General features: G+C 68.7%; 81 protein-coding genes, 1 tRNA gene and 1 pseudogene. 29 read left to right on the top strand and 54 right to left on the bottom strand.

Annotated features, from left to right (window positions below; genetic code table 11):
- The 5 genes and pseudogenes from OL599_RS15870 to OL599_RS15890 all read right to left on the bottom strand — a co-directional run.
- Positions 1–389 (bottom strand): annotated as a pseudogene (locus tag OL599_RS15870) (hypothetical protein); the annotation flags it as partial.
- Positions 386–1,165, bottom strand: a complete 780-nt coding sequence (locus tag OL599_RS15875; RefSeq protein ID WP_264714800.1) for a hypothetical protein — start codon at positions 1,163–1,165, stop codon at positions 386–388. The gene OL599_RS15875 and the pseudogene OL599_RS15870, both read right to left, overlap by 4 nt.
- Before the next feature lie 5 nt (positions 1,166–1,170).
- Positions 1,171–1,671, bottom strand: a complete 501-nt coding sequence (locus tag OL599_RS15880) for a phage tail protein (protein ID WP_264714801.1) — start codon at positions 1,669–1,671, stop codon at positions 1,171–1,173.
- Between the two features lie 21 nt (positions 1,672–1,692).
- Entirely contained in the window at positions 1,693–4,146 is a 2,454-nt protein-coding gene (locus OL599_RS15885) for a phage tail sheath family protein (protein ID WP_264714802.1), read from the bottom strand.
- A 337-nt stretch (positions 4,147–4,483) separates the two neighbouring features.
- The gene (locus OL599_RS15890; RefSeq protein ID WP_264714803.1) at positions 4,484–5,245 is read right to left on the bottom strand and encodes a GntR family transcriptional regulator; all 762 of its coding nucleotides are present in this window, start codon (positions 5,243–5,245) and stop codon (positions 4,484–4,486) included.
- A 112-nt stretch (positions 5,246–5,357) separates the two neighbouring features.
- Here OL599_RS15890 and OL599_RS15895 point away from each other — a divergent pair, with 112 nt between their 5' ends.
- The 7 genes from OL599_RS15895 to OL599_RS15925 are packed head-to-tail and all read left to right on the top strand — an operon-like array spanning position 5,358 to position 13,933.
- Positions 5,358–6,632: a M20 family metallopeptidase gene (locus tag OL599_RS15895; protein ID WP_264714804.1), complete on the top strand. Its 1,275-nt coding sequence runs from the start codon at positions 5,358–5,360 to the stop codon at positions 6,630–6,632.
- 10 nt (positions 6,633–6,642) lie between these two features.
- Positions 6,643–8,208 (top strand): ABC transporter substrate-binding protein, encoded by a 1,566-nt coding sequence (locus OL599_RS15900; RefSeq protein ID WP_264714806.1) that lies wholly within the window; start codon positions 6,643–6,645, stop codon positions 8,206–8,208.
- Between the two features lie 3 nt (positions 8,209–8,211).
- Positions 8,212–9,159 (top strand): ABC transporter permease, encoded by a 948-nt coding sequence (locus OL599_RS15905; RefSeq protein ID WP_264714807.1) that lies wholly within the window; start codon positions 8,212–8,214, stop codon positions 9,157–9,159.
- Positions 9,152–9,982, top strand: coding sequence for an ABC transporter permease (locus tag OL599_RS15910; protein WP_264714808.1), 831 nt, complete (start codon positions 9,152–9,154; stop codon positions 9,980–9,982). The genes OL599_RS15905 and OL599_RS15910 overlap by 8 nt, the downstream gene beginning before the upstream one ends.
- Entirely contained in the window at positions 9,979–11,553 is a 1,575-nt protein-coding gene (locus OL599_RS15915) for an ATP-binding cassette domain-containing protein (RefSeq protein WP_264714809.1), read from the top strand. Before OL599_RS15910 ends, OL599_RS15915 begins: the two co-directional genes overlap by 4 nt.
- Positions 11,554–11,570: 17 nt before the next feature.
- On the top strand, positions 11,571–12,782 hold the full coding sequence (locus OL599_RS15920) for a M20 family metallopeptidase (protein ID WP_264714810.1): 1,212 nt from the start codon (positions 11,571–11,573) through the stop codon (positions 12,780–12,782).
- A gap of 2 nt (positions 12,783–12,784) precedes the next feature.
- Positions 12,785–13,933, top strand: a complete 1,149-nt coding sequence (locus OL599_RS15925; protein ID WP_264714811.1) for a M24 family metallopeptidase — start codon at positions 12,785–12,787, stop codon at positions 13,931–13,933.
- Positions 13,934–13,975: 42 nt separating this feature from the next.
- Here OL599_RS15925 and hydA read toward each other — a convergent pair whose 3' ends face one another.
- Both hydA and OL599_RS15935 read right to left on the bottom strand, forming a co-directional pair.
- Positions 13,976–15,430 (bottom strand): dihydropyrimidinase, encoded by a 1,455-nt coding sequence (hydA, locus tag OL599_RS15930; RefSeq protein ID WP_264714812.1) that lies wholly within the window; start codon positions 15,428–15,430, stop codon positions 13,976–13,978.
- Between the two features lie 14 nt (positions 15,431–15,444).
- Positions 15,445–16,119 carry a TetR family transcriptional regulator C-terminal domain-containing protein gene (locus OL599_RS15935; protein ID WP_264714813.1) on the bottom strand — a complete coding sequence of 225 codons (675 nt, stop codon included), beginning with the start codon at positions 16,117–16,119 and terminating at the stop codon, positions 15,445–15,447.
- Positions 16,120–16,289: 170 nt separating this feature from the next.
- Between OL599_RS15935 and OL599_RS15940 the strand changes: the two genes are divergently transcribed.
- Genes OL599_RS15940 through OL599_RS15970 form a run of 7 tightly spaced genes read left to right on the top strand, consistent with a single transcriptional unit; the run spans position 16,290 to position 23,658 of the window.
- Positions 16,290–17,621 carry an NAD(P)-dependent oxidoreductase gene (locus tag OL599_RS15940; protein WP_264714814.1) on the top strand — a complete coding sequence of 444 codons (1,332 nt, stop codon included), beginning with the start codon at positions 16,290–16,292 and terminating at the stop codon, positions 17,619–17,621.
- A 24-nt stretch (positions 17,622–17,645) separates the two neighbouring features.
- A complete protein-coding gene (preA, locus tag OL599_RS15945; protein ID WP_264714815.1) occupies positions 17,646–18,917 on the top strand; it encodes an NAD-dependent dihydropyrimidine dehydrogenase subunit PreA in 1,272 nt (423 codons plus the stop codon).
- Positions 18,914–20,185, top strand: a complete 1,272-nt coding sequence (locus OL599_RS15950; protein WP_264714816.1) for a Zn-dependent hydrolase — start codon at positions 18,914–18,916, stop codon at positions 20,183–20,185. The genes preA and OL599_RS15950 overlap by 4 nt, the downstream gene beginning before the upstream one ends.
- Positions 20,175–20,957: an ABC transporter ATP-binding protein gene (locus tag OL599_RS15955; RefSeq protein WP_408886944.1), complete on the top strand. Its 783-nt coding sequence runs from the start codon at positions 20,175–20,177 to the stop codon at positions 20,955–20,957. Before OL599_RS15950 ends, OL599_RS15955 begins: the two co-directional genes overlap by 11 nt.
- Positions 20,950–21,804 (top strand): ABC transporter permease, encoded by an 855-nt coding sequence (locus OL599_RS15960; protein ID WP_264714817.1) that lies wholly within the window; start codon positions 20,950–20,952, stop codon positions 21,802–21,804. Before OL599_RS15955 ends, OL599_RS15960 begins: the two co-directional genes overlap by 8 nt.
- Positions 21,801–22,631, top strand: coding sequence for an ABC transporter permease (locus tag OL599_RS15965; RefSeq protein ID WP_347403214.1), 831 nt, complete (start codon positions 21,801–21,803; stop codon positions 22,629–22,631). Before OL599_RS15960 ends, OL599_RS15965 begins: the two co-directional genes overlap by 4 nt.
- A 31-nt stretch (positions 22,632–22,662) precedes the next feature.
- Positions 22,663–23,658, top strand: coding sequence for an ABC transporter substrate-binding protein (locus tag OL599_RS15970; protein ID WP_264714818.1), 996 nt, complete (start codon positions 22,663–22,665; stop codon positions 23,656–23,658).
- A gap of 42 nt (positions 23,659–23,700) precedes the next feature.
- Here OL599_RS15970 and OL599_RS15975 read toward each other — a convergent pair whose 3' ends face one another.
- The 10 genes from OL599_RS15975 to OL599_RS16020 all read right to left on the bottom strand — a co-directional run bounded on the left by OL599_RS15975 (position 23,701) and on the right by OL599_RS16020 (position 33,429).
- A complete protein-coding gene (locus tag OL599_RS15975) occupies positions 23,701–25,167 on the bottom strand; it encodes an amidohydrolase family protein (protein WP_264714820.1) in 1,467 nt (488 codons plus the stop codon).
- Positions 25,164–26,129: a LysR family transcriptional regulator gene (locus OL599_RS15980; RefSeq protein ID WP_264714822.1), complete on the bottom strand. Its 966-nt coding sequence runs from the start codon at positions 26,127–26,129 to the stop codon at positions 25,164–25,166. Before OL599_RS15980 ends, OL599_RS15975 begins: the two co-directional genes overlap by 4 nt.
- Before the next feature lie 2 nt (positions 26,130–26,131).
- Positions 26,132–26,458: a ferredoxin gene (gene fdxA, locus OL599_RS15985; RefSeq protein WP_264714824.1), complete on the bottom strand. Its 327-nt coding sequence runs from the start codon at positions 26,456–26,458 to the stop codon at positions 26,132–26,134.
- Positions 26,458–27,231, bottom strand: a complete 774-nt coding sequence (locus OL599_RS15990) for an enoyl-CoA hydratase-related protein (protein WP_264714825.1) — start codon at positions 27,229–27,231, stop codon at positions 26,458–26,460. The genes fdxA and OL599_RS15990 overlap by 1 nt, the downstream gene beginning before the upstream one ends.
- Positions 27,228–28,403 (bottom strand): CaiB/BaiF CoA transferase family protein, encoded by a 1,176-nt coding sequence (locus OL599_RS15995; RefSeq protein WP_264714826.1) that lies wholly within the window; start codon positions 28,401–28,403, stop codon positions 27,228–27,230. Before OL599_RS15995 ends, OL599_RS15990 begins: the two co-directional genes overlap by 4 nt.
- Positions 28,400–29,755, bottom strand: a complete 1,356-nt coding sequence (locus OL599_RS16000) for an FAD-dependent oxidoreductase (protein WP_264714827.1) — start codon at positions 29,753–29,755, stop codon at positions 28,400–28,402. Before OL599_RS16000 ends, OL599_RS15995 begins: the two co-directional genes overlap by 4 nt.
- Positions 29,756–29,789: 34 nt before the next feature.
- Positions 29,790–30,632: an ABC transporter permease gene (locus OL599_RS16005; RefSeq protein WP_264714828.1), complete on the bottom strand. Its 843-nt coding sequence runs from the start codon at positions 30,630–30,632 to the stop codon at positions 29,790–29,792.
- Positions 30,632–31,453 (bottom strand): ABC transporter ATP-binding protein, encoded by an 822-nt coding sequence (locus OL599_RS16010; RefSeq protein WP_264714829.1) that lies wholly within the window; start codon positions 31,451–31,453, stop codon positions 30,632–30,634. Before OL599_RS16010 ends, OL599_RS16005 begins: the two co-directional genes overlap by 1 nt.
- Positions 31,454–32,491 (bottom strand): ABC transporter substrate-binding protein, encoded by a 1,038-nt coding sequence (locus OL599_RS16015; RefSeq protein WP_264714830.1) that lies wholly within the window; start codon positions 32,489–32,491, stop codon positions 31,454–31,456. It lies immediately after the preceding gene.
- 152 nt (positions 32,492–32,643) lie between these two features.
- The gene (locus OL599_RS16020; RefSeq protein WP_264714831.1) at positions 32,644–33,429 is read right to left on the bottom strand and encodes a fumarylacetoacetate hydrolase family protein; all 786 of its coding nucleotides are present in this window, start codon (positions 33,427–33,429) and stop codon (positions 32,644–32,646) included.
- Positions 33,430–33,587: 158 nt separating this feature from the next.
- On the opposite strand from OL599_RS16020, the gene OL599_RS16025 reads away from it, so the two are divergent.
- Positions 33,588–33,857 (top strand): hypothetical protein, encoded by a 270-nt coding sequence (locus OL599_RS16025; protein ID WP_264714832.1) that lies wholly within the window; start codon positions 33,588–33,590, stop codon positions 33,855–33,857.
- A gap of 85 nt (positions 33,858–33,942) precedes the next feature.
- On the opposite strand, the gene OL599_RS16030 is transcribed toward OL599_RS16025, so the two are convergent.
- The 5 genes from OL599_RS16030 to OL599_RS16050 all read right to left on the bottom strand — a co-directional run bounded on the left by OL599_RS16030 (position 33,943) and on the right by OL599_RS16050 (position 40,641).
- The gene (locus tag OL599_RS16030) at positions 33,943–34,935 is read right to left on the bottom strand and encodes a hypothetical protein (RefSeq protein WP_264714833.1); all 993 of its coding nucleotides are present in this window, start codon (positions 34,933–34,935) and stop codon (positions 33,943–33,945) included.
- Position 34,936: 1 nt separating this feature from the next.
- Positions 34,937–38,059: a multidrug efflux RND transporter permease subunit gene (locus tag OL599_RS16035; protein ID WP_264714834.1), complete on the bottom strand. Its 3,123-nt coding sequence runs from the start codon at positions 38,057–38,059 to the stop codon at positions 34,937–34,939.
- A 28-nt stretch (positions 38,060–38,087) separates the two neighbouring features.
- On the bottom strand, positions 38,088–39,272 hold the full coding sequence (locus OL599_RS16040) for an efflux RND transporter periplasmic adaptor subunit (RefSeq protein WP_264714835.1): 1,185 nt from the start codon (positions 39,270–39,272) through the stop codon (positions 38,088–38,090).
- A gap of 248 nt (positions 39,273–39,520) precedes the next feature.
- The gene (locus OL599_RS16045; protein ID WP_264714836.1) at positions 39,521–40,111 is read right to left on the bottom strand and encodes a thiamine pyrophosphate-dependent enzyme; all 591 of its coding nucleotides are present in this window, start codon (positions 40,109–40,111) and stop codon (positions 39,521–39,523) included.
- 11 nt (positions 40,112–40,122) lie between these two features.
- Positions 40,123–40,641, bottom strand: a complete 519-nt coding sequence (locus OL599_RS16050) for a thiamine pyrophosphate-binding protein (RefSeq protein WP_264714837.1) — start codon at positions 40,639–40,641, stop codon at positions 40,123–40,125.
- 123 nt (positions 40,642–40,764) lie between these two features.
- Here OL599_RS16050 and OL599_RS16055 point away from each other — a divergent pair, with 123 nt between their 5' ends.
- Together OL599_RS16055 and OL599_RS16060 are read left to right on the top strand one after the other, a co-directional pair.
- Entirely contained in the window at positions 40,765–41,934 is a 1,170-nt protein-coding gene (locus OL599_RS16055) for an acyl-CoA dehydrogenase family protein (RefSeq protein ID WP_264714838.1), read from the top strand.
- Complete coding sequence (locus tag OL599_RS16060) at positions 41,934–43,058, top strand: CaiB/BaiF CoA transferase family protein (protein ID WP_264714839.1); 1,125 nt, start codon at positions 41,934–41,936, stop codon at positions 43,056–43,058. The genes OL599_RS16055 and OL599_RS16060 overlap by 1 nt, the downstream gene beginning before the upstream one ends.
- A gap of 14 nt (positions 43,059–43,072) precedes the next feature.
- On the opposite strand, the gene OL599_RS16065 is transcribed toward OL599_RS16060, so the two are convergent.
- Together OL599_RS16065 and OL599_RS16070 are read right to left on the bottom strand one after the other, a co-directional pair.
- On the bottom strand, positions 43,073–44,011 hold the full coding sequence (locus OL599_RS16065) for a transglycosylase SLT domain-containing protein (protein WP_264714840.1): 939 nt from the start codon (positions 44,009–44,011) through the stop codon (positions 43,073–43,075).
- 261 nt (positions 44,012–44,272) lie between these two features.
- Positions 44,273–45,133: an N-formylglutamate amidohydrolase gene (locus OL599_RS16070; RefSeq protein ID WP_264714841.1), complete on the bottom strand. Its 861-nt coding sequence runs from the start codon at positions 45,131–45,133 to the stop codon at positions 44,273–44,275.
- Between the two features lie 109 nt (positions 45,134–45,242).
- Here OL599_RS16070 and OL599_RS16075 point away from each other — a divergent pair.
- Positions 45,243–45,317, top strand: a tRNA-Val gene (locus OL599_RS16075).
- A 74-nt stretch (positions 45,318–45,391) separates the two neighbouring features.
- Here the strand turns inward: OL599_RS16075 and OL599_RS16080 are convergent.
- The 11 genes from OL599_RS16080 to pstS all read right to left on the bottom strand — a co-directional run bounded on the left by OL599_RS16080 (position 45,392) and on the right by pstS (position 54,923).
- A complete protein-coding gene (locus tag OL599_RS16080; RefSeq protein ID WP_264714842.1) occupies positions 45,392–46,030 on the bottom strand; it encodes an ABC transporter substrate-binding protein in 639 nt (212 codons plus the stop codon).
- A 20-nt stretch (positions 46,031–46,050) separates the two neighbouring features.
- Positions 46,051–46,566, bottom strand: a complete 516-nt coding sequence (locus OL599_RS16085; protein ID WP_456306707.1) for a hypothetical protein — start codon at positions 46,564–46,566, stop codon at positions 46,051–46,053.
- A gap of 105 nt (positions 46,567–46,671) precedes the next feature.
- Positions 46,672–47,037 carry a hypothetical protein gene (locus OL599_RS16090; protein WP_264714844.1) on the bottom strand — a complete coding sequence of 122 codons (366 nt, stop codon included), beginning with the start codon at positions 47,035–47,037 and terminating at the stop codon, positions 46,672–46,674.
- A 93-nt stretch (positions 47,038–47,130) separates the two neighbouring features.
- Entirely contained in the window at positions 47,131–48,732 is a 1,602-nt protein-coding gene (locus OL599_RS16095) for a GMC family oxidoreductase (protein ID WP_264714845.1), read from the bottom strand.
- Positions 48,733–48,787: 55 nt separating this feature from the next.
- Entirely contained in the window at positions 48,788–49,459 is a 672-nt protein-coding gene (locus OL599_RS16100) for an MBL fold metallo-hydrolase (protein WP_264714846.1), read from the bottom strand.
- Between the two features lie 86 nt (positions 49,460–49,545).
- Positions 49,546–50,274, bottom strand: coding sequence for a phosphate regulon transcriptional regulator PhoB (phoB, locus tag OL599_RS16105; protein ID WP_264714847.1), 729 nt, complete (start codon positions 50,272–50,274; stop codon positions 49,546–49,548).
- A 47-nt stretch (positions 50,275–50,321) separates the two neighbouring features.
- Positions 50,322–51,035 (bottom strand): phosphate signaling complex protein PhoU, encoded by a 714-nt coding sequence (gene phoU / locus OL599_RS16110; RefSeq protein ID WP_264714848.1) that lies wholly within the window; start codon positions 51,033–51,035, stop codon positions 50,322–50,324.
- 22 nt (positions 51,036–51,057) lie between these two features.
- A complete protein-coding gene (pstB, locus tag OL599_RS16115; RefSeq protein ID WP_264714849.1) occupies positions 51,058–51,888 on the bottom strand; it encodes a phosphate ABC transporter ATP-binding protein PstB in 831 nt (276 codons plus the stop codon).
- A 38-nt stretch (positions 51,889–51,926) separates the two neighbouring features.
- Entirely contained in the window at positions 51,927–52,829 is a 903-nt protein-coding gene (gene pstA, locus OL599_RS16120) for a phosphate ABC transporter permease PstA (RefSeq protein ID WP_264714851.1), read from the bottom strand.
- The gene (gene pstC, locus OL599_RS16125; RefSeq protein WP_408886945.1) at positions 52,826–53,809 is read right to left on the bottom strand and encodes a phosphate ABC transporter permease subunit PstC; all 984 of its coding nucleotides are present in this window, start codon (positions 53,807–53,809) and stop codon (positions 52,826–52,828) included. Before pstC ends, pstA begins: the two co-directional genes overlap by 4 nt.
- A 91-nt stretch (positions 53,810–53,900) precedes the next feature.
- Positions 53,901–54,923 (bottom strand): phosphate ABC transporter substrate-binding protein PstS, encoded by a 1,023-nt coding sequence (gene pstS / locus OL599_RS16130; protein WP_264714852.1) that lies wholly within the window; start codon positions 54,921–54,923, stop codon positions 53,901–53,903.
- Between the two features lie 491 nt (positions 54,924–55,414).
- Here pstS and OL599_RS16135 point away from each other — a divergent pair, with 491 nt between their 5' ends.
- Positions 55,415–55,624 (top strand): hypothetical protein, encoded by a 210-nt coding sequence (locus OL599_RS16135; protein WP_264714853.1) that lies wholly within the window; start codon positions 55,415–55,417, stop codon positions 55,622–55,624.
- Positions 55,625–55,704: 80 nt separating this feature from the next.
- On the opposite strand, the gene OL599_RS16140 is transcribed toward OL599_RS16135, so the two are convergent.
- Positions 55,705–56,346, bottom strand: coding sequence for a peroxiredoxin (locus OL599_RS16140; protein WP_264714854.1), 642 nt, complete (start codon positions 56,344–56,346; stop codon positions 55,705–55,707).
- A gap of 110 nt (positions 56,347–56,456) precedes the next feature.
- Positions 56,457–56,906 (bottom strand): Rrf2 family transcriptional regulator, encoded by a 450-nt coding sequence (locus OL599_RS16145; protein ID WP_264714856.1) that lies wholly within the window; start codon positions 56,904–56,906, stop codon positions 56,457–56,459.
- 72 nt (positions 56,907–56,978) lie between these two features.
- Between OL599_RS16145 and cysK the strand changes: the two genes are divergently transcribed.
- Positions 56,979–57,980, top strand: a complete 1,002-nt coding sequence (cysK, locus tag OL599_RS16150) for a cysteine synthase A (RefSeq protein WP_264714857.1) — start codon at positions 56,979–56,981, stop codon at positions 57,978–57,980.
- Between the two features lie 52 nt (positions 57,981–58,032).
- Here the strand turns inward: cysK and OL599_RS16155 are convergent, their stop codons facing one another.
- Entirely contained in the window at positions 58,033–58,491 is a 459-nt protein-coding gene (locus OL599_RS16155; RefSeq protein WP_264714858.1) for a YaiI/YqxD family protein, read from the bottom strand.
- A 97-nt stretch (positions 58,492–58,588) separates the two neighbouring features.
- On the opposite strand from OL599_RS16155, the gene OL599_RS16160 reads away from it, so the two are divergent.
- Positions 58,589–60,100 carry an ABC transporter substrate-binding protein gene (locus OL599_RS16160; protein WP_264714859.1) on the top strand — a complete coding sequence of 504 codons (1,512 nt, stop codon included), beginning with the start codon at positions 58,589–58,591 and terminating at the stop codon, positions 60,098–60,100.
- Between the two features lie 252 nt (positions 60,101–60,352).
- The gene (locus OL599_RS16165) at positions 60,353–61,564 is read left to right on the top strand and encodes a Zn-dependent hydrolase (protein WP_264714860.1); all 1,212 of its coding nucleotides are present in this window, start codon (positions 60,353–60,355) and stop codon (positions 61,562–61,564) included.
- A gap of 29 nt (positions 61,565–61,593) precedes the next feature.
- On the opposite strand, the gene OL599_RS16170 is transcribed toward OL599_RS16165, so the two are convergent.
- From OL599_RS16170 to OL599_RS16220, 11 genes are all read right to left on the bottom strand, one after another.
- Positions 61,594–62,328: a glycerophosphodiester phosphodiesterase family protein gene (locus tag OL599_RS16170; protein ID WP_264714861.1), complete on the bottom strand. Its 735-nt coding sequence runs from the start codon at positions 62,326–62,328 to the stop codon at positions 61,594–61,596.
- A 19-nt stretch (positions 62,329–62,347) separates the two neighbouring features.
- The gene (locus OL599_RS16175; RefSeq protein ID WP_264714862.1) at positions 62,348–63,217 is read right to left on the bottom strand and encodes an ABC transporter permease; all 870 of its coding nucleotides are present in this window, start codon (positions 63,215–63,217) and stop codon (positions 62,348–62,350) included.
- Position 63,218: 1 nt separating this feature from the next.
- On the bottom strand, positions 63,219–64,154 hold the full coding sequence (locus OL599_RS16180) for an ABC transporter permease (protein ID WP_264714864.1): 936 nt from the start codon (positions 64,152–64,154) through the stop codon (positions 63,219–63,221).
- The gene (locus OL599_RS16185) at positions 64,154–65,713 is read right to left on the bottom strand and encodes an ABC transporter substrate-binding protein (RefSeq protein WP_264714865.1); all 1,560 of its coding nucleotides are present in this window, start codon (positions 65,711–65,713) and stop codon (positions 64,154–64,156) included. Before OL599_RS16185 ends, OL599_RS16180 begins: the two co-directional genes overlap by 1 nt.
- Positions 65,713–66,693 (bottom strand): ABC transporter ATP-binding protein, encoded by a 981-nt coding sequence (locus tag OL599_RS16190; protein ID WP_264714866.1) that lies wholly within the window; start codon positions 66,691–66,693, stop codon positions 65,713–65,715. Before OL599_RS16190 ends, OL599_RS16185 begins: the two co-directional genes overlap by 1 nt.
- Positions 66,690–67,661 (bottom strand): ABC transporter ATP-binding protein, encoded by a 972-nt coding sequence (locus OL599_RS16195; RefSeq protein ID WP_264714867.1) that lies wholly within the window; start codon positions 67,659–67,661, stop codon positions 66,690–66,692. Before OL599_RS16195 ends, OL599_RS16190 begins: the two co-directional genes overlap by 4 nt.
- Positions 67,662–67,681: 20 nt before the next feature.
- A complete protein-coding gene (locus tag OL599_RS16200) occupies positions 67,682–69,307 on the bottom strand; it encodes an ABC transporter substrate-binding protein (RefSeq protein ID WP_264714868.1) in 1,626 nt (541 codons plus the stop codon).
- A gap of 32 nt (positions 69,308–69,339) precedes the next feature.
- Positions 69,340–70,980 carry an ABC transporter substrate-binding protein gene (locus OL599_RS16205; RefSeq protein ID WP_264714869.1) on the bottom strand — a complete coding sequence of 547 codons (1,641 nt, stop codon included), beginning with the start codon at positions 70,978–70,980 and terminating at the stop codon, positions 69,340–69,342.
- A 146-nt stretch (positions 70,981–71,126) separates the two neighbouring features.
- Complete coding sequence (locus OL599_RS16210) at positions 71,127–72,182, bottom strand: amino acid ABC transporter permease (protein ID WP_264714870.1); 1,056 nt, start codon at positions 72,180–72,182, stop codon at positions 71,127–71,129.
- 2 nt (positions 72,183–72,184) lie between these two features.
- Complete coding sequence (locus tag OL599_RS16215; RefSeq protein WP_264714872.1) at positions 72,185–73,288, bottom strand: amino acid ABC transporter permease; 1,104 nt, start codon at positions 73,286–73,288, stop codon at positions 72,185–72,187.
- 30 nt (positions 73,289–73,318) lie between these two features.
- On the bottom strand, positions 73,319–74,377 hold the full coding sequence (locus tag OL599_RS16220) for an amino acid ABC transporter substrate-binding protein (protein WP_264714873.1): 1,059 nt from the start codon (positions 74,375–74,377) through the stop codon (positions 73,319–73,321).
- 183 nt (positions 74,378–74,560) lie between these two features.
- Between OL599_RS16220 and OL599_RS16225 the strand changes: the two genes are divergently transcribed.
- Positions 74,561–75,994 carry an NAD-dependent succinate-semialdehyde dehydrogenase gene (locus OL599_RS16225; RefSeq protein WP_264714874.1) on the top strand — a complete coding sequence of 478 codons (1,434 nt, stop codon included), beginning with the start codon at positions 74,561–74,563 and terminating at the stop codon, positions 75,992–75,994.
- 61 nt (positions 75,995–76,055) lie between these two features.
- Here the strand turns inward: OL599_RS16225 and nagA are convergent, their stop codons facing one another.
- On the bottom strand, positions 76,056–77,189 hold the full coding sequence (nagA, locus tag OL599_RS16230; RefSeq protein ID WP_264714875.1) for an N-acetylglucosamine-6-phosphate deacetylase: 1,134 nt from the start codon (positions 77,187–77,189) through the stop codon (positions 76,056–76,058).
- A complete protein-coding gene (locus tag OL599_RS16235; RefSeq protein ID WP_264714876.1) occupies positions 77,186–78,100 on the bottom strand; it encodes an N-acetylmuramic acid 6-phosphate etherase in 915 nt (304 codons plus the stop codon). The genes nagA and OL599_RS16235 overlap by 4 nt, the downstream gene beginning before the upstream one ends.
- A 243-nt stretch (positions 78,101–78,343) precedes the next feature.
- Between OL599_RS16235 and OL599_RS16240 the strand changes: the two genes are divergently transcribed.
- The gene (locus OL599_RS16240) at positions 78,344–78,613 is read left to right on the top strand and encodes an HU family DNA-binding protein (RefSeq protein WP_264714878.1); all 270 of its coding nucleotides are present in this window, start codon (positions 78,344–78,346) and stop codon (positions 78,611–78,613) included.
- 282 nt (positions 78,614–78,895) lie between these two features.
- Positions 78,896–79,630, top strand: coding sequence for a PEP-CTERM sorting domain-containing protein (locus OL599_RS16245; protein ID WP_264714879.1), 735 nt, complete (start codon positions 78,896–78,898; stop codon positions 79,628–79,630).
- Positions 79,631–79,841: 211 nt separating this feature from the next.
- On the opposite strand, the gene parE is transcribed toward OL599_RS16245, so the two are convergent.
- The 3 genes from parE to OL599_RS16260 all read right to left on the bottom strand — a co-directional run bounded on the left by parE (position 79,842) and on the right by OL599_RS16260 (position 84,879).
- Positions 79,842–81,851, bottom strand: a complete 2,010-nt coding sequence (gene parE, locus OL599_RS16250; RefSeq protein WP_264714880.1) for a DNA topoisomerase IV subunit B — start codon at positions 81,849–81,851, stop codon at positions 79,842–79,844.
- Between the two features lie 50 nt (positions 81,852–81,901).
- On the bottom strand, positions 81,902–83,536 hold the full coding sequence (locus OL599_RS16255) for an MFS transporter (protein WP_264714881.1): 1,635 nt from the start codon (positions 83,534–83,536) through the stop codon (positions 81,902–81,904).
- A 185-nt stretch (positions 83,537–83,721) separates the two neighbouring features.
- Entirely contained in the window at positions 83,722–84,879 is a 1,158-nt protein-coding gene (locus tag OL599_RS16260; RefSeq protein ID WP_264714882.1) for a patatin-like phospholipase family protein, read from the bottom strand.
- A 65-nt stretch (positions 84,880–84,944) separates the two neighbouring features.
- On the opposite strand from OL599_RS16260, the gene OL599_RS16265 reads away from it, so the two are divergent.
- From OL599_RS16265 to OL599_RS16280, 4 genes are all read left to right on the top strand, one after another.
- The gene (locus OL599_RS16265; protein ID WP_264714883.1) at positions 84,945–85,787 is read left to right on the top strand and encodes an acetoacetate decarboxylase; all 843 of its coding nucleotides are present in this window, start codon (positions 84,945–84,947) and stop codon (positions 85,785–85,787) included.
- A 448-nt stretch (positions 85,788–86,235) separates the two neighbouring features.
- On the top strand, positions 86,236–86,796 hold the full coding sequence (locus OL599_RS16270; protein WP_264714884.1) for an OmpA family protein: 561 nt from the start codon (positions 86,236–86,238) through the stop codon (positions 86,794–86,796).
- Positions 86,797–87,067: 271 nt separating this feature from the next.
- Entirely contained in the window at positions 87,068–87,853 is a 786-nt protein-coding gene (locus OL599_RS16275; protein ID WP_264714885.1) for a 3-hydroxybutyrate dehydrogenase, read from the top strand.
- Between the two features lie 551 nt (positions 87,854–88,404).
- Positions 88,405–89,385 (top strand): NAD-dependent epimerase/dehydratase family protein, encoded by a 981-nt coding sequence (locus OL599_RS16280; RefSeq protein WP_264714886.1) that lies wholly within the window; start codon positions 88,405–88,407, stop codon positions 89,383–89,385.
- The last annotated feature ends 301 nt before the right edge of the window (positions 89,386–89,686 follow it).

Genomic DNA, 89,686 nt, shown 5'->3' on the forward strand with positions numbered 1-89,686 from the left:
GGTTCGGGTGGGGCGGTCACGACGGGTGCGGGCGGGGGCGCTGTCTGCGGCGGGGTGGCCGGAGGCGGGGCGATGGGAGCGCGGGCGGTGACGGGGCGGGTTGACGCAGGAGCGGGCGCTTCCGCTTCGGGCCGGGCGACGGTGCGGCGGGGGCGTGCCGTTGGCGCGGCACGCGGCGCTTCGGGGGCGCCGAAGTCTTCCGGCGTGGCTTCGTCGAACGCAGTGGCGGGCGTGGGGACGGCGAGCAGGGCGGCGGCGAGGTCCGGGTCGTTCAGGCGCTGGTCGGCTTCGGCGATCGGCGAGCGGCTGGGCAAGGCGGGACGCAGCGCCGGGGCGGCGGCCGGGGCGAGCCCGGCGCGGTCGAGCAGGCGTTGCAGATAGGAACTCATGCCGCCCGCCGGGAGGCGGCACGCTCGGCTTCGCAGAGCCGGGCGAGGGCGCGGCGGTCGTCGCGGCTGAGGGCGAGGATTTCGGCGTGCGACCAGCCATAGGCGCGGGCCAGAAGATGCGTCTCGCGCAGCAGGAACGGGCGTTCACGCGCCAGGGCCGCGACCAGGAAGGCGGCGAGGTCGAAGCGGACCGGCTGCGTCGTCGCGCAATGTGGGCAGGTGGCGGACACGTCGCGGGCGAGCGCGGGGGCGGCGGCCTCCAGGGCGGCATCGAGCGCTTCGGGATCGGCCTCGGGATCGCCGGCGATGACGCAGGCGGCGCGCAGCGACGCGGCCCCGCCGCCGCGCGCGGCGTTCGCGAGGTCGGCGACGCTGGGCGGGCGGATGCGGCGGCCGTCCGGGAGGGTGAAGGTGCCGTCCGCGTGCGGCCCGGCGATGTCCGCCGTCACATCCGGCAGCGCCGCGGCGAACGCGGTGAGCGAAAGGGTGATTTCCAGCCGCTCGCCGCAGGCGGCGCAGATGGTGCGCGCCTCCACCTGGTCGCCGTAGAGCGCGTCGAACACGGCGGCGAGCAGGCGGTCGTGGTCGGCGAGGGTGAGGTGGTCCACGCCGCTTGCGTCGAGCCAGCCGTTGCCGCCGACCACAAGCCGCCGCAGCAGGCTTGTTGCCGCCTCGGGCTGGCCGGGATCGACCGCGGCCTCGTCGGCGCCGGTGAGCGGGCGCAGGCGCGCGCGCAAGGCGGGCGATGCGGCGGCGGTGAGGGTGACGGCGTGCATGTGGCTCAGGTCTCGGCGACCTCGACGACGGCGATATCGCGCTCGAAGCCCTCGTTCTGGATGATGATGGATTCGAAGGCGATGGCGTTGCCGTTGGCGTCGAGCTCCGGCACGGCGGTGAATTCGGAAACCCAGCAGCGATAGACCTTCCAGGCCTTCACCTTCACGCCCTGCAGGTTGTACAGCTCGATGGCGATGTCCTTGCGGAAGTTCTTGAGCGACACGCCGGCGTCGCCCTCCACGCTGTAGACGAGCGTGGCCCAGGATTCGAAGGTGAGGTCGTAGGTGATGCCGCGTTCGAGCGTGACCGGCTCGAAGCTGGTGACGCCCGGCGAGTGGCGCTTGGTGGACAGGTCGCCGCCGTCGCGGTGGGTGACCACTTCGGTGGTGCGCTTGAGGCCGCTGACCTTGCTGACGCCCGCAACCGGCTGGCCGTCCACCACGACTCGGAACTTGAAGTTCTTGTATGGATCGATGCGGGTCGTGTTGACGCTGAACTGAACCATGATGCTCTCCTTGCGGCGTCGTTAGACCTGCACCTGGCCGGCGATCTGCCGGATGACGACGATGACGAACTCGGCCGGCTTCAGCGGCGCGAAGCCGACGACGACATTGACGATGCCGAGGTCGATGTCGTTCTGCGTGGTGGTTTCCGCGTCGCATTTCACGAAATAGGCGTCGGACGACTTGGCCCCCTTGAACGCGCCCTGGCGGAACAGGTTGTTCATGAACCCGCCGGCGGCGAGGCGGATCCGCGCCCAGAGCGGCTCGTCGTTCGGCTCGAACACCGCGAAGCGCAGGCCGCGATAGAGGCTTTCCTCGATCAGCAAGGTGAGGCGGCGGACGGGCACGTATTTGAAGTCGTCGTTGCCGGAATTGTCGAACCCGGCCATGGTGCGCGCGCCCCAGGACACGATGCCGTTGGGGAAGATGCGCAGCGCGTTCACCGCCTGCGGGTTGATGATGCCGTTGTCCGCATCGGTCATGCGATGCTCGACGCCAAGCACGCCCAGCAGGTTCGCCTCCAGCCCCGCCGGCGCCTTCCACACGCCGCGGCTGGAATCGATGCGGGCATACAGGCCGGCCTGGGTGCCCGACGGGTCGATCGCGCGCTGCACCCCGTCCACCACGGCGAGCAGGCGCGGCCAATAGATGGCGGCATGGTCGAGCGTGATGCCGATGCGCAGCGGGGCGATGCCGGTGCCGGGATCGGTGGCCTGGTTCACGTCGGCCCAGGCGTTGTTGTCCGATGGCGGATCGACGATGAGGAAGGCGCGGCGCTGCTGGCAGAAGGCGCTGGCCGGGCCCCAGAGCTGGGTGCGGATGGCGTCGCTCTGCCCGAGCGCGCGCGGCAGCACCATGATGTTGAAGATGTCCACCTCGCGGTCGATGGCCGCGAAGGCCGCTTCATAGTCGGCGAGTTGCGGGAAGCCGCCGTTGTTGCCGGCGACCGAAGCGGACTGGAACGGGCCGGCGCCACCTGCCCCGCCGGTCTGGCCGACCGTGTAGGCGCGCACGTTGTAGGCGGTGGGATCGGTCGGCAGGGCCGGCGGCTCGAACAGCTCGCCGGCGGCGCCGATGTCGAAGCCGCCGGCGCTGGTCAGGCGGGAATCGAAGCCGGCATCGGAGCCCTCGAAGCGCGGCGTGAGGGCGAGACGCAGCGCCTGGGTGCGCGCCGACCAGCGGTTGGCGCTGTTGGCGGCGATGGAGGTGGCGAGCAGGCCGAGATTCTGCCGCACGTTCAGCAGCGAGCCCACCACCGTGTCGGCCGCCGCCGGAACGAAGGTGGTGCCCGCATACATGGGCTGTGCGGGAAAGGTGAAGGCGACGGCCTGGGTATGGTTGGCGCCGAAGGCGGGATCGGTGAGCGTCCACGACGCGAGCTGGCCCTGGGTGGCGGAGGCGAGGCTGCGCAGGCGCTGCAGGTCGTCGGCGGCGCCATGCACATGCGCGACGAGGCCGGTGGGCGCCGGGCGGGCGCGCGACCAGCGGCTGATCTCCAGGCCACCATTGGCGACGCCGAGCTGCAGCAGGGACGCGGCGTCGTTCGGCGGCGCGGCACTGACGACGACACCGCCCCCGGCGCTGCGGATTTCCAGCAGCCGTCCACCCGTAACGGAGTTCGGCTGGGTGCGCAGCGTGACCGTCACGGTGCCAATCAGGCCGGAGGTTGTCAGGCGCGTGTTGATGGCATTGGTTAGCCCAGTGAGGAAGGTCGGCAGGTCGACTTCCTGGGCGAAGGTGACGGGAATGGCCGGCTGCCCGTCCAACGAGATGGTAATGCTGCGGGTGGCCGCCGGGTTGTTGCCGAAGCGCAGCGCGATGGCGGTGTGGGCGTCGGCGTCGAGCACCGGGAAGATCAGGCCGGAGAAGGACACGCCCTCCACGCCGGCGACGATGCCGGCCACGGCCGGGCCGTTCACGGCGACGCTGACCAGCGCCGAGTTGGCGTTCACCACCGTCTCGATGAACCGGCCGGAGGCGGGGTTGATGCTGAGGTCGGTGAAGGTCTCGAGCCCGGTGCGGGTGACCGTGCCGGTGGGACCGACGACCCGGCGGTAGAGCGTGAGGTTGAAGCTGCTCTCTGGGTTCGGCGTGTCGTAGTCGATTTCGGCGCGGATCAGATTGCCGTCGGTGCCGGCGTCGAGCGCGGTGAGCGTGAGCACCGGCTGGCCGGCTTCATTGGCGAGCGTGACCGCGGCCGCGGCGGCGGTGGCGTCGGCGATGCGGGTGATCCAGGCGGTGCTGCCACCATTGAGGAAGAACTGGCCGACCTGAGGGACCAGTTCGCCCATGCTGGCGTCGGTGCCGTAGAGCTTCTGGAAGGCAGTGAGGTTGGTGACCCGCGTGGGGGTGTCGAGCCGGCCGAGCCGGGCCATGCCAATGAACGCGGCGGTCGATGTGGAGACCGGCGTGATCGTGTTCGAGCCGGATAGCTGCTCGTCGATGTAGACGCCGGGATAGCTGACTTGAACAGGCATCGTCTCGATCCTCCCCGGCCGCGCATGGGCCATTTGTGCGTCGTCCGGGGCTGCAGGGCGACTGCGGACGGACACGTCGCGGCGAAGCGAGCGGGAGCAAGAAACGTGCAACCGGATTGCCGCCGGCAACGCGATGATTCAACGGACAAATCAGCCAGTGTGGGCGCGGTCCTGGGTTCCGTCCGGCCCATCAGTACCACGCAGGGCGCGCGGATCGGTGGGGCGGTTCGGTCCCACCTGGGTCGGCGATGACCCGGTTCGGCGATGGCGCCATCGCCTGGTGCCGGCGACGAAGCGTTTCACACGCGAAATTGAAAATCCGCCGCTGCCGGCGGGCCTACCGGATCTCGTTGACGTAGCTGTAGCCGTGCGTCTGCGCGCGGTGCTGGCTGACGATGACGACGGCGCCGGTCTGGTCGTAGGCCTCCTCGTCGATCACCAGCAGGGCGGCGGGGCGTTCGAGGCCGAGCAGGGTGCAGTCGGCGTCGGTCGCCAGCTCCGCCGTGACGCGCTCACGCACCGCGGACACGCGGATGCCGTAACGCTCCAGCAGATGCAGGTAGATCAGCGGCGGCACCTCCGCCGCGTCTTGCGGGAAGTCCGGCAGGCGGCGGGCCACAAGCATCATGCGGGCATGCATGACCGGCCGGCCGCCGACCCGGCGCAGGCGGTGCAGGTGGATCAGGTCCTCTCCGGCGTCGATGCCGAACGGGGCGGCTTCCTGCGGGGTGGCAGGGCTGCGCGACAGCGACAGCACCTCGGGTTCCGAGCGCAGCCGTGATCCGTCGGCGCCGTGCAGGCGGAAATAGTGGAAGAAGAAGCGCAGGCTGTGTTGCGGCGTGCGCCCGGTCACTATCGTGCCGGTCTTGCGGCGACGCATCAGCATGCCGTCCGCGGTGAGGTCGGCGAGCGCGCGGCGGATCGTTCCGACGGCAACGCCATACTCCGCCGCCAGCGCCACCTCGCCGGGCATCACCGTGCCGGGGGGCAGGGTGCCGGCCAGGATCGCCTCGGCGATGCGGCGCTTGACGTGCTCGTAGAGCGGCAGCGGCAGTTCGGGAAAGGCGCCGCTCGCGGTTTCGCGATTGACAACCGACATTTCATGCCTGTCTAATTCTATATAGAATATAGTATATCGTTGCATCGCACGGAAGAGCATGACGGACACCAGCCCCTCGGTTGCCCCACCCGATTCGCCCTTGGCCAGGGCAATGGCAGAGATCGCGCGCGACGCCGCCAGCGCGGTTGCCGAGCTGGGCCGGATGGTGGCGGTGGACACCTCGTTTCCGCCTGGCGCGGGCTATGACGCCTTCGCGGGGCTGATGGAGGAACTGGTCGAGCCGCTCGGGTTCCGGCATCGGCGCGTGGTGGTGCCGGAGGCGCTGTGGCACGTGCCCGGTGGGCCGGCGCATGGCCCGCGCACCAACGTGGTGGCCGAGCGCCGCACCGGCAAGCCGGTCTGCGGGCTGTATTTCCATGTCGATACCGTTCCGGCCGCGCCGGGCTGGACGCGCGATCCGCTGCATCTGGTGCAGGAGGACGGACGGCTGTACGGGCTGGGTGCGGCCGACATGAAGGGCACCATCGCCGCGGTGCTGCTGGCGCTGCGCGCGGCGGCACGCTGCGGCGTGGAGCTTGCCTACGACCCGACGCTGCTGCTGTGCACGGACGAGGAAGGCGGGCTGTATCCCGGCGTGCGCTACCTGGCCGAGCAGGGGATGCTGGAAGGCCATGTGCTGAACTTCAACGGCACCGCCGCACCGCGCATCTGGGCGGGGTGTTTCGGCGTGTTCAACCTGCTGGTGCGGCTGCGCGGGCAGGCGGTTCATGCCGGAGAAGGCAACCGCGCCGGCGCCGGCGTCAACGCCATCGAGGCGGCGTTGCCGTTGCTGAATGCGCTGGCGGCCCTGAAGCCCAGGGTCGCGGCGCGGCACTCCGCTCTGCCGCCGCCGCCGCATGCCAAGGGGCCGTTGGCGGCGCAGCTCAGCATCGCCGCCGCGCATGGCGGCATCTGCGGCGGCCAGGTGCCGGCGTTGTTCGAGATCCTGGTGAGCCGGCGCTATCCGCCGGAGGAAAGCTTCGAGGCTGCGCTTGCGGAAATCCAGGAGGCGATCGCCGCCGGCGTGGCCGACGTGCCGGGGCTGACGGTCGAGACGGATCTCGTCGGCCATCTCATTCCGACCGGCGATCCGACCGGTCCGCACTGGCCGCGCTGGCAGCAGGCGCTGAGCGCCGGCTTCGGCTATGCGCCGGAGGCGTTCCGTGCCTGGGGCGCGGCGAGCTGTTCGGATTTCGGCTATGTTCAGCGGACGGGGATGCAGGAAGTGCTGCTGGGCGGCCTGGGCCGGCCCGAGCGCAACGTCCATGGCCCCGACGAGCACACCACGGTCGATGACGTCGTGGCGCTGGCTCGCAGCGTGCTTGCCTATCTCGCGGCGGATTTCGCCGCCGGCCTGATTCCCGAAACCGCCACGCCCGCACTGTAAAGGAGCGCCCATGACCCGCTTGACCCGACGGATCTTCCTGGCCGGCAGCGCCGGCCTGGCCGGAGTGCCTTCGCTTGCTGTCGTTCGGTCGGCCGGGGCGCAATCGCCGGCGCCGCGCCGGGGCGGCACGCTGCGGATCTCGGTGGATCAGGCGGCCAGCGTGATCCATCCGCTGCGCACGCGGGTGAACCCGGAATACCTGGTGACCGAGTTGCTGTACAGCAACCTCACGCGCCTGAAGCTGGACATGACCGTGGAGCCGGACCTCGCGGAATCGTGGTCCGCCAATGCGGAGCTGACGGAGTGGACGTTCCGGCTGCGCGAGGGGCTGACGTTCCACGACGGCACGCCGTGCACCGCGAAGGACGTGGCGGCCACTTTCGTTGCGATCCTCGACCCCAAGACCGCCTCGCCCGGGCGGACCAATGTCGGGCCGATTGCCGAGGCCACGGCCGTCGATGCGCGCACGGTGGTGTTCAAGCTGTCGGCACCTTATGCGGACCTGCCGGTGGCGGTGGCGTACACCAACGCGCGCATCATTCCGGCGGCGATCGCGCAGGGCGATCTCGATCGGCTGGCGCGCAGTGCGGTCGGCACGGGGCCGTTCAGGCTGGTTTCCTATGAGCCGGACCGCCGCATCGTGGTGGAACGGAACCCCGCGTACTACGATCCGCAGCGCCCGTGGGTCGATCGTGTCGAGGTTCTGGTTTATCCCGACCCCACGGCGGAGGCGTCGGCGCTGTTGTCCGGCGACACCGACGTGATGATGAACACGGCTGCTGGCGAGTTCCCGCGCCTGTCCGCGGCCGCCGGGGTGAAGGCGCTGCGCGTGCCGTCCGGCCAGTTCCTGAACGTCAACATGGGCTGCGATCAGAAGCCGTTCAGCGATGTGCGGGTGCGCCAGGCGCTGGCACTGACGGTGGACCGGGAGGCGATGGTGGGCTTCGTCGCGGGCGGGTTCGGCACGCCCGGCAACGACTCGGCGATGAATGCCGCCTATCATTTCTACAAGGACCAGCCGCTGAAGAAGCCCGACATCGCCAAGGCCAAGCGCCTGCTGGCCGAAGCCGGATATCCGAACGGGCTCGATCTGACGATGGTCGCGTCCGACACGCCGGGCACGCGCGCGCAGCTGGCCGTGGCGATGCGCGAGATGGGCAAGGCCGCCGGCTTTCGCATCAACGTGCAGACGATGCCGCATGCGACCTATCTCGACCAGGTGTGGAAGAAGGGGGCGTTCTATGTCGGCTTCTACAACATGCAGGCGACGGCGGACGCGATCTTCTCGCTGCTCTACACCTCCAACGCGGCATGGAACGAGACCCGCTGGAACAACGCCGACTTCGACAAACTGGTGGCGGAAGCGCGGGTGACGCTGGATGAAGCCAGGCGCCAGAATCTGTACGGGCAGGCGCAGATGTTGATGCATGAGCAGGTGCCGTCGGTGATTCCGGCGTTCTTCGACCTGCTGGCCGCGCAGCGTGCGTATGTGCAGGGCCGTCAGTTGCATCCGCGTGGGGCGGTGTTCCGGCTGGACCATGTCTGGCTGGGCGATGGCGCGCCGAAGCGGGGCTGATCCTTGTCCGCTTCCTGGCTGCTCCGGCGGGTCCTGCTGATCGCCTACACGATCCTGGTCGTCTCCCTGCTCGTGTTCGGCATCACCCAGGTCCTGCCGGCCGATGCCGCAGTGACTTTGCTGGGCGAGAACGCGACGCCGGCCGCGCTGGAGGCGGTGCGGCTGAAGCTCGGTCTGGGCGATCCGGTGTGGCTGCAATACCTGCGCTGGCTGTCGCACGTGCTCACCGGCGATTTTGGCGTGTCCATGCGCACCGGGCAGCCGGTGGGGCCGGAGATGTTCGCCGCGTTGTCGCGCTCGCTGCTGCTGGCGGTGGGGGCGATCCTGGTGATGCTGGTGCTGGCGGTGCCGCTGGGCATGCTGGCGGCGCTGCGCCAGGGCCGGCTGGTCGACATGTTCACAAGCCTGGTCTCGTATCTCGGCGTTTCGCTGCCGGAATTCGTGACCGCGACGCTGATGCTGATGCTGTTCGCGGACCGGCTGCAATGGCTGCCGGCGACCGGCTACGTGGCGCCGCTGGAGGATTTCTGGGACAGCGTGCGCCATCTGGTGCTGCCGGTGCTGACGGCATCCGTGATCCTGATCGCGCATGTCGCGCGGATGGTGCGCTCTGAGACGCTGGATGTGCTGCACAGCGACTATATCCGGGCCGCCCGGCTGAAGGGGCTGCCGGAACCGGTGGTGCTGCTGCGCCATGCGCTGCGCAACGCGTTGCTTCCGGTGGTGACGATCGTGGCGCTGGATGTCGGCTATCTGCTCGGCGGCATCATCGTGATCGAGGAGATCTTCGCGTTGCCCGGCATCGGCCGGCAACTCGTGGTCGCCATCACCGCGCGCGACCTGCCGTCGATCCAGGCGGGCGCGTTGATCATGGCGGCGACCTATGCGGTGGCGAATTCTCTGGCCGACATGGCCTACGCATTCCTGGACAGGCGCATCCGCTATGACTGAGGCGTTCCGCCGGCTGCTGCGCACCCCGCAGGGCGCGCTCAGCATCGCGCTGCTGATTCTGCTGGCGGCTGTCTGCGTCGCCGGCCCGGCGCTGGCGCCGTACGATCCCGAGCAGATCGACTTCCTCGGCCGCTTCAGCCCGCCCGGGGCACTGCACTGGCTCGGCGCGGACCAGCTTGGGCGCGACGTGCTCAGCCGGCTGCTGGTGGGCGCGCGCAGCACGGTGCCGCTGGCACTGTTGGCGACGCTGCTGGGCACGCTTGGCGGCACCGTGATCGGCACCGTGTCGGCCTATCTCGGCGGGCGCTGGGACGAAGCGATCATGCGCACCATCGATGCGGTGATGGCGGTGCCCGGGTTGCTGCTGGCGCTGCTGCTGGTCAGTACGCTGGGCAACGGCAGCTTCAATGCCGCGATCGCCATTGCGGTGGCGTTCGCGCCGGGCATGGCGCGGGTGACCCGCAGCGTGGCGTTGACGGTGCGCAACCAGGACTACGTGAAGGCCGCGATCGCGCGCGGCGAGGGCGGCGGCTGGATCGTGTTCCGCGAGATGCTGCCGAACGTCGTGGCGCCCGTGGTGATCGAGACCACGATCCGTGTCGCCTTCGCGGTGATGCTGTTCGCGACGCTGAGCTTCCTCGGCCTCGGCGCGCAGCCGCCGGCATCGGAATGGGGGCTGATGGTGTCGGAGGCGCGGCGCTATCTGCACCAGGCGCCGTGGATCATCATCGCGCCGTCGGTGGCGATCGGGCTGACGGCCATTGCCTTCAACCTGCTCGGCGACGGGCTGCGCGATGCGCTGAACCCGCGGGACGAGCGATGAACCCGGTCCTTTCCGTCTCTGGCTACACGCTCGACTACGTCACGTCAGGTGGGACGCATCGGGCGCTGGACGACGTGTCGCTGGCCATCGCGCCCGGCGAGGTGCTGGGGCTGGTGGGCGAGTCCGGTTCCGGCAAGAGCTCGCTGGTGTGGTCGATCATGCGCCATCTGCCGCGCAATGCGCGCGAGCTGCAGGGCGCAATCCATCTGGGCGACACCGATCTGCGCCGGGCCACGCCCAAGGCGCTGCTGGGTATCCGCGGGCGGCGCATCGGCATGGTGTTCCAGGACCCGTCCACCTCGCTCAATCCGACGCTCACGCTCGGCCGCCAGCTTACGGAAGTGCTGGTCCGCCATCGCGGGTTCAGCAAGGCGGCGGCGTGGCAGGAAGGCATCGAGCTGCTGCGGCGGGTGGAGCTGCACCAGCCGGAAGTGCTGATGCGCCGCTATCCGCACGAGGTGTCGGGCGGCGAGAAGCAGCGTGTCGTCATCGCCACCGCGTTCGGCTGCCGGCCCGAGCTGATCCTGTTCGACGAGCCGACGACGGCGCTCGACGTGATCACCGGCGCGCGCATCCTCGACCTGTTCCGCCGGCTGCGGGCGGAGACCGGCGTTGCGGCGCTATACATCTCGCACGATCTCGGCCTGGTCTCGCGCATCGCCGACCGCGTGGCGGTGATGCGGCGCGGCAAGCTGGTGGAAGAGGCGGCGGCGTCCACCATCTTCCGCGCACCGGCGCACGAGGATACGCGCCGGCTGGTCGATGCGGTGCCGCGCCCGGAACGGCGGCTGGTGTTCGACGAGCCGTCGGGGCCGGTGCTGCTCGGCGCGCGGGACATCGCCGTGCAATATGGCCGCAAGACGCTGTTCCGCCCGGCGCCGCCGCCGGCGACGCGCAATGTCAGCCTAGATGTGCGGGAAGGCGAGATCCTCGGCGTGGTCGGCGAATCCGGCTCGGGCAAGTCGTCGATCGCGCGGGCGCTGACCGGGCTTGCCGAGTTCCGCGGCGGCATCCGCCTGGGCAAGCGGCCGATCGCTGGGGTGGCGCAGATGGATGCCGCCTATCGTCGCGCCGTGCAGATCGTGTTCCAGCATCCGGACACCTCGCTCAATCCGCGCCAGCGCGTGGGCGAGATCCTGGGGCGCCCGCTGCGCATGTTCGGCGGCGACGCGCGCGAGATCCCCCGGCTGCTGGAGCAGGTGCGCCTGCCGGCGTCCTATGCCGGCCGCTGGCCGCACCAGCTTTCCGGCGGCGAGAAGCAGCGTGTCGCCATCGCCCGCGCCTTCGCCGCCAAGCCGGCGCTGGTGATCTGCGACGAGATCACGGCGGCACTCGACGTGTCCGTGCAGGCCTCGATCATCGACCTGCTGCTGGCGCTGCGGGCCGAACACGGCACGGCCTATCTGTTCATCACGCATGATCTGAACCTGATCCGCCAGATTGCCCACCGCATCGCCGTGATGCGGCGGGGCGAGCTGGTCGATCTGCTGGCGGTGGATGCGCTGCAGGGGGAAAGCGTGCATCCCTACACGCGCGAACTGATCGCCGCCTCGCCCACGCCTGTCGGCTGACGCAAAGGAAATCCCGGATGGAACCGAAAGACCTGCTGGCCCGCATCGATACGCAAACGTGCCTGACCTTCCTTAGCCGGATGGTGCAGCACAAGAGCTACAGCCAGACCGAGGGCGAGCGCGTCCTGGCCGGCTTCATGGCCGAGCAGATGCGCGCGCTGGGCCTGGAGGCCGAGCTGACGCCGGTGGAAGGCGAGCGGGTCAACGCGGTCGGCCGCTGGCGCGGCACCGGCGGCGGCAAGAGCCTGCTGTTCAACGGCCATGTCGACACCAATCCGGTCAGCGAAGGCTGGACCGTCGATCCCTGGGCCGGGAAGGTAGACGACACGTTCATCTACGGCATCGGCGTGTCCAACATGAAGGCCGGCGACGCCGCGTATTTCTGCGCGGTGAAGACGCTGATCGATGCCGGCGTGAAGCTGCGCGGCGACGTGATCCTGACCTATGTGGTGGGCGAGCTGCAGGGGGGCGTGGGCACGCTCGCGCTGATCCGCCAGGGCGTGCGCGCCGACTACTTCGTCAACAGCGAGCCGACCGACGTGCAGGCGCTGACCATGCACGCCGCGGCCTTCACCTTCCTCATCGAGCTGGTCGGCGATACGCGGCATCTGTCCAAGCGCGAGGAGGCCGTTGATGCCATCTCGGCCGCGTGCGACCTCATTCCCCGCCTCAATGCGATGACGTTCTCCGGCGCACCGACGCCCGAGCACGCCGGCATCAACCGCGTGCATGTGGGCGTGGTGCATGGCGCGCTGGGCAAGGAGCTGCATGAGTGGCGGCCGCCGCAGGTTGCCGATTTCGTGCGGATCAAGGGGTCCGGCCGCTACGCCCCGGGCCAGACGGAGGCGGGCGCGCTGGCCGATCTGCGGCGCGAGCTGGATGCGCTGGAGGCACGCTTCCCCGGCCTGCGCGCCACGCTGACGCCGGAGCACCAGCTCGGCCGGCCGATGATGCCGTCCTTCGAGGTGGCGAAGACCAGCCCGATCGTGCAGGCGGTCAACCGCGCCTACCGCACGGTGCGCGGCGTGGACCAGCCCACGGGCGCGATCACGCCGCCGGGCTTCTACGGCACGGATGCCGCGCATCTGTTCCGCGCCGGGGGGATGGAAGGCGTCGTCTGCGGGCCGGGCGGCCGCTACAACACGATGCCGGACGAGCGCGTGGACATCGCCGACTTCCTCGACATGGTCCGCATCTACATGCTCACCATTCTCGAGATCTGCGCCTGACCATGCGCGCGCCCGCAACCTTCGCGCCGCGTATCGAGCGGCTTCGCGGCGTGATGCAGGCGCATCGCTGCGACGCGATGCTGGTGGACCATGCCGAGCTGCTTGCCTGGGCGACCGGCTACACGGTGTCGCAGACGATGTATCGCGCCGCCGTCATCCCGTTGTCCGGTGAGCCCTGCTTCGTGCTGCGCAGCCTCGATGCCGGGCCGTGCCGGGACGGCGTGTGGTTCTCCGACATCGTCGCATTCGCCGATGACGCCGATCCCTATGTCGTGGTGGCCGAGGCCATGCAGGCGCGAGGGTTCGCGGCGTCGCGAATCGGCGTGGACTTCACCTCGTACGGCTTCACCGCGGACGCGCAGCGCCGGCTGGCATTGCTGCTGCCCGAGGCGGCGTTCGTCGACCTGGGGCCGGTCAACGATGCCGTGCGGGCCTGCAAGTTCTCCGACGAGATCGCGCTGATCGAGGCGGCGGCAGGGATCGCCGACGCCACGATGAGCGAGCTGGAAGCGGCGGTGCGTCCCGGCCAGCGCGTGCGCGACGTCGCCGCCATCGCCGCTTCCGCCTTCCTACGCCTGGGTGCCGACGAGGGCGGTCCCGGCCCGATCCTGCGCGGCAGCGGCGATATCGATTTCCTGCACGGGCACGGGCTCGACGCGGTACTGGGCGCGGGCGACATCCTGCACGTGGAGCTGACGCCGCGTGTGCGCAACTACAGCGCGCGGCTGATGCGCCCGATCTTCCTTGGCCGGCCCCCGGCGGCGCAGGCCGAGGCGTTCGCCCGGTTGACGGCGCTGCAGGAGGTGCAGATTGCCGCGATGCAGCCGGGTGCGACGGCGCGCGAGGTCGACGCGATCCTGCGCGATGGCGTGCTGCGGGAGGGCCTGCGCGCCGACTTTGCGAACGTGACCGGCTATATGCTGGGGCTGTATGGGCGCACGCCGCGGTCGAGCGACTTCTCGCACGCGTTCCATCCCGGCGCGGCCTTCACGTTGCAGCCGGGCATGGTGTTTCACATGTATGCCTCGGCGCAGGGCGTCGCCATCAGCGAGACGGTGCTGGTGTCGGCGAGCGGCCCACGGCGCCTGACCAGGTGCCCGCGCCGGGCCATGCGGGCGCCGGCCGGGGATGGCGTCGACGCAACGGATTGACCGGCAGGAAAGGCCACGGGCTTCGCCGTTGCGACGATGCGGTCACGCAGGGACGGTGCCGCGGTTGACGGGGGCCGCGCGACCGAGGGTGTTGCGCACAGCCAGCGCCTGGATTGCCGGCGGGAAGCAGGGCCGCTCGACATAGCGCCCGGCGCCGCGGACGGCGCGCAGGTCGCCGTCGGCCCAGACGAGGCGGCCGCGGCAGATGGTGTGGCGCGCGAGGCCGGTCGCCTGCATGCCCTCGTAGACGTTGAAGTCGACGTTCTGGTGGTGCGTCGTCGCCGAGATCGTGCGGCTCGCTGACGGGTCCCACAGCACCAGGTCGGCGTCGGCACCTGGTTCCAGCGCGCCCTTGCGCGGGTAGACATTGAAGATCTGCGCCGTGTTGGTGGAGGTGATGCGCACGAACTCGTTCGGCGTGATCCGCCCGGTGGTCACGCCATGGTGCCAGAGGATGCTCATGCGGTCCTCGATGCCGCCGGTGCCATTGGGGATGCGCGTGAAGTCGTCGCGGCCGGCGGCTTTTTGTGGCGCGCAGAAGCAGCAATGGTCGGTCGCGGTCGTCTGCAACTGGCCGGAGACGAGGCCGGCCCAGAGGGCGTCCTGGTGCTTCTTCGCGCGGAACGGCGGGCTCATGACATGGGCGGCGGCGGTGGCCCAGTCGGGATGGCGGTAGACGCTTTCGTCGATCACGAGGTGCTGGGCCAGCACTTCGCCATAGACGCGCTGGCCGGTGGCGCGGGCGCGGGCGATGGCGGCGGTGGCTTCCTCGGTCGAGACATGCACGATGTAGATCGGGGCGCCGAGCAGGCGGGCGATGGCGATGACGCGGTTGGCGGCCTCGCCCTCCACCTCCGGCGGGCGGGACAAGGCGTGGCCCTCGGGCCCGGTGATGCCCATGGCGAGCAGCTTCTGCTGCAGATGGGCGACGGCGTCGCCGTTCTCGGCGTGGACGTTGCAGATGGCGCCAAGCTCCAGCGCGCGGCCGATGCTGTGCAGCAGGACGCCGTCATCGACCATCAGCGCGCCCTTGTAGGCCATGAAATGCTTGAAGCTGTTGACGCCGTGTTCGCGCGTCAGCGTCGCCATCTCCGCAGCCACCTGGTCGGACCACCAGGTGACGGCGACGTGGAAGCCGTAGTCGCCGGCAGCCTTTTCGGATTTCCCCCGCCATTCGTGCCAGGCCTCGATCAGCGAGGTCCGGGGCGGGGGGATGACGAAATCGATGATGCTGGTGGTGCCGCCGGCGATGCCGGCCGCGGTACCGGTGAAGAAGTCGTCGCTGGCGGTGGTGCCCATGAACGGCAATTCCATGTGCGTGTGCGGGTCGATGCCGCCGGGCATGACCAGCAATCCGCCGGCGTCGATGATCTCGCAGCCGGCGGGCGGTTCGATCCCGGGACCGACCGCGGCGATGATGTCGCCGTTGCACAGCACGTCGGCGCGGAAACTGCGTTCGGCAGTGACGACGGTTCCGCCTCGGACCAGCAGCGACATGATGGTGTCCTTTCCTATGGTTCCATGGCCGGCGCGCGCACGCCGCAGCCCTTCAGCACCAGCGCCACAACGGTTTCGGTGGCGGTGGCGAACTCCGCGTCGCCGATCTTCGTCTTGTCCAGCACGGCACGGATCTGCGCGTCGAAGTCGGCGTAGGTCTGCGTCATCGCCCAGATGGCGAAGAGCAGATGCACGGGGTGGACAGGGTCCATCAGGCCGGCCTTGCTCCAGCCCGCGATGACGCCGGCCATTGCGGTGACGCGCTGGCGCAGGTCGGTGCGGAGATAGGACATGATGTGCGGCGCGCCGCGCAGCAGTTCGCCGGCGAAGATGCGCGAGGCCTCGGGGCGGCGGCGCGAATGTGCCATCTTGGCGCGGACATAGCCGGCCAGCCCCTCGGCCGGGTGGCGGTCCGGCACGATCCATTCCACGGCGTCGTCGAGCCACAGTGCCAGGATGCGTTCCAGCACGGCGCAGTAGAGGCGTTCCTTGGTGCCGAAGTAGTAGTGCAGGTTGGCTTTCGGCAGGCCGGCCGTGGCGGCCAGTTGTGTCATCGTTGCGCCGTCGAAGCCGCTCTGCGCGAACACTGTTTCGGCGGCGGCGAGGATCTGCGCCTCGCTGGTGCGACGGATGGACGCGGTTGCGGGACCGCGTGGCGCGCCAGCCGCACTCTCCGCCGTCTTTCCCACGGTGCCGCGATCCTCCGCTGGCTGGCAGATGGACAGGCGGCCGGTTCCTGCCGGCCCTCGTCCGCAAGTCTTCATCATGTCTGACCAGGCGGTCAACAAATCAGTTGACGCCGTTCCTGTCGGTGCCTGAAGCTTGGGCATCGCTGTGGGGCAGCAAAGGGGCGCGGGCATTGAACGAGGTCCGGGACGTCGCCGCCGGCCGGTTGGGGGCAGCAGAGCTGGCCGCGAATTTCGCCGATATGCATCCGCCGCTGACGCCGGCGCAGGCGGTGGTGGAGGCCAATCGCTGCTATTTCTGTCACGACGCGCCGTGCATCGAGGCATGTCCGACAGGGATCGACGTCCCCGGCTTCATTCGCAGGATCGCCACCGGGAATCTGCGCGGATCGGCGCAGACGATCCTGGACGCAAACATCATGGGCGGCAGTTGCGCGCGCGTCTGCCCGACCGAGATCCTGTGCGAGCGCGCCTGCGTGCACACGGCGCAGGAGGGCCAGCCGATCCGGATCGGCGCGTTGCAGCGGCACGCCACGGACTGGCTGATGGAGCAAGAGATCGCGCCGTTCACGCGCGCCACGCCGACCGGGCGGCGGGTGGCCGTGGTGGGGGCGGGGCCGGCCGGGCTCGCCTGTGCGCATCGGCTGGCGCGCCATGGCCATGATGTGACGATCTACGAGGCGCGGCCGAAGCCGGGCGGGCTGAACGAGTACGGCATCGCCGCCTACAAGCTGGCGGACGAGTTCGCGCAGCGCGAGGTGGCGTTCATCCTGTCCGTCGGCGGCATCATCATCGAATACGACAAGGTGCTGGGCCGCGACGTCACGCTGCAGGGGCTGCGGCGGGACTTCGATGCGGTGTTCCTGGGCATCGGTCTCGCCGACACGAAGCCGTTGGGTGTGCCCGGTGGCCCGTTGGCCGGTGTGCGCGATGCCGTGGATTTCATCGCCGAACTGCGCCAGGCGCCGAAGGAACGTGTCGAGGTCGGGCGACGCGTGGTGGTGATCGGGGGCGGCAACACGGCGATCGATGCGGCGACGCAGGCGCGCAGGCTGGGGGCGGAGGACGTGACCATCGTCTATCGTCGCGGTCCCGGGCAGATGACGGCGACGCACGCCGAGCAGGAATGGGCGCAGATCAATGGCGTGCGCATTCGCCACTGGGCGGCGCCGCTGCGCGTGCTCGAGCACGACGGTGCGGTGTCCGCGGTTGCGTTCGCACGCACGTATCTGGGTGCCGACGGGCGGCTGGCCTTGTCCGAGGACCGGTTCACGCTGGCGGCAGACATGGTGCTGAAGGCCATCGGGCAGGCGCTCATCCCCGGCCCGCTCGATGGCGCGATGGCGATGTTCGATGGACGCATCGCCGTGGATGCGGACCGGCGCACCTCGCTTGCCGACGTGTTCGCCGGCGGGGACTGCGTGCCGGGACCCGACCTGACGGTGAACGCGGTGCAGGATGGCAAGCTGGCCGCCGAGGCGATCCATCGCCAGATCGGCGGCTGAACCCGCGGCACGGGAGGGCATGTGATGGCCGATCTCAGATCAAGCTTCGCGGGGATCGCTTCGCCCAATCCGTTCTGGCTGGCTTCGGCGCCGCCCACGGACAAGGCGTACAACGTGGTGCGGGCGTTCCGGGCCGGCTGGGGCGGGGTGGTGTGGAAGACGCTCGGCGAGGATCCGCCGATCGTGAACGTCAGCAGCCGCTACGGCGGCGTCAGCTACAACGGCGTGCGCATGGCCGGGTTCAACAACATCGAGCTGATCACCGACCGGCCGCTGCAGGTGAATCTCGACGAGATCAGGCAGGTCAAGCGCGACTGGCCGGATCGCGCGGTGGTGGTCAGCCTGATGGTGCCGTGCACCGAGGAAAGCTGGCAGCGCATCCTGGCGCGGGTGGAAGAGACGGGCTGCGACGGGGTGGAGCTGAATTTCGGCTGCCCGCATGGCATGTCGGAACGCAACATGGGTGCCGCCGTCGGGCAGGTTCCCGACTATGTGGAAATGGTCACGCGCTGGTGCAAGCAGCACACGCGCATGCCGGTGATCGTGAAGCTGACGCCGAATGTGACAAATATCCTGGCGTCGGCCGAAGCGGCGCGGCGGGGCGGGGCGGATGCGGTGTCGCTGATCAACACCGTGCAGTCGATCGTCTCCGTCGACCTCGACCTGATGGCGCCGAATCCTGTGGTGGACGGGCAGGGCACGCATGGCGGCTATTGCGGTCCGGCGGTGAAGCCGATCGCGCTGCGCATGGTCGCCGATATTGCCCGCGACAGTCCGGGGCTGCCGATCTCCGGCATCGGCGGCATCTCGACGTGGCGCGATGCGGCGGAGTTCATCGCGCTGGGGGCGGGCAATGTGCAGGTGTGTACGGCGGCGATGCATCATGGCTTCAGGATCGTCGACGACATGATCGACGGCCTCGTCAACTGGATGGATGCCAAGGGTTACGCGGCGACCACGCAGTTCCAGGGACGCGCGGTGCGCAACTATGTGCACTGGAGCGACCTGAACCTGAATTATCGCACCGTCGCGCGCATCGACCAGGATCTGTGCATTCGCTGCGGCCTCTGCCATGTCGGCTGCGAGGACACATCGCACCAGGCAATCGCGGCGTTGCGGATCGACGGGCAGCGGCGCTACGAGGTCATCGACGCGGACTGCGTCGGCTGCAATCTGTGCGCGCTCGCCTGCCCGGTGGATGGCTGCATCACCATGGTGCGCCAGGATGTGGGCGTTCCCGCGCTGACCTGGGACCGGCATCCGAACAACCCGATGCGCAAGGAGGCCGCCGAATGAGTGGACCTGCCGCGAACCTCGCCATCGACGGCGATCGGCTGTGGGGCACGATCATGGAGACGGCGCGGATCGGCGCCACGCCGAAGGGCGGCATCTGCCGGCTGACGCTGACCGATCTCGACCGGCAGGTGCGCGACTGGTTCCGCGCCGCCTGCACGGCCGCCGGCTGCACGGTGACGGTGGATGCGATGGGCAACATCTTCGCCCGCCGCGCCGGGCGCGACAACAGCCTGAAGCCGATCGCCATCGGCAGCCATCTGGATACCCAGCCGACCGGCGGGAAATATGACGGCATCGTCGGCGTGCTCGCCGGGCTGGAGGTGCTGCGCACGCTGAACGATCATGGCGTGGAGACCAACGCGCCGATCGAGGTGATCGACTGGACCAACGAGGAGGGTTCGCGCTTCGCGCCGGCGATGCTGTCGTCGGGCGTGTTCGCCGGGGTGTTCGACACGGCATACGCCTACGCGCGGCAGGATCGCGACGGGCAGGGGTTCGGCGAGGCGCTCGACCGCATCGGCTACAAGGGCGACCGGCCCTGTGGCGGGCATGCGCTGGGTGCGCATATCGAGCTGCATATCGAGCAGGGCCCGATCCTGGAGGCGGAAGGCAAGACGATCGGCGTGGTGACGGGCGTGCAGGGCATGCGGTGGTACGAGGTGACGCTGACCGGGGCGGAGAGCCATGCCGGCTCCACTCCGATGCCGTTGCGGCGCGACGCTCTGCTGGGGGCGGCGCACATGATCGCCGCGGTGAACCAGGTCGCGCTGGCGCATGCGCCGGATGCGGTGGCGACCGTGGGCCTGATCGAGAGCCGGCCGAACAGCCGCAATGTCGTGCCGGGATCGGTGTTCTTCACCATCGACTTGCGCCATCCCGACGATGGCGTCCTGGCGCGGATGGAGGCGGAGACGGACCGGGCGCTGCGCGCCATTGCCGGCGCGGCGGGGCTTGGAATCGCGATGGAGCGCGTGTGGGATTCGCCGGCGGTGCGCTTCGATGCCGACTGCGTGGCGGCGGTGCAGCGCGCGGCCGATGCGGCGGGGCATGCGAGCCGGCGGATCGTCTCCGGCGCCGGGCACGATTCCGCCTATATCGCCCGTGTGGCGCCGACGACGATGATCTTCGTGCCGTGCGAGAAAGGGCTGAGCCACAACGAGGCCGAGCACGCGGAGAAATCCGATGTGGTGGCCGGTGCGGACGTGCTGCTGCGCGCCGTGCTCGACATCGACCAGCGCTTCGCCGAACGCGCCGTCCGTGCCGGCTGACATCGTGGTCGAGGCCCACGGCCTCGGCGTGACGTTCGAGGCGGATGGGCAGCGCACCGTTGCGCTTACCGATGTCTCCCTGGCCATCCGCGCCGGCGAGTTCGTTTCGCTGATCGGGCCTTCCGGTTGCGGCAAGACCACGTTGCTGCGGCTGATCGCCGATCTGGAGCAGCCCGGCGCCGGCCGGCTGCTGGTCAATGGCACCACGCCCGAGCAGGCGCGCTTGCAGCTTGCCTATGGCTACGTGTTCCAGGCGCCGGCGCTGTATCCCTGGCGCAACGTGACGCGCAACGTGACGCTGCCGCTGGAAGTGATGGGCATGGACCGCGCGCAGCGGCAGGCACGGGCGGCGCGGGTGCTCGACCTGGTGGGCCTGACCGAGTTCCGGCGGCGCTTTCCCTGGCAGCTTTCGGGGGGCATGCAGCAGCGCGTGTCGATCGCGCGGGCGTTGAGCTTCGAGCCGGGACTGCTGCTGATGGACGAGCCGTTCGGCGCGCTGGACGAGATCACCCGCGACGGGCTGACGCTGCACCTGCATGCGCTGTGGCGCCGCACCGGCCTGACCGCCGTGTTCGTGACCCATTCGATTCCCGAGGCGGTCTACCTGTCCACGCGCATCGTGGTGATGTCGCCGCGGCCGGGGCGCGTGGTGGAGGTGATCGACTGCGACCTGCCGGCCGAGCGCACGCTGGATCTGCGCGACACGCCGGCGTTCATTGCCGTGGCGCACCGGGTGCGCGAGGCGCTGCGGGCCGGGCACAGCTATGACTAGGGTGCTGCCGCTGGCCTGCGTGCTCGCCTGCGTACTGTTGATCTGGATGGCGGCTGTGGTGCCGATGAACTGGGACCAGGCGCAGGCGTTGGCCGATGATGGCGCACAGTGGCAGGACGTGGCCTGGGCGACGTTGTCGCTCGACCGGCCGCTGCTGCCGGCGCCGCATCAGGTGGCCGGCGAACTGATCGGCAGCATTGCCGGCTGGCCGGTGACGTCGCCGCGCAGCCTGGTGTTCCACGCCGTGGTGACGTTCGCGGCGGCGGTCGTGGGATTCGTGCTGGCGCTGGCGCTGGGTGTGGCGCTGGCGGTCGGGATCGTGCATGTGCGCACGCTCGATCGCGCGCTGATGCCCTGGGTGATCGCATCCCAGGCGGTGCCGGTGCTGGCGATCGCGCCGATGGTGGTGGTGGTGCTTGGCAATCTCGGGCTGACCGGGCTGCTGCCGAAGGCGCTGATCGCGGGATGGCTCAGCTTCTTTCCGATCACCACCGGCATGGTGAAGGGGCTGCGCTCGCCCGACCCGATGCAGCGCGACCTGATGCGCACCTACAGCGCCACGCCGCGGCAGGAGTTCGCCAAGCTGCGCTGGCCCGCTTCTATGCCGTTCCTGTTTCCCGGCTTGAAGGTGGCCGCACCGCTGGCGCTGGTGGGCGCGATCGTGGCGGAGTTGCCGACCGGGGCGCAGGCCGGGCTGGGGGCGCGGCTGCTGGCCGGCTCGTATTACGGACAGACGCTGCAGATCTGGGCGGCGCTGTTCATGGCGGCGGTGCTGGCGGTGCTGGCGGTGGCGGCGGTTGATCTGGCGCAGGCGGTGATGCTGAGCCGGCGGGGCGGGCGGCTGTGACGGTGCTGCTGCTCGCGGCGTCGCTGGCGGTCGGCGGCTCGGTGCTGGCATGGCTGGCGCGGTTCGATGGGCCGGTGTTCCGCGCGGCGACGCCGGTTGCGTTCGGGCTGCTGGTGCTGTGGCTGTGGCAGGTGGCGTGCACCGGCTTCGGCGTGCCGCGCGTGCTGCTGCCGGCGCCGCTCGAGATCGGCCGCGCGATCGCCACCCATCTGCCGCTGCTGGCCGCGGATTTCCAGCAGACGTTTCTGCGCGCGGTGATGCCCGGCTGGATCGTCGGCAACCTCGCGGGCCTGCTTGCGGCCATCGCCCTGGACGGGTCGGCGTTCCTGCGCCGCGGCGTGCTGCCGCTGGGCAGCCTGGTCAGCGCCATGCCCATCGTGGGCATCGCGCCGATCATGGTGATGTGGTTCGGCTTCGACTGGCAGTCCAAGGCCGCCGTGGTGGTGGTGATGACGTTCTTCCCCATGCTGGTGAACGCCGGTGCGGGCCTGGCGTCGGCAGGGGCGATGGAGCGCGACCTCATGCGCTCCTACGCGGCCGGCTATTGGCAGACCCTGGCGAAGCTGCGGCTGCCCGGGGCGCTGCCGTTCCTGTTCAACGCGCTGAAGCTGAATTCGACGCTGGCGCTGATCGGCGCCATCGTCGCCGAATTCTTCGGCACGCCGATCGTGGGCATGGGGTTCCGCATCTCCACCGAGGCGGCGCGCCTGAACCTCGATGTCGTCTGGGCGGAGATCTCGATGGCGGCGGCGGCGGGGACACTCAGCTTCGCCCTGCTGGCATTGCTGGAGCGGGCCGTGACATTCTGGCACCCGTCGTTCCGGTGAACGAATGGCGTTTGGCACAGGAGGGGGTGGGATGCGCAGGATCGTGATGGCAGCGGCGCTGGCGATAGGCATGACCGGGACGGCGAAGGCGGCCGATCCGCTGGCGCTGCAGTTGAAATGGGTCGCCCAGGCGCAGTTCGCCGGCTACTACGTCGCCGCGGCCAAGGGCTACTACAAGGCGGCGGGCCTCGACCTCACGATCAAGCCGGGCGGGCCGGACGTGAACCCGTCGCAGGTGATCGCCGGCGGTGGCGCGGATGTGGTGGTGGACTGGATGCCGTCGGCCCTGGCGGCGCGGGAGAAGGGCGTGCCGCTGGTCAATATCGCCCAGGTGTACGAGCGTTCGGGCCTGGAACTGACCTGCCGCAAGGACAGCGGCGTGCGCGCGCCGGCGGACTTCAAGGGCAAGACGCTGGGTGTGTGGTTCGCCGGCAACGAGTACCCGTTCCTGTCATGGATGGCCAAGCTGGGGCTGAAGACCGATGGCTCGCCCGACGGGGTGAAAGTGCTGAAGCAGGGCTTCAACGTCGATCCGCTGCTGCAGAAGCAGGCGGCCTGCATCTCCACCATGACCTACAACGAATACTGGCAGCTGATCGAGGCGGGGATGAAGCCCGATCAGCTGGTGGTGTTCAAATACGAGGACCAGGGCGTGGCGACGCTGGAGGACGGGCTCTACAGCACCGAGGCGAAGCTGAAAGACCCCGCCATGGTCGATCGCCTCGCGCGCTTCCTGAAGGCGTCGGTCCAGGGCTGGAAATACGCGACCGAGCACCAGGACGAGGCGGTGAAGATCGTGCTCGACAACGACACGGCGGGTGCGCAAACGGCGGGGCACCAGAAGCGCATGATGGCGGAAGTGGCCAAGCTGCTCGGGACCGGGCCGAAGGGGATGGGATACCTCGATCCGGCGGCCTATGAACGCACGGTGCAGGTGCTGATGTCCGGCGCATCCGACCCGGTGATCACGCGCAAGCCCGAGGGGGCGTGGACGCATGCGGTCTGGGACAAGGCGTTTGGGCCATAAGTGAAGGCCAGGGGCAACGCGCCAGGCCTTCATTCTTAGCACCTAACGAGTCTGGCCTTCCGCATAAGCCGCCAACACTGCCCTGAGGCGTTCGGCAAGGCCCGGGAGGGCCGCATCGAGCACCGGCAGTTCGGCGGCGGCGCGGGTGCGGATGGCGTCCGCCGCGGCTTCGGCCTCGGCGAGCGCTGCCGCTTCGTCGAATGCCAGGATTCGCCGGGCGCGCATCACCCAGGCGCCGTTCACCATCACGCTGTCGACGGCGTCCGGGCTGGCGGACTGGACCAGGGCGGCTTCGTTGTGCTGCATCGGCAGGGTCGCCGGCTGGTCGTGGCGCACCAGAACGAGGTCGGCGAGTTGCCCCGGCGCGATGGTGCCGAGGCGGCCGGTGAGGCCGAGCACGGGGGCGGCCTGCCGGGTCGCCATGGCCAGGATCTCGGAGGCGCGGGGCCAAGCCGTGTGGTCGGTGGTGGCGACGCGCGGCAGCATCATCGCCAGGCGCATGGCCTCGAACAGGTCGTGGCGGCCGCCGGTGTTGGCGGAGTCGGTGCCAAGGGCGATGTTGGCGCCGGCCGCACGCCATTGCGCCAGCGGCATCACGCCGCTGCCCAGCATCAGGTTGCTGGCGGGGTTGTGCACGATCGTGGCGCCGTGGCGGGCCAGGCGGTCGCGTTCGTCGGCGGTCAGCCAGATGCCGTGCGCGGCGGCGACATCGCCTTCCAGCAGGCCCTGGCGCTCGATCTCGCGGATCAGCCCGCCGCGCCATTTGCGCTGCCCGATCAGCGCCTGTGCGCGCGTTTCCATGAGATGCATGTGCACCGGCACGCCGTGGCGGTCGCGCAGTTCGCGCCAAAGGTCCCACGCCTCGGGCGAGCAGCGTTGCGGCGCGTTCGGGCCGAGCTGGACGGCGACGCGGCCGGAGCCGGCGCGCGCGGTCTGCACCAGTTCTGAGAAGCGGTCGGCATAGGCGTCGGCGTCGAGTGGGGGCGGGCCACCGAGGCGGTGCATGAGCGCCGGCGGCAGCTTGATGTCGAGCAGGTCGTAGTCGGACACGTCCTGCAGGAAGGCGGCATAGCCGACCCGCAGGCCGGAGCGCTCATGCGCGTCGAGCGCGGTCCGGCCGAGATGCACCATCGGCGTGTGGTCGATGACGCCGGTGATGCCGGCGCGGATGCGCTCGGCGGCGCCCAGCAGGATGGCGGCGCGGATGGCGCTGTCGTCGTAGCCACGGCCGTACAGCGTCGTGTAGAGCGCCCAGAGCTCCAGCGGCAGGCTGTTCTCGGTGCCGCGCAGCAGCGTGGCGTAGCCATGCGCGTGGGCATCGATCAGCCCGGGGATCAGCCAGCAGCCCGCGCCGCGAACGTGCTGGGCGGCACGACTGCGCAGTTGCGCGGCCTCGTCGTCGGTGAATGCGACGGCAGCGATGGTGGGGCCATCGATCAGCACGGCGCCGGGGCGGAATCCCTCGGCAGCGAGCACCAGCGCGCGGTCGATCAGGATTGTCTGGGTCATGCGTCCCTCTCGAGCTGGGCGAAACGCTCGGTGAGTTCGCTTACCACCATCGAGGTCGCCGGCGCGAGGGTGCGTAGCGACGGTGTGAACAGGCCGAGCCGGAGTTGTTCGAGGCGGGGCGAGGCCAGCGGAATCCAGACGAGGTCGCCGGCCGCGATCTCGCGCAGGAAGCCGAGGCGGGTGAAGAACGCCACTCCAAGCTCGGCGCGGATGATGTGGCGCAGCAGCTCGATGGAGTTGGAGACGAAGCGGGGCTGCATGGTGGCGCGGAAGGCCGCGAAGTCGTCGTCGATGAACGGCACCACCGGCAGCGTGCCGTGCTGCATCAGCACCGGCGTGTCCTCGAAGTCGCTGAAATCGAGCCGCTTGCGCCGGGCCAGCCGGTGCTGCGGCGACATCACCGCGCCCAGCGGCATGCGCACGCTGGTGACGAGCCGCACCGCGGGACTCGCCGGGGCAACGAAGGTGAGGCCGATATCGGCCTGGGCGGAGATGATCTCGTTGAACACCGCCGCCGGCGCCATGGCCAGCACCGAGAAGGTGATGGCGGGATAGCGGCGGCTGAAATCGTCCAGCACGCGCGGCAGGAAATCGACGAGCAGGCTGTCGAGGGCGACGATGCGGACATGACCGCTGCGGATGCCGCGCAGGCCGTCGATTTCGCCGAGCAGGCGGTCGTAGTCGGAGAGCGTGTCGCCGATATGGCGCAGCATCACCTCGCCGGCGGGCGTGGGGCGCATGCCGTCGGGCAGGCGGTCGAACAGCTTGACGCCAAGATCCTGCTCGACCTTCAGCAACTGGCGGTTGACCGCGGAGGGTGCGACGTTGAGCGCCTGCGCGGCCTTGCGGACCGAGCCGCGCAGGGCGATCTGCTTGAGGTAGCGCAGTGCGGCCGCGTGCAGGTTGGGGTGGCGCGCGGCCTCGCCCGCAAAAGCCGGCGGGGCAGGGCGCCGGCCGGGCACGGTCAGCCGCGCCTGTGGGCCACGACCGCAGGGTGGTCCTGGGTGGTCGTGTACTGCGGCGAGGCGCCGCCTGGCGCGCCCCAGCCGGTGACGGAGGGGCCGAAGAACTCGGCGTTGATGGCGATGAATTGCTTCAGGTCGGGCGGCACCAGCTGGTCGTCGTGGATCGCATCGACCGGGCAGAACGAGACGCACACGCCACAATCGATGCATTCGTCGGGGTGGATGTAGAGCATCCGCCCGCCGACATAGATGCAGTCCACCGGGCAGGCATGCACGCAGGCGCCGTCCTTGACGTCGATGCAGGCGCTGGTGATGACATGGGTCATCAGCTTCCCGTCCAGACCGGCGCGCGCTTCTCGCGGAACGCCGCGACGCCTTCCTCGCCGTCGCGCGAATCGAGGCAGGCCATCACCGCCGGCAGGCGCTGCGTCTGCGCTTCCTGCGCCGTGAGGTGCGCGGTCCGGCGCACCGACTGCTTGATCGCGCGCAACGACAGCGGCGCGCAGGCCAGAACCTCGGCGAGCCAGCGGTCCACCGCCGCATCGAGCCCGGCGCGCGGGATCACTTCGTTCACCAGGCCCATCGCTTGCGCCTCGGCGGCGCGCAGGCGGCGGCCGGTCAGCAGCATGCCCATGGCCTGGCGGAACGCCACCTGACGCTGCAGCAGCACCATGCCGCCATCCAGCGGAAGGCGGCCCACGCGCGGCTCCGGCAGCCCGAAGCTGGCTTCCTCGGCGGCGACGACGATGTCGCAGCCGAGCATCATCTCGAACCCGCCGCCCAGGGCGTGGCCGTTGACGCGGGCGATGACCGGGATATCCAGCGTGCTGCGCAGCGAGATGCCGCCGAAGCCGTTGGGGTTGCCGCCGGCCCAGTATTCCAGGCCGGATTTCGAGACATTCTTCATGTCCGCGCCGACGCAGAAGGCGCGCTCGCCGGCGCCGGTCAGAACCACGGCGCGAATGTCGGCATCCGTTTCCAGCTTGCGCCAGATCGCCTCCAGCGCGGTGTCGGTCGCGGCATCGACCGCGTTCAGCACCTCGGGCCGGTCGATGGTGACGCGGGCGACGTGGCCGTCGATCTCCAGGCGCACGCTCATGCCAGCACGCCTTCGGCCTTCAGGGCGGCGATGGCGGTGCCGTCGAAGCCGTGTTCCCTGAGGATGTCCTCGCCGTCTCCGCCCAGTTGCGGCGGCACATGGCGCAGCGCGAAGCCGTCGTCGGACATGTGCACGGGCGAGCCCACCATGCCGATCGTCTCGCCGGCCTCGGCGCGCAGCACCATGCCGTTGATGGCCGTCTGCGGATCGTCCAGCGCCTCACCGAGCTTGCGCACCGGGGCGCACAGCAGGTCCAGCGCCTCCAGCGCCGCGATCCACCGCGCGGTGGTGCCGGTGGCGACGCGGGCGCGCAGGATGGCGTGCAGCGCCTCCCGGTTCGCCACGCTGTGCTCGAACGAGCTGAAGCGGGGGTCCTGCGTGAGATCCTCCAGGCCGAGGGCCGTGCAGATGTCGCGCAGCGGATTGGCCTTGAACGCGCCGACGATGACCACGGCGCCGTCGGTCGTGTCGAACACCCCGGAGTAGGGCATCGCGCCCCAGCTGAAGTCGCGGTCGCGCATCAGCCACATCGAGGCTTCCTGTGTCTGCATCGCCAGCATGCTGTCGTACAGCGACACCGACACGATCTGGCCGCGCCCGCTCTGCTGGCGCTGCATCAGTGCCAGCAGGATTCCCTGCACCAGGTGCATGCCAGCGGCGTAGTCGGCCAGGGCGGTCGGATAGATCAGCGTCGGCTCCGAGGGATCGCATTTGCGCGCCATCACGCCGGTGATCGCCTGCGCCAGGATGTCCTGCCCGCCCTTGTGCGCATACGGCCCTTCGGTGCCGTAGCCGGTGCCGACAGCGTAGATGATGCGCGGATTGATCGCCGACAGCGCCTCGTAGCCCACGCCCATCCGCTCCATCACGCCGGGGCGGAAGTTGTTCACCACCACGTCGGCCGTGGCGACGAGCTTGTGGACGATCGCGAGGCCCGCCTTCGCCTTGAGGTCGAGCGCGATGCTGCGCTTGTTGCGGTTCAGGCTGCAGAACACCGGGTTCTGCAGGCCGGCGGGGTCGGGGATGGCGGAGCGCGACAGGTCGCCGGCGCCGGCGCGTTCGATCTTGATGACGTCGGCGCCGTAGTCGCCGAGCACCTGGGTGCAGCAAGGGCCAAGCATCACCTGGGTGAAGTCGATGACCTTGATGCCGGCGAGCGGCTGGCGGCTCATGCCTGCAGCTCCGCGACGCGGGCATTGGCCGAGGGCCGGTCGCCAGGGTCGGCTCCCTGGTCGCGCAGCCGCTTCTGCAAGGCCGCGACATCGACCTGCTTCACCGACACGCCGGCCTGCAGCGCCATCGCGGCGGCCAGGCCGGCGGCCTCGCCCATGGCCATGCAGGGCGGGATCTCGCGCGACATCTTCTGCGCCGCCGAGGTGGCGGAGTAGTGGCGGCCCGCCACCAGCAGCCCGTCCACGGCCTTCGGCAGCAGCGCGCGATACGGCGTGTAGTAGTCGCGGCCGCGGGCGATGCTGTCGGGGAAATGCAGCCGGTTGATCACGTCTTCCTTGGTCACGATGTATTCGCCCTCCAGCAGGCGGGTCTGGCGGATGCCGGTCTGCGGCGCGACATCCACGACAAAGCAGTTCTCGAAGCCCGGCAGATTCGCGCGGACATGGTCCACCAGGGCATGGATGCGCCGGCGGCCCTCGAACTCGGCGGCGGTGAGGTCCTCGACCTTGAGGCCGTCGAGCCCGGTCATGTGCGGGCAGTTGCACCAGACGATGCCGGGCAGCGGCGTCTTCAGCCACCAGTAGTCCCAGGAGCCGCCGATGATGCGCTTGGCCTCGCGGTCGATCGCGTGGAAGCGCTCGGGCGCCTCGAACTGGAAGCGCTCGGCCGCGTCGGTGTCCACGCCGCCCAGGCGGAAGACGGTGGTGACCATGTAGGCGCCGTGGATGAACGGCGCGCCGGCGCTGGCGGCGACGTCGAGGTCGCCGGTGGCGTCGATCACCACGCTGCCCATGATCGCCTGCCGCCCGGCCTTGGTCTCGACGACGACGCCGGTGGCGCGGCCGTCCTCGGTGACGGTGTGGGAGAACCAGCTGTGCAGGCGCAGCTCGATGCCGGCTTCCTGCACCATGGCATCGCTGGCGCGCTTCCAGCCGTCCGGGTCGAAGGCCACGGAGTAGCAGATGGGGTGCGGCTTGGTGTGGGTGTTGAAGTCGAACAGGCCCCAGCGCGACCATTTGCGGTACATGGCCGGATCGTGCCCGCGCTCCGCCTCGGGCGGATACACGGCCAGGCCGTAGCGGCCCATGCGCTCGACCAGCTCGGCGCAGATGCCGCGCACGGTGATCTCCGCGCCGTTGCACATGTCGTCGAGCACCAGGACCATGCCGCCGGAGGCGAGGCCGCCGAGATAGGGATAGCGCTCGACCAGCGTGACCGAGGCGCCGGCGCGGGCCGCGGACACGGCGGCGCTGAAGCCGGCCGGCCCGCCACCGACCACGACGACATCGGCGCGCGAAACCACCGGCACGGAGCGGGCCGGCTCCGCCTGCAGACGGGTTGGGTCGGACATTGTCATGGCTCCTTTGCCGCCGCGGACGGCGATGTCAGGGGGCGCCCTCCGGCTGCCAGCGCACGACGAAGCGCTCGATCAGCCGGATGGTCAGGAAGAACAGGATGGAGAAGAAGGACCCGCACAGCACGGTGGCGTAGAGCAGCGCAGAGTCGAAATTGTAGGTGGCCTGGATGATCAGCGCGCCGATGCCTTCCTGCGACCCGATCCACTCGCCGACGATGGCACCGACGACCGCGGTGCTGGCGGCGATCTTGAGCGCCGAGAACAGGAAGGGCAGGGAGGTCTGCAGCCGCAGCTTCATGAACACTTCCCATTTGGTGGCGGACAGCACGTGCATCAGCTCCATCGCCTGCGGGTTCACCGCCTCCAGGCCGCGCACCATGTTCACCAGCGTGGGGAAGAATACGATGATCCCGGCGATGGCGATCTTGGGCGAGAGCCCGTTGCCCATCAGCAGCACCAGGATCGGCGCCTTGGCCACCACCGGGATCGAGTTGATCAGCACGGCGATCGGAAAGAACGCCTCGTCCACCGCCTTGCGGTGGACGAACACGGTGGCCAGCGTGATGGCGGCGAAGTTGCCGAGCAGGAAGCCGCAGACCGCCTCGATGGCGGTGGGCCACAGGTTCTGCATCAGCATGCCGAACTTCTGGTAGAAGGTGATCGCGACCACCTCGGGCGAGGGAGCGATGAACGGGCGCACCTGGAAGACGGCGACCAGGGCCCACCAGACGAACAGCAGGGCCGCGCCGCCGAACAGCGGCATGATGCGGCGGCGCCAGCGCAGGCGCTGCTGCGCGGCCAGCCAGGCGGCGTCCATGGCGTCGGCGGTTGCCGCCGCGGAGGTGGCGGGCATGGTTGCCTGCAGGCTCATCAGCAGGTCTCCAGCAGCGCGCGCAGCCGCGCGGCGAGGGCCACGAATTCGGGCGACTCGCGCACCGCGAGCCGCCGCGGCTCCGGCAGCGACACCGCCACCAGCTCGCGCACGCGCCCTGGGCGGGCGGCCAGCATCAGCACCTTCTGGCCGAGAAAGGCGGCCTCGTAGATGCTGTGGGTGACGAAGATGATGGTGGTGCCCGTCTCCGCCCAGATCCGCAGCAGCTCCTCGTTGAGCCGGTCGCGGGTGATCTCGTCCAGCGCGCCGAACGGCTCGTCCATCAGCAGGAGTCTGGGGCCGCCGAGCAGGGCGCGGGCGATGGCGACGCGCTGGCGCATGCCGCCGGAGAGCTCATGCGGGAGCGCCTTCTCCCAGCCGGACAGGCCGACGAGATCGAGCAGGTCCTGCGGGCGCATCGCGCCGGCCGGCAGCTCGCGCCGCCCGCCCACTTCCAGCGGCAGGCGCACATTGTCGATTGCGTTGCGCCAGGGCAGCAGGGAGGCGTCCTGGAAGACGAAGCCGATGTCGCGGTTCTGCCGCGCCTGCGCCGGCGTGCGGCCCAGCACGCTGACGCTGCCGGCGCTCGGCTGCACGATGTCGGCGACGACGCGCAGCAGGGTGGACTTGCCGCAGCCGGAGGGGCCGAGCAGCGTGAGGAAGCTGCCGGACTCCAGCGACAGCGAAACCCCCTCCAGCGCGGTCACCGCCCGCCGCTCGCTCATGAACCGCACAGTCACGTCGCGGCAGTCCAGCGCCAGCGGCGCAGCGGTCACGCCGCCGGGGGGCGCGTCCTGCGCCATGTCCAGGGCCGCGGCCACTCAGCCGATCCGCGGCCGCACGTCTGCCGTTGCGTTGAGGATGTCCAGCGTCATCACCTCGTCCACCTTGGGAGTGCGCTTGGCGAACTGGCCGAGTTGGCTGTAGAGCGCGATCTGGTCCTGCCAGATCGCCGGGTCCATGGCGCCGTAGCCGTTCGCCATGGTGTTGGCGTTGAAGCAATGCGCGAGCATCACATCGACCGCCTCGCGCTCGTCCTTGGCGACCAGGTTGGGGAACTGCTTGATCAGCAGTTCCACGGCCTTGTCACGGTTGGCGTAGGTGTAGGCCCAGCCCCGGCCAGCGGCGCGCAGGAAGCGCACCAGCAGGTCCTTGCGCTGGGTCAGCGTGTCCGTGGTGGCGTAATAGGGGTTGGCATAGAGCCGCACACCGGCGTCCCACAGCTTGAGGTCCACGCGGTCGGCGCCGATCACCTTGAGCGCGGTGGTGTTGGTGAGCCACCCCGTGACGACATCGACCTGGCCGGTCATCAGCGGCGTCATCTCGGAGCCGATGATGACGATCTGCACGTCCTTCTGGTCGATGTTGTTCTTGGCCAGCAGGGCGCGCAGCAGGACCGCGCCGGTGGCCTGGATGCCGACCTTCTTGCCGCGGAAATCGGCGGGGGTGCGGACCGGGTTCTTCTTCAGGGAGAAGAACGCGTAGGGGTGCTGCTGGGCCGAGACTGCGAAGCAGCGGATCGGGATGTCCTGCGAGGCCGCCAGCATCAGCGACGGGCTGGAGGAGACCTGGCCGAGCTCGTAGCGGCCGGAGGCGACGATGGCGATGCCGTCATTGTTCGGGCCGCCGGCCTGGATCTTGCAGTCCAGGCCTTCCTGCTCGAAGTAGCCGAGCTGCTGCGCCACGGCCTCGCCGATCTGGTTGCCGCCGCCCAGCCAGCCGAGCTGCATGTTGACCGTGGTGGTGGCCGCGGCGGCGGTGTCGGAGAACGAGATCGCCGCTCCGCCGGCAAGGGCGGCGCCGGCTTTCAATAGGACGCGGCGGCCGAATTGCGTGCGTTCGTGTCCGGTTGTCGGCATCGCGCGTCTCCCCAACGGTCAGTTCAGGGACTTATGCACCGACGGGGGTGACACAAAAAGAGCAATTTTGTGATCGACCTGTTGCAATTTCGGCACCGGCCTCCATTCTGATCCGGCCGGATCGCATGCGGGACCCGCCGCGCGCCCCGGGATCAGGGCGCGCGTTCGGCGACCGTGTTGCGCAGCGTGCCGATTCCGTCGATCGCGACGTCCACCGTCATTCCCGGCCGCATCGGCAGCACCCCGACCGAGGTGCCGCAGGCGATCAGGTCGCCCGGCTCCAGCGTCATCTCGCGTGAGATCAGGCTGACGATGCGTGCCGGCGGCAGGATCATGTCGGAGGCGGGATAGTTCTGCCGCTCGCGCCCGTTGAGCAGGGTGCGGATGCGCAAGGCGGACCAGTCGAGGCCGGTGGCGATGGCCGGACCGCAGGGGCCGAACGTGTCGCAGCTCTTGGCCCGCGCCCATTGCGGGAAGGCCGGATCGGCATTGAGGATGTCGAGCGCGGTGACGTCGTTGACGCCGGTGTAGCCGAAGATGGCGGTTTCGGCCTCGGCCTGCGTGACGTTCCGGCATTGGCGCCCGATCACGATGCCCAGCTCGCCTTCGTAGGCGATCCTGCCCGCGTAACCGGCGGGCGGCGTGATCGCACCGCCAGGGGCGAGGATGCTGCCGGGCGCCTTGAGGAAGTACAGCGGCTCGGCAGGGATCGCAGCGCCGAGCTTCACGGCGAGTGCGTGGAAATTGTTCCACAACCCGATGAACTTGCCGGGACGGAGCGGTGCGAGCAGGCGGACCGCATCCAGCTGCACCACCTCGCCTGTCGGCGACGGGGCGGCCCAGGGATCGCCCGCATGCACCGCGATCCGACCCGTGGGCGCATCCAGCATGCCCACGTATTCGCCGTCGGCGCGCTCAAATCGGATCCATAAGGCCATTCGGGTCGGCTCCTGTTCGATGTTGTCTGTTCGGCGGAAGGCACGGATGATGCCACAGCTCCAGCGATCTGGCCCGCGCGTGGCGCCGCGCGGGCCTGCTGGGCGTGGTCGGCCGATCCTGTTAAGCAGTGCGCCCCCCAGAGAAAAGGAACGGGACCATGACTTCCGGTGAGAAGGCGGAACCCACGACGGTGGAACTGGACACGAGCGAGGTCGCGTTGATCATCGGCGAGGAGGACGGGTCGATGTCCGTGCGCGTCGTCGCCGGCAGTGAAGTGCCCGATGACGCCTCGGAGATTCCGGCGGCGCCTGAGATCGTGCTGGCGCTGGCCATGCGCCTGCTGCGCGACCCGGGCTTTCACGACGAGGTGCTGGACTGGTACTACGAGCACCAGGACGAAATGGACGACGAGGACGACGCTGGTTGACCCTGCCGTCCGGGCGGGCCTGGGCGTGCCGCGCCGGCCCATGCCGGGGATCTGATCGCGCCGTTTTCGTGCCCGCGGCCCGGCATCAGCCGGGATGGGCGGCCATCCACGCCTGCGCCGCCTGCGCGCCGTACGCCTCGACATCGAATGCGTCGTCGGGGCAGGCGGTGATGAACCGCTCGGGCATCTCGATCAGCGCCAGGTCAGGCGCCAGCCGCTCGATGAACCCAAGGTCGAGCGCGCTGGACCAGACGAAATGCACTTCGCGGAAGAACAGGGCCGCGAGGAAGGTGAGCAGCGAGCAGTCCGCCCGGTACTCGGAGAATGAGGAGCCGAACAGCACCACCCGTTCCGGCCGCTGCGCCGCCGAGTTGCGGTAGACGACGTGGCTGCCGATATGCAGCCCCATCTCGTTCTCCAGGCCGAGCCGTTCCTTCAGCATGACGATCGGGTTGGCATGGATGCGGGCCACGCTGTCGGGGACCACACGCCGGTCGAACATGTCCTCGGGCACGCCGTCATGGCCGTCGCCCCACAGGTCGCCGTGGTAGCACAGGCGCCTTGGCTGCAATTCAAGGAATGGTGCGTAATCGAGGTGGAGGCCGAGGGCCGGCGCTATCCATTGGAACGCGCACAGCGCCCCCAGCGCGGTCCAGTGGCTGTCGGTCCGGGGGTAGACGACATAGCCCTTGTCGCGTTGCAGCCGCAGGTAGTCGGCGGGATAGACCAGGGCCGGATGGGCCACGCGGTCGAGCAGCCTTTGCCCCGGGGCGACCGCGCCGGGACCTAACAGCCGGCGCAGGACCGCGTCGCCGTAGACGCTCAGTTTTTCCGGCGCCAGCAATTGGCACCAGGGTATGCCCAGGCGCCGGAAGAACGCATCGCGCGCAGCCAACCGGCGCCGCCAGGCGGGCACGTCCACGGACGCGTCGAACCCGTCTGAGTCATACAGGCGCAGCACCTCGTTGCTGCCGCCCACCAGGAACAGATGGTCGTCGTCAGAGCGGTGAACCCGTGCGGCCATCCCGTATTCCACCGCGCCGCCGCGCAACAGGCAATCAGCGGACAGGGATTCCATTTCAGTCGGCTGTGGCACCCATCTTGTCGGCCAGGGTGGGCATCCGGGCGGTGCGGCGCGGCGACAGGTAGCGCTGCAGGCGCTCGAGATACAGGTAGATCACCGGCGTCGTGTACAGCGTCAGCACCTGGCTCAGCAGCAGTCCGCCGACCATGGCGAAGCCGAGCGGGCGGCGCAATTCCGACCCCGCGCCGTGCCCGATCATCAGCGGCAGGCCGCTGAACAGGGCCGCCATGGTGGTCATCATGATCGGCCGGAAGCGCAGCAGGCAGGCCTGGCGGATGGCGTTGAACGGGGTTTCGCCGTCGCGCCGTTCCGCATTCACGGCGAAGTCCACCATCATGATGCCGTTCTTCTTCACGATGCCGATCAGCAGGATCACGCCGATCAGCGCGATCACCGACAGGTCGTAGCCGAACGCCATCAGCATCAGCAGCGCACCCACGCCGGCGGAGGGCAGGGTGGACAGGATGGTCAGCGGCAGGATGTAGCTTTCATAGAGGATGCCCAAAATGATGTAGACGGTGATCAGCGCCGCCGCGATGAGATAGGGCTGGCTGGACAGCGACGACTGGAACGCCTGCGCGGTGCCCTGGAAGGTTCCCTGCAGCGTCACCGGCGTGCCGAGGACGCGCATCGCACGGTTCACGGCGTCCACCGCCTGGCCGAGCGCGACGCCCTGGGCCAGGTTGAACGACAGCGTCACCGCCGGGAACTGGCTCTGGTGGCTGATCGACAGCGGCGCGACCTTGGTGGTGTCGACCTTCACGAAGGTCGACAGCGGCACGGCCTGGCCGGTGCTGGATTTCACGTACAGCTTGTCGAGCACCGACAGGTCGCCCTGCATCTCCGGCAGCACTTCCAGGATCAGCTTGTAGGTGTTCACCTGGGTGAAATATTGCGTGACCTGGCGCTGGCCGAGCGCATCGTACAGCGTGTCGTCGATCACCTGCGGCTGGATGCCGAAGCGCGCCGCGGCGTCGCGGTCGATGGTGATGGAGGCGGTGGTGCCGCCGTTCTGCTGGTCGGTGGCGAGGTCGCGCAGCTCCGGCAGGGTGCGCAGCTTGTTGAGCACCTTCGGCGCCCATGCGTACAGCTCGCCCACATCCGCGTCCTGCAGCGTGTACTGGTATTGGGTCTTGGAAATGCGGCCGCCCACGCGCACGTCCTGGCCGGCCTGCAGGAACAGCTGCGCGCCTTCCACCTTGGCCAGTTCTGGCCGCAGCCGCGCGATGATCTCCTGGGCCGAGGCATGGCGCTCCGCGAACGGCTTCAGCGCGACGAAGAAGCGGCCGTTGTTGCCGGTCTGGCCGCCGACGCCGGCGCCGACAGTCGACGAATAGGCGGCGATGTCGGGGTCGCGCAGCAGCACTTCGCCCAGGGCAAGCTGCCGGCGGACCATTTCCTTGAACGAGATGTCTTCCGCGCCCTGCGAGATCCCCAGCAGGATGCCGTTGTCCTGCTCGGGGAAGAACCCCTTGGGGATGACGACGTACAGATAGACCGTGACCGACACGGTCGCCAGGAACACCATCAGCGTGACGAACTGGAAGCGCAACGCGATATCCAGCGTCCGCCGGTAGCCGGCGAGCATCCCGTCGAAGAACTTCTCGATGATGCGATACAGCAGGCCATGCGTACCGTGCTCGTGGCGCAGGAAGCGCGAGCACATCATCGGCGTCAGCGTCAGCGACACCACCGCCGACACCACCACGGCGACCGACACGGTCATGGCGAATTCGCGGAACAGCCGCCCGACGATGCCGCCCATCAGCAGCAGCGGGATGAACACGGCGATCAGCGAGGCGCTGATCGACACGATGGTGAAGCCGATTTCGCCGGCGCCTTTGATGGCGGCGTCCATTGGTCGCTCGCCGTCCTCGATGTGGCGGAAGATGTTCTCCAGCATGACGATGGCGTCGTCCACCACGAAGCCGACCGCGATGGTCAGCGCCATCAGCGACAGGTTGTCGAGGCTGAAGTTCAGCAGGTACATCACCGCGAACGTGCCGATCAGGGCGATCGGCACCGTCACGCTGGGGATGATGGTGGCCCACAGGTTGCGCAGGAACAGGAAGATCACCATCACGACCAGCGCGACCGTCAGGATCAGCGTGAACTGCACGTCCTCCACCGAGGCGCGGATGGTCTGGGTGCGGTCCATCACCTCGGTCACGTGAACCGAGGGCGGGATCGCCGCGGTCAGCCGCGGCAGCTGCGCCTTGATGGCGTCGACGGTTTCGATGATGTTGGCGTCGGGCTGCTTGAAGATGATGAGCTGCACGCCGCGCTTGCCGTTCTGGTGGCCGGCGACCAGCAGGTTGTCGGCGGCGTCCACCGCCTGGCCGATGTCGCGCACGCGAATCGGCGCGCCGTTGCGATAGGCGATGACGAGGTTGTTGTACTCGGCGGCCTTGGTCAGCTGGTCGTTCGCATAGATGGTGAAGCTGCGCCGCTCGCCGTTGATTGTGCCCTTCGGGCTGTTCACGGTGGCGGTCTGCAATGTCTGCCGCGCGTCCTCCATGGTCAGGCCCATGGCGGCCAGCCGGGCGGGGTCCACCTGCACGCGCACTGCGCGCTTCTGCTCGCCGCCGATGAACACCTGCGAGACGCCGTCGATCTGCGAGATCTGCTGGGCCAGGATGTTGTCGGCGTAGTCGTCCGCTTCGATCAGCGGCATCTCGTCGGACTGCACCGCCAGGATCAGGATCGGGCTGTCGGACGGGTTCACCTTGTAATAGGTGGGCGGGCTGGGCAGGTTGCGCGGCAACTGGCCGGTGGCGGCGGTGATCTGCGACTGGATGTCCAGCGCCGCGGCGTCGATTCCGCGGTTGAGGTCGAACTGCACGGTGATCGAGGTCTGGCCGAGCACGCTGACGGAGGTCATCTGCGCCACGCCCGCGATCTGCGCGAATTGGCGTTCCAGCGGCTGGGCCACCGCGGTGGCCATGGTCTCCGGGCTGGCGCCGGGGAACTTCGCCTGCACCTGGATCGTCGGGAACTCGACGCGCGGCAACGGCGCCACCGGCAGCAGCGGGTAGGCGGCGACACCGACCAGAACGATCGCGGCCATCAGCAGCGAGGTTCCGATCGGGCGGCGGATGAACGGGGTCGAGATGCTCATGAGCCGGATCGCCTGCTTCTTCTGTCGTTCAGCTGTTGGAGTTGGCCTGGGCCACGACGATGCGTGACCCGTTCTGCAGCCGCGACTGGCCGTTCACCACGATCTGCGCGCCTTCCTCGAGGCCCTTGGTGACCACCACGACCTGCCCGTCGTCCTGCCCGATTTCCACCGGCTGCATCGCCACGGTCGAGTCGGGCTTGACCAGATAGACGAACAATCCGCCCGGTCCCCGCTGCACCCCCACCGAGGCGACCGCCAGTGCGCCCCGCAGCGTTTCGAGCTGCAGCCGCACATTGACGAACTGGCCGGGCCACAGCTTGTTGTCGGCGTTCGGGAATACGGCCTTCAACTTGATCGTGCCGGTGGTCGCGTCGATCATGTTGTCGGTGGTCAGCAGTTCGCCCTGCCCCAGCATCGTCTTGTCGTCGGCGGTGTAGGCGTAGGCCGGCAGCTTTCCCTTCGCCATGGCCGCCTGGATCTTCGGCAGCGCGTCCTGCGGCAAGGTGAACGTGACCGCGATCGGGTGGATCTGGGCGATCGTGACGATGCCCACGCCGGACGTGTCGGCGAAGCGGATGACGTTGCCGGGATCGAGCAGGCGCAGCCCGACCCGGCCATCGATCGGCGACGTGATGTTGGTGTAGTCGAGATTGACCTTGGCCGCGGCGATGGCCGCGTCGTCCGCCTTCACCTGCGCTTCCAGCTGCGCAACCTTGGCGACACCCGTGTCCACTGTCTGCTGCGACGCGAACTGGCTGCGCGCCAGCTCGGACGACCGCTTCAGGTCGAGCCGCGCATTGAGCAGCGTCGCCTCGTCGGAGGCCTTCTTGGCCACCGCCTGGTCGTAGACGGCCTGATAGGGGCGGGGATCGATCTGCGCGATCGGGTCGCCGCGTTTCACGTCCTGGCCCTCCTGGAAGAACACCTTCTCCAGCGTGCCGTCGACGCGGGCGCGGATCAGCACCGACTGGAACGCCTGAACCGCGCCGATATTGCGCAGCAGGACCGGCACGTCACGCCGCATGACGGGTGCGACGGAGACCGGAACGCCGGTCGGCGCAGGCGGCGCCGCCGCGGGGGCGGCCGTCTGGGCGATGGCGGACCCGGCCACGAGCAGCAGCATGCCCAACGACAGGACGCTGCCGAGGGCGCTGCGGGTCCGCGTGGAGGGAAGCGAAAGGGCGGACGCAGGAGGGGGGGCGATTGACGTCATGCGATCCTTGCGGTTCTGGCCATGCTACGCTTCGGGGCGGTTTTGTTGCGACTCTCGACAGGCGACGCCGACTCTGCCCGGGCACGGCCAGGACAAATCATTCGAAGCGAGATCATTTTCATCCAACACCCGGCCGGACGCCAGTGCGCAGTTCGACCGTAGGCCAGCGCATCTATACTGGCCGGATGCCCGGCCCGGGATGAAATTCCAGCAATTCCCGGGCCATCAAGGCCGGGCCGGCAGGGCCGTCAATCCGGCGGCAGGCCGAGCGCGTCCCGGAATCTGTTGGTCAGGCGGGCGCCGTCGCGCGGCGGCAGGTGGCGTGCCACCTCCTCGGGGGCGATCCGGATGACGGCGAACAACGCCTCCCGCCGCAGCCGGGGCCGCAAGGCCTCGACTCCGGGCATGTCCGTGACCGTGCAACTGGCAGCCCAGCCGCAGGCGGATGCCACCGCGGCAAGGTCGGTGCCCAGCGCGGAATGGCTGCGCTGCTGCCCGGTCTCGGCGAACCGGCCGTTGTCCATCACCGCGATCGCCAGGTTGGCCGGCTTCAGCGCGCCGATGGTGGCCAGCGACCCCAGCCCCATGAGCATCTCGCCGTCGCCAGTCAGCACCAGCACCCGCCGCTGCGGCTGCGCCAGGGCGATGCCCAGCCCGACCATCGCGGCGCCGCCCATGGCGCCCCACAGGTAGAAATTCAGCGGGCGGTCGCCGGCGGCGCCGGCATCGAAGGTGGTCGAGCCAAGCCCGGTCACCACCAGCAGCTCGCCGCCGGGCGTGTCATGCGGGTCGCGCAGCAGGGATGCCACCACGGCGCGCCGATCATCGAGAGCGTTCACGACAGATTGGGTCATTTCACGAATACCTTGGCGCCGATCAGCCGCTGCGAGAACAGCACGGCCACCGGGACGGCGCTGTCGAAAGCCAGGGCCGCGCTGGCGGCGACCATGTCCACCACCTCGCTTGCATGATCGGCCCGGCGCACATGCACGCCGGCGGCGGTGAGGACCGGCGCCGTGGCGCTGCCCATGGGCACCTGCCACGGATTGAACTCGCCCCACTCGCCGCGCATGGTCACCAGCGTCAGGAACGGCATCCGGCAGTTCAGCGGCAGCGACAGCATGTTGATGCAGTTGCCCACGCCGGAGGACTGCATCAGCAGCACCGCGCGCTGCCCGCCCAGATGGGCGCCGGCGGCGAGCGCGATCCCTTCCTCCTCGGTGGTCAGCACCACCGCGTGCATGTCCGGGTCGGCATGCGCCCGTTCGATCAGGCGGATGTGGCCGGCGTCGGGCACGTAACCCAGCTGGCGCACGCCGGCCCGCTTCAAGGCGGCGTACACGCCGTCCTGCCAGGTCTCTGTCGTCATTGCGTCTCCTCCATTCCAACAATGTTGCGCCGATCGGCACAGGGCCGCAATGAGCCCCGGCTTGCACGCGTGCGGGGCCCGGCCTAATCCAGCCGCGTCCCTTCCGTCAGCCGCGAGAGACCCATGGACCAGCCGTTGCCCAGTGCCGACCCCCACGCCGAAATCCGTGAGGAGGTCCGCAAGCTCTGCGCGCGCTTTCCGGGGGAATACTGGCGCACGCTGGACGAGGCGCGCGGCTATCCCACCGCGTTCGTCCAGGCGCTCACCGAGGCCGGCTATCTCGGCGCGCTGATCCCCGAGGAATATGGCGGCGCCGGCCTGCCGCTGTCCGCGGCTGCGGCGATCCTGGAGACAGTGCAGTCCGAGGGCTGCAACGGCGCGGCCTGCCATGCCCAGATGTACATCATGGGCACGATCCTGCGGCACGGTTCGCCCGAGCAGAAGCAGGCCTACCTGCCCAAGATCGCCACCGGTGCCTTGCGCCTGCAGGCCTTCGGCGTGACCGAGCCGACCAGCGGCACCGACACCACGAGCCTGCGCACCTTCGCTCGCCGCGAGGGTGACAAATACATCGTCAACGGCCAGAAGGTCTGGACCAGCCGCGCCGAGCACTCCGACCTGATGCTGCTGCTGGCGCGCACCACGCCGCGCGATCAGGTGGCGCGCAAGACCGAGGGCCTGTCCACTTTCATCGTCGACATGAAGCAGGCGCTCGGCAACGGCCTGACCATCCGCCCGATCCGGACCATGATGAACCATAACAGTTGCGAAGTGTTCTTCGACAACATGGAAGTGCCGGCGGAGAACCTGGTGGGCGTGGAGGGGCGCGGCTTCCGCTACGTCCTCGACGGCATGAATGCCGAGCGGCTGCTGATCGCCGCCGAATGCATCGGCGACGCCAAATGGTTCATCGCCAAGGCGTCCGCCTATGCCAAGGAGCGCCGCGTGTTCGGCCGCCCGATCGGGCAGAACCAGGGCGTCCAGTTCCCCATCGCCCGCGCCTACGCCCAGATGCGCGCGGCCGAATTGCTGGTGCGCGAGGGCTGCGCGAAGTTCGATTCCGGCGAGCACTGCGGCGAGGAGGCCAACATGGCCAAGATGCTCGCCGCCGAGGCGTCCTGGGCGGCCGGGGAAGCCTGCATCCAGACCCATGGCGGCTTCGGCTTTGCCGAGGAATACGACATCGAGCGCAAGTTCCGCGAAACCCGGCTGTACCAGGTGGCGCCGATCAGCACGAACCTGATCCTCTCCTACATCGCCGAGCACGTGCTCGGCATGCCCCGGAGCTATTGATGCGCGGTGCTCTCGACGGGCTGCTCGTCGTTGCCCTGGAGCAGGCGGTGGCGGCGCCCTATTGCAGCTCGCGGCTGGCCGATGCCGGGGCGCGGGTGATCAAGGTGGAGCGGGCGGAGGGCGATTTTGCCCGTGGCTACGACCGGGCGGCCAAGGGCCTGTCCAGCTATTTCGTCTGGCTCAATCGCGGCAAGCAGAGCCTGGTGGCCGACATCAAGAAGCCCGAGGACGCGGCCCTGCTGCGCCGGATGATCGCGCGCGCCGACGTGTTCATCCAGAACCTGGCCCCCGGCGCGGCGGCGCGTGCCGGCTTCGGGTCCGATGCGCTGCGGGCGGCCAACCCAAGGCTGATCACGGTGGACATCAGCGGCTACGGCGATTCCGGCGACTACGCCACCATGAAGGCCTACGACCTGCTGGTGCAGGCCGAGTCCGGCATCGCCAGCATTACCGGCCACCCCGCCGGCCCCGGCCGCATCGGCGTGTCGGCCTGCGACATCGCCTGCGGCATGGCGGCCCATGCCGGCGTGCTGGAAGCACTGATCCAGCGCGGCATCACCGGCGTGGGCAAGGGGCTGAAGGTCAGCCTGTTCGACGGTATGGCCGATTGGATGAACGTGCCGCTGCTGTTCTACGAAGGCACCGGCCGCGCACCAGAGCGCGTGGGCCTCGCGCATCCGTCCATCTGTCCCTATGGCGCGTTCGCGACAAGCGATGGCGCACTGGTGCTGATCAGCATTCAGAACGAGCGCGAATGGGCTGATTTTTGTGCTCATTTCCTGCTGGAGCCGGACCTGCCGCAGCGCCAGGGGTACGAGACCAACGTGATCCGCGTAGCCAACCGGACGGAGGTGGACGCGCATGTCGCCGCGGTGTTCGCCCGGCTCACCCGCGATCAGGCCGCCGCCCGCCTGCGCGCGGCCAACACGGCCTATGGCTTCGTCAACGGCGTAGCCGAGTTCGCTCGGCACCCCGCGCTGCGACGCGCAGAGATCGCAACACCGAACGGCCCCGTGTCGATCGCCGCCCCGCCGGTGATCAGCAGCGATGGGCCGCGCACCCTCGGCGCGGTTCCGGCCATCGGGGCGGATTCGGACGCCATCCGGGCAGAGTTCGAGGCGTAGGCCGCGTACCCGTATCAGAGCGGCGTGCGCGGGACCTGGCGGGAGGCGACCGGGATCGGGACGGCGCGATAGGCATCCAGGCCGCGGCCGACGGTGCCCTGCGGCGCCGGCAGGATCCGCGCAGTCTCGGCCTTGTTGGACAGGCGGTAGGCGCCGGCCGGCTGGGCAGTCAACGGCGCGGGCGGGCGCAGCACATTGGACTGGGCCGGCCAGGCGGTGCCATGGCTGTTCCAGACGTTGGATGACCAGACATTGGTGGACCACACATTCGCAGGCGCTCCGCCCGGCATACGGAGCAGGCGCTTCATCTCCTCGGGCAAGACAGCGGCGACTTTGCGCTGGTAGATTTCGCCACGCTCCGGCGTCGCGGAATGGTAGCTGGCGGTCGCGCGGGCCCAGTCGCGGGACTGGGAATAGAGCTGGCCGAGGAAGCGTGCGGCATAGACGGCGTTGGCGACAGGATCGAACGCTTCATCGAGGCTGGCGAAGGCGTTCGGGTGGTACATCAGGTTCACCTGCATGCAGCCGACATCGATCGAGCGGGCGCCGCGCTGCTGGAACGCGCGCACCGCGGCGATGGCCTCCGTCTTGCTGGCATAGCTATAGCCGTCACCCTCGACATTGATGGTCCACGGCCAGGGATGGATGACGCCCTGGGCGTCCGGGCGGCCGCTTTCGACGCGGGCGATGGCGGCCATCAGCTGGGTGGGGATGCCGGCGGCGCGCTCGGCATTGCGGATGGCCACCCGGCATTGCATGGCTGGATCGGCGGCGGTGAGCGACGGCTGCAACGCCACCGTCAGCGGCCGGAGCTGTCGCGCCGGCGATTCCGCACGGGCCGCCGCCGTACAGACAATGAGACTGCCCACGAGCGCCGCGCACGATGCCGCGCCCGGCAGAAGGGTGATGAGGATGCGCATGCCGGACACGGTATAGGCGGAATCGTTAACCATGTGTGAGTAGCGAGTATGGGAGGCATCCGGTTTGTTGCGGCACGGTATCGCCCGCAGATCACTGCGAAAAAAGAATGCTGCAATGCAAAAAATCACTTGCGCGCAAATGCTCGGTGACCTATCTTCCGCTTCGCAGCAAGGCAGCTTCGGTTGCCTTCCTGCTTTCTTGGACGTTTCCTCCCTAAACTTGGCGGCGCTGCAAAGCGCCGCCACTTTTTTATCCGGCATGACATTTCTGGCCCCGGCGGCCGCCCCGACAGGTCAGGCGATGCCGAGTTCGGGGGCGGCGGCCAGCGTCGCGATCAACGCGGTGATGCGCTCCCGCATGGCGGCGAACCCCGGCAGGCGCTCGATCCGGGCCTCGTCCATATAGAGGCTGCGGTTGATCTCGATCTGCAGCGCGTGCACGCCTTCGCGCGGGCGGCCGTAATGGCGGGTGATGTAGCCGCCGGCATAGGGGTCGTTGCGCCGCACCGAGAAACCCAGGCCGATCAGCGTCTCCTCGATCAGGCGGACGGCCGGCGCCGCGCAGGTGGTGCCGTGCGCGTCGCCCAGGACGAAATCGGCGGCCGGGCGCGGGGCCATGCTGCCGCCGGGCATGGAATGGCAGTCGAGCAGCAGGCAGGCGCCGAATTGCGTCCGCGTCGCCTCGATCACGCCCCGAAGGGTCTCGTGATAGGGCTGCCACAGCGACCGCACCCGCGTCTCGGCATCGGCAAAGCGCAGCTTGCCGCGATAGATCGTCTCGCCGGAGGCGACCACCTTGGCGATGGTGCCGAGCCCGGCGCCGACCCGGGCGCTGCTGGTGTTCACCCAGGGCGGCAACTGCTCCTCGAACATGGCTGGATCGAGTTCCCACGGCTCGCGGTTGGGGTCGCAGAAGGCGCGCGGGAAGGTGGCGGCCAGCAGGGGGGCGCCGTACTGGGGGGCGGCGGCGAACAGTTCGTCGACGAAGCTGTCCTCACTGCGGCGCAGGCGCAGCCGGTCGAGTCGGGCGGCGGCGACGAAGGCGGGGGGATAGGTGCGGCCGGAATGCGGCGAGGCGAAGACGATCGGGACGGTCTGCCGTGCCGGGCGGGCCAGCGTGACGGCGGGAGCGACATCGGGCAGCGGCAGGTCCATGCGCGTATTCAAGCCGCACTGCCCTGCGGCGGCAATCCATTCCGTCAGATCCCGCACTGCGGCCCCTTGCGGTCATCGCAGTAGCCGCGATACAAGCCGCGCATCGGATGGGCGCGTAGCTCAGCGGGAGAGCACCACCTTGACACGGTGGGGGTCACAGGTTCAATCCCTGTCGCGCCCACCATCCGATCTTACTGACATTGTTGGATAAGTCTTGGTCGGGCCGCGGTGCCGCAGTGCCCGGGCGCTACCCGCCTGCTACCCGGACGCGAGGTCGGCCGCTTTCCGCTGCAGGCTTGCCAGCAATGCATCGCCGCCGCCGTGCATCAGGAAGGAGCGGAAATCCGACCGTTGGGTGGCGACGCGGCTGATCGCACCGTCCGCCAGCACGTCCACCGCCTTCCAGTTCGGCCCGGTCTGGCGCATCACGTAGTCGAGTTCATGCGTCTCGCCGGACGCGGGGATTATCTTCGTCTGCAGGATAATCTGGTTGGCGCCGCCGCTCCGCACGTCGGGTTCGATGACGAAGCGCTGGCCCGTGAAGGTGTTGAAGCTGCTGACATAGGAGCTGATCGAGTAGCGCCGGAACGCCGCGAACAATGCGGCGTGCTGGTCGGCAGACAAGCTGTTCCACATCGGGCCGACGGACACCTGCAGTATCGTCGCGAGGTCGAGCGCCCGGTCGACCGCCGGCGCCAGCATATCGAAGCGTTGGCTGAACGGCGTTCGTGTGCCCGCGCGCATGATTCTCAGCAGCGAGTCATAGAGTCCCTGGATCGGCGCGACGACGGCCGGGTCGACAGCGGCGCACGCCGTACCGGGGCGTATCGCGGCGGCGATGGTCGCGCCCGCCCCGACCATCAGCAGATATCGGCGATCGATCGCAACGGCCGGCATCCGGGTCCCCGCTCTTGCTGCTATTGGGCGTCACGCGCGGCTTGGGCGTTGCGGACAGCCTGCGATGTGCTGCCAATGCGCGCGCCCTGGATGACCGGGCGGGGCTTGCGGCTGGGCTGCGCCCGCATGCCTGGCGCGGCAGTCTGCCCCGCGTTGGGATGGCGCGGGGGCGTGGCGTGCTTGCGTGCGAGTGCTGCGTGCAGGAACGCCAGCGCATGTTCGCGCCGGGCCGCGGCTGCCAGTTGGTTGAGGCGGGCATTCGCCCGCTTCAGGGCCCGCGCGAACACCTGCTTCTTCGCCGCAAGGCCGCGCTCGCTCGGCGGTTCCGCCGTAACGTCCCGCGTGGCTGCCTTGCCGCTGCGCCGGCGGCGGCGCTCGCGGATGATGTCGCGGGCACGGCCGTGCCGTGCACGCAGCCAGCGCGTCAGGTCGAGCAGATCGCCGTGCGGCAGGTCATCCAGCGCCGGGTAGTGGCTTTGCTGCACGGGCGCCAACTCGTCCTGGGCCAGTAGCCGCCGCTCGGCGGCGAACTCCACGCCCATCCGGTCTTCTCCCGAGATGCCGCTATGATGATAGCGCGATAGCCCCGCGGGTGCTCGATCGCGACATCAAATCAACGCGCACGGGCTGGCGACGTCCGGTCACTCGGAGGCGCCACTTGGCCCGTTTATCCGGTCCATGGTGATCCTGAGTTCCTGCTCGGCCCGCAATCTCTCCTCGGCGAGAAGCCCGAGATAGGCCGCATATTGCTGCGTGCTGCCGCTGTAGACGCATTTGCAGACCAGAGGGTCGGCGAACAGATAGACCTGCCGGCCGTCCTGAACGCGGACGGAGAATTCGTGCGGCGGCAAAGCGTTGAGCGCCGTCAGTCCCTCCGGGCTTGTTGCCGGGATGGGCCTGAAGCCGGCCATGGCCATCAGGTTCTCCTTGTCGGCAACTTGCGCGCGGGTGCAGGCGCACACGAGAAGCGCCAATCCGCCGGCAACGAAAATCGGCGTTTTCGACATGGCGGTCGCCCTGTTCCATGGCAGCGGCGCGCGAGCGGCCAAGGCTATTGAGTTGGTCCAGGGCGAAGCAAGACACGTGTCGCGGCGCGACGATCAGTCGCCATGCAGGATCATGTCCGCACCCTTCTCGGCGATCATGATGGCGGTGGCGTTGGTGTTGCCGGATACCACGGTCGGCATCACCGAGGCGTCGATCACCCGCAGGCCAGCCACCCCCTTCACCCGCAGCGACGTGTCCACGACCGCCATGGGGCCGGGGCCCATCATGCAGCTGCTGGTGGGGTGGAAGGTCGTGCCGCCGGTGGCGCGCACATGGTCGAGCAGCGCCGTGTCGGTGTCGGCGGCGGGGCCGGGCATGTACTCCTCGGTGACGTAGCGGCGCATCGCCTGGCTGGCGAACACGCGGCGGGAGACGTGCAGGCCGGCGACCATGGTGTCGCGGTCGGCCTGGGTCGAGAGGTAATTCGGGTTCATCGCCGGCGCGGCTGTGGGGTCGGGCGAGGTGATGCGCAGCCAGCCGCGGCTTTCCGGGCGGCAGGGGATGGCGACCAGGGTGCAGCCGGGGAAGGCGTGCATGGCCTCGCCGGTCTTCTGCGAGCTGCCGGCAAGGAACTGGTACTGCACGTCCGGCGAGGCCAGCTCCGGCCGGGTCTTCACGAACAGGCCGATCGGGGCGGCGCCCATCATCAGCGCACCGCGGCGGGCCAGGACGTATTTCAGGCCCTCGCGGAGCTTCAGCACCCAGCTATGGGAGATATCGTTCAGCGTGTTGGCGTTGCGGCAGCGATAGATCATGCGCCCGCCCAGATGGTCCTGCAGGTTCTCGCCCACGCCCGGCAGGTCGTGCGCAACCGGGATGCCCAGCGACTGCAGCAGCGCGCCCGGGCCGATGCCCGAGAGCTGCAGGAGCTGCGGCGAGGCGATGGAGCCGCCGGACAGCAGCACCTCCCGCTTCGCGCGCACCTGGTGGATGGCACCGTTCTGGCGGTATTCCACGCCCACGGCGCGGCCGCCCTGCACCAGCACGCGGTGGGTCAGCGCGTGCACCTCCACGCGCAGGTTGGGCCGCCGCATGGCCGGGCGCAGGAACGCGACCGCGGTGCTGCTGCGCCGCCGCTTCCAGACCGTGACCTGCAGCGGGCCCACACCTTCCTGGTCGGCGCCGTTGAAATCGTCGTTGCGCGGGTAGCCAGCTTCCTGGGCGCCGGCGATGAAGGCGTCGTGCAGCTCGTGGCGGGCGCGCAGGTCGGAGACGCCGAGCGGGCCTCCGGCGCCATGGTAGGCGTCGGTGCCGCGCTCCTGGTTCTCGGATTTGCGGAAATACGGCAGCACGTCGTCGTACGACCAACCGGTGTTGCCGAGCTGACGCCAGAGGTCGAAATCCTGCTTCTGGCCGCGGATGTAGATCAGCCCGTTGATGGCGCTGGAGCCGCCGAGCACCTTGCCGCGCGGCCAGGAGATGCGGCGGTTGTTCAGCTCCGGCTGCGGCTCGGTCTCATAGTACCAGGCGACCTTGGGATTGTAGATGTTGCGGTAGAAGCCTGCGGGGATGTGGATCCAGGGGTCGCGGTCCGGCCCGCCCGCCTCCAGCAGCAGCACCTTGGTGCCGGGGGCGGCGCTCAGCCGGTTGGCCAGCACGCAGCCGGCCGATCCCGCGCCCACGATGACGAAGTCGAATTCGGCCGCGTTCTGCATGGCGTTTCCCCCGTTTGGCGCCGACTATGCCAAGGGGCCGGAGAAACGGAAGTGGTCAGTCCTGCAGGAACGGGTTGGTCTGGCGCTCGCTGCCGATGCTGGAGGCGGGGCCGTGGCCGCAGATGAAGGTCATGTCGTCGCCCAGCGGCAGTAGCTTCTGCTTGATGCCGGACAGCAGCGCCTCGCTATCGCCATACGGGAAATCGGTGCGCCCGACCGAGCCCTTGAAGATGGTATCGCCGGTGAAGGCGAAGCGCTGCGTCTGTTCCACGAAGACGATGTGGCCGGGCGTGTGGCCGGGCACGTGCAGCACCTCGAAGCGCAGCGCCCCCAGCTCGACAGTGTCGCCCTCGGCCAGCCAGCGGTCGGGCAGGACGTTGCGCAGGCCGGTCATGCCGAAGGCCTTCTGCGCCTCCTCGATGCCTTCGAGCAGGAAGCGGTCGCGCTCGTCCGGGCCCAGCAGCGGCACGGGGGGCAGGCCGCTATTGGCGCGGGCTTCGTCGAGCACGCCCTTCAGCGCCTTGGCGCCGCCGGCGTGGTCGAGATGGCCGTGCGTGAGCAGAACCAGCTCGACCTTCAGCCCCATGCGGTCCACCGTATCCAGGATCTTTCCGGGCTCGCCGCCGGGATCGACGATGGCGGCGCGCATGCTGCCGGTCTCCCAGAGCAGGCTGCAGTTCTGCTGGAAGACGGTGACGGGGATGACGGCAATCTGGAAGGGCGGCATCGCAGGCTCCGGCGAGGGGTGGGCAGACGATGCCCTTACTCCGCCAGCGGACGGGGGGCCACTTCGAATCGACCAGGCCCGATGGCTCAGACGGGCTCGGTATCCAGCGAGTAGCCGGCGGCGCGCACGGTGCGGACGACGTCGAGCTCGTCCTCGCCGTTGATCGACTTGCGCAGGCGGCGGATATGCACGTCGACGGTCCGAGGTTCCACGTGGATGTCCTTGCCCCATACGGCGTCGAGCAGCTCCTCGCGCGAGAACACGCGGCGCGGGTGCTGCATGAAGAATTCCAGCAGGCGGAACTCGGTAGGGCCCAGATGGATCGGCCGGCCGTTGCGCTGCACGCGGTGGGCGGCCAGGTCCATGGTGATGTCGTGGAAGGTCAGGCAGCCCTTGGTGGATACCGCGTTGGAGCGGCGCAGCAGGGCGCGCATGCGGGCGAGCAGGGCATCCATGCTGAACGGCTTGGTGATGTAGTCGTCCGCACCGGTGTTGAGGCCGCGCACGGCGTCCTGGTCCTCGGTACGGGCGGTGACCATGATCACCGGCAGGTCGCGGGTGGCGGGGCGGCGGCGGATCTGGCGGCAGACCTCGATGCCGGACATCACCGGCAGCATCCAGTCGAGCAGGACCAGGTCCGGCTGGGCCTCGGCGATGCGGGTCAGCGCCTCCTGGCCGTCGCCGGCTTCCTCGACGCGGAAGCCCTGCTTTTCCAGGTTGTAGCGCAGCATGGTGGCGATCGCCGCCTCGTCCTCGACGACGAGGACGAGAGGCTTGGCCAGGGAGGACGTGCCGTTGGACAGGGCGTCGAGCATGCGGGGATCTCTTTCGTCGCGGGCGCGTGGGGTCATGGGCGAGGGGATCAGGCGCGCGGCGGCCGCACCACGGCATAGGCCGAGCTGTCGCCTTTCGGCCGGATGTCCGCCAGCGGCTCGCCACGGACGGCGTAGTAGACCAGCTCGGCGATGTTGGTGGCGTGGTCGCCGATCCGCTCGAGGTTCTTGGCGATGAACAGCAGGTGGATGCAGGGCGTGATGTTGCGCGGGTCCTCCATCATGTAGGTGATGAGCTCGCGGAACAGGGCATTGTAGATCTCGTCGATCACCTCGTCGGAGCGCCAGACCTGCAGCGCCTTGTCGGTGTCGTTTTCGCCGATGGCGTCGATGATGGTCTTGAGGTTCTCCTGCACCAGGCGGGACATGTGGGCGAGGCCGGTGAGGGTGTAGGGCAGGGCAAACTGGTCCAGCACCAGGCTGCGCTTGGCCACGTTGGTGGCGTAGTCGCCGATGCGCTCGAGCGCGCCGGTGATCTTCAGCGCGGCGACGATGTGGCGCAGGTCCTGGGCCAGCGGCTGGCGCAGGGCGAGCAGGCGGATGACGTATTGCTCCACCTCGCGCTCCAGCGCGTCGACCGCGGGGTCGGCGTCCACCGCCTGGCTGGCGGCGGCAGCGTCCTTGTCGATGACGGCGCGGCTGGCCAGGGCCACCTGGCTTTCCACCATGCCGCCCATCTCGGTGATCAGGGCCTGCAGGCGCTTCAGTTCCTGTTCGAAGCTCTTCACGATGTGCTCGGCCATTTCAGGGCGTTGAATCCTCTGCTCAGCCAAACCGGCCGGTGATGTATTCCTGCGTGCGGCGCTCGCGCGGGGCGGTGAACATCTGCGTGGCGCTGCCGACCTCCACCATCTCACCCAGGTAGAAGAAGGCCACCTGGTCGGCGCAGCGGGCCGCCTGCTGCATGTTGTGGGTGACGATGGCGATGGTGAAGTCGCGCTTCAGTTCGTCGATCAGCTCCTCGATCTTCAGCGTGCTGATCGGGTCGAGCGCGCTGGTGGGCTCGTCGAACAGGATCACTTCCGGGCGCACCGCGATGGTGCGGGCGATGCACAGGCGCTGCTGCTGGCCGCCGGACAGGCCGGTGGCCGAGGTGTTCAGGCGGTCCTTCACCTCGTCCCACAAGGCGGCGCGGGTCAGCGACCATTCCACCCTCTCTTCCATCTCCGCCTTGCTGGGCCGTTCGTGCAGCTTCACGCCGAAGGTGATGTTCTCGTGGATCGTCATCGGGAACGGGGTGGGCTTCTGGAACACCATGCCGACGCGGCTGCGCAGGTTGTTCAGGTCCACGCCGGGCGCGATGATGTTCTCGCCGTCCATCAGCACCTCGCCGACGGCGCGCTGGCCGGGATAGAGGTCGTACATCCGGTTCAGGCAGCGCAGCAGGGTGGACTTGCCGCAGCCCGACGGGCCGATCATGCCGGTGACCTGGCGGTCCGGCAGGTCGAGGTTGATCGCTTTCAGCGCCTTGTTGGCACCGTAGTAGAAATCGAGGTTGCGGATCGAGATGCGGGGCGCGTTCAGGCCGGCGGACGCGCGTGCCTCCAGGGCGCCGATTGTTGGTCTTGTTCCGGTTTCCGGCATGGCTGTACTCATGGGTCAGGGATCCGGCAGGTTCGGTGTCAGGCGGTTGTTCAGTGGCGGGGGCGAAGGATCAGGCGTGCGAGGATGTTGAGCGCGAGCACGCCGAAGGTGATCAGCAGGGCCCCGACCCAGGCGAGCTGCACCCAGTCGTCGAAAGCCGAGCCGGCATACTGGTAGATGGTCACGGGCAGGCTGGACATCGGCTGGGTGAGGCTGACCGACCAGTTGAGGTTGCCGAGCGAGGTGAACAGCAGCGGCGCGGTTTCGCCGGCGACGCGGGCGATGGCCAGCAGCACGCCGGTGGCGATGCCGTCGATGGCGGCGCGGTAGCAGACGAAGACGGTCGTCTTCCATTTCGGCGCGCCCAGGGCCGCGGCGGCCTCGCGCAGGGCCACGGGGATCAGGCGCAGCATGTCCTCGGTGGTGCGCACCACGATGGGGATGACGATCACTGCCAGCGCGGCGCAGCCGGCGATGCCGGAGAAGCCGTTGAACGGGTTCACCAGCACCTGGTAGATGAACAGGCCGATTAGGATCGAGGGCGCGGACAGCAGCACGTCGGAGACGAAGCGCACCGCGTTGCCCAGCGCCGAGCCGCGCGCGTATTCCGCGAGGTAGGTGCCGACCAGCAGGCCGATCGGGGTGCCGATCGCGGTGCCGATGGCGGTCTGGATCAGGCTGCCGACGATGGCGTTCAGCAGGCCGCCATTGGACCCCGGCGGCCGGGTCGTCTCGGTGAACACCGACAAATGCAGGCCGGGCAGGCCGAGCCACAGCAGGGTGATGAGGATGGCCGCCAGGAAGGCCAGCCCGATCAGGGTGGCGACAATGCACAGGCCCTTGGAGATGTAGTTGATGCGCTTGCGCCGGCGTGACAACCGCTGGGCGATACGCGGGTCGCGCGACGGGAACAGGTGGGCGTTGCCGGCCGTGCCGGTGAGGGTGGTGCTCATGCCTTCGCCCCCGGCATGGGTTTCTGGCGCAGCAGCAGCCTGGAGATCGCCAGGACGATGAAGGAGATGACGAACAGGATGAAGCCGAGCGCGAGCAGCGAGGACAGCTTGAGGCTTCCGGCCGCGCTCTCCGGGAATTCGAGGGCGACGATCGAGGCGATGGTGTTGCCGGGGCCGAACAGGCTGCTGGAGATGCGGTTGGTGTTGCCGATGACGAAGGTCACGGCCATGGTCTCGCCCAGCGCGCGGCCGAGCCCCAGCATGATGCCGCCGACCACCGAGACCCGGGTGTAGGGGATGACGATCGAACGCATCACCTCCCAGGTGGTGCAGCCGACGCCGTAGGCCGATTCCTTGTAGACGGCCGGCACGGTCAGGAACACGTCGCGCATGGTGGCGGCGATGAAGGGCAGCACCATGATGGCGAGGATGAGGGAGGCGGTGAAGATGCCGGTGCCGAAGGCGGGGCCCTGGAACAGGGCGCCGATGACCGGCAGGTCACCGAACTGGTCGATGAGGAAGGGCTCGATGGGGTCGGCCATGATCGGGACGATCACGAAGAAGCCCCACATGCCGTAGATGATGGACGGCACCGCGGCCAGAAGCTCGATCGCGATGCCGACCGGGCGGCGGAACCAGCCGGGGGCAAGCTCGGTGAGATAGAAGGCGGTGCCGAAGGCGATGGGAACGGCCATGAGCAGCGCCAGGATCGAGGTGACGATGGTGCCGTAGATCGGCACCATGGCGCCGAAGATCTGCTGCACCGGGTCCCAGTCCGACGTGGCCAGGAAGCCCAGGCCGAAGGCGCGGAAGCTGGGAAGGCCGCCGATGAACAGCGAGACGATGATGGCGCCGAGCAGCACCAGCACGAACACGCCGGCGCCGGTGGCGAGCGCCGCGAAGATGGAATCGCCCAGCGAGCCGTGGCGCGCGCCGGTGCGGGCGGTGTCGGTGCGGGCGGCAGCGGCGGTCTGTGACACCGGGATGGTTCCGTGCGGCAAGGGCAGTGGCGGACCGGAGTCGGTCGCAGAAGGGGGCACCGTAGCCGGTGATGCCCCCCGATGCGAGGCTTCAGCCCTTGATCTCGGCCTTCCAGCTGGCGCGGACGCTGTCCTGCACGGCCTTCGGCAGCGGGATGTATTCCAGGCCCGAGGCGATCGGGCCGCCGTTCGTGTAGGCCCAGTCGAAGAACCTGGTCACGTTGGCGCTGCGGACCGGGTCCTTGGGGTCCTTCGGCAGCAGGATGAAGGTGGCGGACACGATCGGCCAGCTGGTCGCACCCTTGGCGTCGATCAGGTTGATCGCGTAGTTCGGGGCGTTCTTCCAGTCGCCGTTCTCGGCGGCGGCGGTGAAGGCGGCGAGGGTGGGGGCGACGAATTGGCCGTCGTGGTTGCGCAACTGGGTGGTGACCAGCTTGTTCTGGGTGGCGTAGGCGTTCTCGACATAGCCGATGCTGCCGCGCACCTGGCGCACCGTCGCGGCGACGCCGTCATTGCCTTTGGCGCCGTTGCCGGCGGCCCATTTCACGCTGGTGCTGGCGCCGACCTTGCCTTTCCACGCCGGGCTGACCGTGGACAGGTATGAGGTGAACACGAACGTCGTGCCGGAACCGTCGGCGCGGTAGACCGGCGCGATGGCGAGATTCGGCAGGGTGACGCCCTGGTTCAGTTCGACCAGCTTGGGGTCGTTCCACTTGGTGATCTGGCCCAGATAGATCTCGGCCATCAGTTCGCCGGTCAGCTTGAGCTTGTTCGACTCAACGCCGGGGATGTTCACGATGGGAACCACCGCGCCCATGACGGTGGGGAACTGCAGCAGCTTGTTCTGCTCCAGGTGCGGCGCCTCGACCGGCGCGTCGGAGGCGCCGAAGTCCACGGTGCGGTTGATGATCTGGTTCTGCCCGCCGCCGGAGCCGATGGCCTGGTAGTTCAGCTCGATGCCGATGGCGGCCTTCGCGGCCTCGCCCCACTTGGCATAGACGGGTGCGGGAAAGGTGGCGCCGGCGCCGGTGACCTGCTGCGCCCGAACGGCGACAGGGGCGGCGGCGGTCAGTCCGGCCAGGGTGATGGCCAGCGCCGTGGTGACGAGTTTCATGATCCCTCCTTGGGGTCTGCAACGATGCCCCCGCGAGGGGGCGTGGCAGGCCGGGGCACAGCCGCCCTGCCGGTCAGTCGAACGGGGCGGACCCTACGCGCGCTCCGCGACGGAGGCATTGCAATTTTATGAACGTTCGATGACAGCAGGCATGTGAGGTGCGGGCAGCGCCTGTGGGCCGGGGTGGCTGCAGAACCGGCCGGAACCCTCGCCGGGGCGGCCGTGGTGTAGCGGGCGACGTCGCCGCAGCGGGCCGGGTGCTGTTGATCGCGGAAATTGTGATTTTGAGATTGCCCTTCACAGAGTCGTGAAATCGGGGCCCTGACGGGTGGTGATGCGCAGGGAGCCATTGGCGCAGCGGTCGGCGAGGCGGGAGGCAGCGAGTCCGGCGGCGCCATGGTCGGGTCCTGCGCGCGATCCGCAATTTACGTCTTGTGCTCAGACGACCGATATGAATACCTTTTATTGAACGTGAAATAAGGAATGCACGCATGATTGCGCCTTACCCGCAGGCCTGCGGCGGCCGGACAGACGTCCGTGACGATGCGGGGGAGGCCCCGGAGGATTGCGGCGTGCATGGATCATGCCTGCCTGACACCAGCCTGAACGCGGGCGACCTGAAGCTGACCCTGCGCGAGGCGGTCTGGACGACAGCGGCGATCGCCGCCGCAACCGTGCTGATCCTTGCGACCGGCGTTTGAATGCGCAAAGGGCGCCGCCACGTCGCGGTGGCGGCGCCCTTCGATAGGCCGGTGGTCTGTTGAACCCCCGGGGGATGATGTCAGCGCGGCAGCGGCGGCTGGTCGACGACGCGCAGATAGGGCTTCAGCGTCTTCCAGCCATTCGGGAAGCGCGCCTTCGCGTCGGCGTCGGACAGGCTGGGGACGATGATCACCGGCTGGCCATCGGTCCAGTTCACGGGGGTGGCGACCTTGTGCGCGTCGGTGAGCTGCAGGCTGTCCACCACCCGCACGATCTCGGCGAAGTTGCGCCCGGTGCTGGGCGGATAGGTCATGATCAGCCGGACCTTCTTGTTCGGGTCGATCACGAACACGCTGCGGACGGTGATGGTGGGGTCGGCTTCAGGGTGCACCATGCCGTAGAGGTCGGAGACCTTGCGGTCGGCGTCCGCGAGGACAGGGAAGTTGACCGCCTGGCCCTGGGTCTCCTCGATGTCCTTCTCCCAGCCCTGGTGGCTGTCGGCGGGATCGACGGACAGGCCGATCACCTTCACGTTGCGTTTGTCCCATTCCGGCTTGAGCCGCGCGGCTTCGGCCAGTTCGGTGGTGCAAACGGGGGTGTAGTCCTTGGGGTGGCTGAACAGGATGCCCCAGGAATCGCCGAGCCAGTCATGAAACGAGATCCGGCCGGTGGTGGTGTCCTGTTCGAAGTCGGGGGCAATCTGGCCGAGCTGGATGGTCATGCTTCTGCTCCTGTTATGGCGCCTCATGTTCGGGCGCCTTTGCGCCTTGGTTCACGAGATCATCGCGAGTCCGCGCCGGTTGAGAACCAGATATTGCAGCATTGCGCGCATCAGATCGCGAAGTTTATCGGCTCCGCCGTGGGGCGCCGCAGTCCCGCGGCGGTGGCGCGGCGGAGCAGGTCGTCGAGCGTGAGGGTGGAAAGCTGGTTGCGGGCGGCGTCCTCAAGCTCGCTCCAGAGGCGGTCGATGACGGCGGCCTGCAGCCGGCCGGTGGGGCCTTCCTGGGCGTCGGCGTCGTCCGCGGTGGCCACCGCGACGATGTCGGAGAGGCGGATGTCGCGGCGGGGCCGGCCCAGGCGGTAGCCGCCGCGGGGGCCGCGGAGGCTTTCCAGCAGGCCGGCGCGCGACAGGGCCTGCAGCAGTGGCTCCATGCCGCGGCGGGCCAGGCCGAGCCGCTCGGCGATGTCGGCGGCGCTGACCGTCGCCGCGCGGCCGCCGTGGAAGGCGACGTCGAGCATCACGGTCACCGCGACCATCGCGCGGTCTCTGCGGATCAGCATTGTTCTCCTGCCCTGTTCGCTGTCGGTAGCGGGGTATTAAATCACGATCGCGCGTTGTGATACACTGTCGCCATGCAAAAGACGACACGCCGAGACACGGCCGCCTCCGCCCCCTTCGCAGGACCCACGCCCGCGCGCGGGCGCATCCATGGCAGCATCCTGGAGACGATCGGGGCCACCCCGCTGGTGCGCATCCCCCGCATCTCGGCCGAGGAGGGGCTGCTGGCCGACGTGGTGCTGAAGCTGGAGTTCTTCAATCCACTGGGGTCGGTGAAGGATCGGATCGGGCTGGCCATGGTGGAGGCGGCCGAGGCCGAGGGAACCATTCATCCCGGCCGCTCCGTGCTGGTGGAGCCGACCTCGGGCAATACCGGCATCGCGCTGGGCTTCGTGGCCGCGGCCAAGGGCTACAAGCTGGTAGTGTGCATGCCCGAAGGGGCATCGACGGAGCGGCGGAAGATGCTGCGCCTGATGGGGGCCGACGTGCAGCTGACGCCGGCGCGGCAGGGCATGGCCGGGGCCATTGCCCGCGCCGAGGCGATCGTGGCGGCAACGCCGGGGGCGTGGATGCCGCGGCAGTTCGACAACCCCGCCAATCCCGCCATCCATGAGGCGACCACCGCCGAGGAGATCTGGACGGACACGGAGGGGAAGGTCGACATCGTCGTTGGCGGCGCCGGCACCGGCGGCACGATCACCGGGATCGCCCGCGCGCTGAAGCCGCGCCGCCCCGACCTGCAGGTGTTCGTGGTGGAACCGGCCGAGAGCGCCGTGCTGTCCGGCGACGAGCCCGGGCCGCACGGACTGCAGGGCATCGGGCCGGGATTCCGACCCGGCGTGCTGGACATGGACCTCATGGACGGAGTGATGCGCGTGAGCGAGCGCGACGCCATCGCCGCCTGCCGCCGCGCGGCACGCACCGAGGGGCTGCCGATCGGCATCTCGTCCGGCGCGGCGCTGCATGCGACGCTGGAACTGGCGCGCAATCCGGCGAATGCCGGCAAGCTGATCGTGGCCATCGCGCCGTCGTTCGCCGAGCGCTATCTGTCAACGCCGCTGTTCGCGGGAATGTAGCGTCCGGCTTCCGGCCACGGCGGAACGGCACGGACTGTGGCGCCCGGTGGCGTCAGCCGTGCCGGCGCGCCGCCTGCACGGCGGCGTCGAGCGCCGAGAGGAAGCGGGAGCGGTCCTGCTTGCCCAGGGGCGCCGGGCCGCCGGTGACGGCGCCGATCTCGCGCAGATGGCGGTTGATCTCGCGCCCCGCCAGCGCGCTGCCGATATTGTCGGGGGTCCAGCGCCTGCCGGTGTGCGACAGCGCCTGGGCGCCCCTGGCGAGGCAGCGCGCGGCCAGCGGGATGTCGGCGGTGACGCAGACATCGGCGGCGGTGATGCGTTCGGCGATCCAGTCGTCGGCGATGTCCGGGCCCTCGGGCACGGTGACCATGCGGACATTGGGCAGGCCCGGCGGGCGGATGGGGCGGGAGCCGTTGGAGACGACGTGGACAACGAGCCCGAGCCGGCCGGCCACGCGATAGACCTCCTCGCGCACCGGACAGGCATCCCCGTCGACATAGATTTCGCTCACGCCGTGCCTCCTGGTGGCGCCAACCCCTATGGCGCCGGTGCGGTGCATCGTGCTTGCATCGCCCTTCGCTGACCAGCGAGTGTTCAAGGGGGGTGGGATGCGGCGGATTCTGGGATTGGCGTGCGGGTTTGGGCTGCTGATGGCGGCGGGCGGGGCCCAGGCGGCGGGAACGTTGCGATTCGGACTGGAGTTCGATCCGGATGTGCTCGATACCGCGCGCAACGGCAGCTACACCGACCGCATCGTCTTCACCTCGATGTGCGACCAGCTGCTGGATATCGATGCGAAGCTGAACTTCGTGCCGCAGCTCGCGACGCGCTGGGAATGGTCGGAAGACGCCTTGTCGCTGACGCTGCATCTGCGCGACGGGGTGCGGTTCCAGGACGGCACGCCGCTGGATGCCGAGGCGGTGCGGCTCAATCTGGAACGCTATCGCAGCGCGCCGGAGAGCATCCGCAAGACCGAGCTGAAGCCGATCACCGGCGTCGACGTGCTCGACCCGCTGACGTTGCGCATCCGCCTGTCGACGCCGTATGCGCCGCTGCTGTCGTTGCTGGCGAACCGGCCGGGCACGCCGCTGTCGCCGAAGATCCTGACCAAGTCATCCGACGAGATCGCGGCGCATCCGGTCTGCGCCGGGCCGTTCAGCTTCACCAGCCGGGTGGCGCAGGACCGGATCGTGCTGGACCGTTTTCCCGGCTACTGGAACGCGAGCGCCATTCATTTCGACCGCATCGAGTTCCGCACGATCGTGGATTCGACGGTGCGGCTGGTGAACCTGCAGTCTGGGGCGATCGACGTCGTCAACCGGCTGGCCGCGACCGACGTGGCCGCGGTGAAGGCGAACCCGAAGCTGCGGCTGGCGACGTCGCCGTCGCTGGGCTACCAGCTGATCTCGTTCAACGTGGCGCATGGGCCGGCCGCCGACACGCCGCTTGGCCGCGATCCGCGCGTGCGCGCGGCGTTCGAAAAGGCGATCGACCGGGCGGCGCTGAACCAGGTGGTGTTCGAAGGGCTGTATGTTCCCAGCAACCAGACCGAGGCGCCGGGCAGCCGCTATTGGAACCCCGCGCACCCGGTGCCGCCGCGCGACGTGGCGGGCGCCAAGGCGCTGCTGAAAGAGGCGGGCGTGGAGCGGGTGGCGTTCACCTTCCTGGTCGGCAACGACCCCGTGAACGGGCAGATCGGGCAGGTGATCCAGGCAATGGCGGCCGAAGCCGGGTTCGACATCAAGATCGAGCAGCGGGAATCGGCATCGCTGGTGGCCTCGACCAAGGCGGGCAACTATCAGGCGGCGATGGTGATCTGGAGCGGGCGGCCCGATCCGGACGGGAATTCGACGATCTGGATGTCCTGCGGCGGGTTCGTGAACTGGGGGCAGTACTGCAACAAATCGCTGGACGCGCTGTTCGTGAAGGGTGCGGCAATCACCGATCCGGCGCAGCGCGTGCCGGTGTATCGCCAGATCTCCGACATCTATACGCAGGACCGGTCGCACATGGTGCTGTTCCACTTCACCTGGCTATGGGGGCTGAGCGACAAGGTGGAAGGCTTCGCGCCGATGCCTGACGGGCTGATGCGGCCGCAGGGGGTTCGGTTCCGGAACTAGGGGCGCCGGGTGGAAGGAAGGAAAGGGGACACGGAGAACACCGAGGTCCACAGAGGCCACGGAGAAGCAGGATTTTCGCGCGCAGCGCGCCAAAAAACTGCGAACACTGCGCCCGCCTCCTTCCCGCCTTCCTTCTCTGTGTCCTCTGTGGACCTCGGTGTTCTCCGTGTCCCCTTCGCTTGCTTGATGTCGCCGCCGTGGAACGTGAGTCGTGCCTGAGCGGCATACGGATGAAGAACTGAGGAAGAGTGCATGTCCATTTCGAACGTCAGCATCGACGGCAAACGCCTGCTCGGCGATCTCTATCGCCTGCGCGAATTCGGCACCTACAAGACGGGGGTACATCGGCCGACCTTCTCGCCGGTGGACATGGACAGTCGGCGCTGGCTGGCGGAGCGGATGCGCGAGGCGGGGCTGGAGCCGGAGATCGACGGGATCGGCAACGTGATCGGGCGCGGCGCCGGTGAAGGGCCGCGGGTGCTGCTGGGCAGCCATACGGAGACCCAGCCGCATGCGGGGTGGCTGGATGGCGCACTGGGCGTGATGTACGGGCTGGAGGTGGCGCGCACGCTTGGCCGCGGCGTGGACGTGGTGTCATGGGCGGACGAGGAAGGGCATTACGTGTCGTTCCTGGGCAGCCGGTCCCATGTCGGCGACCTCAGCGAGGCGGACATCGATGCGGCGCGCAATCGGTACGACGCAACGCCGCTGCGGGACGCGCTGGCTCAGGCGGGGCTGGCGGGGCGAGGGCGGGCGGCGTTCGAGCCCGGACGTTACGTCGGCTACCTGGAGGCGCATATCGAGCAGGGCGATGAGCTGGACACGACCGGGCGGAAGATCGGCGTGGTGACCAGCATCGTCGGCATCTGGCAGTACCGGGTGGTGATCGCGGGCGTACAGAACCATGCGGGGACCACGCGCATGGCGATCCGCAAGGATGCCGGCGTGGCGGCGGTGAAGCTGCTGTCGGCCATCGAACGGCGGTTCCCCGACGTGGCCGCGCCGCGATCCGTGTGGACGGCGGGGCGGATTGCGCTGACCCCCGGCGCGCCGAGCATCGTGCCCGGCGGGGCCGAGATCCTGTTCCAGTTCCGCGACGCCGATCCCGAGGTGCTGCAGCGGCTGGAGACGACACTGGAGGAACTGGTGGCGGAGGCGAATCAAGGGCCGTGCACGGCCGTTCTGGAGAACATCTCGCGCTCGATCCCGAAGACGATGGACCCGGGGTTCCAGGCGGCACTGGACCGCGCCGCCGAGCGCTACGCGCCCGGCCTGCACCAGCGCATGCCCAGCGGCGCCGGGCACGACGCGCAGCAGCTGGCGCGGGTGATGCCAGCGGCGATGCTGTTCGTGCCGAGCATCGGCGGCATCAGCCACCATTACACCGAGGACACCGCCGACGACGACATCGTGCTGGGTTGCCAAGTGCTGGCGGCTGCCGTCGCGGAGATCCTGGCGGGGTAGGCCGGGCCTGGCCGCTTCTCCGGGGCGCTTCAGCGGCCCCGGAGTTCCAGGGCGCGGCTGGGGCGGTCGGTGGTGAACACGTCGACGCCGAGCTTCAGCACCTTGCGGATGGCGTCGTCGTCGTTGACGGCCCAGGCACCGACGGCAAGGCCGCGGGCGCGAAGCTCGTCGCGAATCAGGGCGTCCAGCCGGTTCTGGCGCAGGCTGACGGCTCGGGCGCCGATCTCGTCGGCGACGGCGGCGATCCCGCCCAGGCCGATATCGTCCTGAACATGCGGGGCGACCAGCCAGATGGCGCCGGCGAGGCCGCCGATGGCGACGGCTTCGGCGACGATGTCGGCCTGGAAGCTGGTGACGACGGTGCGGCCGCGCATGCCCGCTTCATCGAGGACGGCGAGGGCGCGGGGCAGCAGGCCGGGATAGGGGCGGTGCTCGTGGTCCGGCTTCACCTCCATGCGCAGCGTGATGGCGGTGGGCGCGAACAGGGCGGTGAGCTCCGCCAGCGTCATGATGCGGTCGCCGGGCGCGCCGTTGAGCGTGAGCGCCCGCAGCTCGGCCAGGCTGCGCGCGGCGACCGGGCCGGTGCCGCTGGTGGTGCGGTCGAGGGTGGCGTCGTGGATCACCACGATCTCGCCGTCCGACGTGGGGTGGATGTCGAACTCGACCTGATCGACGGGAAGCTGCGCGGTGTTGCGAAACGCCGTGGGCGCGTTCTCGGGCCATTGCAGGGCGCCGCCCCGGTGGGATGCGATGCGGGTTGTCATGGCGCCGGCGCGCCTCCTTTCAGGTCAGGGTCGGGTCAAGGCGGTCGCGCAGCCAGTCGCCCAGCAGGCTCACGGACAGGGTGGTCAGCACGATGGCGGCGCTGGGGGCGAGCAGGATCCAGGGCGCGCGGGTCAGGTACTCGCGCCCATAGCCGACCATGTTACCGAGGCTGGTCATCGGCGGCTGCACGCCGAGGCCGAGGAAGGAGAGGCCGCTTTCGAGCAGCACCACTTCGGGGAAGGACAGGGTGGCCGAGACGATGAGGGTGGAGGCGATGTTCGGCAGCACGTGGCGCAGATAGATGCGCAACGGGCTGGCGCCGAGCTGGCGGACGGCGGCGGCGTAGCCCTGGGCGTTGGCAGCGATGGCCAGCCCCCGGGCGATGCGGGCGTGGCGTTCCCAGCCATAGAGCCCCATGAGGGCGACGAACAGCGGCAGCGAGTTGCCGAAGAAGGCGAGCACCGACAAGGCCAGGATGAGGAAGGGCATGCTCGCCTGGAAGTCGATGAGCATCAGCACGAGCTGCTCGACCCAGCCGCGGAAATGCGCGGCGAGGAAGCCGAGCGTGGTGCCGACGGTGGCGGCGATGACGGTGGCACCGAAGGCGATGAGCAGGCTGATGCGGATGGAGACGATGAGGCGGCTGAGCACGTCGCGGCCGAGTTCGTCGGTGCCGAGCAGGTGGCGGGCGGTGCCGCCGAAGCCGACGGGCGGGGTGAGACGAGCGCGCAGGTCGAGCGCGGTGATGCCGTAGGGGCGGATGGTCTCGGCCAGCAGGGCGACGGCCAGCATGGCGACGATCCAGGCCATGGCGACGGCGACCAGCGTAGGCACGCGGGCGTGCCGGCGCGGCAGGGGGGGCACGGTGGCAAGGGTGGTCGCGGACATGTCAGTGCGCCCCCGCCGCGGCCTGGCTGCGCAGGCGCGGGTCGAGCACGCCGTAGAGCAGGTCCACGATCAGGTTGGACAACACCATGGTGGCGGCAACCAGCAGCAGGATGCACTGCACCACGGCGAGGTCGCGATTGGCGACGGCGACGACGAGCAGGCGGCCGACGCCAGGCCAGCTGAACACGCTCTCGACCACCACGGCGCCGGCGATGAGGCTGCCGACCATGAAGCCGACGACGGTGACGGTGGGGATGGCGGCGTTGGGCAGGGCGTGGCCGCGCACCACCGCGCGCCAGGGCACGCCCTTGGCGCTGGCGGTGCGGATATAAGGCTGCCCCAGCACTTCCAGCATGGCGCTGCGAGTGAAGCGGGCGAGGATGCCGGCGCCGCCGAGCCCGAGCGTGATCACCGGCAGGATGGCGCTGCGCCAGCTCTCCTGGCCGCCGGAGGGCAGCCAGCCCAGCTGCACCGCGAACAGCAGCACCAGGAGCAGGCCGAGCACGAAGCTGGGCACCGTGAAGCCGGCGACGGCGCCGGCCATGACGATCCGGTCGGTGAGCGAGTCGCGGTGCAGGGCGGCATGGATACCGGCGGGAATGCCCAGGCCGACCTTGACCAGCAGGGCCGGGAGGGTGATCGCCAGGGTCGCGGGGATGCGCTCGGCGACGAGCTGGATGGCCGGGCGGCCGTCGCGCATGGACTGGCCCAGCTCGCCGTGGAGGATGGCGCCGAAATAGCGCAGATATTGGGCCCAGATCGGCTGGTCGAGGCCCCAGGCGTGGCGGAAGGCGGCGATGGCTTCCGCCGGCGCCTCCGGGCTCATGATCATCAACGCGGGATCGCCGGACAGGCGCAGCACGACGAAGGCGAAGGTGACGACGAGGCCGATGGTCAGCGCGGCGCGGGCGAGGCGCAGGCCGAGGAAGCGGAGCATCAGGTCTTCCAGTTGCGGCTGCTGAAGTCGAGGAAGAACGAGGGCGGCGCGCGCCAGGGCAGGGCCTTCGGCTTGGCGGTGAACACGGCGTTCTGGTGGAGCACGATATAGGCGGGGTCTTCGCGCTCGCAGATCTGCAGCATGCGCGCGAAGATCTGCTTGCGGCGCGGCCGGTCGGTGCTGGTTTCGAGCTCGACGGAGAGACGGTTCATCTCGGCGTTGGTCCACTCGCCGTTGGTCTGCTGGGCGCCGTTGGGGCCGTGCTGGTTGACGATGGAGGATACGGGGTCGTCGAACACGGCGGAGTTGGACCAGTCGCGCAGGCCGCGCGGGCCGGCCTTGTCGAGCACCTGGCCCCAGTTCTCCTTCACTTCGAGCTGGATGTTGAGGCCGACATCCTTCCAGGACTCCGCGAGGATCTGGGCGGTGGCGATCTCGGCGGTGTAGTAGTTGTTGCGGGCACGGTAGGCGATCGGCTCGCCTTTGTAGCCGGCCGCCTTCAAAAGCTGGCGGGCGCGGGCGGGGTCGTGTTCGGGCACGTGCCAGCCCTTGATGAACATGTCGCCGTAGAATTCCCATTGCAGCCCGGCCGGCACGCGGGCGCGGCCGGCCCACAGCGCATCGACGATGGACTGGCAATCCACCGCATGGGCCATGGCGAGGCGCACGCGGGGATCGACCAGCGCCGGGTGGTGCTTGTCGAACGTGACGATGCGGTGGTTCAGGACCGGGCCGCCCTGGACCTCGAAGGCCGGGTTCTTCTCGACCTCGCCGATCTGGTCCGGCGGGATGTCGCAGGCGAACTGGACCTCGCCGGATTGCAGGGCGGCGATGCGCGAGGCGGCTTCGGGGATTTCCAGGAAGCGCAGCGTGCGGATCGGCGGCCGGCCGCCCCAGTACTCATCATGCGCGTCGAGGATCAGCATGGAATCCGGCTTGAAATCGCGCAGCCTGTAGGGGCCGGTGCCGACGGGGCGGCGGGAGTTGGCCTGCCAGTTGCCGGCTTCGAGCCAGGCGCGGCGGGAGATGATCTCGCTGCCGCCGGCGGACAGGCGGCCTTCCATGGTGACGTCGGGCGTGGCGTTGACGAAGCGGACGGTGAGCGCGTCGACGATCTCGACCTTCGCCAACGCGGGCCAGTGGCGGCGGGCGATGGGCGGGATGTCGGCGGGGAGGTCCTTGCCGAACATGCGCTCGGGGCCGAACGAGAAGGCGATGTCCTCGGCGGTGAGGGTGTCGCCGTTGTGCAGCTTCACTCCGGGGCGGAGCTTGAGCTCCACGGTGGCGTTGTCGATCCGGCGCCATTCGGTGGCGAGGCCAGGGACGCGTTCGAGCTGGCCCTGCTGGTTGCGGGCGATCAGGGTTTCCATGATCGAGCCCAGCCAGCGTTCGCTGACATTGGAGGATTGCTCGCGCAACGGCTCCAGCACGCCGGTGTTGGCGATCTTCTGGACGGCGATGGTGATGGTCGGGCGGTTGTCGCTCTGGGCAATGGCGAAGCGCGGCAGCGTGGCGGCGGCGGCACCGGCGAGGACGAGGCGGCGGGGTATCGGGGGCATCAGGCGGCCTTTCTGATCGTGCCGGGGGCGAGGTGGCAGGCGACCTCGCGCCCGTCCGGCAAAGTCTGCAAAGCGGGAGTCTCGACCCGGCAGGCGGCGACCGCAACCGGGCAGCGTGGATGGAAGGCGCAGCCTTTTGGCCGGTCGGCAGGATTGGGCGGGTCGCCGGTCAGCACGATGCGCTCGCGCCTGCGGGCGCCGGGGACGGGGATGGCGGAGACCAGGGCGCGGGAATAGGGGTGGACGGGGTCGGCGAAAATCGCCTCGGGGTCGCCCTGCTCGACGGTGCGGCCGAGATACATCACCGCGACCTCGTGGCTGACCTGGCGCACCACTTTCAGGTCATGGCTGATGAACAGCATGGCGATGCCGCGGGCCTGCTGCAGGTCGGTCAGCATGTTCACGACCTGGGCCTGGATGGAGACGTCCAGCGCCGACACCGGCTCGTCGCAGACCAGCAGCGCCGGGTCGGTGGCCAGGGCGCGGGCCAGGACGGCGCGCTGGCGCTGGCCGCCGGAGAGTTCGTGCGGGTGGCGGGCGGCATGGTCGGGGCGCAGGCCGACGTCGCGCAGCAAGGCGGCGACGCGATCGCGGCGCTCGGCGGCGTTGCCGATGTCGTGGATGACCAGCGGCTCCTCGATCTGGGTGGCGATGGTGAGGCGCCGGTCCATCGCGCCCAGCGGGTCCTGGTAAACCAGTTGCATGCGGGCGCGCAGGCGGCGCCACACCGGGCTGCCCGGGGCGGGCATGGGCTCGCCCTCGAACCGGACAATGCCCTGGTCCGGCCGTTCGAGGCCGAGGGCGAGGCGGCCGGTGGTGGACTTGCCGCAGCCGGATTCGCCGACGATGCCCAAAGTGCGGCCGGCGGCCAGCCGGAGCGAGACGTCATCGACGGCGCGGACGGCGACGGCGCGGCCGATGAGGCCGCGGCGGCTGGCATAGACGCGGGAGACGCCGGCCAGTTCGAGCAGGTCGGTCATGCCGGCTCCGGCGCGCGGGCGTTGACGCGGATGCAGGCGGCAAGGTGGCGGTCGCCGGCGGGCTGGAGCGCCGGGACGGCGGCGGCGCAGGCGGGGGAGGCATGGTCGCAGCGCGGCGCGAAGGCGCAGCCGGGCGGCAGGTTCCAGGGCTCTGGGACGCCGCCGGGAATGGCGGACAAGCGGCGGCGGGGGCCGACCATGTCCGGAAGGGCGCCGAGCAGGCCCACGGTGTAGGGATGGGCCGGATGGGTGAACAGCGCCCCGGCCGGGGCCTGCTCGACGACGCGGCCCGCATACATCACGCCGACGCGGCTGCACATGTCGGCGACCACGCCGAGGTCGTGGCTGATCAGCACCAGGGCCATGCCGGTTTCGGCCTGCAGCCGGCGCAGCAGGTCGAGAATCTGCGCCTGGATGGTGGCATCCAGCGCCGTGGTGGGCTCGTCGGCGACCAGCAACTCCGGCTGGCCGGCGAGCGCCATGGCGATCATGACGCGCTGGTTCTGGCCGCCCGACATCTCGTGGGGATAGGTGTCGAGCCGCCGGCCGGCATCGGGGATGCCGACGAGGTCGAACAGGCGGCGGGCCTCGGCGCGCGCGGCCGGGCCGGCCATGCCGCGGTGCAGGCGCAGCGCCTCCTCCACCTGGCGGCCGACGCGGTGGACCGGGTTCAGGGCGCTTGCGGGGTCCTGGAAGATCATGGCGATGCGGCCGCCGCGGATGCGGTCGAGGGTCGCGGGCGATGCGCCCAGCAGGTCCTGGCCGTCGAGCAGGACCTGGCCGGCGACGGCGGCCTTCGCCGGCAGCAGCCCAAGGGCGGCGAGCCAGGTGACGGACTTGCCGCAGCCGGACTCGCCCACCAGCCCCACCGCCTCGCCCCGGCGCACGTCGAGATCCACGCCGCGCAGCGCGGGGACGCCGCCGAACGCCACGCGCAGGTCGCGGATGGAAACCAGTGTATCTGCCATCGAGACGGCATCTGCCGAGGTCAGAGGGAGAAGTTGCTCGCCCGGAAGTCCATGGCGAAGGACGGAGCCGCCTTCCATTTGATATCCTTCCGCTTCGCCGTAAAGGCCGCGTTCTGGTGGAGGATCGTGTAGGCGGGGTCTTCGCGCTCGGCAATCGCCAGCATCCGCGCGAAGGCGGCGTGGCGGCGGGCGCGGTCGGCGCTGGTCTCCAGAACCACGCAGAGCTGGCTGAACTCGGCGTTGTCGTATTCGCCCGCCTGCTGGGCGGCGCCGTTCGGGCCGAAGCCGGAGACGATGGAGCCGACGGGATCGTTGAACGTGGCGCCGGCCGACCAGTCGCGCACGCCGCGCGGGCTGGAACGGTCGCGGATCTGCGTCCAGTTCTCCTTCATCGTGATTTCGACATTGAGCCCGACCTGGCGCCACATTTCCACCAGGACCTGCGAGGTCGGGAGCTGGTTGGTGTAGTAGTTATTGAGCAGGCGGTAGGGGATGGGGTCGCCCTTGTAGCCGGCATCCTTGAGCAGCTGGCGCGCTTTCGCCGGGTCGAATTCCGGCGCCGTCCAGCCCTTGACGAACATGTCGCCGAAGAATTCCCACTGCATGCCCGCGGGAACGCGCGTGCGGCCGGCCCACAGGCCGTCGATGATGGCCTGGCGGTCCATGGCGTGGGCGAAGGCGAGGCGCACGCGCGGGTCGCGCAGTTGCGGGTGATGCTTGTCGAACGTGGTGATGCGGTGGTTCAGGATGGTGCCGCCCTGGATCTCGAAAGCGGGGTTGCGTTCCACCGCGACGATCTGGTCGGGCGGGATGTCGCAGGCGAACTGGTATTCGCCCGACAGCAGGCCGTTGATGCGCGAGGAGACCTCGGGCACTTCCACCAGGCGCAGCGTCCGGATCGGCGGGCGGCCACCCCAGTAGGCGTCATGCGCGTCGAGGACCAGCAGCGTGTCCGGCCGGAACTCGCGGATCCGGTAAGGCCCGGTGCCGACGGGCTTGCGGGCGTAGTCGAGCCAGGTGGGTGCGGCTTCGTAGGCACGGCGGTTGACGATCTCGCTGCCGAGCGCGCTGAGGCGGCCCTCCAGCGTGACGTCCGGGGTGGCGTTGACGAAGCGCACCGTGTGGCGGTCGACGATGTCGACGCGGTCGAGCCCCGGCCAGAGGCGGCGGGCGACGGGCGGGATCTCGTCCGGCACCTTCTTCGCGCCCTGGCCGACGATGGCGCTGAACGCCACCGGCAGGGTCTGGCCGTTCACCACGGGCCGGGTCTCGCCGAACATGCGGGCGGGGCCGAAGCTGAAGGCCACGTCCTCCGCGGTGAAGTCGTCGCCGTTGTGGAACTTCACGCCGGGCCGCAGCTTCAGCTCGACGGTGGTGTCGTCGATGCGGCGCCATGCGGTGGCGAGACTCGGCACCTGGGCGAGATTGCCGCGGTAGTCGAGGTCGATCAGCCGCTCGTTGAACATCAGGCTGGTGCGTTCGCCGACATTGGACTGCTCGCGCAGGCTGTCGAGCGTGTTGCTGTTGGCGATGCGCTGGACCGCGATGGTGATCGTGGGGCGGTCGTCGCCCTGGGCGATCGCGATGCGCGGCAGTGCGGCGGCAGCGCCCAGCGCCAGGGCCTGACGGCGGCTGATCCTGCTCATTGTATTCTCCGTGATGGTTGCGCGGGCGCCCGTCAGGCGCCCCAGTTATGCGCCCGGAAATCCATGGCGAAGGACGGAGCGGCCTGCCAGCGGATGTCCTTGCGCTTGGCGATGAAGGTCGCGGTCTGGTGGAGCACCGAGTAGGCAGGGTCCTCGCGTTCGCAGATCTGCAGCATGCGCGCGAACATGGCGCGGCGGCGTGGCCGGTCCGTGCTGGTCTCCAGCTCCAGCGACAGGCGGTTCATCTCCTCGTTGGTCCACTCGCCATATTGCTGCTGCTCCCCGTTCGGGCCGTGCTGGCTGACGATGGAGGAGACGGGATCGTTGAACACGGCGCTGTTCGACCAGTCGCGAATGCCGCGGCCGGGCCCACGTTCGAAGACCTGCGTCCAGTTCTCCTTCATTTCGATCTGCACGTTCAGGCCCGCAGCGCGCCACATCTCGACCATCACCTGCGCGGTGGCGACCTGGTTGGTGTAGTAGTTGCTGAGCAGGCGATAGGTGATGGGGTCGCCCTTGTAGCCGGCGGCCTTCACCAGCGCGCGCGCCTTGTCGAGGTCGAATTCCGGCACGCGCCAGTCGGCGACGAACATGTCGGCATAGAATTCCCACTGCAGCCCGTTGGGGACGCGGGTGCGGCCGGCCCAGAGGCTGTCCACGATGGCCTTGCGGTCGATGGCGTGGGTCATCGCCTGGCGCATGCGCGGGTCGCGCAACGGCGCATGGTTCCTGTCGAACGCGGTGATGCGGTGGTTCGGGATGGTGCCGCCCTGCACTTCGAAGCCGGGGTGCCTTTCGATGTCCACGATCTGGTCCGGCGGCATGTCGCAGGCGAACTGGTATTCGCCGGACAGCAGGCCGTTCACGCGGCTGGAAACCTCGGGCACCTCGACCAGGCGCAGGGTCTTGATGGGCGGACGGCCGCCCCAGTACTCGTCATGCGCGTCCATGACCAGATAGGTATCGGGCTTGAATTCGCGGATGCGGTAGGGACCCGTGCCCACGGGCTTGCGGGCGTATTCGAGCCAGGAGTTCGCTTCGCTGAACGCGCGGCCGCTGACCATGTCGCTGCCCCGGGCGGAGAGGCGGCCTTCGATGGTCACGTCCGGCGTGCCGTTGACGACGCGGACCGTATATTTGTCGACGATGTCGATGCGGTCGAACCCTGGCCACAGGCGGCGAGCGACCGGCGGAATTTCGCGCGGCAGTTCCTTGGTGGAGGACATGGTGACGATCTGGCCGCTCAGCGGCAGCGTCTTGCCCTGCACGGTCGGGCGGGTCTCGCCGAACATGCGCTGCGGGCTGAAGCTTGCGGCCACATCCTCGGCGGTGAATTCGTCGCCGTTGTGCATCTTCACGCCCGGGCGCAGCTTCAGCTCGACCGTCTTGTCGTCGATGCGGCGCCATTCGGTGGCGAGGCCGGGCACGGATTCAAGCCGCCCCTGGTAGTTCAGGTCGATCAGGCGCTCGGTATACATCGTCGCCATGCGCGTGCCGACATTCGACTGTTCGCGCAGGCAGTCCAGCGTGTTGCTGTTGCTGATCTTCTGCACGGTGACGGTGATGGTCGGCCGGTTGTCCGCCTGCGCGATGGCGAAGCGGGGCAGCACGCCGCCCATGGCGGCGGTTGCGCCGGCGAGCTTCAGCGCGTCGCGGCGGCGGATCGTTGTCATGCCTCTGTTCCCCGGATGGCTTTGCGCCGCACCCGGCATGGGTGCGCGCCGATGCGCGGGGGGTTAGCATGCGGCCAAGACGTGCCGATGAAGGTTGCGTTGCGGCCGCATGACAGTGGCGGCGGCGCGCGGATCGAGGCGGGCGGTCAGTGTTTCGTGGAGCCCGGGGCGATCGCGAAGTGCCGCTCCAGCACCGAGCCGCCGAGCGAGATGATCAGGCAGGCGAAGAAGAACACCAGGGCGGCGAAGGTGTAGCCCTCGGCCGCCAGGCCGGTCCAGGCCGTGTCCTTCAGCGACTGGTTCACCACGCCCATGAGATCGAACAGGCCGACGATGGAGACCAGCGTGGTGTCCTTGAACAGGTCGACGGCGATGTTGATGAAGCCGGGGATGGACAGGCGCAAGGCCTGGGGCAGGACCACCAGAAGCTGCACCTGGGCCGTATGCATGCCCAGCGCCAGCGCCGCCTCGGGCTGGCCGGACTGCACGCCCTGCAGCCCGCCACGCACGATCTCCGCCATGTAGGCGCTGGTGAACAGAGTGAGTACGACCAGGGCGCGCACCAGATTGTCGATGTTGACGCCGTTGGGCAGGAACAGCGGCAGCAGGATCAGCCCCATGAACAGCACGGCCAGCAACGGCACGCCGCGCCAGAACTCGATCATGGCGATGCTGCCGTAGCGGATGACCGGATATTTCGAGCGGCGGCCGAACGCCAGTGCGATGCCGAGGGGAATGCTGCCGCCGAGGGCGACGAAGGAGATGACGACGTTCAGCATCAGCCCGCCCCACTGCCCGGTCGGCACCAGTTCGAGCCCGAAGATGCCGCCGACCAGCAGGATGCCGTCGATGACCGGGATCAGCACGGCCAGTGCCAGCAACCACAGGCCGCGATGGCGGCGGGCGAACAATGCGCCGGTACCGATGACGACGAGGACCACAAGGCCGGCATCCACCCGCCAGCGCTGGTCCACTGGATAGATGCCGTAGAAGAACAGCGCGAGCCGCGCCCTGATGAACGCCCAGCACGCGCCGGTATCGGCGGCCTCGCAGCCGGCCCTGTTGGGGGCGTTCCAGACCGCGGTGCCGATCGCCCAGCGAAACAGCGGCGGCAGCACGAGCGCGAAGGCGGCCAGCATCAACAGGGTGATGGCGGCATTCAGCTTGGTGCCGAACAGGGCGCGGACCAGGGGATGACGCATCGCTAACGGCCCTGCAGCGTAAGGTGGCGGTTCCAGGCGTTCATCGCCGCCGAGGCGAGCAGGTTGATCGCCAGGAACACGCCGAGGACGAGCGTCATCACCTCGATCGCGCGGCCGGACTGATTCAGCACGGTGCGTGCGTATACCTGCAGGATTTCCGGATAGGCGATGGCGGCGCCGAGCGTCGTGGACTTGATGATGTTCAGGTACTGGCTGGTGAGCGGCGGGATGAGGATGCGCAGCGCCTGCGGCAGGATCACCACGAACATCGTCTGCGCGGCGCTGAGGCCGAGCGAGCGCGCGGCCTCCGCCTGGCCCCTGTGGACGCCCATGATGGCGGCGCGCACGATCTCGGCGATGAAGGCGCTGGTGTACACGGTGATGCCGAGGGTGAGCGCGACGAGCTCCGGCGGCAGGCGAACGCCGCCCACGAAGTTGAAGCCCTTCAGCGCCGGCGGGTCCCACTGCGCCGTGAAGCCCGCCAGCACGAGGCCGAGCAGCAACACGGGCGGCAGCACGATGAGGCGAGGCACCTGCACGCCCAGGCGTCGCCATGACACGGCGGCGATCATGACGATGACAATCGTGCCGGCGACGATCCAGTCCCAGCCGGTGCCGGACGGCGCGGGGACGTAGAGCCCGCGCACGTTGAGGAAGATCGAGGCGCCGACATGGATGCTCTGGCGCATCGGCGGCAGCACCTGCAGCACCGCCAGATAGAAGAAGACGATCTGCGTCAGCTGCGGGGTGTTGCGGATCACCTCGATCAGCACTCGCGCCGTGCCGACCGCCAGTGGATTGCCGGACAGGCGCATCAGCGCCAGCGCGAGACCGAGGGCCGAGGCGAGGATGATGATGAGGGCAGCGGCGAACAGCGTGTTCACCCCGGCGACATAGAGGGCGTGGCCGTAGGTGAAGCTCTCGTCCCAGGCGACGAGATGGAACGGGATGTCGAATCCGGCCCGGGTGAACAGGAAGCCGAAGCCGAAGGTGATGCTGCGTTGCGCCAGGTTGTCGACGACGTTGTGGGCGAACCAGAGCACCACGGCGCCGGCCGCGATCACGGCCAGCGCCTGCCAGGCCAGCGCCTTCTGCTTGGTGGTCAAGGCGCCGGCCTTGCCGTCAGCGTCCGAGGATCACCGGAACGGCAGCGTGTAGTGCATGCCGCCGTTGTTGTAGAGGTTGTTCAGCCCGCGCGGCAGGTTGAGGGCGTTCGGGCCGAAATGCCGGTCGTAGATCTCGCCGTAGTTGCCCGTGGCCTTGATCGCGCGGAAGGCCCAGTCGCTGTCGAGGCCGAGTTGCTTGCCGGTGTCTCCCTCGGCGCCCAGCAGGCGCAGGATGAAGGGATTCTTGGAGGTCTTCCTCAGTTCGTCGGCATTGGCCTGGGTGATGCCGAATTCCTCGGCGGTCTTGAGCGCGGTGTCGAGCCAGAACAGGATTTTCTGCCAGCGCGGATCGCCGGAGCGGGCGTGTATGCCGAGCGGCTCCTTGCTGATCAGCTCGGGCATGATGATCCACTCGGACGGGTTCTTGAGGGTGGAGCGCATGCCGGCGAGGCTGCCGCTGTCGTCGGAATAGCCGTCGCAGCGGCCGGCTTCCATGGCCGCGATCGCTTCCTCGGGCTTCTCGAACAGCAGGCTGCCGATCTTGGCGCCGGTGGAGCGGGCGAAGTCGGCGATGTTGAGCTCCAGCGTGGCGCCGGTGATCATGCAGATGGTGGCGCCCTGCAGCTCGGCGGCTTTCTGCACGCCGATCGACTTGCGCACGAGGAAGCCCTGGCCGGCGTAGAAGTTGACCGCGACCTCGTCGAGGCCGAGCTGGTTGCTGCGGGTGAAGGTCAGCGTGCTGTCGCGGATCAGCACGTCGATCTCGCCGGCCTGCAGCACGGTGAAGCGGGCCGCGGCGGTGGTGGGCGTGTAGCGCACCTTGTCGGGATCGCCGAGCACGGCGGCGGCGATGGCGCGACAATAGTCGATGTCCAGGCCCTTCCATTTGCCGGTGTTGTCCTGGGCGGCGAAGCCGGGGACGCCGGTGTCCACCCCGCAGGCGAGGGCGCCGCGTTTCTTGATGTTCTCCGCGGTCGGGCCGGGCGGGGGTGCGAGCTGGGCATGGGCGATCGCCGCTGTCGTCACGATCGCCACGCCGACAGTCAAGGCCAGCCGCCCGGCGCGCAGCAGCAATGCTGGTACCGTCATCGTGAACTCTCCCCTCTTATGTGGTTCAGTCTCCCACGGTGAGGCTGACGCATTCGTGCCCGGGTTGCAACAGGATGCTCGGTGCCCGTGCGGGCATCTCGACCGCAGGCGCCCGCTGACGCATGATGGGGGCTCAGAGGTGCGCCAGCACCCAAGGCCGATCATACGCAAGAGGTAGAATTCATGTACCCCGAGGTTTCGTTGTTCATTGACGGCGCCTGGACGCCGAGCGCCGCCGGCAAGACGCTGACCGTGCTGAACCCCGCGACCGGCGACGCGCTCGGCACGCTGGCTCATGCCGGACGCGCCGACCTGGACCGTGCGCTGGAAGCCGCCGAGAAGGGATTCCACGTCTGGCGCAAGGTTTCAGCCTATGAGCGCTCGAAGATCATGCGCAAGGCGGCGGCACTGTTGCGCGAGCGGGTGGATGCCATTGCCCGGCTGCTGACCATGGAGCAGGGCAAGCCGCTGGCCGAAGCCAAGGGCGAGGCGGGTGCTGCCGCGGATGTGATCGAGTGGTTCGCCGAGGAAAGCAAGCGCGCCTATGGCCGGGTGATCCCCGCCCGCGCCGACGGCGTCTATCAGCTGGTGATCAAGGAGCCGGTGGGCCCCGTGGCCGCGTTCACGCCGTGGAACTTCCCGATCAACCAGGCGGTGCGCAAGATTTCGGCCGCGCTGGCGGCGGGCTGCTCCGTGATCCTGAAAGGGCCGGAGGAGACCCCGGCGAGCTGTGCCGAGCTGGTGCGCGCCTTCGCCGACGCCGGCGTGCCTGCGGGCGTGGTGCAGCTGGTTTACGGCATTCCCAGCGAGATCTCGGAATACCTGATCCCGCATCCGGTCATCCGCAAGATCAGCTTCACCGGCTCGACCCCTGTGGGCAAGCAACTGGCGGCGCTGGCCGGGTTGCACATGAAGCGCGTGACCATGGAACTCGGCGGACACGCCCCCGCGATCGTGTTCGACGACGCGGATATCGACGTGGCGAGCAAGATCCTGGCGGCCAGCAAGTTCCGCAACGCCGGGCAGGTCTGCGTGTCGCCCACGCGGTTCCTGGTGCAGGAGAAGGTGTACGACAGCTTCGTCGAGAAGTTCGTGGGCTTTGCCGAGAAGGTGAAGGTGGGCGACGGTCTGGAGCCCGGCACGACCATGGGGCCGATGGCCAACCCGCGCCGGGTGGCGGCGATGGAAACCTATATCGGCGACGCCGTGCAGAAAGGCGCGGTGGTGAAGACCGGCGGCAAGCGCATCGGCAACAAGGGCAATTTCTTCGAGCCGACGGTGCTGACCAATCTCAACCGCGACATGCGGGTCATGAACGAGGAGCCGTTCGGTCCGCTGGCGCTGATGGTGCCGTTCTCGACCTTCGACGAGGCGGTGGAAGAGGCGAACCGGCTGCCCTACGGGCTCGCGTCCTACGCCTATACGCGCTCGGCCAAGACGGCGAGCACGATCGCGGCGGCGGTGGAGTCCGGGATGATGTCGATCAACCATCACGGGCTGGCGCTGCCCGAGGTGCCGTTCGGCGGCATCAAGGATTCGGGCTATGGCTCCGAGGGCGGGCTGGAGGCCATCGAGGCCTATCTGAACACGAAGTTCGTGACCCAGGCGGGTCTGTAGGACGTAGGGCGGGGACCGGTTCGCCGGTTCCCGCCCAGACTTTGGCGGCCGAAGTCCCGCGCTACAGCTTCGTGCCCTTCTGCCAGACGCCGATGACGTGCAGAGCGGCGTCCAGGGCGACCAGGTCGGCGGTGCAGCCGGCCGAGATGCGCCCAAGATCGGGGCGGCGGATGATGCCGGCCGGCGTGGCGGTGGCCATGCGCAACGCGCTTTCCAGTGGGATTCCGACCAGGCGTACCGCGTTGCGGACGGCGTCGGCCATGGTCAGATGGGCGCCGGCGAGCGTGCCGGCGGCGTTGGTGAGGCGGCCGTCCGCAAGATGGATCGGCTCGCCGTTCAGCACGAAGCCGCGGCAGTCGGATGCAGCAGTGGCCATTGCGTCGGAAACCAGAAACAGACGCCCGGCGCCCTTGGCGGCGAAGGCGATGCGGACGCTGGCGGGGTGGACGTGGTGGCCGTCCACGATGATGCCGGCGTGGGATTGTGCGCTGTCGAGCGCCGCGCCGACCGCACCCGGGTTGCGTGAGGCAAACTGCGACATCGCGTTGAACAGATGCGTGAAGCCGGTGACCCCGGCATCGAGGCCGGCGCGGACCTGTTCGTAGGTGGCGTCGGTATGGCCGGCGAAAACGGTGACGCCGGCGCCGCAGAGGCGGGTGATCTGCGCTGGCGCCACGGTTTCGGGCGCAAGCGTCACTTTCAGGTGGCCGGGGAAGGGCGCGCACAGCAAGGCGATGTCGGCGTCGTCTGGCACGGTGACGTTGGCGGCCGGGTGGATGCCGCGGCGCGTTGGCGCGATGAACGGGCCTTCCAGATGCAGGCCGGCGATGCCCGGCATCCCGGCGGCCAGCGCGGCACGGGCGGCGTCAACGGCCAGGCGGAGTTGCGGCCGCGTGCCGCTGATCAATGTGGGCAGGATCGTTGTGGTGCCGGCGCGGCCATGCGCGGCGGCGATTCGGCTCAGGCAATCGGGTGTGGCGGCGTCGTTGAACATGACGCCGCCGCCGCCGTTCACCTGAAGGTCGATGAAGCCCGGGGCAAGGGTCGTGTGGTCGGGCAGGCGGATGACCGGCGTGCCAAGTGGGATGGCGACGGCAGGGGCAACGCCCGCGATCGTCGGGCCGTCGAGCAGGACGGCCTGGTCGTGCGCGAATGCCTCGCCGTCGAACAGGCGTGCCGCCAGCAGGGCGATCATCGCCGCAGGTCCGCGAGCGCCGTGCGCAGGACGCCGCCGGAGCGCTCAAGTAACGACTCGGCCTCGGTTCGATCCAGGCCCTCGAGAATCAGCACGGCGGTCTTCACCCGCCCACCGGCCGCGTCCAGCGCGGTGCGGATCGCGGCATCGTCGCGGCCGGTGAGGTGGTGCAGCATGCGCTGAGCGCGGCGGCGAAGTTTCTCGTTGCGCGCTTGCATGTCCACCATCAGCCCCTGGTGCACCCGGCCCAGGCGGACCATCACCAGCGTGGAGAACAGGTTCAGCACGATCTTCTGGGCGGTGCCGGCCTTCATGCGGGTCGAGCCGGCAATGGCCTCGGCCCCGGTCTCCACGAGAATCGGATGCGCGGCAGCTTGCAGAAGGGTGCCGCCGGGGCTGTTGGCGATGCCGATGGTGAGCGCGCCGCGGCGCGCGGATTCGGCGATTGCGGTGGTGGTGAAAGCGGTGTTGCCGCTGGCGGCGGTGCCGAGCACGACGTCGTCGGGGCCGATGGCGTGATGGGCAATGGCGGCGATGGCGGCGTCGCGGTCGTCCTCGGCGTTCTCGATGGCGCGGGTGAAGGCCGGCTCGCCGCCGGCCATGAGCAGGACGAGTCGTTGCTGCGGCCAGTCGAAGGTGGGCGGCAGCTCGGCGCCGTCCTGCACCCCGATGCGCCCGGATGTTCCTGCCCCGGCATAAACCAGCCTGCCGCCCTGGCGCAGGCGCGGCCACGATGCTTCGGCGGCCTGCGCGATGGCGGGCAGTGCGGAGCGCACGGCGGCCACGGCAGCAAGCTGGCCTTCCCACAGCACCTCAAGGATGGTGGCGGGATCCCACGTATCGAGATCGCGGAATCGACTGCTGATCGATTCGGTGGCGGGGAGGGTTGCACCTGCGTTCGTTTCAACCATGTTCCTGGCTCAATTTTCTGGCGGCACTCAACAGCGCGGTGGCGTCTGGATCAAGCGGCATGCGGTGCGTGCTGTGCTGCGTTGCATCAAATTGTTCGAACGGATGCAGCGGGGGCGCAGAAATCTTTTGCGTGGGCCGAAAAGCGCTGTTAGGAGGCGGCGTCTTTCGAACCACTCATACGCCTGCGCCGATTCGCGGCCGGGATATCTGGCGGAAGTAGACAGGAAAGGACACAGATTCGCATGTCGAAAGCGTTCATTTCGCAAGTCATCCAGGACTCCGCGTCGCTGACTGGCACGGCGGCCAACCGTGCGGCCACAGACCTGATCACGGCCATCGTCAAGGAACTGAAGAAGACCGGCAAGTTCACGCTGCCGAGCTTCGGCACGTTCAGTGTTCGCAAGACGAAGGCGCGCAAGGGCCTCAACCCCCGCACTGGCGAGCCGATCAAGGTGAAGGCTGGCAAGACCGTTCGCTTCAAGGCCTCGCCGACGCTGAAGAAGGCCGTCTGACCCGACGCTCGCCAGCAGACGGACGCCAGAAAGGGCGCGGGCGGGCGGCACGGCGGTGCCGCGGCCCGTGCCCTTTTCATGTCATGGCGCCCGTCGGCTGCGGGGCGGGCGTCGTTGGAACTGCCAGTCATTTCAGGCTGTTCCGTCGGGAAATTTTACATTCGCATTTTGCGAAAATCACAACTAGCTGATTCAAAAAAGAAAATATGCTTGGCATGCCTGTTGCTTACTCATTCGTGAACGCCGTCCCGCTGTCTTGGCGTGAGTGGGACTCTAACGACGATGATTGAGGTGGAGGTGAAGATGGGTGCTGCTCGTCATTTGGCTGGGCTTCTTGCGGCGGCGGCGGTGTCCATCGCGGGCTTCTATTCAGCACCGGCGCACGCTGCGGTGACGGTGACGAATTCGTTCAGTGACTGGACGGCCGCGGTTGGCGGCGGCGGCTACATCGAGAATTCGACGATCACCGGCGCAACGGGAGCGAGCGTGACGCTCGGCCTGCAGGGCGGACCGCTGACGGTCAAGGGGTCGTCCGGGAACATTCTGGTCACGACGCCGACTGCCCAGACCTGGTCCGCTTCACTCAGCACGCCTGCGAAGCTGTTCAGGACTGTGAACGGTGCGAGCCTGTCGTTGACATGGAACGGAACCAACGCAGACGTCGCGTTCGGCTTCTATTTCATGCCGACCATCACCGGCACGTTCAACATCACCGTCACGACCACCGATGGCGGCACTCTCACGTATAGCAACATCAACGGCATCGGCACCTATCCCGAGTCGGGCGGCCCGGCCATGTTCTTCGGCTACTACGGCGGACCTCTGAATGGCGAGCCGCCGATGATCACCCTGACCGAGACATGCGTCGCAAACTGCGGCAGCGTCAACGGAACACAGGTCGGCGGCATCGCCATTGCCGATTTCGTCGAGGCGCGCGTGCCGGAGCCTGCCACGATGGCGCTCCTGGGGGTCGGTCTGGTTGGCTTGGGCCTGGTGCGGCGCCGCAAGCTCAGCTGATTGCCTGATCCGGGCGTAAGTCTTGCAGGGCGGCTCCTCCGGAGCCGCCTTTGCTTTTTGCGCCGGCCGCATGCTGGCGGCCCCGAGCGGCCTTCAAGGCGAACAAGGCCGTGCCGGCGGCGATCAGCGAAAAGCGCGCCGCACTGCCTGTCTTGCCGGGGGCATAAAGAACACCCCCTGTACGAATCACTGGGAGCAGCCGTCGCCGCAATCAGATGTCGACTTCGGATACCGTGCGCGCGTGCTCCTGGATGAACTGGAAGCGCAATTCCGCGCGACGGCCCATGAGGTTCTCCACCAGGTCGTTGGTGCGTGCCCGCTCCTCGGCCAGCGCCACCACTTTCAGCAACGTGCGCCGTGACGGGTCCATCGTGGTTTCCTTCAGGGCAGAGGGGGGCATCTCGCCCAGGCCCTTGAAGCGGCTGATCTCGAGCTTCGCGCCGGCCTTGAACAGTTTCACCTTCCGCTCGCGGTCGGCGTCGTTCATGGCGTAGATCGATTTCGCGCCCTGGGTCAGGCGATAAAGCGGCGGCTGCGCCAGATAGAGATGGCCGTGGCGGACCAGCTCGGGCAGCTCGCGATAGAAGAAGGTCATCAGCAGCGAGGCGATATGGGCGCCGTCTACATCGGCATCCGTCATGATGATGACGCGGCCGTAGCGCAGGCGGCTGCGGTCGAAGCGGTCGCCGACGCCGCAGCCCAGCGCCTCGATCAGGTCCTTCAGCTCCTGGTTCTGCCGCAGCTTCTCGGTCGACGCGCTGGCGACGTTCAGGATCTTGCCACGCAACGGCAGCACGGCCTGAGTGGCGCGGTCGCGGGCCTGCTTGGCCGACCCGCCGGCACTGTCGCCCTCGACCAGGAACAGTTCGGTTCGTCCCGCGTCCTCGACGGTGCAGTCCGCGAGTTTGCCAGGCAGCCGCAGCCGCCTGGTGGCCGATTTGCGCGGCGTGTCCTTCAGTTCGCGCCGGCGCAGGCGGTCTTCGGCGCGCTCGATGACGAAGGCCAGGAGGTTGTCGGCCTGGGTGGGGTCGCCGGCGAGGAAATGGTCGAAGCGGTCGCGCAGGGCGGTTTCCACGAGGCGGGTGGCCTCGGGGCTGGTCAACTTTTCCTTGGTCTGCCCCTGGAACTGCGGCTCGCGGATGAAGGCAGACAGCTTCGCAGCCATGCCACCCAGCAGGTCGTCGGCGACGATCTGGGCCGCACGGCGGTTGCCGCGCTGCTCGCCCCAGGCGCGCAGGCCCTTCAGCAGGGCGTTGCGGAAGCCGGTCTCGTGGGTGCCGCCCTGCACCGTGGGCACGGTGTTGCAATAGGAGTCGAGGAGGCCCTCGCCCTGTTCGAGCCAGACCACGGCCCATTCGACCCGGCCGGTGCGATGCCCGTTGGGGCCCGAGGGCAGGTCGGCATCGCCGGACCAGACGGGAACGACGCGGGGCGCTCCGTTGATGTCTTCTTCCAGGCTGTCGCGCAGGCCGCCGGGGAAATGCAGCACCGCCTCGGCGGGCGTCTCATCCTTCGGGCCCTTGAGCAGGGCGGGGTCGCTGGCCCAGCGGATCTGGACACCGCGGAACAGATAGGCCTTCGAGCGGCACAGCCGGTACAGCCGGGCCGGGATGAACTGCAGCCCGCCGAAGATCTGGGGGTCCGGCTTGAAGCGGATGGTCGTGCCGCGCCGGTTCTGCGTCGGGCCGGCATTGGCCAGGCCGCCGGTGGGCTTGCCGCGGACATAGCTCTGGCGCCACAGCGTGCGGTCACGGGCGACCTCCACCTCTAGCGCTTCCGAGAGGGCGTTGACGACCGAGCTGCCGACGCCGTGCAGGCCACCCGAGGTATCGTAGACCTTGCCGCCGAACTTTCCACCCGAGTGAAGCGTCGTCAGGATCACTTCCAAGGCACTGAGATTCTTGAATTTCGGGTGTGGGTCGACGGGGATGCCGCGGCCGTTGTCGCGCACGGTCAGGAAGTTGCCCACCTCCAGGGTCACCTCGATGAAGCTGGCATGGCCGGCCACGGCCTCGTCCATGGCGTTGTCGAGGATCTCGGCGGCGAGGTGATGCAGCGCGGTCTCGTCGGTGCCGCCGACATACATGCCGGGCCGGCGCCGGACGGGCTCCAACCCCTCCAGGACTTCGATGTCCTTGGCGGAATAGGCGTCGGCGTCGCGGGCGGCCGACTTCACTTCCTTGGGGCCTTCCTTGGGGGAGGACCCGAACAGATCGTTCATGCTGTGTTCCCGTATTCGGGGCGCACTTTACCGGGCGGAGGCGAATCGCTTCAAGCGGCGGGGCGTTGGCCGGCCGCCTTCGGCTCGGGCAGGTGCTGCGGCGAGACCGCCAGGTAGCGGGAGGGCGGGACCGGATCGCTGACATGGAAGGCCTGTGCCCTGGCCACAGTGGTGCGGTCGTCTTCGCTCATGCGCATGGCTTCGCGCAGGTGGTCGGTCCAACTTTCGACCCACCACACCTCCAGCCACGCTTCGGGGTGGGCGACGTCCTGGTAGAGTTGCCATCCCACGGCACCGGCACGGCCGCGCACGTCGTGCACCTCGGCCATGACGGAGAGGAAGGCCTCCTGCCGGGCCGGGTCGATGCGGTAGTGCTGGGACTCGAGCACGCGGCCGCGGGCATCGCGCACCACCGAGACGAATTCGGGAGCGACGGCTTCCGGGGAGGGTGGGGCCGGTGCGCGAACGCCGCCGGCATGCGGCTCAGCATCGATATCCCAGCTGCGGGCGAAGACCGAGAGCACGAGCCCGGTGCCGGCGGCCGCAAGCATGGACACGGTGAGGCCCATCTCGGTGGCGAGCCAGCCCCAGAAGAAGGTGCCGAGGATCATGGCGCCGTTGAACGCGAGCTGGTAGATGGCCAAGGCCCGGGACCGCACCCAGGCCGGAGCCGAGAGCTGGGCGGCGCCCTGGGCCACCGCCGAGGAGGCGACCCAGCCGAGGCCGAACAGCACCATGCCGACCGCGGCGGGCAGCCAGTGCGTCGACACCGCCACCACCACCATGCCCGAGCACGAGCAGATGGTTGAGAGAAACACGATGTTCCCGCGGCCGAAGTGCCGGCGGATCTGCGGCAGTATCAGGCCGGCGGTGACACCGCCGGCGCCCATCAACCCGAGCAGCATGCCGTACGTGGCGGCACCCATGCCGAGCTGCTGCTTCACGATCAGCGGCAGCATGGCCCAGGGTGCGGCGGCGGGGCCGAAGAACGCGGCGGACCGCAGCATCGCCGCCCGCATGACGGGCGTGTAGCGCACGAAGCGCATCCCGACGCGCATGGCGCTGAGCAGCTGCTCGCGCGGCAGCGCGCTGCGGCGGACGCGGCGGCGCCATGACAGCAGCACCACAATGACCGCCAGGTAAGACACGGCGTTGAGTCCGAAGGTGACCGCCGGGCCGCCGAACAGCAGCAGGAAGCCGGCGATCGCCGGGCCGACGGCGCGGGCCAGGTTGAAGCCGACGCCATTCAGCGCGATCGCCTGCACGAGATCGTGGCGGGGCACCACCTCGGCCATCACGCTGCCCCAGGCGGGGCTGTTCATCGCGGCGCCGGCGCCGATCGCAAAGGTCAGCGCCAGCAGGCTCCAGATGCCGGTCTGGCCGGTGAAGGTGAGCACCGTGAGCAGCGCGGCCGCGGCCAGCATCCATGTCTGTGTGCCCAGGATGAACAGGCGCTTGTCGACGATGTCGGCGAGGGCGCCGGCCGGCAGCGCCAGCAGGAACACCGGCAGGATGGTGGCCGCCTGCACCAGGCTGACGGTGAACGCATCCGGCGCCAGGGAGGTCATCAGCCACCCGGCGCCGGTGTTCTGCAGCCAGACGCCCAGGCTAACGACGACGTTGGCGCTCCACAACATGCGGAACACCTGATGGCGCAGCGGCGCGAGAGAGGCGGGAAGCGGCATGTTGGAATATTTGCCCGTGGCTGGCGGGGAGGGGAAGCAAACTTACAGGAGCAATGTGGCGGAATTGCTGATTCTATCGCCGATGCCCCGCGCAGCCCGTCACGGCCGGCGCAAAACTCTGCCCGGCGGCGCGGTGCGGACAGGAGCGGTTGCGGCCAAGCATCGCGGGGCGCGGGGGCGCCCGGTCAGTCCTCGACCCGGTGCACGTCGTGCACGACGATGCCTTCATCGGGCGCGGGCATGCGCAGCCAGTCCTTGTGCCGCAGCGTCCGCCTGGTGTCGCGATAGCCGCTGTCCCAGTGGTCGCGCATGGATGCGGCGCTGAACTCGTAGTCTTTGGCCTGACTCTCGTAGTCCGCCTGCTGGTAGATCAAGTGGAGAATCGCGATCTCCGGCAGGTCGGCCAGTATCTGTTTCTGGACCCGGTCGTCCGCAGACAGTTCCGCCTCGGGAATCCGCGCGAGCAATTGGCGTATTTGCAGCCTCATCTTGTGCATGCGCATGTACATGTCGGTGGTCAGGCGGGTGCGGCTGGAATACCGGATGTCCTTCTGCCGGGCGAGCACGTCGTGCATGTCGCGCGGGATGCTGCCGCGGGCGCTGAACAGATCGACCTGGAAGACCAGCACGTTGTCGCAGCCGATGTTCTCGACGAGGTGGCTCAGCGGGGTGTTGGAGACGAGGCCACCGTCCCAGAAACAATCGGTGCCGACGCGCACCATCGGCAGCGCCGGCGGCAGTGCGCCGCTGGCCATGACGTGTTCGGGGACGATCTCGTTGGTAGCGTTGTCGAAGTAATAGAAATTGCCGTTGGCGACATTGACGGCGCCGCAGGCGAAGCGTGTCTGGCCGCTGTTGATCAGATCGAAATCCACGAGCCGCAGCAGCGTCTCGCGCAGCGGCGCGGTGTTGTAGAAACTGGTGGCCTGCTTGCTGCCGCGGGGAGACAGCCAGGGGCCGGGCATGTTCACGTCGAAGAACCCTGGCTGGCCGCGCAGCGTGGTCAGCAGCGCCGACCAGCCATTTCGCGCCCGGCGAGCATCGTCGCCGTCCAGCGTGAACAGCGAGACCGACTGGGTTGTGATCATCTCCCAGAATTCGCGCAGTCGTTCCAGCCGCCGCTCGGGCGGGTTTCCCGCGATGATGGCCGAATTGATGCCGCCGATCGACACGCCTGCCACCCAGTCCGGCTCGAGTCCTGCTTCGTGCAGCGCCTGGTAGACGCCGGCCTGGTAGGCGCCCAGGGCCCCGCCGCCCTGCAGGACGAGCGCGACATGGTCGCAATTCTCCGGGCGCCACGGTGCGCGCGGTTGCCGATTGGGGGGTAGGGCGCCGGCGTCCATCGATATCGTCCCCATGCGAGAGATGCGTATCGAGACGTGGTCGGTCTGGCGGGGCCGGTCAAGCTTTGGCGAGCGGCGGGGCCGTGACAGTTTCTTCACATGAACGCAGCGGTGCGAGCGTGCATGAAGGCGCACGCACCGGAGCAGGAGGCGAAATGACCCGCGATGAAATCCTTTCCGCGCCGTCGATGCCGCTCGCAAGCCCCAGCTATCCGAAGGGTCCGTATCGTTTCATCAACCGCGAATATCTGGTGATCCACTACGAGAGCGACCCGGAAGCGATCCGCGCCATGCTGCCCGAGCCGCTGGAGCCGGACGGCAACCATGTGTTCTTCGAATGGATCAAGATGCCGGACAGTTCCGGCTTCGGCAGCTACGAGGAGGCGGGGTGTGGGATCAACGCGCTGTGGCGCGGCCGGAAATGCACCTACACCGCGCAAATGTATCTCGACGACGAAGCGCCGACCACCGGTGGCCGCGAGATCTGGGGCTTTCCCAAGAAGATCGGCAACCCGGAGTTGCGCGTGATACACGATACGCTGACGGGCACGCTGCATTACGGCCACCGAGAAGTCGCGCTGGGCACCATGGGCTACAAGTACCGGAGCCTCGAGGCGGACCGGGACCAGACTGTGGCGGCCCTGCAAGGGTTGGTGGTGGTGCTGAAATTCATTCCCGATGTCGACGGCACACCGAAGATCGCCCAGCTTGTCGGCTTTCACATGCAGGACGTAGCGTTGAAGGGAGCCTGGGATGGCCCCGCCCGGCTGCACCTGGTGCCACACGTCAATTGCCGCGTGGCGGACCTGCCCGTGCACAAGATTCTGTTCGGGCGGCACATGATCGCCGACCTCACGCTGCCCTATGGCACTGTCCTTCATGATTACCTGACCGGGCGCAATGAATGAATAAGGCGATGATTCTCAGGGAAAGAGGGGCCCTCGTCACGGAAGCGGCCAGTGGCATCCGTCTCGGTATCGCGGATGCGCCGGCCGCCCGAGGCCGATCCGCTGTTCCAGGTATACGCAATCGTTAAGGTATCGCGCGAAATTCACAATCCAGCCGCGTTGACGGCGCGAATATCAGCAGTTCGGGGCTGATTGCCGGTTGCATCGGGCCACTTGCGCGAGCGTATCGGGGCGTTCGATTTCGTAAACTTGCTCGTTTGACTCAAATCTACGCCTGCGCCCGCGTTCGCCGGTATGCTTAATAATACGTTCGGAGGACGAAGTCCGGCGAGATGCCCGGATTTTTGGCAGGGCCGTCTTCGAGGCGTGGCTCGTGAGGCAAGGCCAAAGTCGGGCGCATACGTTTTTGGTTGGGATCGTGATCATCCATAACTGGGGAGCTGGGCCTGTGACCAATGCAATCAAACGCTGCCTCGTCGTCGGATCGCTGATGTCGGCCGTGGCCTTGACCGGCTGCGGTGTCTCCCAAGGTGTCTCCCAAAGCGACTACGATGCGCTCCAGGCTAAAAATCAGCAGCTGCAGCAGCAGGTGACAGCGCAGGCGGCGCAGATCAACCGGCTGGTGGGCGCGATCAAGTACACCGTCAACAGCGACTTGCTGTTCCCGTCGGGAGGCTGGGAGATGAGCGCTCAGGGGCAGCAGATCATCGCCAGGTTGGCGGCGCAACTGGCACCGACGCAGCAGAACAAGATCGTGGTGAACGGCTATACCGACAACGCCCCGATCGGTCCGGAGCTGCGGCGGCGGGGCATCAGCTCGAACCAGGATCTGTCGCAAAAGCGTGCCGAAAACGTGATGCAGTTCATGATCTCGCAAGGCGTGAAGCCGGATCTTGTCTCGGCGCGGGGGTTCGGCGAAGCGGACCCGGTTGCACCGAACGACACGGCGCAGGGCCGGGCGCAGAACCGTCGCGTGGAGCTGACGCTGGCCGGCGGCACGGGTAGCTGAGCCCGTGGCTTGTCGCCGGGCATAGCGATTGCCGTCTTCGCGGGGGCGCCTGGCGTCATGTCGGGCGCCCCTGTTGCCGCCGGTCGAAGCCACGAGGAGCCGGCTGCAGGCGTGCAGCCGCCATAAGGCCTCTCGGCGGAAGCGTTGTAATCCCTGAACCCTCCACCGGCTCGTGCCACCTGCTCAGGCGGCACATGATTGCCGACCCGACCCTTCCCTATGGCGCGGTTCTCCACAAGTATCGGACGGAGCGCAACGTAGGAGCGACGCCATGAGCCTCAACGGAAAAGCAGCACTCGTGACCGGATCGACCAGCGGCATCGGCCTGGGCATCGCCCATGCGCTGGCCGCCGAGGGTGCCAACATCCTGATGAACGGGTTCGGCGATGCCGGCCAGATCGAGGCTCTGCGGGCCGGGACGGCGGCGAAGTTCGGAGTGAAGGTGGCCTATTCCCCGGCCGACATCAGCAAACCCGACCAGGTGGCGGCGATGGTGGCGCAGGCGCGGACGGAGCTGGGCGGCCTGGATATTCTGGTGAACAACGCCGGCATCCAGTTCACCGCCAATATCGAGGATTTCCCGGCGGAGCAGTGGGACCGGATCATCGCGATCAACCTTTCGGGTGCGTTCCACGCCACCAAGGCGGCGATCCCGGGCATGAAGGCGAAGGGCTGGGGGCGGATCATCAACATCGCCTCGGCGCACGGGCTGGTGGCCAGCGCGCAGAAGGTGGCCTATGTGGCGGCCAAGCATGGCATTCTTGGGTTGACCAAGGTTGCGGCCATCGAGCTGGCCAATTCGGGCGTTACCTGCAACGCGATCTGCCCTGGCTGGGTGCTGACGCCGCTGGTGCAGAAGCAGCTGGAGGACCACGCGCAGAAGGAAGGCAAGGACATCGAGGCGGTGAAGGCCGAATTCCTGGCCGAGAAGCAGCCGATGCGGCAGTTCTCTACGCCCGAGCAGATCGGGGCGGCCGCGGTGTTCCTGTGCTCCGAGGGGGCGAAGACGATCACGGGGATTCCGCTGTCCGTGGACGGCGGCTGGGTGGCCCAATAGGTCAGGCGGGCTGGGCCGTTGCTTGCGGGCGATGCCGCGCGCGATGGGGGGGTCGATCAGCGCGAGGACCGGGCCGCCGGTGGGCCGTGCCGGGCCGCGCACCAGCGGCTCGTCCAGCGTTCGAGCAGTTCGCGCTGCCGGGCGGTGCCGCCGCTTTCGATGATCACGACCGGGGTGCGCGGGCCAGCCCGTGGGCCAGCAGGCCCGCAGCCTCGGGACCGGCGCCGACCAGGAGCACCTTGCCATCCCGCGACCGGCTGGTGGAGACGGCGCGGGTGAACTCGGCGCGGGCCGCGTCCTCGTGCCCGGCGGAGGCGGGATCCGCTGCGTGTCCGGTCAGAAGGCGCTCGGACAGCCGGTGGCGGATTTCGGTCTGGAACGTGCCGGCAAGGGTGGCGGGACGGCCATCGGGGGAGACTAGTGCCTCGGTCCTAGCACGGACCAGGCGGGTCAGGGCAGGGCCATGGGCGCTTGATGGGGCAGCGGTTGGAGTGCTTGCCGACCGCAGGGCTTGCGTGGTCTAGAGGCGCAACGAAAGAACGGAGCGCGGCGTGGCTATATTGCTCACTGGGGCTGCAGGATTCATTGGCTATCACGTCGCCGGTGCGCTGCTGGCCCGTGGCGAGCAGGTGGTCGGGATCGACAACCTGAATTCCTATTATGACGTTCGTTTGAAACAGGCGCGGCTGGAGCGTCTGGCTGACCGGCCAAAATTCGATTTCCACCCGCTGGACGTGTCCGATCGGGTGGGAATGGAGGCGCTGGTGGCAGCCAACCCCGATATCACGGACATTGTGCATCTGGCGGCGCAGGCGGGGGTTCGGCATTCGATGGTCGATCCCTACGCCTATGTGACCTCGAACGTGATGGGGCATCTGGTGATGCTCGAGACGGCCCGGCATCTGCGGGGGCTGCGGCATTTCGTGTACGCCAGTTCGTCGTCCGTGTATGGGGCCAACCGGGCATTGCCGTTCGCCGAGGCGGACCGGGTGGACACGCCCTTGTCGCTGTATGCGGCGACGAAGCGGGCGGATGAGCTGATGAGCTATTCCTATGCGCATCTGTATGGGGTGCCGCAGACCGGGCTCCGCTTTTTCACGGTCTATGGGCCATGGGGGCGGCCGGACATGGCGTATTTCTCGTTTGCGCGGGCGATCATGGCGGGTGAGCCGATCACCGTTTATGACGAAGGGCGGCTGCGGCGGGACTTCACCTACATAGATGACATCGTGGCCGGTGTGGTCGGGTGTCTGGACCGGCCGCCGACGGGCGGGCCTCCCCACCGCGTTCTGAACATCGGCAACAACCGCAGCGAGGCGGTGGCAACGCTGATCGAGTTGCTGGAATCGGCGCTGGGCCGGCGGGCCATTCTGCGCCACGCCCCCCGGCCTTTGGCCGACGTTACCGAGACCTGTGCCAGCGTTGACGCGATCGGGGAACTGGCCGGATTCGCGCCGACAACCCCGCTATCCGTTGGAATCCCTCGGTTTGCGGCCTGGTTCCTGGGCTGGCAGGGCGACAAAGTCACATGAATGCAAAGAAGGGGGTTGACCGGGCCGGACGACTCCCCTAAATCCCCGCTCACCGAACGACGCGGTGGCTTGCATCGCCCGGGCGGTTCCGCTAAAACTCTCGGTCTCCGCTGAGAGACCCGAGTCGGCTAGAACGATCAAGCCATACCAAGTGGTGTGGTTCTGATCGGCTTGGTTTTGTTCTTTCACAATAGAATCTGGAATTGGAAGGGATACGTTGGCGGCGCCCTGAGGTTGATCCTATGAGGATTGATGGTTTGGGCATTTGGTTAGGTTGGGTTTGATGGCCTGGCTTGGCTTG

Source organism: Limobrevibacterium gyesilva, from assembly GCF_025989185.1.
GTDB classification, from domain to species: domain Bacteria; phylum Pseudomonadota; class Alphaproteobacteria; order Acetobacterales; family Acetobacteraceae; genus Limobrevibacterium; species Limobrevibacterium gyesilva.

Excerpts from the sequence above, each read along its gene's own strand:
- OL599_RS16165 (WP_264714860.1), top strand. The coding sequence starts at position 60,353 with ATGTCCATTTCGAACGTCAGCATCGACGGCAAACGCCTGCTCGGCGAT.
- OL599_RS16140 (WP_264714854.1), bottom strand. The coding sequence starts at position 56,346 with ATGACCATCCAGCTCGGCCAGATTGCCCCCGACTTCGAACAGGACACC.
- OL599_RS16055 (WP_264714838.1), top strand. The coding sequence starts at position 40,765 with ATGGACCAGCCGTTGCCCAGTGCCGACCCCCACGCCGAAATCCGTGAG.
- OL599_RS16220 (WP_264714873.1), bottom strand. The coding sequence starts at position 74,377 with ATGACGGTACCAGCATTGCTGCTGCGCGCCGGGCGGCTGGCCTTGACT.
- OL599_RS16145 (WP_264714856.1), bottom strand. The coding sequence starts at position 56,906 with ATGCTGATCCGCAGAGACCGCGCGATGGTCGCGGTGACCGTGATGCTC.
- OL599_RS16185 (WP_264714865.1), bottom strand. The coding sequence starts at position 65,713 with ATGCCCCCGATACCCCGCCGCCTCGTCCTCGCCGGTGCCGCCGCCGCC.
- OL599_RS15995 (WP_264714826.1), bottom strand. The coding sequence starts at position 28,403 with ATGAGCCGCCAGCCGCTCGCCGGCATCAAGGTCATCGACTTCACCCAG.
- hydA (WP_264714812.1), bottom strand. The coding sequence starts at position 15,430 with ATGTCGCTGCTGGTCCGAGGCGGAACCGTCGTCACTGCCGAACGCAGT.
- OL599_RS15895 (WP_264714804.1), top strand. The coding sequence starts at position 5,358 with ATGGCAGAGATCGCGCGCGACGCCGCCAGCGCGGTTGCCGAGCTGGGC.
- parE (WP_264714880.1), bottom strand. The coding sequence starts at position 81,851 with ATGAACGATCTGTTCGGGTCCTCCCCCAAGGAAGGCCCCAAGGAAGTG.
- OL599_RS16090 (WP_264714844.1), bottom strand. The coding sequence starts at position 47,037 with ATGTCGAAAACGCCGATTTTCGTTGCCGGCGGATTGGCGCTTCTCGTG.
- fdxA (WP_264714824.1), bottom strand. The coding sequence starts at position 26,458 with ATGACCCATGTCATCACCAGCGCCTGCATCGACGTCAAGGACGGCGCC.
- OL599_RS16275 (WP_264714885.1), top strand. The coding sequence starts at position 87,068 with ATGAGCCTCAACGGAAAAGCAGCACTCGTGACCGGATCGACCAGCGGC.
- OL599_RS15950 (WP_264714816.1), top strand. The coding sequence starts at position 18,914 with ATGAGTGGACCTGCCGCGAACCTCGCCATCGACGGCGATCGGCTGTGG.
- OL599_RS16235 (WP_264714876.1), bottom strand. The coding sequence starts at position 78,100 with ATGGTTGAAACGAACGCAGGTGCAACCCTCCCCGCCACCGAATCGATC.
- pstB (WP_264714849.1), bottom strand. The coding sequence starts at position 51,888 with ATGAGTACAGCCATGCCGGAAACCGGAACAAGACCAACAATCGGCGCC.
- preA (WP_264714815.1), top strand. The coding sequence starts at position 17,646 with ATGGCCGATCTCAGATCAAGCTTCGCGGGGATCGCTTCGCCCAATCCG.
- OL599_RS16175 (WP_264714862.1), bottom strand. The coding sequence starts at position 63,217 with ATGTCCGCGACCACCCTTGCCACCGTGCCCCCCCTGCCGCGCCGGCAC.
- OL599_RS16255 (WP_264714881.1), bottom strand. The coding sequence starts at position 83,536 with ATGCCGCTTCCCGCCTCTCTCGCGCCGCTGCGCCATCAGGTGTTCCGC.
- OL599_RS15875 (WP_264714800.1), bottom strand. The coding sequence starts at position 1,165 with ATGCACGCCGTCACCCTCACCGCCGCCGCATCGCCCGCCTTGCGCGCG.
- OL599_RS15915 (WP_264714809.1), top strand. The coding sequence starts at position 9,979 with ATGAACCCGGTCCTTTCCGTCTCTGGCTACACGCTCGACTACGTCACG.
- OL599_RS15975 (WP_264714820.1), bottom strand. The coding sequence starts at position 25,167 with ATGACCCAGACAATCCTGATCGACCGCGCGCTGGTGCTCGCTGCCGAG.
- nagA (WP_264714875.1), bottom strand. The coding sequence starts at position 77,189 with ATGATCGCCCTGCTGGCGGCACGCCTGTTCGACGGCGAGGCATTCGCG.
- OL599_RS16205 (WP_264714869.1), bottom strand. The coding sequence starts at position 70,980 with ATGACAACGATCCGCCGCCGCGACGCGCTGAAGCTCGCCGGCGCAACC.
- OL599_RS15885 (WP_264714802.1), bottom strand. The coding sequence starts at position 4,146 with ATGCCTGTTCAAGTCAGCTATCCCGGCGTCTACATCGACGAGCAGCTA.
- OL599_RS16035 (WP_264714834.1), bottom strand. The coding sequence starts at position 38,059 with ATGAGCATCTCGACCCCGTTCATCCGCCGCCCGATCGGAACCTCGCTG.
- OL599_RS16000 (WP_264714827.1), bottom strand. The coding sequence starts at position 29,755 with ATGTCCGACCCAACCCGTCTGCAGGCGGAGCCGGCCCGCTCCGTGCCG.
- OL599_RS16135 (WP_264714853.1), top strand. The coding sequence starts at position 55,415 with ATGATTGCGCCTTACCCGCAGGCCTGCGGCGGCCGGACAGACGTCCGT.
- OL599_RS16200 (WP_264714868.1), bottom strand. The coding sequence starts at position 69,307 with ATGAGCAGGATCAGCCGCCGTCAGGCCCTGGCGCTGGGCGCTGCCGCC.
- OL599_RS16080 (WP_264714842.1), bottom strand. The coding sequence starts at position 46,030 with ATGCCGGCCGTTGCGATCGATCGCCGATATCTGCTGATGGTCGGGGCG.
- OL599_RS16225 (WP_264714874.1), top strand. The coding sequence starts at position 74,561 with ATGTACCCCGAGGTTTCGTTGTTCATTGACGGCGCCTGGACGCCGAGC.
- OL599_RS16065 (WP_264714840.1), bottom strand. The coding sequence starts at position 44,011 with ATGGTTAACGATTCCGCCTATACCGTGTCCGGCATGCGCATCCTCATC.
- OL599_RS16095 (WP_264714845.1), bottom strand. The coding sequence starts at position 48,732 with ATGCAGAACGCGGCCGAATTCGACTTCGTCATCGTGGGCGCGGGATCG.
- OL599_RS15990 (WP_264714825.1), bottom strand. The coding sequence starts at position 27,231 with ATGAGCGTGCGCCTGGAGATCGACGGCCACGTCGCCCGCGTCACCATC.
- cysK (WP_264714857.1), top strand. The coding sequence starts at position 56,979 with ATGCAAAAGACGACACGCCGAGACACGGCCGCCTCCGCCCCCTTCGCA.
- pstA (WP_264714851.1), bottom strand. The coding sequence starts at position 52,829 with ATGAGCACCACCCTCACCGGCACGGCCGGCAACGCCCACCTGTTCCCG.
- OL599_RS16240 (WP_264714878.1), top strand. The coding sequence starts at position 78,344 with ATGTCGAAAGCGTTCATTTCGCAAGTCATCCAGGACTCCGCGTCGCTG.
- phoB (WP_264714847.1), bottom strand. The coding sequence starts at position 50,274 with ATGCTCGACGCCCTGTCCAACGGCACGTCCTCCCTGGCCAAGCCTCTC.
- OL599_RS15970 (WP_264714818.1), top strand. The coding sequence starts at position 22,663 with ATGCGCAGGATCGTGATGGCAGCGGCGCTGGCGATAGGCATGACCGGG.
- OL599_RS15910 (WP_264714808.1), top strand. The coding sequence starts at position 9,152 with ATGACTGAGGCGTTCCGCCGGCTGCTGCGCACCCCGCAGGGCGCGCTC.
- OL599_RS16060 (WP_264714839.1), top strand. The coding sequence starts at position 41,934 with ATGCGCGGTGCTCTCGACGGGCTGCTCGTCGTTGCCCTGGAGCAGGCG.
- OL599_RS15960 (WP_264714817.1), top strand. The coding sequence starts at position 20,950 with ATGACTAGGGTGCTGCCGCTGGCCTGCGTGCTCGCCTGCGTACTGTTG.
- OL599_RS16195 (WP_264714867.1), bottom strand. The coding sequence starts at position 67,661 with ATGGCAGATACACTGGTTTCCATCCGCGACCTGCGCGTGGCGTTCGGC.
- OL599_RS15890 (WP_264714803.1), bottom strand. The coding sequence starts at position 5,245 with ATGTCGGTTGTCAATCGCGAAACCGCGAGCGGCGCCTTTCCCGAACTG.
- OL599_RS16050 (WP_264714837.1), bottom strand. The coding sequence starts at position 40,641 with ATGACGACAGAGACCTGGCAGGACGGCGTGTACGCCGCCTTGAAGCGG.
- OL599_RS16180 (WP_264714864.1), bottom strand. The coding sequence starts at position 64,154 with ATGCTCCGCTTCCTCGGCCTGCGCCTCGCCCGCGCCGCGCTGACCATC.
- OL599_RS16210 (WP_264714870.1), bottom strand. The coding sequence starts at position 72,182 with ATGCGTCATCCCCTGGTCCGCGCCCTGTTCGGCACCAAGCTGAATGCC.
- OL599_RS16025 (WP_264714832.1), top strand. The coding sequence starts at position 33,588 with ATGACTTCCGGTGAGAAGGCGGAACCCACGACGGTGGAACTGGACACG.
- OL599_RS16260 (WP_264714882.1), bottom strand. The coding sequence starts at position 84,879 with ATGGACGCCGGCGCCCTACCCCCCAATCGGCAACCGCGCGCACCGTGG.
- OL599_RS16030 (WP_264714833.1), bottom strand. The coding sequence starts at position 34,935 with ATGGAATCCCTGTCCGCTGATTGCCTGTTGCGCGGCGGCGCGGTGGAA.
- OL599_RS15920 (WP_264714810.1), top strand. The coding sequence starts at position 11,571 with ATGGAACCGAAAGACCTGCTGGCCCGCATCGATACGCAAACGTGCCTG.
- OL599_RS16245 (WP_264714879.1), top strand. The coding sequence starts at position 78,896 with ATGATTGAGGTGGAGGTGAAGATGGGTGCTGCTCGTCATTTGGCTGGG.
- OL599_RS15900 (WP_264714806.1), top strand. The coding sequence starts at position 6,643 with ATGACCCGCTTGACCCGACGGATCTTCCTGGCCGGCAGCGCCGGCCTG.
- OL599_RS16070 (WP_264714841.1), bottom strand. The coding sequence starts at position 45,133 with ATGGACCTGCCGCTGCCCGATGTCGCTCCCGCCGTCACGCTGGCCCGC.
- OL599_RS16160 (WP_264714859.1), top strand. The coding sequence starts at position 58,589 with ATGCGGCGGATTCTGGGATTGGCGTGCGGGTTTGGGCTGCTGATGGCG.
- OL599_RS16015 (WP_264714830.1), bottom strand. The coding sequence starts at position 32,491 with ATGCCGACAACCGGACACGAACGCACGCAATTCGGCCGCCGCGTCCTA.
- OL599_RS16005 (WP_264714828.1), bottom strand. The coding sequence starts at position 30,632 with ATGAGCCTGCAGGCAACCATGCCCGCCACCTCCGCGGCGGCAACCGCC.
- OL599_RS16020 (WP_264714831.1), bottom strand. The coding sequence starts at position 33,429 with ATGGCCTTATGGATCCGATTTGAGCGCGCCGACGGCGAATACGTGGGC.
- pstS (WP_264714852.1), bottom strand. The coding sequence starts at position 54,923 with ATGAAACTCGTCACCACGGCGCTGGCCATCACCCTGGCCGGACTGACC.
- OL599_RS16040 (WP_264714835.1), bottom strand. The coding sequence starts at position 39,272 with ATGACGTCAATCGCCCCCCCTCCTGCGTCCGCCCTTTCGCTTCCCTCC.
- OL599_RS15880 (WP_264714801.1), bottom strand. The coding sequence starts at position 1,671 with ATGGTTCAGTTCAGCGTCAACACGACCCGCATCGATCCATACAAGAAC.
- OL599_RS16190 (WP_264714866.1), bottom strand. The coding sequence starts at position 66,693 with ATGACCGACCTGCTCGAACTGGCCGGCGTCTCCCGCGTCTATGCCAGC.
- phoU (WP_264714848.1), bottom strand. The coding sequence starts at position 51,035 with ATGGCCGAGCACATCGTGAAGAGCTTCGAACAGGAACTGAAGCGCCTG.
- OL599_RS16170 (WP_264714861.1), bottom strand. The coding sequence starts at position 62,328 with ATGACAACCCGCATCGCATCCCACCGGGGCGGCGCCCTGCAATGGCCC.
- OL599_RS15925 (WP_264714811.1), top strand. The coding sequence starts at position 12,785 with ATGCGCGCGCCCGCAACCTTCGCGCCGCGTATCGAGCGGCTTCGCGGC.
- OL599_RS16100 (WP_264714846.1), bottom strand. The coding sequence starts at position 49,459 with ATGCCGCCCTTCCAGATTGCCGTCATCCCCGTCACCGTCTTCCAGCAG.